The organism is Deltaproteobacteria bacterium, assembly GCA_016235345.1.
In the GTDB taxonomy this organism is placed as follows: Bacteria; Desulfobacterota; Desulfobacteria; order Desulfobacterales; family Desulfatibacillaceae; genus JACRLG01.
In genome coordinates this window covers 1-96,956 of sequence record JACRLG010000002.1, presented here as the reverse complement: position 1 = coordinate 96,956, position 96,956 = coordinate 1, and the positions used below count along the sequence as shown (strand labels likewise).

General features: G+C 58.4%; 84 protein-coding genes, 1 tRNA gene, 1 other RNA gene, 1 pseudogene and 1 riboswitch (1 of these 88 running past the window's edge). Of the genes and pseudogenes, 55 read left to right on the top strand and 32 right to left on the bottom strand.

What is annotated here, in order from left to right; translation table 11 throughout:
• A protein-coding gene (locus HZB23_01175) for an HD domain-containing protein (protein ID MBI5843261.1) crosses the window boundary here: on the bottom strand, positions 1 to 1,016 show its 5' portion. It extends 217 nt beyond the left edge of the window; 1,016 of the gene's 1,233 nt are visible here — the first part of the coding sequence; it begins with the start codon at positions 1,014 to 1,016; the stop codon falls past the left edge of the window.
• A 470-nt stretch (positions 1,017 to 1,486) separates the two neighbouring features.
• Between HZB23_01175 and HZB23_01170 the strand changes: the two genes are divergently transcribed.
• Together HZB23_01170 and HZB23_01165 are read left to right on the top strand one after the other, a co-directional pair.
• On the top strand, positions 1,487 to 3,475 hold the full coding sequence (locus HZB23_01170; protein MBI5843260.1) for a potassium transporter Kup: 1,989 nt from the start codon (positions 1,487 to 1,489) through the stop codon (positions 3,473 to 3,475).
• A gap of 207 nt (positions 3,476 to 3,682) precedes the next feature.
• Positions 3,683 to 4,117: a hypothetical protein gene (locus tag HZB23_01165; protein MBI5843259.1), complete on the top strand. Its 435-nt coding sequence runs from the start codon at positions 3,683 to 3,685 to the stop codon at positions 4,115 to 4,117.
• 128 nt (positions 4,118 to 4,245) lie between these two features.
• On the opposite strand, the gene HZB23_01160 is transcribed toward HZB23_01165, so the two are convergent.
• The 5 genes from HZB23_01160 to HZB23_01140 all read right to left on the bottom strand — a co-directional run bounded on the left by HZB23_01160 (position 4,246) and on the right by HZB23_01140 (position 9,382).
• Entirely contained in the window at positions 4,246 to 5,358 is a 1,113-nt protein-coding gene (locus HZB23_01160) for a hypothetical protein (GenBank protein MBI5843258.1), read from the bottom strand.
• Positions 5,359 to 5,527: 169 nt separating this feature from the next.
• The gene (locus tag HZB23_01155; protein MBI5843257.1) at positions 5,528 to 7,450 is read right to left on the bottom strand and encodes a GNAT family N-acetyltransferase; all 1,923 of its coding nucleotides are present in this window, start codon (positions 7,448 to 7,450) and stop codon (positions 5,528 to 5,530) included.
• A 43-nt stretch (positions 7,451 to 7,493) separates the two neighbouring features.
• Positions 7,494 to 8,036 carry a hypothetical protein gene (locus HZB23_01150; GenBank protein MBI5843256.1) on the bottom strand — a complete coding sequence of 181 codons (543 nt, stop codon included), beginning with the start codon at positions 8,034 to 8,036 and terminating at the stop codon, positions 7,494 to 7,496.
• A gap of 23 nt (positions 8,037 to 8,059) precedes the next feature.
• The gene (locus tag HZB23_01145; GenBank protein MBI5843255.1) at positions 8,060 to 8,917 is read right to left on the bottom strand and encodes a DUF169 domain-containing protein; all 858 of its coding nucleotides are present in this window, start codon (positions 8,915 to 8,917) and stop codon (positions 8,060 to 8,062) included.
• Between the two features lie 48 nt (positions 8,918 to 8,965).
• Positions 8,966 to 9,382 carry a DUF1178 family protein gene (locus HZB23_01140; protein ID MBI5843254.1) on the bottom strand — a complete coding sequence of 139 codons (417 nt, stop codon included), beginning with the start codon at positions 9,380 to 9,382 and terminating at the stop codon, positions 8,966 to 8,968.
• 263 nt (positions 9,383 to 9,645) lie between these two features.
• Here HZB23_01140 and HZB23_01135 point away from each other — a divergent pair, with 263 nt between their 5' ends.
• The 12 genes from HZB23_01135 (at position 9,646) to HZB23_01080 (ending at position 22,846) form a co-directional block, all read left to right on the top strand.
• Entirely contained in the window at positions 9,646 to 11,028 is a 1,383-nt protein-coding gene (locus HZB23_01135) for a hypothetical protein (GenBank protein MBI5843253.1), read from the top strand.
• 72 nt (positions 11,029 to 11,100) lie between these two features.
• Entirely contained in the window at positions 11,101 to 11,973 is an 873-nt protein-coding gene (locus tag HZB23_01130) for a nitroreductase family protein (GenBank protein ID MBI5843252.1), read from the top strand.
• Between the two features lie 90 nt (positions 11,974 to 12,063).
• A complete protein-coding gene (locus HZB23_01125) occupies positions 12,064 to 13,986 on the top strand; it encodes an aldehyde ferredoxin oxidoreductase family protein (GenBank protein ID MBI5843251.1) in 1,923 nt (640 codons plus the stop codon).
• 51 nt (positions 13,987 to 14,037) lie between these two features.
• A complete protein-coding gene (locus tag HZB23_01120; GenBank protein ID MBI5843250.1) occupies positions 14,038 to 14,385 on the top strand; it encodes a hypothetical protein in 348 nt (115 codons plus the stop codon).
• A 143-nt stretch (positions 14,386 to 14,528) separates the two neighbouring features.
• A complete protein-coding gene (locus tag HZB23_01115) occupies positions 14,529 to 14,801 on the top strand; it encodes a hypothetical protein (protein MBI5843249.1) in 273 nt (90 codons plus the stop codon).
• A gap of 334 nt (positions 14,802 to 15,135) precedes the next feature.
• Positions 15,136 to 15,708, top strand: a complete 573-nt coding sequence (locus HZB23_01110; GenBank protein ID MBI5843248.1) for a response regulator — start codon at positions 15,136 to 15,138, stop codon at positions 15,706 to 15,708.
• A 123-nt stretch (positions 15,709 to 15,831) separates the two neighbouring features.
• Positions 15,832 to 16,710, top strand: coding sequence for a methylenetetrahydrofolate reductase (locus HZB23_01105; protein ID MBI5843247.1), 879 nt, complete (start codon positions 15,832 to 15,834; stop codon positions 16,708 to 16,710).
• 291 nt (positions 16,711 to 17,001) lie between these two features.
• Positions 17,002 to 17,622, top strand: a complete 621-nt coding sequence (locus HZB23_01100) for a 4Fe-4S dicluster domain-containing protein (protein MBI5843246.1) — start codon at positions 17,002 to 17,004, stop codon at positions 17,620 to 17,622.
• Positions 17,619 to 18,503 (top strand): CoB--CoM heterodisulfide reductase iron-sulfur subunit B family protein, encoded by an 885-nt coding sequence (locus HZB23_01095; GenBank protein MBI5843245.1) that lies wholly within the window; start codon positions 17,619 to 17,621, stop codon positions 18,501 to 18,503. Before HZB23_01100 ends, HZB23_01095 begins: the two co-directional genes overlap by 4 nt.
• On the top strand, positions 18,500 to 21,541 hold the full coding sequence (locus tag HZB23_01090) for a CoB--CoM heterodisulfide reductase iron-sulfur subunit A family protein (GenBank protein MBI5843244.1): 3,042 nt from the start codon (positions 18,500 to 18,502) through the stop codon (positions 21,539 to 21,541). The genes HZB23_01095 and HZB23_01090 overlap by 4 nt, the downstream gene beginning before the upstream one ends.
• Positions 21,538 to 22,023 carry a hydrogenase iron-sulfur subunit gene (locus tag HZB23_01085; GenBank protein ID MBI5843243.1) on the top strand — a complete coding sequence of 162 codons (486 nt, stop codon included), beginning with the start codon at positions 21,538 to 21,540 and terminating at the stop codon, positions 22,021 to 22,023. The genes HZB23_01090 and HZB23_01085 overlap by 4 nt, the downstream gene beginning before the upstream one ends.
• Positions 22,024 to 22,180: 157 nt before the next feature.
• Entirely contained in the window at positions 22,181 to 22,846 is a 666-nt protein-coding gene (locus HZB23_01080; protein ID MBI5843242.1) for a methylenetetrahydrofolate reductase C-terminal domain-containing protein, read from the top strand.
• Positions 22,847 to 22,849: 3 nt separating this feature from the next.
• On the opposite strand, the gene HZB23_01075 is transcribed toward HZB23_01080, so the two are convergent.
• Complete coding sequence (locus HZB23_01075; GenBank protein MBI5843241.1) at positions 22,850 to 23,533, bottom strand: TetR/AcrR family transcriptional regulator; 684 nt, start codon at positions 23,531 to 23,533, stop codon at positions 22,850 to 22,852.
• Between the two features lie 59 nt (positions 23,534 to 23,592).
• Between HZB23_01075 and arfB the strand changes: the two genes are divergently transcribed.
• The 3 genes from arfB (at position 23,593) to HZB23_01060 (ending at position 25,506) form a co-directional block, all read left to right on the top strand.
• Complete coding sequence (gene arfB, locus HZB23_01070) at positions 23,593 to 24,015, top strand: aminoacyl-tRNA hydrolase (GenBank protein ID MBI5843240.1); 423 nt, start codon at positions 23,593 to 23,595, stop codon at positions 24,013 to 24,015.
• A 104-nt stretch (positions 24,016 to 24,119) separates the two neighbouring features.
• A tRNA-Pro gene (locus tag HZB23_01065) sits at positions 24,120 to 24,196 on the top strand.
• Between the two features lie 329 nt (positions 24,197 to 24,525).
• Positions 24,526 to 25,506 carry a GDP-mannose 4,6-dehydratase gene (locus tag HZB23_01060; protein ID MBI5843239.1) on the top strand — a complete coding sequence of 327 codons (981 nt, stop codon included), beginning with the start codon at positions 24,526 to 24,528 and terminating at the stop codon, positions 25,504 to 25,506.
• A 101-nt stretch (positions 25,507 to 25,607) separates the two neighbouring features.
• On the opposite strand, the gene HZB23_01055 is transcribed toward HZB23_01060, so the two are convergent.
• The 5 genes from HZB23_01055 to HZB23_01035 all read right to left on the bottom strand — a co-directional run bounded on the left by HZB23_01055 (position 25,608) and on the right by HZB23_01035 (position 32,739).
• Complete coding sequence (locus HZB23_01055; protein ID MBI5843238.1) at positions 25,608 to 27,668, bottom strand: hypothetical protein; 2,061 nt, start codon at positions 27,666 to 27,668, stop codon at positions 25,608 to 25,610.
• Positions 27,669 to 27,766: 98 nt separating this feature from the next.
• Positions 27,767 to 28,411 carry a histidinol phosphate phosphatase domain-containing protein gene (locus HZB23_01050; GenBank protein ID MBI5843237.1) on the bottom strand — a complete coding sequence of 215 codons (645 nt, stop codon included), beginning with the start codon at positions 28,409 to 28,411 and terminating at the stop codon, positions 27,767 to 27,769.
• A gap of 45 nt (positions 28,412 to 28,456) precedes the next feature.
• Positions 28,457 to 28,939: a bifunctional nuclease family protein gene (locus tag HZB23_01045; protein ID MBI5843236.1), complete on the bottom strand. Its 483-nt coding sequence runs from the start codon at positions 28,937 to 28,939 to the stop codon at positions 28,457 to 28,459.
• Positions 28,940 to 28,997: 58 nt separating this feature from the next.
• The gene (gene miaB / locus HZB23_01040; protein MBI5843235.1) at positions 28,998 to 30,617 is read right to left on the bottom strand and encodes a tRNA (N6-isopentenyl adenosine(37)-C2)-methylthiotransferase MiaB; all 1,620 of its coding nucleotides are present in this window, start codon (positions 30,615 to 30,617) and stop codon (positions 28,998 to 29,000) included.
• A gap of 88 nt (positions 30,618 to 30,705) precedes the next feature.
• The gene (locus HZB23_01035) at positions 30,706 to 32,739 is read right to left on the bottom strand and encodes a fused MFS/spermidine synthase (protein MBI5843234.1); all 2,034 of its coding nucleotides are present in this window, start codon (positions 32,737 to 32,739) and stop codon (positions 30,706 to 30,708) included.
• Between the two features lie 149 nt (positions 32,740 to 32,888).
• Here HZB23_01035 and HZB23_01030 point away from each other — a divergent pair, with 149 nt between their 5' ends.
• Positions 32,889 to 33,671 carry an enoyl-CoA hydratase/isomerase family protein gene (locus HZB23_01030; protein MBI5843233.1) on the top strand — a complete coding sequence of 261 codons (783 nt, stop codon included), beginning with the start codon at positions 32,889 to 32,891 and terminating at the stop codon, positions 33,669 to 33,671.
• An 89-nt stretch (positions 33,672 to 33,760) separates the two neighbouring features.
• Here the strand turns inward: HZB23_01030 and HZB23_01025 are convergent, their stop codons facing one another.
• The 4 genes from HZB23_01025 to HZB23_01010 form a co-directional block, all read right to left on the bottom strand.
• Positions 33,761 to 34,804: an N-acetyl-gamma-glutamyl-phosphate reductase gene (locus HZB23_01025; GenBank protein ID MBI5843232.1), complete on the bottom strand. Its 1,044-nt coding sequence runs from the start codon at positions 34,802 to 34,804 to the stop codon at positions 33,761 to 33,763.
• Between the two features lie 112 nt (positions 34,805 to 34,916).
• Positions 34,917 to 35,312, bottom strand: coding sequence for a 30S ribosomal protein S9 (gene rpsI / locus HZB23_01020; protein ID MBI5843231.1), 396 nt, complete (start codon positions 35,310 to 35,312; stop codon positions 34,917 to 34,919).
• Positions 35,313 to 35,373: 61 nt separating this feature from the next.
• Positions 35,374 to 35,829: a 50S ribosomal protein L13 gene (gene rplM, locus HZB23_01015; protein MBI5843230.1), complete on the bottom strand. Its 456-nt coding sequence runs from the start codon at positions 35,827 to 35,829 to the stop codon at positions 35,374 to 35,376.
• 112 nt (positions 35,830 to 35,941) lie between these two features.
• Complete coding sequence (locus HZB23_01010; protein ID MBI5843229.1) at positions 35,942 to 37,954, bottom strand: hypothetical protein; 2,013 nt, start codon at positions 37,952 to 37,954, stop codon at positions 35,942 to 35,944.
• Positions 37,955 to 38,357: 403 nt separating this feature from the next.
• Here HZB23_01010 and HZB23_01005 point away from each other — a divergent pair, with 403 nt between their 5' ends.
• Together HZB23_01005 and HZB23_01000 are read left to right on the top strand one after the other, a co-directional pair.
• The gene (locus HZB23_01005) at positions 38,358 to 39,494 is read left to right on the top strand and encodes a hybrid sensor histidine kinase/response regulator (GenBank protein MBI5843228.1); all 1,137 of its coding nucleotides are present in this window, start codon (positions 38,358 to 38,360) and stop codon (positions 39,492 to 39,494) included.
• A gap of 139 nt (positions 39,495 to 39,633) precedes the next feature.
• Positions 39,634 to 40,740 (top strand): Coenzyme F420 hydrogenase/dehydrogenase, beta subunit C-terminal domain, encoded by a 1,107-nt coding sequence (locus HZB23_01000; GenBank protein MBI5843227.1) that lies wholly within the window; start codon positions 39,634 to 39,636, stop codon positions 40,738 to 40,740.
• 86 nt (positions 40,741 to 40,826) lie between these two features.
• Here the strand turns inward: HZB23_01000 and HZB23_00995 are convergent, their stop codons facing one another.
• The 5 genes from HZB23_00995 to HZB23_00975 all read right to left on the bottom strand — a co-directional run bounded on the left by HZB23_00995 (position 40,827) and on the right by HZB23_00975 (position 48,363).
• Positions 40,827 to 41,858 (bottom strand): inorganic phosphate transporter, encoded by a 1,032-nt coding sequence (locus HZB23_00995; GenBank protein ID MBI5843226.1) that lies wholly within the window; start codon positions 41,856 to 41,858, stop codon positions 40,827 to 40,829.
• 62 nt (positions 41,859 to 41,920) lie between these two features.
• Positions 41,921 to 42,550, bottom strand: a complete 630-nt coding sequence (locus HZB23_00990) for a DUF47 domain-containing protein (GenBank protein MBI5843225.1) — start codon at positions 42,548 to 42,550, stop codon at positions 41,921 to 41,923.
• 309 nt (positions 42,551 to 42,859) lie between these two features.
• Positions 42,860 to 44,020 carry a DUF362 domain-containing protein gene (locus tag HZB23_00985; GenBank protein MBI5843224.1) on the bottom strand — a complete coding sequence of 387 codons (1,161 nt, stop codon included), beginning with the start codon at positions 44,018 to 44,020 and terminating at the stop codon, positions 42,860 to 42,862.
• Positions 44,017 to 47,136, bottom strand: coding sequence for an efflux RND transporter permease subunit (locus HZB23_00980; protein ID MBI5843223.1), 3,120 nt, complete (start codon positions 47,134 to 47,136; stop codon positions 44,017 to 44,019). Before HZB23_00980 ends, HZB23_00985 begins: the two co-directional genes overlap by 4 nt.
• Positions 47,137 to 47,211: 75 nt before the next feature.
• The gene (locus HZB23_00975; protein ID MBI5843222.1) at positions 47,212 to 48,363 is read right to left on the bottom strand and encodes an efflux RND transporter periplasmic adaptor subunit; all 1,152 of its coding nucleotides are present in this window, start codon (positions 48,361 to 48,363) and stop codon (positions 47,212 to 47,214) included.
• A 389-nt stretch (positions 48,364 to 48,752) separates the two neighbouring features.
• A riboswitch (TPP riboswitch) is annotated at positions 48,753 to 48,851 on the top strand.
• Between the two features lie 204 nt (positions 48,852 to 49,055).
• Between HZB23_00975 and HZB23_00970 the strand changes: the two genes are divergently transcribed.
• The 9 genes from HZB23_00970 to HZB23_00930 all read left to right on the top strand — a co-directional run bounded on the left by HZB23_00970 (position 49,056) and on the right by HZB23_00930 (position 59,855).
• Positions 49,056 to 49,826, top strand: coding sequence for a thiazole biosynthesis protein (locus HZB23_00970; protein ID MBI5843221.1), 771 nt, complete (start codon positions 49,056 to 49,058; stop codon positions 49,824 to 49,826).
• On the top strand, positions 49,819 to 50,448 hold the full coding sequence (gene thiE, locus HZB23_00965; GenBank protein ID MBI5843220.1) for a thiamine phosphate synthase: 630 nt from the start codon (positions 49,819 to 49,821) through the stop codon (positions 50,446 to 50,448). The genes HZB23_00970 and thiE overlap by 8 nt, the downstream gene beginning before the upstream one ends.
• 347 nt (positions 50,449 to 50,795) lie before the next feature.
• Positions 50,796 to 52,046 (top strand): hypothetical protein, encoded by a 1,251-nt coding sequence (locus HZB23_00960; protein ID MBI5843219.1) that lies wholly within the window; start codon positions 50,796 to 50,798, stop codon positions 52,044 to 52,046.
• 244 nt (positions 52,047 to 52,290) lie between these two features.
• Positions 52,291 to 52,845 (top strand): hypothetical protein, encoded by a 555-nt coding sequence (locus HZB23_00955; protein MBI5843218.1) that lies wholly within the window; start codon positions 52,291 to 52,293, stop codon positions 52,843 to 52,845.
• A gap of 252 nt (positions 52,846 to 53,097) precedes the next feature.
• Positions 53,098 to 55,671 (top strand): response regulator, encoded by a 2,574-nt coding sequence (locus HZB23_00950; GenBank protein ID MBI5843217.1) that lies wholly within the window; start codon positions 53,098 to 53,100, stop codon positions 55,669 to 55,671.
• A 50-nt stretch (positions 55,672 to 55,721) separates the two neighbouring features.
• Positions 55,722 to 56,933, top strand: a complete 1,212-nt coding sequence (locus tag HZB23_00945; protein MBI5843216.1) for a response regulator — start codon at positions 55,722 to 55,724, stop codon at positions 56,931 to 56,933.
• Positions 56,934 to 57,001: 68 nt separating this feature from the next.
• Positions 57,002 to 58,732 (top strand): two-component sensor histidine kinase, encoded by a 1,731-nt coding sequence (locus HZB23_00940; protein MBI5843215.1) that lies wholly within the window; start codon positions 57,002 to 57,004, stop codon positions 58,730 to 58,732.
• Positions 58,733 to 58,749: 17 nt separating this feature from the next.
• On the top strand, positions 58,750 to 59,121 hold the full coding sequence (locus HZB23_00935; GenBank protein ID MBI5843214.1) for a response regulator: 372 nt from the start codon (positions 58,750 to 58,752) through the stop codon (positions 59,119 to 59,121).
• Positions 59,122 to 59,192: 71 nt separating this feature from the next.
• Positions 59,193 to 59,855, top strand: coding sequence for a sensor histidine kinase (locus tag HZB23_00930; protein MBI5843213.1), 663 nt, complete (start codon positions 59,193 to 59,195; stop codon positions 59,853 to 59,855).
• Here the strand turns inward: HZB23_00930 and HZB23_00925 are convergent.
• Complete coding sequence (locus HZB23_00925; GenBank protein MBI5843212.1) at positions 59,832 to 60,521, bottom strand: TetR/AcrR family transcriptional regulator; 690 nt, start codon at positions 60,519 to 60,521, stop codon at positions 59,832 to 59,834. The two genes, HZB23_00930 and HZB23_00925, sit on opposite strands and share 24 nt — an antisense overlap.
• A gap of 210 nt (positions 60,522 to 60,731) precedes the next feature.
• Between HZB23_00925 and HZB23_00920 the strand changes: the two genes are divergently transcribed.
• The 6 genes from HZB23_00920 (at position 60,732) to HZB23_00895 (ending at position 67,573) form a co-directional block, all read left to right on the top strand.
• Entirely contained in the window at positions 60,732 to 61,310 is a 579-nt protein-coding gene (locus HZB23_00920; GenBank protein MBI5843211.1) for a chalcone isomerase family protein, read from the top strand.
• A gap of 73 nt (positions 61,311 to 61,383) precedes the next feature.
• Positions 61,384 to 61,944, top strand: a complete 561-nt coding sequence (locus HZB23_00915) for an SCP2 sterol-binding domain-containing protein (protein MBI5843210.1) — start codon at positions 61,384 to 61,386, stop codon at positions 61,942 to 61,944.
• Between the two features lie 691 nt (positions 61,945 to 62,635).
• Positions 62,636 to 64,477: an AMP-binding protein gene (locus HZB23_00910; protein ID MBI5843209.1), complete on the top strand. Its 1,842-nt coding sequence runs from the start codon at positions 62,636 to 62,638 to the stop codon at positions 64,475 to 64,477.
• 22 nt (positions 64,478 to 64,499) lie between these two features.
• Entirely contained in the window at positions 64,500 to 65,675 is a 1,176-nt protein-coding gene (locus HZB23_00905; protein MBI5843208.1) for a thiolase family protein, read from the top strand.
• Between the two features lie 199 nt (positions 65,676 to 65,874).
• Positions 65,875 to 66,224: a transfer-messenger RNA gene (gene ssrA / locus HZB23_00900) on the top strand.
• A 437-nt stretch (positions 66,225 to 66,661) separates the two neighbouring features.
• Complete coding sequence (locus tag HZB23_00895) at positions 66,662 to 67,573, top strand: nitroreductase family protein (GenBank protein ID MBI5843207.1); 912 nt, start codon at positions 66,662 to 66,664, stop codon at positions 67,571 to 67,573.
• Positions 67,574 to 67,671: 98 nt separating this feature from the next.
• Here HZB23_00895 and HZB23_00890 read toward each other — a convergent pair whose 3' ends face one another.
• Genes HZB23_00890 through HZB23_00875 form a run of 4 tightly spaced genes read right to left on the bottom strand, consistent with a single transcriptional unit; the run spans position 67,672 to position 70,469 of the window.
• On the bottom strand, positions 67,672 to 68,088 hold the full coding sequence (locus tag HZB23_00890; GenBank protein ID MBI5843206.1) for a hypothetical protein: 417 nt from the start codon (positions 68,086 to 68,088) through the stop codon (positions 67,672 to 67,674).
• A complete protein-coding gene (locus tag HZB23_00885) occupies positions 68,085 to 69,671 on the bottom strand; it encodes a recombinase family protein (GenBank protein ID MBI5843205.1) in 1,587 nt (528 codons plus the stop codon). Before HZB23_00885 ends, HZB23_00890 begins: the two co-directional genes overlap by 4 nt.
• On the bottom strand, positions 69,661 to 70,188 hold the full coding sequence (locus HZB23_00880) for a DUF2924 domain-containing protein (protein MBI5843204.1): 528 nt from the start codon (positions 70,186 to 70,188) through the stop codon (positions 69,661 to 69,663). Before HZB23_00880 ends, HZB23_00885 begins: the two co-directional genes overlap by 11 nt.
• A gap of 32 nt (positions 70,189 to 70,220) precedes the next feature.
• Positions 70,221 to 70,469 carry a hypothetical protein gene (locus HZB23_00875; protein ID MBI5843203.1) on the bottom strand — a complete coding sequence of 83 codons (249 nt, stop codon included), beginning with the start codon at positions 70,467 to 70,469 and terminating at the stop codon, positions 70,221 to 70,223.
• 201 nt (positions 70,470 to 70,670) lie between these two features.
• Here HZB23_00875 and lexA point away from each other — a divergent pair, with 201 nt between their 5' ends.
• The 11 genes from lexA to HZB23_00820 all read left to right on the top strand — a co-directional run bounded on the left by lexA (position 70,671) and on the right by HZB23_00820 (position 81,751).
• The gene (lexA, locus tag HZB23_00870; GenBank protein MBI5843202.1) at positions 70,671 to 71,297 is read left to right on the top strand and encodes a transcriptional repressor LexA; all 627 of its coding nucleotides are present in this window, start codon (positions 70,671 to 70,673) and stop codon (positions 71,295 to 71,297) included.
• Between the two features lie 42 nt (positions 71,298 to 71,339).
• Positions 71,340 to 72,506 carry a hypothetical protein gene (locus HZB23_00865; protein MBI5843201.1) on the top strand — a complete coding sequence of 389 codons (1,167 nt, stop codon included), beginning with the start codon at positions 71,340 to 71,342 and terminating at the stop codon, positions 72,504 to 72,506.
• Complete coding sequence (locus HZB23_00860) at positions 72,499 to 75,129, top strand: hypothetical protein (GenBank protein MBI5843200.1); 2,631 nt, start codon at positions 72,499 to 72,501, stop codon at positions 75,127 to 75,129. Before HZB23_00865 ends, HZB23_00860 begins: the two co-directional genes overlap by 8 nt.
• A 143-nt stretch (positions 75,130 to 75,272) precedes the next feature.
• Positions 75,273 to 75,596 (top strand): hypothetical protein, encoded by a 324-nt coding sequence (locus HZB23_00855; protein ID MBI5843199.1) that lies wholly within the window; start codon positions 75,273 to 75,275, stop codon positions 75,594 to 75,596.
• 178 nt (positions 75,597 to 75,774) lie between these two features.
• Positions 75,775 to 76,344, top strand: a complete 570-nt coding sequence (locus HZB23_00850; protein MBI5843198.1) for a sigma-70 family RNA polymerase sigma factor — start codon at positions 75,775 to 75,777, stop codon at positions 76,342 to 76,344.
• A 144-nt stretch (positions 76,345 to 76,488) separates the two neighbouring features.
• Complete coding sequence (locus HZB23_00845) at positions 76,489 to 76,791, top strand: hypothetical protein (protein MBI5843197.1); 303 nt, start codon at positions 76,489 to 76,491, stop codon at positions 76,789 to 76,791.
• Positions 76,791 to 77,807, top strand: coding sequence for a PD-(D/E)XK nuclease family protein (locus HZB23_00840; GenBank protein ID MBI5843196.1), 1,017 nt, complete (start codon positions 76,791 to 76,793; stop codon positions 77,805 to 77,807). Before HZB23_00845 ends, HZB23_00840 begins: the two co-directional genes overlap by 1 nt.
• Positions 77,808 to 77,833: 26 nt before the next feature.
• Entirely contained in the window at positions 77,834 to 78,613 is a 780-nt protein-coding gene (locus HZB23_00835) for an ATP-binding protein (protein MBI5843195.1), read from the top strand.
• Positions 78,614 to 78,637: 24 nt separating this feature from the next.
• The gene (locus tag HZB23_00830; GenBank protein ID MBI5843194.1) at positions 78,638 to 79,132 is read left to right on the top strand and encodes a DUF669 domain-containing protein; all 495 of its coding nucleotides are present in this window, start codon (positions 78,638 to 78,640) and stop codon (positions 79,130 to 79,132) included.
• 1 nt (position 79,133) lies between these two features.
• Positions 79,134 to 79,598, top strand: coding sequence for a hypothetical protein (locus HZB23_00825; GenBank protein ID MBI5843193.1), 465 nt, complete (start codon positions 79,134 to 79,136; stop codon positions 79,596 to 79,598).
• Positions 79,568 to 81,751 (top strand): AAA family ATPase, encoded by a 2,184-nt coding sequence (locus tag HZB23_00820; GenBank protein MBI5843192.1) that lies wholly within the window; start codon positions 79,568 to 79,570, stop codon positions 81,749 to 81,751. Before HZB23_00825 ends, HZB23_00820 begins: the two co-directional genes overlap by 31 nt.
• An 18-nt stretch (positions 81,752 to 81,769) precedes the next feature.
• On the opposite strand, the gene HZB23_00815 is transcribed toward HZB23_00820, so the two are convergent.
• The gene (locus HZB23_00815) at positions 81,770 to 82,795 is read right to left on the bottom strand and encodes a TIR domain-containing protein (GenBank protein MBI5843191.1); all 1,026 of its coding nucleotides are present in this window, start codon (positions 82,793 to 82,795) and stop codon (positions 81,770 to 81,772) included.
• 512 nt (positions 82,796 to 83,307) lie between these two features.
• Here HZB23_00815 and HZB23_00810 point away from each other — a divergent pair.
• From HZB23_00810 to HZB23_00795, 4 genes are all read left to right on the top strand, one after another.
• Positions 83,308 to 86,193, top strand: coding sequence for a toprim domain-containing protein (locus HZB23_00810; protein ID MBI5843190.1), 2,886 nt, complete (start codon positions 83,308 to 83,310; stop codon positions 86,191 to 86,193).
• A 65-nt stretch (positions 86,194 to 86,258) separates the two neighbouring features.
• A complete protein-coding gene (locus HZB23_00805; GenBank protein MBI5843189.1) occupies positions 86,259 to 87,029 on the top strand; it encodes a hypothetical protein in 771 nt (256 codons plus the stop codon).
• On the top strand, positions 87,026 to 87,304 hold the full coding sequence (locus HZB23_00800; GenBank protein ID MBI5843188.1) for a hypothetical protein: 279 nt from the start codon (positions 87,026 to 87,028) through the stop codon (positions 87,302 to 87,304). Before HZB23_00805 ends, HZB23_00800 begins: the two co-directional genes overlap by 4 nt.
• Before the next feature lie 100 nt (positions 87,305 to 87,404).
• Entirely contained in the window at positions 87,405 to 87,935 is a 531-nt protein-coding gene (locus HZB23_00795; protein ID MBI5843187.1) for a hypothetical protein, read from the top strand.
• 248 nt (positions 87,936 to 88,183) lie between these two features.
• On the opposite strand, the gene HZB23_00790 is transcribed toward HZB23_00795, so the two are convergent.
• The 5 genes from HZB23_00790 to HZB23_00770 form a co-directional block, all read right to left on the bottom strand.
• Positions 88,184 to 88,573 carry a type II toxin-antitoxin system death-on-curing family toxin gene (locus HZB23_00790; protein MBI5843186.1) on the bottom strand — a complete coding sequence of 130 codons (390 nt, stop codon included), beginning with the start codon at positions 88,571 to 88,573 and terminating at the stop codon, positions 88,184 to 88,186.
• Positions 88,574 to 88,576: 3 nt separating this feature from the next.
• Positions 88,577 to 88,804, bottom strand: coding sequence for an AbrB/MazE/SpoVT family DNA-binding domain-containing protein (locus tag HZB23_00785; protein ID MBI5843185.1), 228 nt, complete (start codon positions 88,802 to 88,804; stop codon positions 88,577 to 88,579).
• 114 nt (positions 88,805 to 88,918) lie between these two features.
• Positions 88,919 to 89,884 carry a tyrosine-type recombinase/integrase gene (locus HZB23_00780; protein MBI5843184.1) on the bottom strand — a complete coding sequence of 322 codons (966 nt, stop codon included), beginning with the start codon at positions 89,882 to 89,884 and terminating at the stop codon, positions 88,919 to 88,921.
• Entirely contained in the window at positions 89,838 to 90,242 is a 405-nt protein-coding gene (locus tag HZB23_00775) for a hypothetical protein (GenBank protein MBI5843183.1), read from the bottom strand. The genes HZB23_00780 and HZB23_00775 overlap by 47 nt, the downstream gene beginning before the upstream one ends.
• Before the next feature lie 30 nt (positions 90,243 to 90,272).
• The gene (locus HZB23_00770) at positions 90,273 to 90,464 is read right to left on the bottom strand and encodes a hypothetical protein (protein MBI5843182.1); all 192 of its coding nucleotides are present in this window, start codon (positions 90,462 to 90,464) and stop codon (positions 90,273 to 90,275) included.
• Between the two features lie 153 nt (positions 90,465 to 90,617).
• Here HZB23_00770 and HZB23_00765 point away from each other — a divergent pair, with 153 nt between their 5' ends.
• From HZB23_00765 to HZB23_00745, 5 genes and pseudogenes are all read left to right on the top strand, one after another.
• Entirely contained in the window at positions 90,618 to 90,896 is a 279-nt protein-coding gene (locus tag HZB23_00765; GenBank protein ID MBI5843181.1) for a hypothetical protein, read from the top strand.
• A complete protein-coding gene (locus tag HZB23_00760) occupies positions 90,893 to 91,171 on the top strand; it encodes a hypothetical protein (protein ID MBI5843180.1) in 279 nt (92 codons plus the stop codon). Before HZB23_00765 ends, HZB23_00760 begins: the two co-directional genes overlap by 4 nt.
• Positions 91,172 to 91,179: 8 nt before the next feature.
• Positions 91,180 to 92,697: a hypothetical protein gene (locus HZB23_00755; protein MBI5843179.1), complete on the top strand. Its 1,518-nt coding sequence runs from the start codon at positions 91,180 to 91,182 to the stop codon at positions 92,695 to 92,697.
• 219 nt (positions 92,698 to 92,916) lie between these two features.
• Positions 92,917 to 94,362 (top strand): annotated as a pseudogene (locus HZB23_00750) (hypothetical protein).
• Between the two features lie 77 nt (positions 94,363 to 94,439).
• Positions 94,440 to 96,956 (top strand): minor capsid protein (locus HZB23_00745; GenBank protein ID MBI5843178.1); only part of this gene is annotated, 2,517 nt, incomplete at its 3' end.

Sequence of the window (96,956 nt, the reverse complement as noted above, 5' to 3'; positions counted from 1 at the left end):
GCGATTTTTCCCCGCGCCGCCCCATTGGGCAGGGTGAAACCGGGGATGGGCAGGCCGGATTCAACGTCAACGTGGCCGGGATAGCCCTGGCCGTCCCATCTCTCGTGGTGATTGAGGGCCACAATGTGGGCGGTGTGGTCGAAGTCCGACTGCTGGTCCAGGAAGAGCCTTGCCCCCAGGACCGTGTGCTGCTTCATTATCTCGTACTCGTCCTTTTCGAAGCGGCCCGGCTTTTTGAGGATGAGGTCCGATATGGCCACTTTTCCCACGTCGTGCAGCATGGCGGCCATGCGGATGACGTCGCGGGTCTTTTCCACCTCTATCTTCGGGGTGCCGTTCTTTTCGGCCCAGTCCTCATAGATGGCAAGGGAATAGGCCCCCACCCGGTTGACGTGGGCCCCGGTCTCCTTGGGGTCGCGCATCTCGGCCATGCGTATCATGCGAAGGAGCAGGGCGCGGGTCATCTGGGCGCGTTCCAGGGCCACTGCGGCGATTCCGGCGAAATGGCCCATCATCATCTCGTCGTCGGGGGAAAAGGGCGTAACGCTGCCCTCCCCGTCGGTGGAGTTGATGATCTGCAAAACCCCCAGAAGGGTCCCCCGGCTGTTTGCAAGGGGAATGGTGAGCATGGAGCGGGTGCGGTAGCCCGATGTCTCGTCGAAGCCGCGCGAAAAGCCGTAGGGCTCGGTGGCGGCGATCATGTAGACGTCTGCGATGTTCAGGGCTTTCTGGGTGGCGGCCACGAAACCGGCTATGCTTTTTTCGTCTATGGGGATGGAGAAGGTGGAGTAGATGAGCTTCTCGCCGGGAGCCAGGCGCTTTTTCAAGGTGTCGTTCTGGGTGTAGCTGAAATTGAGGCGGCTTCCCTCGCGTATGTAGATGGAGCCTGCGTCGGCGTTCACGAACCGGCGCGCCTGGGTGAGGATCTCCTCCATGAGGATGTCCAGGTCGCGCACCTGGTTCAGTTCCACCCCCAGCGTGGCCAGGGCCTCAAGTTTTTGCCGTTCGGTGAGCATGGGGGATGGTCTTTCAAGAAGGATTGGTAATGCTACAAGATACTATCTTGGCGCTGAAAGTCAAGGTTGAACGGACCGGCACGCCGCCGCCTGAGCGCCCCTTTTACGAATTGGGGGCAAGCGTGAAATTTGCCTCTTGAATATCAACAAGCACAGGAATATTATTGCTCCCAGCCGAATCCCTTGTTTAGGGAGCGGGGGAACCGTTTTTTTGGGGCGTATGGCTCATTTGAGCCTAGGGCAACCTTCTCGGCCCGAGCCCGTCAGCTAACATCGCAGGCTTCGAGGGGAACCTTCCATTGGGGGAGGTCCTCTTAAGGATCGAACCCGTGTTGGCCCGCAAAATCGGGCTTGGTTGAAATCCTTTAAAAATCGGATTGTTACAGCAAAGGACCGGCAAGGCGCCCTCAAAGGGCCCTTTGCCCTGTTCCGTTGCGCCGGTTTTTTCGGGTTTCAAAGGGAGGTTTGCGATGGAAGGCCCCAAGGGTCCCGTTGCGCCCGGCCTCATCAACAGGCTGCGCCATGTTCCCCCCCAGTTTGTCCGCAGGCTTTTTCCCCAAAAAATCCACACGCCCGGCGAGCCGGCAGGCTCATCCCACGGCGGTTTCTGGGCCCTGTCTTTGGCTGCCCTTGGAGTCGTTTACGGCGACATCGGCACAAGCCCGCTTTACGCTGTAAGGGAGTGCTTCCACGGGCTTCACGCCATAGCCATCACACACGGCAACATCTTCGGGGTGCTCTCCCTCATCTTCTGGTCGCTCCTGGTGGTTGTCACCATAAAATACGTGGTTTTCGTTTTGCGGGTGGACAACAAGGGAGAGGGCGGCATCTTCGCGCTCATGGCCCTTTTGGCCCAGTCGAAGAATAAGCTTACCGGCAGAACCAAAAGCGTGGTGATTTTCGGGGGGATTTTCGGCGCGGCCCTCTTGTACGGCGACGGCATCATCACACCAAGCATATCGGTGCTTTCGGCTGTGGAGGGCCTCGAGGTGGCCACGCCTGCGGCGAAAAATTTCGTGGTCCCCATAACCTGCATCGTCCTTGCCGGGCTCTTTTTCATCCAGCGAAGGGGAACCGCCGGAATCGGACAGATTTTCGGGCCGGTGATGCTTGTCTGGTTTTCCGCAATCTCGCTTCTCGGCCTTGTTGAAGTGGCGAAGGAGCCGGGCATCCTGGCCGCAGTCAATCCTTACTGGGCGGTTCGCTTTTTTGCGGAAAACCACCTCCACGGCATGGTCGTCCTGGGCTCCGTGGTGTTGTGCATCACCGGAGGCGAGGCCCTTTACGCCGACCTTGGGCATTTCAACCGGGCTTCCATCAGGTTTTCATGGGTGTCCCTGGTGTGGCCCGCCCTTTTGTGCAACTATTTCGGCCAGGGCGCGCTTTTGATGACCCGCCCGGAAACGGCGGTGAACCCCTTCTACGCCCTCGCGCCCAAGGCCATCCTTTACCCGCTGGTCTTCCTCGCCACAGCCGCGACGGTGATCGCCTCCCAGGCCATGATTTCGGGGGTCTATTCCCTCACCCAGCAGGCAATCCAACTGGGCTTTCTTCCGCGCCTCCGGATAGTGCACACATCCAGCCACGTTAAGGGCCAGATTTACCTTCCCTTCGTCAACTGGGTGCTCTTTCTGGCCTGCATCCTGCTGGTTTTATCCTTCAAGAGCTCAAGCCGCCTTGCCGGGGCCTACGGCCTTGCCGTCACCGCCACGATGGGCATAACGTCAGTCCTGTATTTTTTCGTTCTCACCCGCACCCTCAAAAAGCCCGTAAGGTCAACGGCCCTTCTGGTGGGACTCTTTCTGGTGTTCGATCTCGGATACTTTGCGGCCAACCTTTTGAAAATCGTTGACGGCGGCTGGTTCACCCTGGCCGTGGGCCTTGCCGTTACTGCGGTGATGGTTTCGTGGCGGGACGGAAGAAGCGCCCTTGCCGACACCTTCGCCCGCGAGCACGTGACCGAGGAGGATTTTCTTGAAGGCGTGGCGGCCACCCGGCCCCTTCGGATTTCGGGAACCGCCGTGTTCCTCTCGGTTTCCCCAACCGGAGTGCCCTATTCCCTGCTTCACCATTACAGGTTCAACCACGTTCTGCCAGAAAAGGTGCTCTTCGTGTCCCTTACTACCGCAGACGAGCCCACCGTGCCCGACGACGAACGCCTCAAGGTGAAATCCCTGGGCCAGGGCTTCTACCGCCTGATAGCCAGGTTCGGATACATGGAAACGCCCCTGGTTCCCCTGGTGCTCCGGCTTGCCTCAAAGTTCAAACTTTCCGTTGACCCTGATACCGCCACCTATTATCTTGGCCGGGAAAGCCTCTTAACAACAGGACCTTCAAAAATGGCCAACTGGCGCAAGGGCCTTTTTGTGTTCATGGCCCGTAACGCCCAGAACCCCATGGCCTTTTTCGGCATCCCGCCCAACAGGGTGGTGGAGCTTGGGATACAACTTAAGGTATAAAGAGCAGCCTGTCTAAAAACGCGAATCGCGGTGTCAGAGCAAAGCGGGCGGGTCGTCATGTACGAAAAGTACTATTCCTCCCCGCCCGCTTCACTCTTCCTTGCGCTTCATCGTTTTTATCCAGGCTGCTTATCCTTATTTTTCAACGGGTGGGCGGTATTTGGCGGATCGGTTGAAAGGCGGGCTTAACCCGGAAAGGAGCGGGGTGTGAAAAATCGCAGCGTGCTGTTTCTGTACGGGCTTGGGGCGGTGCTTACAATGGGAATGGGGGTGCTCTATCTGGCCATGCCCACCATAATGCCCTATCACATGGACGCCATCCAAACCCCCTGGCAGGACATCCCGCCCCTGTACCAGAAGCTCTTTCTGGCGCTGTTAAAGGCGGCGGGGGCCGGATACCTCGCCGTGGGAGCCGCCTGGGCCATAATGACCGCCATCCCCATGCGCCGGGGGGAACGCTGGACCCTCTGGGCCGTGCCCCTCACGGGCTTTATCGCCCAGGCTCCCCTTTTCGCCATAACCCTTTACGTGCGCTTCTCCACCCCCGCCCACCCGCCCTGGATTTTCCCCCTTGCCGTGCTAGGGCTCATCGCAGCCGGGGTTGTGGTGACGGTGATTTCGGTGAAAAAGGGGGAAAAATAACAAGATATCCTGCCGAAGTAACTGCAAAATTTGACGTAGGTTGGGTGAACCTGAGCTACGCGCAGAACCACCTAACATAACTATTGTGACGCCGCCTCATTAGGAAAAAAATCAAGCTGTGTTGACCGTCACTCATCAGGGCCAATTTGTACAACGGTTCCAACGAATTTTGTTCTTATAAGCTCGCCATTTTTATTAGGAAGATCAAAATAAGAGGTAATGGAATATGTTTTATTGTCCAAATAGTCTGTATGATTAAAAGATTCATTAGAAAGTGCTGGAAATATTGCCGCATTAGGAAATGCTAAAGTCTTTTTTACATAAGATTGTATTGCATTTAAAGCACCAAATTTATCAATCAATTCATCTGGATTAGATTTACTTACTATTTGATCTTTTTGTGGTTCAATAGGAATTTTTGGATTCGGCTTCATATTTTTTATTCCACAATAAGATATGAATATAATTAAGATTGCTAAAAATATAAAAGTATTATAGCGTGCAAATGAATTATTTCCGAAATTTTTAATTGCTATTTTATTAAAAAATGATTTGCGATTATCTGAAAATTTAATATAAGTATTTAATAGCTCGTATGCCTTTTTATATGCTATTGTTTGTTTGCTTGCGCCTTCATATGTTCTGCCATCTGGTGCTGTATAAGTTCCAAACCATATAAGTTTTTTGCCGTCTTTATAATTTTTTATTGATTTAATAATTCTTTCATCATATGCAAGTTCAGAAGCAATTTCTCTAATAACGTTAGCATCAGGACCTGTTGCAAGAGGATGATCATCCGCGCCATTACAAATATGACGGCATATTCTATATGTAAACCAAGCAGCTAAATCTACCTCACGTCCAGGTGCGAGTAAGTCATAAAAAATTAAATTAAATAGTTGTTTTTTACCTATATAATTTGAATATTTTACGCCAAAGTAATCTGCAAAGCTTTTGTGCCTATCCGTAGCTTCTTTATCATTTGATTTTTTAAAATCTATTAAATCACTCATCTCACTTTTTGTAATATCATGTGGAAACATCAATCCTAAATCTCGTGCAAATTTTTTTTGACTCTCAGTAGCATATTCTATAGGTTCTGGAAGTTCGATAATGGATTCTACAATAGTACCATCGTTAATTGCCTTTTGGCGCACTTCATTCTCATCTTTGCCCCAATATGACTTTTTCCTATGCCTCTTTGTCTTTTCGCCATGTCCTTCAACTATAAATTCTGGCATAGATTGTCTCCCATATTCTTGATTCATTCATAAAAGCGGATGCGACCTAATACCGTCATTACCTACCACAATTTAAACGCATAATGCAATATTCCAGTCTCGCAGGTTGGGCTTCGTGCCTCAGCCCAACCTGCGGTTGCCGCCCACTGCCGACTGCCCACCGCCCCCCTCACTGCTTGCAAGCCCCGTCGCTTCCGCGCGTTCCAGCCGGTGTTTCCTCCACGGCCTTGGGCTCGGAGAACTTGCAGGACAGGTGCAGGATGTCCCGGTCAAAGGAGGTGTAGACCTTGTACGGAAGCGAGAAAAAGAGCCGTATCATCGAGCGGTTGGTGGGGGAGACGTAGGCGTAGAGTCCCGCGATTCCGCTTTCACGCGCCCGTTGGGAGATCATGCCCATCAAAATCTTCCCCATGCTCTTGCCCTGCCAGGCCTTGTCCACCGAGAACGACACTTCCGCGATGTTTTTGGCCGGGTCCGTGAAGTAGCCGCCCACCGCTATCACCTTCTCGAAGCCCAAGTCCCCGATCACCGCAACGACGGTGTAGTCCTTGTAGTAGTCCCCGCCGAAAAGCCCTTCCACCTCGTCCCTTGCGAAGGTGGCCTTGTTGTGCAGGAAACGCGCGATGATGTCCTTTCTGTCCAGGCTGTAGAGATGCTCCTGCACAAGGCGGGCGTCGGTGGATTTCACGGGCCGGAACAGAACCGGCTGTCCCGCGATGGTGATTTCCTTTTCCATGGCCGCCGGGTAGATTCTGTGCAGTATTTCCGAGGGCGTGCGCTTTTTGGGGATGAGGCCCGCTTCCTTGGCGTCTTCAAAGAGTTCGTCGCGGAAATCCGGGTGGGCTATGGAGATCATGGCCAGCGCCCGTTCGGAGAGGTTTTTCCCGAAAAGGTTCACCGCGCCGAATTCCGTAACAACGTAGTGAACGTCGCCACGGGGGACCACCACAGCGTGGTTGAGCTGGGGAAGTATGCGGCTTTTTGTGCCGTCCCGGTTGGTGGATGGAAGCATCAGGATGGCCTTGCCTTCGGGCGACATGGCCGCGCCCCGTATGAAGTCGCAGATGCCGGTGACCCCGGAATAATGGTTGAAGGGCAGGGCGTCGGCGGCCACCTGGCCCGTAAGGTCCATGGCCTCGGCAAGCTCCACGGCCACCATCTTCTTGTGCTGGGCGATCACCCCGGGGTTGTTGACGTAGTCCGAAGGGTGGAACTCCATGGAGGGGTTGTCGTGCAGAAATTCGTAGAGGTCCGTCGAACCTATTGCCGTGGCCGCAACCAGTTTTCCCTCGTTGATGCCCTTTTTGCGGTTGTTGACCACTCCCCGGGCCACGAGCTGCATTATGCCGTCCATCATGAACTGGGTGTGGATGCCGAGGTCATTTTTTCCCTCGCAGGCGAGAAATATGGCCTGGGTGGTGGAGCCAAGGCTGATGTGCACCGTGGAGCCGTCGTCCACAAGGGAGGCCACGTGACGGCCTATATCGAGCGCCTGGGTGAAATTGGGGGTTTCGCCCACGCTTATGAGGTCCTCCTCGTATTCAACGATGGCGTCCACGTCGTTAACGTGGATGAAGCTTCTTCCCAAGACGCGGGGCATTCTGGGGTTTACCTGGACGATGACCAGATCCGCCGCCTTGGCTGCGGCCATGGTGACATCCACAGAAACCCCGAGGCTCATCCATCCGAAGTCGTCGGGCGGGGTGGCCTGGATAAGGGCCACGTGAAGGGGTATGCGCTGGCTGGAAAAAAGCAGCGGCACCGCCGAAAGGTTGATGGGGGTAAAGAAGCGTTTTCCGGCGGCGAGCCTTTTGGGCATCCCTGAGCCTAAGTAGAAACTGCGGACGTTGAATTCATCGCCGGTGGGGTCCTGGCTTAAGAGGCTTAGGGGCGTGCTTTCCAGGCTCATGAGGCGCAGGATTTCGATGTCCGAAAGGCGCTTTTTCTGGGCCGCAAGCTCCTTGACCAAATGCTGGGGCTCGCCGCAGGAGCTTCCGATGAAGACCCTCTGGCCCGAACTTATGCGCTTGATCGCCGAGGCTGCGTCCATCTGCTTTGTTACGTAATCGTCCGGCCAATATCCCGTGTTCATTGTGTTTCCTTGAATGATGCGAGAAAGCGAAAGGGATTTTTGGTCATTTGTCCCTGCCCGGTTTCGCAAAAAGGCCGAAAAAGGCCCGTCCGGCCCGGCCAATGGGGCAGAACACGAAGGGGCAGCGGGAACAGGCCAGCCCCGTGAGAAGAACGAAAATCAGAAGCCAGGAGCATATCCACAGTAAAAGCCCGCCGATTCCCCGCCAGACAAAGGCGTCGGGAAGGGGGAACAGGAAAAGGAACGCGAAGGCGGCCACGTCCAGCCAAAGGCCCGCTTTCATTGACCGGCCTTCCTGCTTCCTGAAGATGAAGGGGACCGTTTTGCCCATGGGAGAGGAGCAGCTTTGCCCGTAATAAGGGCAGCGGGCGCAGATGAGATAACGCAGGGGAACCAGGAACAGGGCGAAGCCCAGAAGCCAGATGGCCAGTTTGGAGGGGCTTTGCCACAGCATGGCCACGGCAAGTACTGTCATGGGCACAAAGGCCGCGCCCGTGGCCGCGCTCACCCAGCCGGGCCAGGGGGCCTTTTTCGGGCATTCGATTCCGTCCTGGGTGCAGGATCGGCTCTTGTTTTCATCGGTCATGCTGGTTCCCCCTGTTCAGTCCATCAGGCTTCGGCAGGCCCGTCATCCTCTTTTTTCGACCAGGCCCGGCGGCTCCTGTCGATTTTCTTTTTCACGAGGCCCCAGGTGGGGCGGCCAAGAAAGGAGCCCTGGTAAGAGCCCAGCATTTTTCGGAACATGTCGAAGGGAACCGTGAAACTCAGCTCGTCGGTCTCGAAAAACTTGCGGGCCGAAGGGTCCCAGCCGCCAAGGACGGCCTTGGGGGTTCGTTGGGCCAGAAATTTCATGGGCCATGCCACAAGGCTTCCGCAGGCCGCCGACCAGGGGGAGGCCACGCAGAGCGGGTCGCCGGTGGCGAAGCCCGCAAGCTGGTGAAGGCCGCAGAGGACTTCGGGGCGCGTGAAAAAGGCGACCAGAAGGGGGTCTTCGCCGGGCTCGAAAAGGGAGAGCGGCTTTACCACGCAGTGCCGGGCCGGGGCCGGAGGCGGGTCGATATCGCTGAAAATCTTGCGCAGAACGTCCGGGGATTTCTGGTAGAACTCGCCTTCCATCGCGTCCGGAATGCCCGAAGACACGTAGTGGATTATGGTTTCGGTCTGGGGCTTTAAAAAGCCCATCCAGAAAGCGCAGCCGGGGCAACCGAAGTGCTCTGCGTCGAAGACCGCCGGGCGCTTTTTCATCCTGGCCCGCCGGATGAGGCCGATTGAGCAGGAAAAGTTGCCGAAAATTTCCCGCCAGTCCACTGCCTGCTCCCGCTCCCTCCGGGCGGTGGGAAGGGGAAGGGACGCGGGGGTGATGGCCTTATCGGGCATGGTGTCGGTGAAGAAAATGCCCACAGGCTCGTCGGTCAGGCCCAGGGTTTCCAGGAATTCGGGGAGTTTTTCCAGGATTTCGGGCTTCATGGGATTATCCTCCCTGTCAAAATTTGTCTGCCGGTGGAAAGTGGATTATCAGGCGTCCGTGTCTTTCGGCGACAAAACCGGCACCTTCAGAAATTCAACGCCCTCGTCCTTCAGCATTTTTTCCTCGGCCTGGGTGCTTGAGCCACGAATGTTGCGGGGTTCGGACACTCCGTAGTGGATTTTTAGGGCCTCGGTGGCGAAGTTTGAGCCCACGTTGTCGAAGTTCGCCTTCACCATGTCCGAGATGCGTTTCAGCATTTCCATGGGGTTGGGGAGAGTCGGCGGGCCTTCGGAGCGGGCCGCGCCCTTTATGCCGAAAGTGGAGGGAATGCGCGTCACGAGGGCGTTTCCGCAGACCGGGCACGAAACGAGGCCCTCCGAAAGCTCGCGGTCGCATCCGGCCACGTCCGCGAACCAGCCCTCGAAGCGATGTCCGTCTTCACAGGCAAGATCGAAAACGATCATCAGGCTCTCCCGTTATCCGCCCCGGCTGGCCAAAACTCTTGCCGGGTGCAACGTTTATATGTTTTGCGGTCTCTCTTTTATTGCACGGGCCGCCCGCGAAAGCAAGAAAAGACAAAATCCCGGACGGGCCGCTCCGATTTCAGCCGCACCGCGAAAAATTCTTTACAATCCCCACGGCTTGTCATAGGAATCGAGACTCCAAAGACTTGTTTTCATGTACCGGTTTTTCAGAATACCGCTTAAACAGGAAAGGCTTGGAATAAATGGGCAAGAAGAATCTTATCAAATCCACTGAAAAGAAGACCGCCGCCACTCCCGCTAAGGCCAAGAGTCCCAAGGCTGAGAAAAAACCTGCGAAAGAAGCCTCCGGCGCGGAAGCATCCGCCAAGGCGGCGGCTAAGACCAAGGCAGCAGAAGAAGCAGCCGCCAAGGCCAAGGCCGAAGAGGAAGCCCGCAAGGCCGCTGAAGTTGCGGCAGCCAAGGCGAAGGCTGAGGAAGAGGCCCGCGCTGCGGCGAAGGCCAAGGCCGAGGAAGAGGCCCGCAAGGCCGCAGAGGAAGCAGCCGCGAAAGCCAAGGCCGAAGAGGAAGCCAGGAAGGCCGCCGAAGAAGCTGCGGCGAAGGCCAAGGCCGAAGAGGAAGCCCGCAAGGCAGCAGAGGAAGCGGCAGCCAAGGCCAAGGCCGAAGAGGAAGCCCGCAAGGCAGCAGAGGAAGCGGCAGCCAAGGCCAAGGCCGAGGAAGAGGCCCGCAAGGCCGCCGAAGAAGCTGCGGCGAAGGCCAAGGCCGAGGAAGAGGCCCGCAAGGCCGCAGAGGAAGCGGCAGCCAAGGCCAAGGCCGAGGAAGAGGCCCGCAAGGCCGCAGAGGAGGAATCAGAGCGTCAGGCTGCACTTGCCGCACAGGCCCAGGCCGCAAGCGCCTCCGAGCCCGGTCTTCTTGCCCTTGTTTTCGGTTTCATCGACGGGGCCTTCGGCCTTATGGAAAAGACGTTTTCCGCAGTGCTTGGCGGTGCGGGCGGGAAAGTGGCCGAAAAAACGGCTGAGGTCGCAACAGTCGTCAAAGTCAAGGCCGCAGACGAAAAGCGCAACCCCTGGATGGTCATTTTTACGGGGGCGATGGGCTTATTGGTTCTGCTGCTTCTGCTCACTTCCTGGGGCAACATCGGCCATTTTTACATGACCGATACGCCTGACGGCCTCCTGATCGAAAGGGGCCGCTTCGCGCCTTCGGGCAGGAGCCTTGTGGAGGTTCTGCCGGGCCAGGCCAGGCCGTCGGACGACAGGGAATATGTTTCCCGGAACGAGGCATACGAAGTCATCCGCAACTATCACGTGAAAAGGGCCGAAAAGGCCCTTGGCAGAAAGGGCGGCCCGGATTACGCCTCGGCCAGGAAGAGCCTCAAAAGCGCCCTTTGCTACACGGCCGGTTTTTCGGGAACGGGCGATCTCCAGGAAAAGCTCGACGGCGTGATGTTCGATGAGCTAATGCATAAGGCCTCCACGGGCATGGGCAACAGCGCCCTGAAAAGCCTCAGGGAAGCCAGGAAGCTCTTAGAGGAGGCCCGGACGCTCGCATCCACCCCGGCCCGGAAGCAGGCCCTGGAAGCCAAAATCCAAAGCGTCGATCAGGCCATCGCGGCCCTGGAAAAATAAAACGGAGAGCGGTAACAGGGCACCCCGGCCCGGCGGAGGCTCGCATTGTCTGCAAAAGAACATTCAAGCCCTATGATTGAGTATCTTTACGATAAGTGCAATTCCTGCCTCCTGTGCGTGGAAGACTGCGTGGCCGGGTGCCTGAGGGAGCTTGACGGAAAGCCCGCAGTGGTGGAAGAGGCCATGTGCAACCGCTGCTCCCATTGCGTGGCTGTCTGCCCGCGAGGGGCCATTATTCACCGGGGGCTCGACGCCGAGCAGGTGCGCAGGGTGAACCGCAAAAAGCTAGCGCCCGACGTGTACGCCGAGATAGTGCGCTCCCGAAGGAGCGTGCGCAGGTACGACGAAGAGCCCGTGGACCGGGCGGTTATCGAGGAAATCCTGGACCTTGCCCGGTACTCGCCCACCTCGTCCAACGATCAGCACCTGGAATACATTGTGGTGACGGACCGGGCGCTTCTGAAAAAGGTCTCGGACAACCTTTTCGGCATGGGAAAGGCCGTTTACCGGGCTTCCCAAAACGGCCCGGGCAGGGCGGTCTACTCTGCGGTAAAAATGGCCGGGCCGCTCAAAGTCATCTCCCGCTACCTGGATGCCATGGGCTACTACGTGGCGGTGGCCGACGCAACGGGCCGGGATTACATCCTGCATAACGCTCCCGTGCTCATAATGGTGCTGGCCCCCAAAAGCGCGCCCTTCGGCTGCGACAACGCCAACATCGCCGCCGCCAACATAACCAACCACGCCCACGCCCTTGGGCTTGGAACCTGCTACATCGGCTTTCTGACCCTGGCCCTCAAATACAATCCCTTACTGAGAAAGATTCTGGGGATTCCAAGGGGGAAAAAGGTTTTCGCAAGCCTTGTGATGGGGCATCCCAAGTATCGCCACGGGGCGACAACCAGCAGGAAGCCCGCAGTGATCACCTGGAAAGACGCCACATGACCGGACTGGCGTCATAGCCATGTATTTATCTTCTTGAAAAAGCGGGAAAGGGAAGCCTTGACCGCTTTTTTTGTGCGAAAGGAAGAGCCTGTGTCCAGCCAATTTTCCGCCTATATGGGGCGTATCCTCGACGTTGATCTTTCAACCGGCCTTATCGGCGAATACCCGGTGAGCGACCGGGACCGCGAGCAGTTCCTTGGGGGGCGCTTCCTGGCCGCGCGAATCCTTTGGGACGCCTTGAAGCCCGGAATCGACGCCCTTTCCCCCGAAAACGTGCTGGTGGTGACCACATCTCCCCTGACCGGAAGCGGCGCCCCCTCGTCCTCCCGCTACAACATTTCGGCCAAGAGCCCCCAGACAGGCTCCATCGGCCATTCAAACTCAGGCGGCAGTTTCGGCATCCACTTGAAGCGCGCGGGTTACGACGGCGTGGTGGTGCGCGGAAGGGCCAAAAAACCGGTCTATCTGGACATCACCGAAAACGGCGTGGCCATAAAGGACGCCTCCAAAATCTGGGGCAAAGACACCCAGGCGGCCCAGGAAGCCATTATGGAGGAAAGTGGCAGGGGTGGGACCATGGCTATAGGCATCGCGGGCGAAAACCTCGTGCCCTTCGCCACGGTGGTCTCCCAGGAGCGCAGCCACGGGCGCACGGGCATGGGCGCGGTGATGGGCTCCAAGAACCTGAAGGGCATGGCGGCGCACGGCAAGCTGAAGGTGAGCATCGCCGAGCCGGAAAAGTTTTCCGCCGTGGTGAAGGACTGGATGAGCCTCATCAAGGGCCACCCCGCCACCGGCGACCTGGTTCCGAAGTACGGAACCGCCTATTTCGTGAACGTGCTTTCCAAAAAAAACGCACTGCCCACCTATAACTTCCGCCAGGGCAGTTTCGAGGGCGCGGAAAAAATTTCCGGCGAGCGCCTGGCCGACGAGTTCATGACAAAAAATTTCGGCTGCGTCACCTGCCCCATACGCTGCGGCAGGCAGGTGGAGATCGACGGAAAACCCGTGAAAGGCCCGGAGTTCGAGATTCTCTGCCTCATGGGATCGAATCTCGGCGTATCCGACCTTCCGGCCATAATAAAATGGAACCGGGACTTAGACCTTCTGGGCATGGATTCCATTTCAACCGGAAACGTCTTAGGCTTTGCCTGCGAGCTGAACGAAAAAGGCATGTGGGACAACGGGCTTAAATTCGGCGACGTGGAAGCCTTTGACAAAATGCTTCCCCTCATGGCGAAAAGGGAGGGGGTCGGCGCGGACTTGAGCTTAGGAACGCGGGAGCTTTCCAGAAAATACGGCGGGGCAGATTTCGCGGCCCAGGTGAAGGGCCTGGAAATACCCGCCTACGAGCCAAGGGCGGCGGCGGGCCACGCCCTTGGCTACGCCGTTTCCGGGCGCGGGGCCTGCCATCTGGACGGCGGATACATGATCTATTTCGAGATTTCGGGGCCGCTTACCCTGGACCCGCTCCATTTCAGGTCCAAGCCCGGCTGGGTGGTTCTGGACCAGAACCTGCTGGCGGCCATTGGCGCGGGCGGCAACTGCCTTTTCACCTCCTGGACCGCGCTTCCGGCCCCGGTCTTCAAGCTGCCGCCCCACAAGAGGCTTTCAAAGGCCGTGGCCCACGCAATGACGGCGGTCTGGCCGGCCATCGACTATACTCTCTCACTTCCGCCCTTCATGATGCCCATCGACCTTCCCATGTTGCCCCATACCAAGGCCTTAAGGCTCGCCACGGGAATGAAGATGAACCTTGGACGCTTCCTTGAGGTGGGCAACCGGGGCCACACACTGGAGCGCATGTTGAACCTCAGGGAAGGGGTGGGCATGGAGGCCGACACCCTCCCCAAGCGCTTCCTCACCGAAGAACTGGTCCCCGGCGACAAAAAGACCGTGGTGCAGCTTCCCAAGATGAGGGCCAAATATTACAAATTGAGGGGATGGGACGAAAACGGAATCCCCACCCAAAAGACCCTCAAAAAGCTGGGCCTGGAATTTGCCATGAAATAGAATGCCTGGCTTTTCTTGACAAGCGGGGCGGGCTATGGCTAAGGTTTTCCCATGACCACCATAAACGACATCGTTCTGGTTCACTTCGACAAGACCCCCCTCTTCTACGCCCGGATCGAGGACATAAACCCGGACGCGAAGCCCGGCTGGTACCAGGTGCGCATCCAGGCCCTCACCAACCCGCCCCAGGACATAACCTGGATACTGCGCGAGGAATACATAGAGGGCGCGGAATTCACCATGGGCGGGAAATCCATGCATCTGGAAAAGCTCCCGCCCCTGGCGGAAAAGGAAGCCCCGGATGGGGACAATTCCCCCAAGGCGATGAAAAAACCGGCCCGGTCCGGAAAAAAGCCCGCCAGCGGCAAGGTGGTTTCCCTTTTCGACAGGCCAAAGTAATTTCGGGCTTGCATCAGAAGCGTTTAAATGGTATCGGGCGGGTTTGAAAAGGACTTGGTTTTTTCGGTTCGTGTTACAAACGATAAATACATCCGTATCGATAGGGACACACCAACATCAATTTACAAGGAGGATCCGTTTCCATGAAAACCTTGATCGGCGGCGCGGCAGCGGCGGTATTGGGTCTTATCGGCCTTTCCCACTGGTGGGACCAGTTCATGACCATCATCGCGGGCGCACTTCCCGTCACCCTTCTTCTTGGCGGCGCCTTGGCCATCTATCTTGGCTTTGACGAACTCAAAGACAACTGGCAGAAGGAAGAATCCCTGGACATGGGCGGCCCTGCCGACGACGTGGACCGCTACAAGAAGGAACTCGATGACCTGAAAAAGGAAATCGACTCCCTCAAGAAGTAATTTTTCCAATTTTCCGATTTTGAAAGCCCCCGGCGAATCGTCGCCGGGGGCTTTTTTTGTCCGGTCGTTCCGGCTCCCGCCCGGCGTGATTTTCCGTTTTTATGGTTATTATCAAATTCTTTAGTCAATTGCCCAAGAGGGCGCGTTTCTCGGTCACCAGCCTCATAAGTATCTTAATATTCTGTAAGTATTGCTATAATGTGCAATTTGGTTTAGTCCGGCCCTCTGTCAGGTTGTGCCGGGAGGGGCTGTATCAGAAAACTATTTTTCTTGACAAAACGGAAAATTCTATAATAAACTAAAATCAACCTGGGACACCAACGGGAGGTCCGTCATGGAAGACATCTTTACGGTTTTCACGGCAAGCCAGCACTGCAACGTCTCCACTAAAACCATCATCAACTGGATAGAGTCCGGCCACATCGAGGCGTACAAGACCGTGGGCGGCCACAGGCGCATCAAAAAGGACGTCCTGGAAGCCTTCATGCGCAAACAGGGCATCCCCATACCGGAAAACGCGCCCGGAAACGGAAGAAAGCGGATACTGGTCGTGGACGACGATCCCATCATCGTGGAGACCATCGTCCAGTCCCTTGAGGAGGACGAGCACGACTACGAGGTCATCTCCGCCGCCGACGGCTTCGAGGCGGGCCTCCAGGTCAGCCACTTCAAGCCCCACATCCTGATTCTGGACATCATGATGCCCGACATAAAGGGCTTCGAGGTGTGCAAAAAGATCAAGTCCTCGCCTGACACGGCGGGCACGAAAATCATCGTGCTCTCGGCCTATCTGGACGAGGAGAAGTTCGCCAAAATGAAGGAGTACGGCGCTGACATCTGCTTTTCCAAGCCCCTGCCCCTTGGCCAGCTGAAGGCCGAGGTGGCAAGGCTTCTGGGCGTGGAATAGCCGCGTAGCCGCCATTTCATTCTGGGGTGAGGGTCTTGATTTTGGCACCCGGTTTGCGCCCGCCCGCAAGGGGTGCGCCTTCAAAAAAATTTAAGCAGCGAACCCGCGCTTTAAGGAGCCGACATGAAGCTCAAAGACGCCCTTCAAAGAAAAAAATTCGTGGTGACATCCGAGGTTCAGGCCCCCCTGGACCAGGAAAGCCCTGATGAACTCGTGAAAAATCTCGCGTCGGTCAAAGGCCGGGTGGACGGCGTTTCGGTTTCCGATGTCGACCTGGAAGGCATCGTGGGCGATTCCATCAAAACCTGCGAAGTCCTCATGGAAAACAGCTTCGACGCCATCTACCAGACCACCACCAGGGACAAGAACCGCATAGAGCTTCAGAAGGACCTTCTCACGGCCCACGACGCCGGGATCGAAAACCTCCTGGTCTTCACCGAAGATTACAGGATCACCGGCGACAGCCTCCAGGAAATGATGTTTTTCCACGTGGACGCCGGAAAGATCGAGTCGGTGCTTACGAACATCCGCGAAGGCCGCACCGTGGAGGGCAAGGACATTCCGGGCCCCGTGGAATTCGTGCTGGGAAGTGGCGTTGAATCCGCCTGGGGCAAGAACGTGCCCGACCTGGAAATGAAGGAAATGGAGCAGATGACAAAAATCGGCTCCGGGTATTTCCTCACCACCCCGGTTTTCGACCTGGAGGTTTTCCAGAAGTTCATGAGCCGGGTGGAAACCTTCGGGCTTCCGGTTATCGCCGAGGTCATGATACTGCGCACCGCCGGAATGGCGAAATTCCTGAACCGCCACCTCAAAAGCGGCATGGTGCCGGACTGGCTCATAAAGAAGCTCTCCGCAGCCCCGGACAAGGAGAGGGCGTCCATGGAGATTTTCGCGGATCTCGTAAAGGGCATCAAAGACCTTTGCCAGGGCGTTCACGTGATTTCCATCGGCGGCGAGGACAGGCTGGCCAAATATCTGGACGCCGCTAAATTGAAATAAGCGCCTGCCTGAAAACGCGAATCGCTGTGTCAGGCGTCAAAGCCAATTCCGCCACGTACCTTCAGTACGCTTGCTCATTGGCTTTTAGCCTTCCTTGCGCTTCATCGTTTTCAGACAGGCTTGATGCCCGGTATTTTCAAGGCGCCAAAAATCAGCGACTCTTCAGCAAGGTGGCGCAAGCCCCAGCGAGAGCGGCCCGCATATTTTCCTTGGGCAATCGGTTCCTGATACATTATAATGCATCAACTCCACGCATAAGCGTCCCTCCCCCAAGACGGAGGATAGCCCGCCATGACCTTCGAGGCCGTTGATTTTAACCCGGGTGAGGCCCGGACTTTCGCCGACGAGGTGGCCACGGCCTCCGGCCAGAACCTTTCGGCCTGTTACCAGTGCAGGAAATGCGCGGCGGGCTGCCCGGTGGCCGAGGCCACGGGCTTTTTCACTCCGGACAGGCTCATCCGCACGGTTGTAATGGGGGATGAAAAGGCCGCCCAGGAAAGCCCCTTAACCTGGAAATGCGTTTCCTGCTACACCTGCGGAACCCGCTGCCCCAACGGAATCCAGACCGGCAAGATCACCGAGGCCCTCAAAAGGATTTCAAAGAAAAACCGCGTTTATCCGCAGGTTCCCAAGATCGCCTCTTTCCACGCCGCATTTGTCTCCGCCTTCAAAAGGCGGGGCAGGATCAACGAGACCGAGTTCATGGCGGGCTACGAGATGCGCCACATGACAAGGCTTCTGATGGACTTCAATTTCCCGGCCATCATCGGCGAATCCTTCTCCCAGGCCAGGCTGGGGCTTTCCATGCTGAAACAGAAAAGGCTCCACATAGGCCTTACCCGGGTGAAGGATGTAAAAGAGGTCAGGGGGCTTTTTTCCGGAGCCGACGAATCCGAAAATTACAAGGAATGAGACCGGTCATGGAATGGGGCTATTATCCGGGATGCACACTGACCCAGTCGGCCTCGGCATACGACCGACAGGTGAGGGCTCTCATGGAGAGGATCGGGCGGCCAGTGGCCGAAATCGCGGACTGGAACTGCTGCGGGGCCACCAGCGCGTCCAAGCACGACGCCTTCCTGGCAACGGCCCTTCCGGCCCGGAACCTTGGCCTTGCCGAGAGCCAGGGCTTCTCCCGCATACTGGTTCCGTGCTCCGGCTGCTATTCACGCGAAAAGGCGGCCCAATACCGCATGTTTTCCGAGCCTGACGTGGCGGAAGCTGTCAACTCGAAGCTCTCGCACAAGGTTACGAAAAAAATCACCGTCGTTTCAATCCTGGAAGCCCTTGACGAGGCCCTTTCGGACGGCTCCCTGAATGCTGCGGCCACGAAAAAGCTCACCGGCATGAAGGCCGCCCCCTACTACGGCTGCCTCACCCGGCTCGCCGACAAGGCCCCCTTTTTCGACGACAACGAAAACCCCCAGGTCATGGAGCGCATCCTTTCCGCAATGGGGATCGAATCCGTGGATTTTTCCGCAAAAACGCGCTGTTGCGGAGCTTCGGCGGCGGTCAACGACCGGGACACCGCCATTTCGCTCATGTCCATCATCATGGCCCAGGCCGTGGAGCGCGGCGCGAACGCCATCGTGGTAAGCTGCCCCATGTGCCATCTCAACATGGACGCCTGCCAGGACGAGGTCGGCCTTTTGTCCGGCATACAAAGGAGGCTTCCGGTCTACTACATCACCGAGCTTCTGGGCCTTTCAGCCGGGCTCGACCCGGAAATTCTGGGACTGACGGAACACTTCGTAAGCGGCCTGCCCCTTTTATCCGAACTGGGACTGCCATGACAAAAAAAGCATCCATAAGTGGGGCCGTGGCTGTGGCGGGCGGCGGCATTGGGGCCATGCAGGCGGCCCTGGACCTTGCCGAGGCCGGGTTTCTGGTGCACATGATAGAGCCTGCGTCATCCATCGGCGGCACCATGGTGATGCTGGACAAGACCTTCCCCACCGGGGACTGCTCCATGTGCATGATCTCCCCCAAGATGGTGGAGGTTGGCCGCCACGAAAACATAAAGGTGCACACCCTCTCGTCCGTGGCCGCCCTTTCTGGGGAGCCCGGCGATTTCACCCTTTCCGTGATCGAAAAGCCCCGCTATGTCAACCCGGATCGCTGCACCGGCTGCGGGGTATGTGAGAGCAAGTGCCCGAAAATAGTGGCAAACTCCTTTGACCAGGGACTCGGCAAGCGCCGGGCCATCCACGTGCTCTTTCCCCAGGCGGTGCCCAACACCCGCGTGATCGATCCCGGCCAATGCCTCTATCTCACAAGGAAGCGCTGCCGGGCCTGCGAAAAGGTCTGCACCGCAGGGGCTATAGATTTCGACCAGACGGAGAAGCGCTTCGATCTCAGGGTGGGCGCGGTGATCCTGTCTCCGGGCCTTTCCCGCTACGACGCCAAGTTCCGCCAGGAACTTGGCTACGGGCGCTGGCCCAACGTGGTGACGAGCCTTCAGTTCGAGCGCATTCTGTCTGCCTCCGGCCCCTTTGCGGGCAAGGTCACAAGGCCAAGCGACCACAGGCACCCGCAGAAAATCGCCTGGATCCAGTGCGTGGGCTCCCGCGACCCCCACCGGGCCAACCCCTGGTGCAGCTCGGTCTGCTGCATGTACGCCACCAAGCAGGCGGTGATAGCCAAGGAGCACGACTCCTCCATCGAGCCCTCGGTTTTCTACATGGACATGCGCAGCTTCGGAAAGGACTTCGACCGCTACGTGGACCGCGCCAAAAACGAGTACGGCGTGCGCTACGTAAGGGCCATGGTCTCGGAAATCCGCGAGGACCCAGGAACGGGGAACCTCATCCTCCGCCACGCGCTCGAAAACGGCAAAATGACCGAGGAGGCCTTTCATCTTGCGGTGCTTTCGGTGGGGTTCCAGCCCCACGCCGAGGCGGCCAAATTCGCCGAAACCTTCGGGATAGAGTCCACGCCCTACGGCTTTCCGGCAACCGACCCGTTCTCGCCCACCGCCACAACGCGCCGGGGGGTGCTCGCAACGGGAATCTACCAGGGCCCCAAGGACATCCCGGAAACCGTGGTCCAGGCAAGCGCGGTTGCTGGCGAGGTGATGAGCCTTCTGTCGGAAGCGCGCGGAACCGAGGTAACCGAAAAGGCCGTTCCGCCGGAAATTCCGGTCGCGGGCGACCCGGCCAAAATCGGCGTTTTCGTATGCCACTGCGGAATAAACATCTCCCAGACCGTTGACGTCAAAAGCGTGGCCCAGGCTGCGGCGGGCCTTCCGGGCGTGGCCCTTGCCGAGGACGTCATCTACGCCTGCGCCCAGGACACCCAGGAGCACATAAAGGAAATGGTGCGGGAAAAGGGCCTTAACCGCGTGGTTGTGGCCTCCTGCACGCCCCGCACCCACGAGCCCCTTTTCATGGATACCATTCGTGACGCGGGCTTGAACAAGTACCTCTTCGAGCTGGCCGACATAAGGGAGCAATGCTCGTGGTGCCACATGGGGCAGAAGGAGGAGGCCACCAAAAAGGCCCTGGCGCTTGTAAAAGCCCACGTGGCCAAGGCCCGGAACCTCTTTCCCGTGCAAAGCGGAAGCGTTTCCGTGACTCCTGCGGCCCTGGTCATCGGCGGCGGCGTGGCGGGCATGACTGCGGCCCTGTCCCTTGGCGGCCAGGGTTTCGACGTTCATCTCGTGGAGCGCGAAAAGGAGCTTGGCGGGCTTGCGCGGAACCTTCGGCGCACCGGCGAGGGCAGGGAGGTCGGCGCGTGGCTTTCCGGGCTTGTATCAAAGGCGGAATCCCACCCCAAAATCACCGTCCACAAATCCGCCCAAATTGCAAAAACCGACGGCGCGGTGGGGGGCTTCACCACGATCCTCGACAACGGCGAAACCTTCACCCACGGGGCCATCATAATCGCGGTGGGCGGCCAGGAGTACAAGCCCGCCGAATACGGATACGGCGAGCGGGACAGCGTCATCACCCAGAGGACCCTGGAACAGCGCATCGAAGCGGGCGAAATCCCCAAGGGTGCGAGTTTCGTGATGATCCAGTGCGTGGGAAGCCGGGAGGAGCCCTCCAACTACTGTTCGAGGGTCTGCTGCCAGGACGCCGTCAAAAACGCCGTGGCCATCAAGGAGAAAGACCCCACAGCCTCGGTGGCCATTTTATACCGGGACGTGCGCACCTACGGGCTTCGTGAGGAAAACTACAAAAAGGCCCGCGACCTGGGGGTGCTCTTTTTCCGCTTCGATCCCGAAAAAAAACCGGAGGCGGCCTTTACCGACAAGGGCGTCACCGTAAGCCTTCACGATTTCATCTTGAACCGCCCCGTTCGCCTTTCTGCGGATTTCCTGGTGCTTTCCGCCGGGCTTCGCCCCAATCCCGAATCCGAAACCATAGGAAAGCTCTACAAGCTCACCCGCAATTCCGACGGGTTTTTCCTGGAAGCCCACGTGAAACTGCGGCCCGTGGATTTTCCCAGCGAGGGAATCTACCTTGCGGGCCTTGCCCACGCGCCCAAGAACCTGGACGAAACCATTTCCCAGGCCCAGGCGGCGGCGGGCAGGGCAGGGGCGCTCCTGGCCCACGAGAGGCTTGCGGTTTCCGGCATCATCTCAAAGCACAACCGCGACATCTGCATGTCCTGCCTGGCCTGCGTGCGGGCCTGCCCCTACGGCTCGCCCTTCATAGACTCCGACGGCAAGGTCTCCCACAACGAGGTGAAATGCATGGGCTGCGGCATCTGCGCGGGAGTCTGCCCGGCCAAGGCCTGGCAGGTCAACAAGTTCACCGACACCCAGGTGATGGCCATGATCGATTCGCTCACGGACGGCCTTCATCCGGCCCAAAAGGAGGCCCAATGACACAGGCAGCAGCGCTCGAAGCCGCGCCGACGGAAGCTCCGTCAAAGGCCCCGTCCGGCTGGGAGCCCAACATCATAGCCTTTGCCTGCCACTACTGCGCCTTTGCGGCGGCGGACCTCGCGGGCGTCATGCGGCTCCAGTACACCCCCAACGTCAAGGTCATCCGCCTTCCGTGCACCGGAAAACTCGACCACGCCCACGTCCTCAACGCCTTCGAGCGAGGCGTTGACGGCGTTTTCGTGGCCGGGTGACTGCCCGGCCAATGCCATTTCCTGGAAGGAAATGCAAACGCCAAAAAACGGGTGACGAACCTGAAAAGCCTCATCCAACAGGTGGGAATAGAACCGGAGCGCCTGGAGATGTTCAACCTCTCCGCCGCAATGGGTCCGCGCTGGGCCGAAATCTGCATGGAGTTTTCCGAGCGCGTGAAAAACCTCGGCCCCTCGCCCATCGCGGAGGCGCTCAGGCGTAAGGCCGGATGAGAGGGTTTCCTGGGAGCGCGGGCGTCCCGCCCGCATTGATGGCAAAAGCGGGCGGGACGCCCGCGCTCCCAGGAAAAGCACATCCCTCGGTTCAGCATCGGTTATATTATCGAAAATCGCTCCAAGCCGCCTTTCCCTGGCATCAAAGGAGTCAAAAATGATAGTCGGAAAGCAAAAGACTCTTGACGAGATGTGGGACATGATCAAGGGCCTAGGCCGGGTCCTGGTCTTCGGGTGCAACACCTGCGTCGCGGTCTGCCACGAGGGCGGCAACAAGGAGGCGGAAATCGCGGCGTCCCTTCTGCGCATGAAGGCGATCCAGGAGGGGAACCCCATAGAGATAAGAAACGGCGGAATCGAGCGCCAGTGCGAGCACGAGTTTTTCGAGCAGGCCAAGGGCGATCTCGATTGGGCCGACGCCGTGCTCTCCTTCGCCTGCGGCGTGGGGGTGCAGTTCATCGCCAAGAAATACGCAGAGCTTCCGGTTTATCCGGGGCTCAACACCCTTTTCATGGGGGACGCGGAAAAGGAAAACCTCTGGACCGAATCCTGCCAGGGCTGCGGCAACTGCATCCTGCACCTTACAGCCGGAATCTGCCCCATATCCCGCTGCGCCAAGCGCCTGATGAACGGCCCCTGCGGCGGCTCCAGTAAGGGCAACTGCGAGATAAGCAAGGACACCCCCTGCGCCTGGCACCTTATAGTGGAGCGCCTCGCGGCCTTGAAACGCATGGATGACTACGAGAAGATAATTCCCTTGAAGGACTGGTCCACAGAACGCGCAGGCGGGCCAAGGCGGCTCCTCCACGCTGAGGAAATATAGAGGTCACGCCCCTTCCAGAAGAAGCTCGCGGCCCTTGGGGGTGAGGTATTCCTCGAAGAGGGCGGCCAGCATCCGCAGAAGAAAGTCAATGGCCTCCCGGCGGGTGAACATGCTCTCGGCCAGATACGAGCGCACCACCTGGAGGGTCATTCCAAGGGCCGCGTGGGCGAAAAGCCAGGGGTTTAAGCCCTCGATAACACCAAGCTCCGCCCAGCGCGCCGCGTCTTCGGCAAGGTCGGCGGCCACCGATTGTGCGTAGTCAAAGGCGTCCCGCCCGGAAGAAGCCGCAGAACCCCTAAGGATCAATGTCATCTGGTCACGGTTCAAGTCCACGTAGTCGAAAAAAGCCGAAAAGCTCTGCCTGCTCTTGGCGATCCGGTCCTCACGGTCCCAGATGTTCAGAGACTGCCGCAGGGTCAGAAGGTGGTTCCGAAGGTTTTCTATGCTGCGCTCGGCAACCTTGTGGAAAAGCTCGCCCTTGTCCCTGAAATAGATGTAGAATGTCCCGGCGCTCATGCCCACGGCGCTCACGATGTCCATGACGCCGGTTGCGTCGAAACCCCTTGCGGAGAAAAGCTTTTGCGCCGCATCCATTATCTTTTCGCGGGTTTCCGGCTTGCCCCGCGACGGATTTTGTGGGAAAAGGGCGCGTGCGGCGTTTTTGGGCGGGGGGGTGGCTTTTTTCATTTCGGGCCTGATATTGTGGGGTCGAGCAGCATTTTAACCGGAATTTCTACGGCGGGAAGATGATACGGGTCAACGAAAATCTCAACATCGGCGAAGACGAGCTGACCTTTCACTTCACCCGCGCCTCCGGCCCCGGCGGCCAGAACGTGAACAAGGTGGAAACGGCGGTTGAGCTGCGCTTCGACGCCTTGAACTCCCCAAACCTTCCAGAAGGCGTGAGGGCAAGGCTTCTGAAACTCGCCGGACACCGGGCCACCCTGGAGGGAGTCATAATAATCGACGCCCGTCGTTTCCGCAGCCAGGAAAAAAATCGCGTTGACGCCGTGGAAAGACTTCTTGGCCTGATTCAAAAGGCGACCCTGGAGCCCAAACCCCGAAGGAAGACCCGGCCCACCCTGGCCTCCAGGGAGCGCCGCCTGACGGCCAAGCGTCGGGAAGGGGAGTTGAAGAGGTTCAGGAAACCCGTGAAGGACGGCGAATAACGGGGGAGAGTAGGCAGGGCTTTGGAAAATGCCGCAATATTGTACAAAAAGTGCGCGAAAAAGCATTGACATGACGGAGGGATGTAACTACATTGCGCCGTCAACGGGACGTAGTTCAGCCTGGTAGAACGCACGGTTCGGGACCGTGAAGTCGCTGGTTCAAATCCAGTCGTCCCGACCACCTCAGCACCTGCTTTTTAGCCCGCACCCATATAGGGCCGCCCGGTAAGATAGAAACCAGGCGGCCCTCCTACCCCCTCCCGCCCCGGCGGGAATTATCAGGCTGTCGAAAAACGCGATCCGCCGTGTTGTGCTTCAAAGCCAATTCCGTCACGTACGAACATCTAAATGTAGCCCAAGAACTCTGCGATTTCTTGGGCGGGTACGCTTGACTCATTGGCTTTTCGCACCGCCTTCACGGCTCATCGTTTTTCATCAGCCTGTATGATTGGAGTTTTCAACAGGCTGTTTTTTCAATTGGTCTTTTTTCGCTTTGCGAAAGGATGATCCATGCGTATTCTCATCACCGGCGGCGCCGGTTTCATCGGGTCCCACCTGTGCGAGGCCTGCCTTTCCGAGGGCCACGAGGTCTACGTAATCGACGACCTTTCAACCGGCCGCTTCGAAAACGTGGAGCACCTCACCGTCAGCGAGGACAGCCGGAACCGCTTTTTCTTCACCCATGACACCATTTTGAACCCGGAGCCCTTGAACCGGCTGGTGGGCACCTGCGACGCGGTCTATCACCTGGCCGCAGCGGTGGGGGTGCGCTACATCCTGGACAACCCCCTTGAATCCATCCGCACCAACATCCAGGGCACCGAAAGGGTGCTGGAAACCTGCGACCGGTTCAAGAAAAAGGTCCTGATCGCCTCGTCCTCCGAGGTTTACGGCAAGCACACCCACGCCCCCCTCACCGAGACCGACAACATAATCTACGGCCCCTCATCCAAGTTCCGCTGGAGCTACGCCGCAAGCAAGCTCATGGACGAATTCACAGCCCTGGCCTATTTCCGCACGACCCACCTTCCCGTGGTCATAGCCCGGCTTTTCAACACCGTGGGCCCGCGCCAGACAGGGGCCTACGGCATGGTGATCCCGCGATTCACCGACCAGGCCCTTGACGGCGAGCCCCTCACGGTTTACGGCGACGGACGCCAGACCCGCACCTTCACCTATGTTCTGGACGTGGTGGAGGCCCTGATGTCACTGATGAACGAGCCAAAGGCCGTGGGCGAGCTTTTCAACATAGGCGGAACCGAGGAAATCACCATGGAGGCCTTGGCCCGGCGGATAATAAGCGCCACAGGCTCCACCTCCACCTTCCGCCTGATCCCCTACAACGAGGCCTTTCCAGAAGGTTTCGAGGACATGCAGAGGCGGGTTCCGGATATTTCCAAGATTAAGGCCCTCACGGGCTTTCATCCCAAGACGGACCTTGACACCATATTGCTGAAGGTGGCGGAGGACAGGAAGGCCAATAGGACTTAACTGTTTCAATTTTCTGAACAAAACCGCCTTGAGAAGGTCGAAGGGCCGCCGGATGACAGCGCGGCCTTTCGGTTGTCTCAAGGCGGTTTTGTTTTTTGGCTTTATGGAGAGGTGACTTTTTTCCATCCTGTAATAAGGGAGGCCGCGTACAGGATAAGAGCCAGGATATAGAGGAAATTTAAGCCCGAAATATTTCCCACGTATTCCATCGCCCCGCCAAGCACCACCCCCAAAAGATTCGCCCCGAAAACCGCGTTCACCCGCTTTTCAGCCTTGAAGGAGTTGGAAAAGATGAAGGCGGCCCACACTATGGGAAGCCCCACCACCAGGGCGCTCACCGCAAGCCTGGAGTAAACCCCAAGCTCCAGAAGCCTTCCAAAGGGAAAGAAATAGCCAAGGGCAAGGGTTGTGAAAAGAAGAGGGTAGGCGGCCCGGCTGGAAATCCCCCTGCCTTTCAGAACAAGTTGGTTGACAAGGAAAATGGCCAAAAGGACTGCGGCCACCACCAGGGCGGTTACATGCCAGGTAAGCCCGAACAGGAGGGCCATCTGGGTTATGCTCCGGGTTTCCAAAAGCATGAAGCCCGCGCCAAGAAAGAAATAGTGAAGGTTCGGCCTTCGGGCGGCGGGCTCCACTGCCATCACCACTGTGAAGGTGAGGAGAAGGACCAGCACCAGCACCGCCAGGTTGAAGGGCGGAATCCGGTTTTTTTCCAGGTACATGAAGGGCCAGTTGTCCGTGCAGAGCCTAAGGTCCTCCGGGCGCTCGTAGCCGGGCAGCACGGAGATGCCCGCCCTGGCGAGTTTTTCCGGGTCGAGCTTCTGCGCCCCGCCTCCCGCCACGTATGCCATCGAGACCATGGGCCCGGCGTTTGAGTGAAGAATAAGGGGAGTTTGCCCAAAGGCCCTTTCGATGCCGAAATGAGTGCGCAGGGCCATCCAGGGCCTTCCGGTGGAGAGGTTCAGAATGAACATCCCCTCCGGCTTAAGAATCCTCCGCACCTGTTGGTAGGCCTCCACGGTGTAGATGTAGCTTTCGAGCCTCAAGCTGGAAAGCCCGCTCACCTGCTTGTGGGAATCCAGGGCCGACATCACCACCAAATCATAGGACGAATCAGGGCAGGATGAGAGAAAGGCCCTGGCGTCGTTGACCGAAAGCCTCACCTTTTTGTCGAGATAGGGCCGGTTGGGGTGCAGGCTGCGCCCGAAACCCGCTATCACCGGGTCGATTTCAACCGCGTGGATGTCGGGCACGCCGTTTATGAGGGCCATCGCCGCCTCGTTGCCGGACCCTGCCCCCAGGTAGAGGGCTTTTTGGGGCCTTATAAGGCTGTAGGGCATGTTGTAATAGGGAATCCAGGCGTGCAGTTCGGTTTTCTCCAGCCCGCCCGAAAAATCCAGGGCGTCCTGGATGCGCAGGCCGTCCACCCCGATAATGTAGCCGTAACCCCGGTTGGCGGCGTCGTGCAGGCCCTCCGCCGTTACCTTGTAATAGGGGCTCCACCGGTCCTGGTCAGTGTATGTGGACCGGATGAGGAGGCACCCGAAGATGGACAGTGCCACCGAAACGGCTATGATAAGGGATTTTTTCGGAAGGAGCAGGCACAAAAAGAGGCAGCCTGCTGCGAACCACACGTGGGGGGCTGTTCCGGCCCATGAAAGGGCCATTGCGGCCAGGGTCCCCGAAAGGCTCCCGGCTATGTCCACCGAGTAGGCTTTTAAAGGATTTCCCATCGATTCCAGGCGTCTGCCCAGTTCCTGCCCCAGGACCACGAAGAAAACCGTGTTGGCGAAAAAACCCGCCATGGCTGAAAAAGGAACGCTTATGACGTTGGGGTCCTCTTCGGGGTGGGGCGCGAAAATGTAGTCGCCCATGTAGCTTAGGGGGATGGAAAGGCTCTTGGATACGATCACCCCGGCCACGAAGACAATGAACACCAGGGAAAACCAGTAGATGAGGTTCGCCTTCCTCCGGGCCAGGAGGCAGCCAAGGCCGAGCCCGAAAAAGCAGGAGATCAGGATGAGGTTGTTGAAGTAGGAAAGAACTGGGGTGGTTGAATTGAGCCACCTTATGGCGGCCATTTCAAGAAAGAGCGCCGTGAAGCTTATAAGAAAAAGCCTTATTGCGTCGCGGCTTGTAAAGCCCCCGGAAATACCGGTCATGGATTCATCCCTGTCAGGCTGGCCGCCGTTTTTGGAAAGAGGAAGGGGAGTGTGCTATAGCTGTCTGAAATTTTACGATTTTTTTATCCTGAGGCGGGTCAGCCCATGCCGATAAGCCTTGCCGCGTTTTCCTGCATGGCGGAAAAATCCCTCTCGGAAAGCCCAGCGCCCAGGACCACCGTGAGCGCCCTGTCCTCGTTCATCAGGTCCCCCGGCGCGTGGCCGTCGGAATCCACCACCATTTTTGCTCCCGTAGCCTGCGCCATGCGGGCCACATGGCCGTTGGTGAGGCAGTGGCCACGTCGGCCCGATATCTCAAGCAAGACTCCCCGGTCGCGGGCCAGTTCGGCGTCTTCATGGCTTAGAAGGCCCGGATGGGCCAGCACGTCAACCCCGGCCAGGATGGCGGCCCGGTTGGTTCCGGGAGCCACGGGCTCGGCCACCGTCTCGCCGTGCATGACAACAATTTCAGCCCCAAGCCTTCTGGCCTCATCCACAGCCCTTTTTATCAGCGCGGGGGGAACGTGGGTGATCTCTATTCCGGGGATCACCTTGAAGTCCCCCGCTTTGTTCAAAATTTCCGCGACCGCGATCATTCGGGGTATGATGAAGTCCAGGTTCGAGAAATCCCCGTGATCGGTGATTCCGAGGGCCGTAATGCCTATTACTTCGGCCCGCCTGGCAAGCTCTGCGGGAATCAGCTCCCCGTCTGAAAAAACCGTGTGGGTGTGAAGGTCTATCATGGTTCCTTCTCCGATCCGCCCGAAATAGGATGGATTCAACAGCCCTTAGACTTTGCTGAAATCGTCGGGGTTCAGAGTGGAAAGATACTCCGCCCACTTTTTCCCCTCCTCGCTCTGGTCCGCCGCCTCGCCTGAGTTCTGCTCCGATGAGGACTTGTCCAGCACCTCCTCTGCAACGAAAATGGGGGCCTTGGTGCGAATGGCCAGGGCTATGGCGTCGGAGGGCCTGGAGTCCAGCACCAGCGGGTCGCCGTTCGCGGTGTTGAAGGTGATCTGGGCGAAGTAGGTGGCGTCCTTCAAGTCCAGTATCATCACCTTTTCCATGGTGGCTCCCAAAAGCGCGATGAAGTTCTTGAAAAGGTCGTGGGTCATGGGGCGCGGGAATTCAACATTCTGAAGGGCCATTGCGATGGAAGCGGCTTCCATTATGCCGATCCAGATGGGCAGGGTCCGCTCGCCCTCCTGGGATTTCAGAATCAGGATGGGGGAGTTGCCCGACGGATCGAGCGCCAGCCCGGCCACTTCCATTTGAAGAAAAGTCGACACTATAACCTCCGTGGCGGCCCTGCCCGCGCCGCCGCTGGAATTATTGATCCGTTGGGCGCGATTCGTCCGGAATCATCCTGCCAAGCAGGGAATGGGCCAGGCTGCGCTCTATGGTTACTGTTGCCATCTCGCCCTCCCAGTTGCGGGCGGCCCGCCCGGTTGAAGGCGGCAGGGGAAAATTGACTATCTTGTGGCAGCCGGTGCGGCCCGTAAGCTGCATCCGGTCGGACTTTGACCGCCCCTCCACCAGCACTTCCACGGTTTTTCCCACGAGGCTTTCGTAGGCGGCCCTTGAAAGCTCGTCATTTACCGCCAGAAGCCTTGAAAGCCTTTCGCTTTGTATTTCAGGGGCCACCTTGCCGGAAAATTTCACGGCGGCGGCCGGTGGCCGGTCCGAATAGTTGAAGGCGAAAAGCCCTGAGAAAGCCACTTCCCGGATAAGGGAAAGGCTTTCCTCAAATTCGTCTTCGGTTTCCGTGGGAAAGCCCACTATGAAATCGGACGTGAGGCATATGTCGGGCCTTGCCCGGCGCAGTTTTTCGACCTTTGAGAGATAGTCCTCGCGGGTGTAGCCCCGGTTCATTTTCTTCAGAATCCGGTTGGAGCCGCTCTGGACCGGAAGATGCAGGTGGCCGCAGAGCTTTTTGATTTCTCCGAAGGCACGGACGAGATCATCCGACAAGTCCTTGGGGTGTGACGTGGTGAAGCGTATGCGCTCTATCCCCTCGATTTCGGACACCCTGTACAGAAGCTCGGCGAAGCCCTCGGTGTTCTCCTTTTTGCCATAGGAGTTCACGTTCTGGCCCAGAAGGGTCACTTCCTTTACTCCCCTTCCGGCCAGGGCCGCCACCTCCGAAAGGACCTCTGCCGGCGGCCTGCTGGTCTCGCGGCCCCTCACATGGGGAACCACGCAGTAGGAGCAGAAATTGTCGCAGCCCTGTATTATGGTGACAAAGGCCGTGGGGCTTGATGCTTCCCTCTTGGAGGGGAGCCTTCCCGCGCCGGAAAAGTCGTACCGCCCCGAAAGGGTCACGTCCACCACCTTGCGGCCAAGGGTGCGGGCCTCCTCCACGTAACCGCCAAGGCGGCCCACTGCGTGGGTTCCGAACACTATGTCCACGAAGGGCATTTTTTCAATCAAAATTTCGCCCATGCTCTGGGCCACGCAGCCGCCCACGGCTATGATAAGGCCCGGATTTTCAGCCTTCTGCTTCCGAAGCCTGCCCAGAAAGCTCACCACCTTCTGCTGGGCCTTTTCCCGCACGGCGCAGGTGTTGACCACTATGAGATCGGCGTTTTTTACCGAGCCGGTTTCCACGTAGCCCAATGGTTCGAGGCTGCGCATCATCTGGAGCGACTCGTAGACGTTCATCTGGCAGCCCATTGTCTTGATGTGGGCCAGTTTGCGCCCGCAACCCTTTTCGGCGGGCGAGAGGCTTACGTCGCGGCCAAGGGCGTCCATCATTTCATCCGCCTCGCCCTCCCTTCCCGGCGGTACGGAAAGGCGTATGAGCCCGGCCCGTTCGTCCAGGGTGCTCATGAAGGCCACTCCGTCCCACGCCTCGGTGACGAAGCGCACAAAGTGTATCTCGGCGGGGTCAACGTAATAATCCCTGTGGGTGCTCTCCAAATGGTCCTCGTTTTCCGGGGCGGGCGTCATGGTTAATCAGGGCCTGCCAGGCCCGGTACATCAATAAAAAGTTAGCACCTGCCAATGCCCGGTTTCAACACGAAAAACGCAACAGCCTCTAAAAATGCACCAGTGAGAAAAGATGCGAAAAATCGTCCGTAAAGCACTGGGCACGCTTTCCGGCGGGCTGCCACCCTGGGTCTGTGGCCGTAAGGGCGGCCATGTCGGCCCGGTTTCTGGCAAGGGCCACCCAATGGGCGCTGTAACAGTTGAGATACTCGTTTTCCGGGCTTATGTGCTGGGCGATCTGAAGGTTCAGCTTTTCCGCGTTGCAGGCCAGGACCGGCAGAAGGTCCACGAAGCGGTTGCTGATGTGGCACAGGATGAGCCCGTTGTCCTTCACCTTGCCCAGAAATTCCGAAATTGCCTCAACGGTCAGAAGGTGGGTGGGAATGGCTCCGCTGGTGAAGGCATCCAGAACCAGGACGTCGTAGAATTTGTCGGGAGCCTCCCTAAGCCGCAGCCGCGCGTCGCCTATGAAATGGCGCACCGTTGCCCTGCTCTCCGACAGGTTCTGAAAGGAGGTCTGGGCCAGGTCCTTCACCAGGGGGTCTATCTCGTAGAAATCGTAGGTTTCGCCGGGCCGACCGTAAAGGGCCAGCACTCCCGTCCCAAGCCCCACCACGCCCACGTGTTCCGTAAAGGGCCGGGAGCGCAGGGCAAGCCCGGCGCCGGTTTTTACGTGGAAATAGGACATTGGGATGAGCTTTCCGGAAGGCGCGGCCACCTGCCCGCCGTGCTTGGTGGTGCCCATTACGAGAAGCCTGGCCGGGGCCATTTGTCCGGGAACGCCCTCCACGTCCAGCACCCGGTAGGTGCCGTAGAAGCTCCGGGCGCACCTGAGCGTCGGAGGGCGGAGAAAAATCTCCTCGCCTGCGTAGGAGGCCAGAAGAAACAGGGCCGCCGCCGCGCTTACCGAGTACATGAAGGTTTTAGTGCCGGCTTTGAGATGGGGAAAAAGCATTGCGTAGAGGGAGATGATGAAGACAAGCTGCAGCTCGAAGGTGGTCCTGAAAATGAAAGGCGCGGCGATGCCGCCGAAAAGCCCGCCCATCCATCCGCCCAGGGAGAGCCACAGGTAAAAGGATGTGAGGTCGGTCTTCCGGGGCTTTTCCCTTTCCAGGTTTCCGTGGAAAAAGAGGCACACGGAAAAAAGGGCCAGGTTGGCGGTGAATATCTTCAGCGCAAAGGGAAGATCGAGTTCCCGGCGGTCCGAGACGGCGAAGACCGCCAGGGCTAGAATCAGGATGATGGTGCGGGCTGCTGTGTGGCGGTTCAGGCGCGGAAAAAGGAAAACCGACACGAAGGAGAGCAGGTAGAGGCACAGGGGCAGTATCCACAGGAGCGGGAAACTGACCAGATCGACGGTTAAATGCTGGGTGAAGGCCAGAAGGGCGGCGGATGGAACAGCGGCCTGGAAAAGCCACATCAGCCGGGCGTTTAACGAAGGCGGCGGGGTTTCCGGCCCTTCAATTGGAGCCGCGATTGCCGGGGCCGTGGCGGGAGCGCGCCTTGCATGCAGGAAGACCGCCGAAATCATAAGAAGGGCGTAAATGCCGAAACCCAGGCTCCACCACAGCATCTGGCGGCTGTTGCCGATTTCGGGTTCTATGAAAAGCGGGTAGCTCAGAAGCCCGGCAAAGGAGCCGAAATTGGACACGGCGTACTGGACGTAGGGGTTCTTGAAGCCGCCTTTTTTATCCACCGCCGAAAAATATTGGATCATGGGGCTTGTTGTGGACAGGATGAAGTAGGAAAGCCCAACCGAGCCCAGAAGCAGAAGCAGCACGGCCAGGGCCGGAGGCCCGGAAAACTCTTTTTGCGAGACCGTGATGGGCAGAAAGAACACCGTGCAGATTGTGAAGGCGGCCCCGTAAACCGAAAGCCGCGCCTTGGGCGATAAAAGCCTTGCCATGCCGTGGCTGGCCGCGTAACCGAAAAAGAGCATGCCCTGGAAAAAGATGAGGGCCGTGATCCAGACTGTGGAGCCTCCCCCGAACCGGGGCAGGATGATCTTGGCGATCATGGGCTCCACCAGAAAAAGCAGAAAGGCCGAAAGGCCTATCACTCCCACGCTCAAAAGCCGGTTCATGCCGATTCCTTAAAGAGTTCTTCCACCCGCACGAATGCCTTCCGCCCCTTTTGAATCCCTTGACTAAGAAGGGAAGCCGAAGTAACCAGTTTCCGTCAGGGTTGGGGAAAGTTGTTCGGAAATCACCATAACACAGGAAGGGACATAAAATGAAGACGTATCAGGATATTAAGGTCGAAATTGCTGACGGAGTGGCGAAAATCACCATTGACCGACCTTCGGCCATGAACGCCTTAAACACCAACGTGCTTGCAGAGCTTGCCGATGCGGCGCTCTGCCTTGGCGCTGACCCCGCCGTGCGCGTGATCGTTGTCACAGGCGCTGGAAAAGCCTTCGTGGCCGGGGCCGACATAAAGGAGATGAAGGACATGGACCTCGTCTCCTTCCGCAGCTTCGTGGCGGGCGGCCAAAGGGCGCTTTACGTGATCGAGACCGTTGAAAAGCCGGTGATTGCGGCCATCAACGGTTTCGCCCTGGGCGGCGGCTGCGAGCTGGCCCTGGCCTGCGATTTTCGGGTGGCCTCGGAAAAGGCGAAGTTCGGCTTTCCCGAAGTGGGCCTGGGAATTTTTCCCGGCTTCGGCGGCACCCAGCGCGCGCCCCGCTTTTTCGGCAAGGGCATGGCGGCGGAGCTAATTTACACCGGGGCCATGATAGACGCCGCCGAAGCCCTTCGCATCGGGCTCGTCAACCACGTCTACCCGGCGGAAAGCCTCATGGACGAGGCCATGAAGATAGCGAAGACCATAGCCGCCCAAGGCCCCCTTGCGGTGCAGCGGGCCAAGACCGCCGTCAAGATGGCCGGGGACACCACCATGGAGGCCGGCCTTGCATTCGAGCGCGAGGCCATGGTTGTCACATTCGCCACCAAGGACCGCTTCGAGGGCATGAGCGCCTTTGTGGAAAAGCGCAAGCCGGTTTTCAAGGGCGAGTAATACCAAGTTGCAATCTAAACAGTAAAAAGCGCCTCCGGCGGCCGGGGGGCCGAAGGCCCCCCGAACCCCCCGTTGTTTTTGGCGGGTGCTCAAAGAGGATACGGCACGGCGTCCAGCCCGGCGGTTTCGGGAAGATCGAACATGAGGTTCATGTTCTGCACGGCCTGCCCGGACGCGCCCTTCACCAGGTTGTCTATGGCGCTTACGAGTATCAGGCGGCCAGCGTGGGAATCCACCCTTGCGGCCATGTCGCAGAAATTGGTTCCGCGCACGTTCCTGGTCTGGGGCAGATTCCCCGTTGCGCACACCCGCGCAAAGGGGCTTTTTTCGTAATAGCCGGACAGAAGCTCGTTGGCCTGATCGGTGGTAAGGCCCTTGGCCAGTTTCGCGTAAGAGGTGGTGAGCATCCCCCGGCTCATGGGAACCAGGTGGGGCACGAAGGTGATGGTCACCGGCCTTTTCGCCTTTATGGAGAGATTTTCCTCGATTTCCGGCTCATGCCGGTGGGCCGCCACCTTGTAGGCGGAAAAACCCTCGTGGACCTCGCAGAAATGCGCCGAAAGCGCAAGGCTCCTGCCCGCGCCCGACACCCCGCTCTTGGAGTCGATCACTATCGATGCTTCGTCCAGAAGGCCCTCTCCGATAAACGGGATAAGGGGCAGAAGGGCGCTTGTGGGGTAGCAGCCTGGGTTTCCCACAAGCGTTGCCTCTTTGATGTCCTTCCGGTTTATCTCGCAAAGCCCGTAGACCGAGTCCTTCGCAGCATCCTTCGCCGTATGGGGCTGGTAATGGGCCTCGTAGACGGAAAGATTCCTGAAGCGGAAATCGGCGGAAAGGTCCACCACCTTCTTCCCGGCGGCCAGAAGCTCCGGGGCCACGGACATGGGAATCTTGTGGGGAAGGGCTATGAAGACCACGTCGGACGAGTCTGATATGGCCTTTAGGTCCATTTCCCGGCATTTTAAGTCCACCACCCCGGCAAAGGCCGGAAACACCGAGGCTATGGGCTTACTGGCGTAGGAGCGGGAACTCAAATACGTAAGCAGAACATTCGGATGCCCGGAAAGAATCCTCACCAGCTCCGCCCCGGCATAACCCGTTGCGCCCAGAACCGCCGCCCTGATGGATTTCATGTCGCCATCCCCTGAATTGAAAAGCCGCTTAGAACGGAAAAAAGGGAAAAAGCCTTTTCGACCCTTTCCCTTCTCCCCTGGAAACCGATTTTTATGGAAAACTTCCGAAAACTTAGCGCTTGGAGAACTGGAACCTTGCGCGTGCACCCTTCTGGCCGTACTTCTTGCGTTCCTTGATGCGTGGATCGCGGGTGACGAAACCGGCCTTCTTGAGGGCGGTGCGGAGATCAGGCTGCCAAGCCATGAGAGCCCTGGTGATGCCGTGGCGGATGGCTCCGGCCTGGCCCGTGGAGCCTCCTCCGGCAACCATGACCTTCACGTCCACCGCCTCCTTGGTGTTGGTGAGGGCAAGGGCCTGGAGGGCGCGGACTCTGGCGCTTTCGACCGTGAAATAATCGTTCACGGCCCGGTTGTTGATAGTGAAGACGCCGTTTCCGGGCTTGAGCCAGGTCCGTGCAACGGAGGTCTTGCGTTTGCCCGTGGCGTAGAAAACGTTTTCCTGGGTCATTATGTGCCTCTTTTACTGGGGGCGGAAAGGCCCGTTCAAATACTTGGGTTTAACCGGGCTCTTAACGCTGGGCCTCGGTGATGGTCCACGGTTCGGGCTGCTGGGCCGCGTGGGGATGTTCCGGCCCCGCGTAAACCTTGAGTTTCTTGTTGAGAACCCGGCCAAGGCGGTTTTTGGGAAGCATTCCCTTTACCGCGAACTTGATTACGTCCTCAGGCCGCTTCACCAGCAATTTCTGGGCGGTGATGCTCTTTAAGCCGCCCGGATAGCCGCTGTGGGTGTAATAGGTTTGCTGGGCAAGCTTGCGGCCCGTGAGCACCACCTTTTCGGCGTTGACCACAACCACCCAGTCTCCGGCGTCGGCGTGGGGAGTGAAAAGGGGGCTCATTTTTCCACGGATGCGGGATGCAATCACGGATGCGAGCCTTCCCAAAACCATGCCCTGGGCGTCCACCACGTACCATTTTCCCGGATTGTCCGAGCTTTTTGCGCTCAATGTGTATTTCTTCACGACCATGCTCCTTCAATATGGCAATCGGCGGCTTATATGCCAATGCCGTGATCCTGTCAAGAAAAAATTCCGCCTCGTATCGAAAGGCGAAAAGGCCGGGCAGCGGCCTTGCCTCGGATCATTTTTTCCTTGCGGCGAAATGCTCCGCCCGCGACTTGTAGTAGTCGCTAAGGGGAATTAGGTACCATGCCTTCCTGGCCATTTCAAGGGCTTTTTCCCGGTTGCCCGTTACAAAGAGCGCCTCGGCCAGCGTATCGCAGGCCAGGGCCGAATCGGGAGCGATGGAATAGGCTTTCTGGGCCAGCTCCAGGGCCTTTTTGGGATCGATGAAGGCCTTGTCCCTCGCCGTGACGCATATCCACGCCATCCTGCTAAGGGCGTCGATGCTCTGGGGCATTATTTGAAGGGCCTTTTCCAGTTCATCGAGGGCGTCCTTGTACTTCAAGTCCTCCTCCGCCCTCTGGGCCTTGGCGAGCCTCTCCTTGACTTCCCTGTACTGGTTGAGGCGATCCGCGTAAACCTGGGAATAGGATTCCGAATCGGCAACCGCCGTGGACGCGGCCTGCTGAAACTCGATGGCCTTTTCAATGTCCCCGTTGAGGTACCAGGAAAGGGAGAGGGTGTCCAGGATATAGGGCTTCACCGGCCTGAAACGGGCCGCTTCGATGGCCAGTTCCAGGGCCTTTTTGGGGTCTTTGAAGGCGGGGTCCGTGGCCGTGGCGTAAAGCCAGGCCAGGTTGTTCAAGGCGTATGGGTATTCGGGCAACTCCTTCAGGGCCGCCTGGTACTCGGCCACCGCTTGCCCGTACCTGCCCTGGTTGTGGTACTCGTAGCCCTGTTTCACGTGGTTGTGATAGGAGTCCTGGTAGCAGAACATGGGGCTGTAGATTATCGTCACCTTGGCCCCGTCGGAAATCCCCTGTAGCCTCACCTGGGTGCCCAGGGTGGTGCGTTCGTAACGAAGGGCGAAATGCCTGTATTGCACGGGATGGGCGAAGGTCCCCTTAAAGAGCGGCAATTCCCTGCCCTCCTTGCCGAAGGGCTGGTCGGCGGGCATCCATCCGCCCTGGTCGTCCCATTCGCCGGGGCGAAGGACGATGTTGAAGTCTGCGTCCGATATGAAGCGGATGTGGCTTGGCTCGTTCACCATTATGCCGGTGTCGATGATCTGGTTTTTTTTGAGGGTGAATTCCTTCTGGTGAAGAATGTAGCGCACCGAGGATTCCTCGTTGTAGCGCTCGATGGAATCCCTAAGGCCCTCGAAATTTTCCATCGCCGCCGCCTGGGCCAGGTCGAGGACCACGCCTTCGTCCGCGACCTGGGACAGGAGGTCCTGGTAGTCCTTCACCTCGCCGAAACTGACCGATCTGCTGGTTATGATGTAGCGGCTGATGGCGAGCCCCGGGGCGGGCGCAAGCCGTGCAAAGAGTATGGCCGAATCCTGGTAAACTATGTCTTCGGGCTTTATGCGCTGCTGATCGAAGCGGTAGCCGTCCTCCAGGGTTTTTCCGAAAAGGCCCTTCAGGGCCTGGGGGGGGCCTATGGCCGAAAAGCCCAGGTAATGGCCTGCGGGCCTTTCCCAAATTTCGGATTCTATGGAACCCGGAAAGTCGCTCCGGGCGAAACGGGTGAGGGGGTAATAAAACCAGGACCTTTTGGCCGCGTTCTTGTAGTGGATGCACAATAGATCGTCTTCCCTGAAGGTTTGAAGGTCCTTCAGGTCTTCGGCTGAGACGTAATTGGCCGCGAGTTTTTTGGACGTGAGGCTTATGGGAAACCAGACCCCCGAATAATTCACGTTGACGGTGGGAAGAGGGATGAACTTGCCGTCCCGGTAGATATATATCCCGTATTTCTGGGGCTTCTTGTCGATTACCGCAGCCTCTTGCGGCGGGGTTGCTTCGCCGGGCTGGCCCGGCGCATCCTTTCCGGGAGGGCTGACCGGCCCGGACGCCGCCTTGGGAGGAGCCCCGGCGGCTTTTTTCTGCTCTTCCATTTCCTTGCGCGCGGCCTCCGCCAGGGGCGAGGTGGAGGCGCAGGACCAGAAAATCAGGGCCGACAGCATCGCTAAGAGCGCCAGGGCCAGGATTCCGCATGGCTTTCCGGCATTAAGGGCGGGGCCGAACCGCATGAATGGTTCCTCCATGAATGGGAATGGACATTTTTTGACAACTACCATTTTCGGGGCTTCTTGTCAAAAGAGCCTTCAAAAGGCGTTCGGGGACTATGGCAGTTTGTGCCGTGTGTCGAAATTGAAAACGGTTATGTTATTACCGAAAGCGCAATTTATATTCATTTTTCGTTTTCCTGAAATTGGCGGTGGAGGAAGATCGGTGCATTTCTTACATTTGCCGGACTCTCGGAAAAATGGAAAAGAACCATGCTCCGCTTAATAAGGCCCCAAAAAAAGTCAAACCAGTTGCCTAAGCAAAGCCTTTGTAGTATATTGGGCTTTGTTGCCTGCCTTGCGGGAGAGTGGAAACGATACGGTATTTTCACCCGGTTCCGGCGGACGAAGTCCAAAAGGAAGCTCCATGAACGACCAGATCGACATCGAGACTCCCCGAAATATTTTCGTGGTTGACGACGATCCCATAACCCTGCGGATCGAGGCCAAGATGTTGCGCGACTGGGGCTACAAGGCCACGCCCATCATTTCCGGCAGGGAGGCAATAGAGGCTGTAAAGTCGGATCCGCCGGATCTGATCATTCTGGACATCAACATGCCCGAAATGGACGGCTACGAGGTCTGCGAAGCCTTGAAGAGCGATCCCGGAACGGCTTCCATACCCGTCATCTTCATCAGCGCCTATAACGAAACCGCAGAAAAGGTGAAGGCCTTCAAATCGGGCGGGGTCGACTACATCACCAAACCCTTTCAGGCGGACGAGGTGAGGGCCAGGCTCGCCACCCACCTGGCCCTTGTGGAGAAGGCAAGGGCCCTGACCTTAAGCTACGAGGAACTCCGCAAGTCGGAGACCATGCGCGACGCCATGATCAACATGGTGATTCACGACCTGCGCTCGCCGCTCACCGCCATAGGCCTTTCCATGGAATACCTTTACGGCGAGGCCCGCGATGCCCTGTCCGACGACACCATCTCCCTTATAGATGAATCGGTGAAGTCGGTGAAGTGGATGGGCTTCATGGTGAATTCCATGCTGGACCTGCACAAGCTGGAAACCGGGCGGATTTCGCTCACCCTTTCTGATGTCGACCTTGCCGCTACAACCCGCGAGGCGGTAAAGGGCATGAGGGACATGACCACCAACTGCGCCCTGGTGAGCGAACCCTTTCCGGGAAGCGCGATGGTGCGCGCCGACAGGGAGGTGCTTTTCCGCATGGTGCAGGCCCTGGTGGGCAACACAGTGAAGATCGTCCCCGATGGGGCCACCGTGCGGGTGGGCCTGCGGGAGGAGCCCGGTTTTTTCATGTTGAGGGTGCGCGACGACGGGCCGCCCATCCCGCCGGAGTTCCATGAGATGCTTTTCGACAAGTACAGGGCCACCATGGTCCGGGCCATGAAAAAGTCCTATTCCACGGGCCTTGGGCTTCCCTTCTGCAAGGCCGCCGCAGAGGCCCACGGGGGACGGGTCGGGCTTGAAAGCCATCCCGGAAAGGGAAACACCTTCTGGATTCTTCTTCCCGTAAGCCCCGGTTCCGGGTTATAATGAATATTGTTGTATATTGATCGCCGTCAGGAAACCTCCCTTCCCAATAAGCTGAGCGGTTCGGGCATGGCCCCGGTTAGCCGGGGCGGGTTTCGCTCCAATTTTTCCCCCAATAATTTTTGCTTGCGAGGGCCTTATCATGAAGACCTTTGAAAGCCTGGTGGAAGAGGTCCAGAAGCCCGGACTTTGCCATCACTGCGGCGGATGCGTAACCTTCTGCACCGCCATCAATTTCGGCGCGCTGACAATAGGGCCGGATGGATGCCCCAAGTTCGGAGACCGGGACAAGTGCATAGAATGCGGCATCTGCTACATGATATGCCCGGAAATAGGCGAACTGGATAACGAGGCCCGGAAAAGCATATCCTGGCAGCCGCCTTCGGGCAGGGTGCTGGGCGTTTCGGCGGCCCGGGCCACTGACCGCAAGATACTCTCAAACGCCACAGACGGCGGGGTGGTTACGGCCATTCTGGCCCACCTGTACGACGAAGGCCGCATAGACGGGGCCATCGTTACCCGCCAGGCTGGGCTTTTTCTGCGCGAGCCCTTTCTCGCCCGCTCGCGGGCGGAAATCATCGAAGCCGCAGGCTTTCATTTCGACGCTTCCCACGGGATGAGGCTTTTTTCCGAAACCTACTCCACTTTCGTGCCATCGGTGGGGATGCTGGGGCCCATGGCCAAGGCGGGGGCGCGCAGGGTGGCCTTTGTGGGCTCTCCCTGCCAGATAAAGACCATAAGGAAGATGGAGGCGCTGTCCATAGTGCCAACGGATTCCATCGCCTACCTTCTGGGCCTTTTCTGCTCCGGCAACTTCCTGTTCGGCCCGGAACAAAGAAAGAAGCTGGAGAGCATGGGCGGCTTCAAGTGGGAGGACGTGAGGAGGATAAACGTCAAGGACGGGCTCATGATCCACCTGGAATCCGGGGAAATCAGAACCATAGCCCTTGAGGACATAGCCTTCATGCGGCGCTACGCCTGCAGGTTCTGTGACGACTACGCGGCCGAATACGCGGACATCTCCTTCGGCGGCATAGGCGCACCCGAAGGTTACACGGGGGTGATAGCAAGGACTCCCCTTGGGAGGGCGGTTTTCAACTGGACCAAGGACGACGGCGCCCTGGAGGAACTCTCCCCGTCTGAAGTATCGCAGGCCGCCGCAGCGGTTCTTGCAAGGGCTACCGAAAAAAGCGCCAGGAAAAAGGAGCTTGCCGTAAAAAACCGCGAAACCCTCGTAAATCCCGCCTGAAAAAACCAAAAAAAGCCGGATGCCTTCACTGGTTTCAATGAAGGCATCCGGCTTTTTTTGGTACGCAATGGAAAAGGTACAACAGGTTACAAGCCCGGAACAAAGAGCTTGAAAGCCCACAGGCAGGCCATTGAAACCAGGGCCGACATGGGGATGGTAAGGAGCCACGCCCAGACGATATTTCGGGCAACGCCCCAGCGTATGGTGGAAAAGCTCGTGGTGGAGCCAACGCCTATTATTGAGCCGGTGATGGTGTGGGTTGTGGAGACCGGGACGCCGAAGTGGGTGGCCAGAAAAAGGGTAGCGGCCCCGGCGGTTTCAGCACAGAACCCGCCAACGGGCTTCAGCTTGGTTATCTTCATGCCCATGGTCTTCACTATCCGCCATCCGCCGCAGGCCGTGCCCACCGCCATCGCCGCGTGACACGACAGAATTATCCACAGCGTTTTGCCGTCCATAAGCGACAGTTTAACGTCCGGGCTGAAAATTCCTCCGGCAACCAGAAGGGCAACTATGATGCCCATTGTTTTTTGGGCGTCGTTTCCGCCGTGGCCCAGGGAATAGAGGGCCGCCGAGAAAAGCTGGCCCACCCGGAAAAAGCGGTCCACTGTGGCCGGTTTCCACTTTTTGAAAAGCCAGAACACGAGGTTCATGATTATGAAACCCAGGCCAAAGCCCATTAGCGGGGCCAGGGGGATGTATTCGGCGGTAACCAGAACCTTGTGCCAGTGAATGGCGGAAAAACCGTTGTGGGCGATTCCGGCCCCCACGAAGCCGCCGATTATGGCGTGGGAGGAACTGGTGGGAAGCCCCCACCACCATGTTAGGAGGTCCCACACAATGGCTCCGAGAAGCCCTGCCAGAACCACGTAGACATAGACGGGGTCCTTTCCCGTTATGACCACTATCTTGCTGACGGTGTCGGCCACCTTGGGGGCGAACACGAACATGGCTATGAAATTGAAGAAGGCGGCCCACAGGACCGCCATCCTGGGGCTTAACACCCTGGTGGAGACCACTGTGGCTATTGAGTTGGCCGCGTCGTGAAATCCGTTTATTACATCGAAGATGAGTGCGACGATAACCGTGAAGATCACTACTATGAATATGGTTGTCATTGATCTGGCGTATCCCGTTCAGGGTTCATGCCGGCAGAACGTCTTCGGCAAGACGCCCGGCTTTACGAGTTTTCCAGCACTATGGCTTCCACAACGTTGGCCACGCCTTCGCAGCGGTCAGTGGCCCGTTCGATGTGCTCAAGGATGCTGCGCCACTTGATGAGCTCCCTGGTGTCATCCTCTTCCCGGAAAAGCCGCGCTATGGCCTTTCTGCGCACGTCGTCGGCCAGGGTTTCAAGCCTGTGAATCTCGCCCGAAAGTTCGTTGATCCGTTCCGTGTGCTTTTTGACGTCCTTCAAAAGGACCACCATTTCCGCAACGTTTTTCACGCATTCCACCAGGATGACGGAAAGCTCCCTGGCGTCCTGGTTCATTTCCCTTGGCAGGTAAAGCTCGATCCGGGTGGCGGCTGCCTCGGTCAAATCCAGGATGTCGTCCAGGCGCTTGCACAGCTTGTGGATGTGCTGGCGGTCGAAGGGGGTGACAAAGGTCTTGTGAAGGTGCTGGAAGGCGGCGTGGATGTGCTCGTCGCTCTGCCTTTCGAGGGCTTTTATGTGCTTTGCGTGCTCCTCGAAGGAGGCCCCCTCGTCCAGCATTGTTTTGAGCCTTGCGGTGGCTTCGGTTATAAGGAGCGCTATCTGGTTGAAGCGCTCGAAAAACAGGTCATCCTTGGGCATGAAAAAGCCTAACATGGCGATCCTCCGATTTTGGCCCGATATTTTCCTAACGGATTCCTAACCGTCTGCTGACATTTCGGGCCGGTTGTCGCACAAAAATTTCCGGCTGTAAAGGGTTTCCGCCTGGCAGACCAGGGCGAACACATATGTAAAAGAGCAGTCGTCACCGACAGTCGGCCAGGCCATTTTTGCCTGGGAGCGCAGGCGTCACGCCAGCTTTTGCAGTATAATGCCGACGGGACGCCCCGCGTTCCCGGAAGGAAAGCCCCTATCTCATTTTCTGGTGCGCTGAAAACTGTTAAGAACCATTTTCAAATAAAATCTTCACAGCCTTATGAGCCACTGGAGCGCCCCGTGCTTCTTGGATATGGCCGCCTCCGGGCAGACCTCCATGCAGCAGTAGCAGCGTATGCACTTGTCGTGATCGTAGGAGGGCGTCTTTTTGACGCCTGAAGCCTGGCTTATGGCCTGGGCCGGGCAGATTTTCATGCACTGGTAGCACAGGGTGCACTTGCCCTCCCCTGGCATGGGCCGGTCGAGAACCAGGTTTTTGAAGCGTTTGGACGTAAAGGGCCAGCGCACCATGTTGGACATGAAAGTGCCCCGCGACGGCGCAAGTGGCTTTATGCCGAGGGATGAAATGGGCGCGCCCACGAGAATCACCTCCGAGGGCGAGGCCACCCCGTAGCCGCGCTCGAAGCCCTTGACGACCGTGTACGCCTTTTTGGGGTCGAGCCCCGATGCCGTGGTGGCGGCCCAGTCTATGGCCACAGCGTCGAAGGAGGCGAATATGGCGTTCATGGGCTTGGGGGTTCCCGACGTTCCGGGGCCTTCGCCCTCCATGGCAAGCACGGCGTCCATGAGATGGATCACCGTCTTTGGCTTTTCAAAGCCCTGGGTTATGCCGCCGTAAAGGTCCATGAGAAATTCGCAGAACTCGTCGGCCCCCGGAAGTTTCACGTGCATGCGGCTTTTGGCCAGCCCCGGAATGGTCCCGAAAAGGTTCTTCACGGCGGCGGTCATGTAGGTCAGCCCGTGGGTCTTGAACTTCGGCAGGTTCACAATTATGTCCGCGTCGAAGTAGGCTGCTGAAATATCGATATTCTTGAATTTCACCCCGTCTTCAAAGACCAGGGTGCGGGTTTCCTTCACGTCCGCCACTTCCACGCCCTCGTCCTCGACGATTTTTCCGAAATCGGTTTTTTTGAGGGTTTTTTCCAAAGAGTGGATGGAGGGCGATTCCACCAGCACCGGCCTTCCGCCGTATTTCTTTATTATGCGAACCGCTGCCCGGAAAAATTCCGGGTGGGTGGTGATGGCCCTGTCCGCAGCCGCAGGAATAAGGAGGTTGGGCTTCACCACCACGTTTTTGCCCGAAAAACCCTCCGGGTCGAAGCCGATGTTGGCCAGACTCTCGTAAAGCCTCGCTTCAAGCACGTCCGGGGCGTAGGTGTCGCACTTCAAAACCGAAACCGTTGCGTTCATGGCTCTTCTCCCTGGGTATTGGCGGTAAGATTCACGGCTTTTCGCACGGACGCATCCGTAAGATCGGGGCTTGCGGATTTCCTGGGGAAAAGCCTGGTTTTCACGCTGTCGAAAAATACGTAGATCACGGGTGTTATCACAAGGGTCACCATCTGTGATACCACAAGACCCCCGCAGACAGCCAGCCCCAGGGGACGCCTTGCCTCCCCCCCGGCCCCGTAGCCCAGGGCGACTGGTAAAATACCCATGAAGGCGGCGATGGTGGTCATCATGATGGGCCGGAACCGTGTCAGCGCGCCCTGGTGGATGGCGTCTTGCGCGCTCATTCCCTGGCTGCGCTCGGCTGAAAGGGCGAAATCTATCATCATGATGGCGTTTTTCTTCACGATGCCGATGAGCATGATCACCCCCACGAAACCGTAGAGGTTCAATTCCGCCTTGAAGACCAGAAGCGCGGCCAGGGCTCCCATTGCCGCCGAAGGCAGGCCCGCAAGTATGGTGAGGGGATGTATGAAGCTCTCGTAGAGAATGCCCAGTATGAGATAAATGACCGCGATTGCGGCCAGGAGCAGGAAAAGGAGGCTCGTGATGGAGCTTTTGAAAGCCTCCACCGTGCCCTCGAACCTTGCCGGGACATCAGGGGGAACCACTTTTGCTGCAAGCCTTTCAACGGATTCCGTGGCCGAGGAAAGGGCCACTCCGGGCCTGGTGTTGAAGCTTACGGTTACCGATGGAAGCTGGCCCGAATGGTTCACCTGCAAGGGGCCGAAGGTTCGCCTTATGCCGCTTATTTCGGATAAGGGAACAAGCGCCCCGCTGCTCGATCTGACGTGAAGAAGGCTAAGGACGTCCGGGGATTTCTGATATTCGGGCAAAAGCTCCACGATGACCTTGTAGGCGTCGCTGGCCGCGTCTATGGTGGAAATCTGCCTGGACGAAAAGCCGGAGTAGAGGATGGCCTGAACGTCCTCCGGGCTCACCCCCAGGGCGCGCGCCCGGTCGCGGTCCACCACCACTTCCATTTCCGGGTTATCCAGAAGAAGGTCGTTGGTGACGTCCATGATTTCAGGGAGTTTCCGCATCTCTTCGGTGAGGTTTTCCGCCACCGCGTAGAGCTTTCGAGTATCGGTGCCCTGGAGAGTGTACTGGTAGGCGGCCTCGGTGCGCTTGGTGCCGACATCTATGGGCGGCGGATTCATCATGAAGACGGCAAGCCCCGGAATGCCCGAAACCTTGGGCCTGAGCTCGGCGATTATGTCGTCGGCGCTTCGCTTCCTTTGATCGAGGGGTTTCAGCCTCACCACCAGCATGGCGGAATTTGAGGCGTCCCGGCCTATGACCGGCATGGCGAAGGTGACGTCCGGGTCCTTGCCTATGATGTCCGCGAGGGCCGCCATCTTCTCCTTCATGGCGGAAAAGCTGATGCCCTGGTCGGCGCGGGTTCGGCACATGAAGATTCCCCGGTCCTCCGGGGGTATGAATCCCTTGGGGACCATGCCGAAAAGCTGGAACGTGCCCCACAGGGTGCCTAAGAAAATGATTATGGTGAGAAATTTGTGCCCAAGGGCGAAAACGAGAATTCGGTTGTATATGCTTACGAGAATTTTTTTCCTTTTAGGGCCTTTCCCTTCCTCGTGATGCCCGTAATGGCCCAGAAACCTGCTTGCCAGCATGGGGGTGAGGGAAAGGGAGACGAAGCCTGAAACCAGGATGGCCACCGTGATGGTGACGGCGAATTCCTGGAGTATGCGGCCCACCATGCCGGTCATGAGCACCACCGGCAGGAAGACCACGCACAGGGAGAGCGTCATGGAGATGATGGTGAAGCCGATTTCCCTGGCTCCGTCTATGGCGGCCTCCATGGGCTTTTTTCCCATCTCTACGTGGCGGACTATGTTTTCCAGCATGACGATGGCGTCGTCCACAACAAAGCCCACTGCGAGGGTGAGAGCCATGAGGGAGAGGGCGTCCAGGCTGTAGTCCAGCAGGTACATCACGGCGAAGCTGGTGATGAGCGACATGGGGACCGCAAGGCTCGTTATGATGGTGGCCCTGATGTTGCGCAGAAAAATGAAGACCACCCCCACCACCAGGATGACGGCCAGAAGCAGGGTGAACTGCACGTCGTTAAGGCTCTCCCTTATGGTGAGGCTCCTGTCGTAGACCGCTTCGAGGGTTATGGCGTTAGGCACCTCGCCGCGTATGTGGGGAAGGGCCTTTTTTATGGCGTCCACCACCTCTATGGTGTTGGCTCCGGGCTGGGTCTGTATGGCCAGCATCAGGACCTGGCGGTCCTTCCACCAGGTGCCGCTTTTGTTCGATTCCACCCCGTCCACGGCGTCGCCCACGTCCCTTATCCGCACAGGAGAGCCGTTTCTGTAGCTGACTATGATGTCCCGGTACTGGAGGGCCCTTGTGAGCTGTCCCGGTGCCTGGATGGTGAGCCCGCCCTTTTCGCCGTCCAGGGTGCCGGAAGGAAGATTGGTGTTGGCCTCCTGCACCGCCGACACCACCTCGCCTATGCCCACGCCCACCGAGGTCATGGCCGTTGGATCGAGCTGCACCCGAACGGCGTATTTCTGCTCGCCGTAAACGTTGACCTGGGCCACGTCCTTGATGGTTGAAATCCGGCGGGCCACCAGGGTCTGGGCGTAGTCGTTCACCCGGTAAAGGGGCATGGTGTCCGAATACATGGAGATGAAAAAGACCGGGCTCTGGGTGGGGTTGCTCTTCCGGTAGTTGGGCGGGTTGGGCATGGCCGCAGGCAGCTTTGCCGCCGAAATGGCGCTCTGGACGTCCTGGGCCGCCGAGTCGATGTCTCTTGTGAGGTTGAACTGAAGGGTGATGGATGTCTGGCCCGTGATGTTGGTGGAACTCATGGATGCCAGGCCGTCTATGGCCGAGAACTGCTTCTCAAGAGGCGTGGCCACCGAGGTTGACATGGTTTCCGGGCTCGCGCCCGGAAGGGAAGCCGACACCTGGATGGTGGGGTAATCTATGGCCGGAAGATTGCTGTTCGGGAGGAACAGATAGCCCATCACTCCGAAAAGCAACATGCCCACGCTGACCAGAGTGGTCATTACGGGCCGCTTTATGAAAAGCTCTGTGGGGCTCATGGCGACTCGTTTCGCATTCCTGAAAGAAAAATCTGAAACAGGCTGATCCTGTTCAACGGGGGCCGTCCCTCTTTGTCAGTGCGAGGCCTTCCCAGCCGCGCCCGGTTCGGACTCCGCGCCCCGCAGGCCTTCGGCCAGCTTGATCTTGGCTCCGGGCTTCAAGGTAAGGTGCCCTTCCGTGACGACGAGGTCGCCGGGCAGAACGCCTTCGGTTATCACCATGTCCTCGCCCAGGGTTTCGCCAGGGACCACCGGAAAGACTTCCACCGTCATGTCCTTTGCCACCTTGAACACGATGGGGCCCTTGGGGCCGTTCTGGAGCGCCCTGGCCGGGATCACCACGGCGTCTTTGATGGTGGCGATATCGAGGGTCACGTCCGCGAACTGGCCCGGCCACATGGAGCGGTCCCTGTTGGGGAAGACGGCTTTCAGCATCACTGTTCCGGTGGATGCGTCCACCTGGTTGTCCAGAAAGGCCAGGCTGCCGCCCTGTCCTTCCTCTGGGCCGCCCGAAACCCTGGCCGTGACCTTCAAGGTGTTGGAGGCTGCGGCCTTTCTGATGGCGGAAAGCTCCTTCTGGGGTACGCTGAACCGTATGTTTATCGGCTCCATCTGCCTTATCACCACCAGCACGCTCGCCGGGTCGGCCTTCACCACGTTTCCGGCGTTTACGGCAAGGCTTCCGGTGCGGCCCGAAACTGCGCTTCTTATGGCGCAGTAATCGAGCTTCAGCTTCGCCTGGTCAACAGCAGCCTGATAGGAGGCTATCACCGATTCCTGGGCAGCCGCCTTGGTCACAGCTGCGTCGTAGTCCTGCCTGCTTATGAAATCCTGCTTATAGATTGATTCGGCCCGGTCCCGGTCCCTTCGGTACTGCTCAAGAAGGGACTTTTCCCGCGCGAGGTTGGCCAGGGCCCCGTCAAGGGCCGCCTGGAATGGTTTTGGGTCCATGGTGAAGAGAAGGTCGCCCTTTTTCACGTCCTGCCCTTCGGTGAAGTGGACGGCCTCTATGGCCCCCTCCACCCGGCTGCTAATTGAAACCGTGGACACGGCCTCGGCGGTTCCGATGGCCGTAAGGCGCACCGGAATTTCACGCGCTTCGGCTGGGCTGGCCGAAATCAGCGCGGGCGGGCGTTCCTTGGGCTTTTGGTTTTCGGGAGCCTGTTTTTTGCAGGAAAAAGCCGTAAGCGCCAGAACCGTACACAACAGCATTGAAAGAAATCTCATGGGCCATTCCGGGACTTATGTTTTAAGAATCCTTGCGGACCATCGGCAAGCCTTTTGATACAGGACATCTTTGGCCGGATGCTCCGCCATTGCAAACAGGGCGAGGATAGCCCTTAAGGCCCCGGAAAGCAAGCTGCTTTGAGTCGAGGCGCTGTCTGCGAAAGATCATTCGGCCCACGCGGACAATATCTGCCCGAAGTTTGTTTGAAACAGTTCCTGAGGAAAACATTGACTCAATCTTGACTATCAGAAGTGATAGCTCTTTCCTCCTGCCTGAAAACACTTGGTTTTCATGTTCTGAGTTTTACTTTTCTCTTTTTATATAGGCCATTCCGGGAAAAAATTCTTTACAGGCCATGTTTTTCGTGTCAGAAAGGAAAAGAAAATTTCTCCGGCCTTTGGGGTGCCCGAAAACTTCGGGCTGAGATCATACCCATTGAACCTGATCCGGCTAATACCGGCGTAGGGAACCTGGCTCCGGAAAAAGGCGTAGGCCTTACGGGTTCCCATACGGGAACCTTTTTTTTTCGGCCTGTCCAAAAACGCGAACTGCGGTGTCGTGCTTCAAAGCCAATTCCGCCACGTACGAAAAAGTACGCTTGCTCATTGGCTTTTCACACTCCTTGCATTTCATCGTTTTTAGCCAGGCCTTACAGCCAGTTTTATGACAGGCCGTTAGGAAAGGAAAACCGATGGAAGAAAAAATCACCCTGGCAATCGTCAACTCCTACTTCAAAAAATTGAAGGCCAACCTTGAAATCGACGTGGCCATAGTGGGGGCAGGGCCAAGCGGCCTCGTGGCCGCCCGCGACCTTGCAAAGGCCGGAAAAAAAGTGGCAATTTTCGAGCGCAGGCTCGCGCCGGGCGGCGGAGTCTGGGGCGGCGGAATGCTCTTCAATGAAATAGTGGTGCAGGACGAGGCGCTTCCCATACTGGACGATTTCGGCATCTCCTACGCCCCAGCCGGAGACGGCTACCATACGGCGGATTCCGTGGAGGTGGCCTCAGGGCTCATCTTCGGCGCGAAAAAGGCGGGGGTCACCTTTTTCAACTCGGTTTCCGTGGAAGACATCGCGGTGCGGGAGAACAGGGTCTGCGGGCTTGTTGTGAACTGGACATCGGTTCTGCGCGAGGGCCTGCACGTCGACCCCCTGGTCATCATGACCCGCGCCGTTGTGGACGGAACCGGGCATCCTGCTGAAATCTGCAACGTCGCGTCAAAAAAGGCCGGAATCCGCCTTGACACCGAAACCGGCGGAATAATGGGCGAAAAGCCCATGTGGATGGAGCTTGGCGAGGCTTCCACCGTGGAGAACACCAAGCGCCTCTACCCTGGCCTGTACGCAAGCGGCATGGCCGCCAACAACGTCTCCGGCGGATTCCGTATGGGCCCCATTTTCGGCGGGATGTTCCTTTCGGGCCGCAAGGTGGCAAAGATGATCCTGGAGGATTTGAATGCCTGACGCATTCGGTCTCTACCTCATTCTCACCGACCCTGTGGCGGGTTACGGGGCCTGCGCCCGCGCGGCGGTGTTGCAAGGTGTGCGGTATCTTCAGCTTCGCATCAAAAAGCGCCCGGAAGCAGAGGTGCTGAAGACCGCCCTTGCTCTCCGGAAAATAACCGCAGGCACGGGAACCGTTTTCATCGTGAACGACCACTTGAGGGTGGCGATGGAGTCCGACGCCGACGGGGTGCACCTGGGCCAGGAGGATATGGATATTGCAGAGGCCCGGTCCATCTGGAAAACCCCCGGAAAAATCTTCGGGCTTTCCACCCACAACGAGGACCAGGAGAAGGCTGCGCGACTCCTTGCGCCCGACTATATAGGCGTCGGCCCGGTCTTTTCAACCCCCACCAAGGAAAACCCGGACCCGGTGGTTGGGCTTGAAAGGATGGGCGAAATCATCCGCTCATCCCCCCTCACGGCGGTGGCCATAGGCGGAATCGACGAAAAAAACCTGCCGGATGTCATTTCGCATGGCGCGCGAAACTTCGCCGTGGTTCGTGCGGTGAACAAGTCCCCAAACCCGGAAGCCGCCATTGCGCTTCTTATGGGCATCTGGAGAAGGCATCAGGCCTCTTAGGAGAGCCCTAGGAAATATCCCGCTTTTTGCAGAAGGCCCCGTAAGGCTTAAAAACTTGCGGGGCCTTTCTGTTTTATTGCAATTACAAATAGTTATTCTTTAATAAAAATAATTTTCACTTTGTTCAGCAGTTATCCGCTAATACCAAATTAATTCTTGTGAGCCTACAATTAATATTATAAAAATAAGAAAATTATTGGGCTAAAGGCCCTGTTTGCATATCGGTGCCTTCCTCATCACAGTCTCGGGCACTGATCAGTCACGGACGCTTTTGGTTAAACAGACGGAAATCAACCCATTAGCCGCATTGGTATTGGCTCAACATTTCAATTCAAAAGGAGATATTGATGAAACAGAGAATCGTTTTGACCCTGGCCGTTTTTTGCGCTCTGTGCGTAACGGCGGCCGGCCTGCTGGCCATTCCGGGACCGGTCCCCGACCCCAAGTACACCATCCTTCATAACTTGCAGGACCAGCCTCTGGAAGGATCCGGTTCAACATGCCAGCAAATGGCCACGGATGGCTCGAAGCTATATGGCATGACGACAACCGGCGGAGCGAACAACCGGGGAAGCATCTTTTCCACGAATATCGACGGAACCGGCTACGCCCAGCTTTTCAGCTTCAGCGGGCCTGACGGCGCGGACCCGCAGGGAGCGCCGGTACTTTCCGGCACCAAGCTTTACGGCGTAACCACCTTCGGAGGGACAACAAACGGTGGTGTAATTTGGTCAATGAACACCGATGGGACCGGATTTTCCCTGGTTTACGACTTCGGCCTTGATCCGGCAGACCCGGCATTTCCGGTGGGAACCCCCATTCTTGACAACGGCAGGATTTACTGCATGGCACAACAAAATCCGCAGTGGCCGGTGAGTTATAAAGGTGCGATCTTTTCCGTCAAGACCGACGGAACCGGTTTTCAGCTTCTGCACGGCTTCACGGGCGGTGTTGACGACGGCCAATACCCCATGGGTTCCCTGACCCTTTCCGGAACCAAGTTTTACGGCATGGCCTCCGAGGGGGGCGACTCCAACAGGGGCGTCGTTTTCTCGATGAACAAGGACGGCTCCGCTTACACCGTTATTCACGAGTTTGCAGGGGGCGTGAACGACGGAAACAATCCGTACTCCTCGGTTCTGGTTTCTGGCAGCAAGCTCTACGGCATGACCCCCACCGGCGGAGACTCCGACCTCGGCGTCGTTTTTTCCATGAACACGGATGGAACCGGCTTCACCCTTATGCACGAATTCGCCGGAGGAGTTAACGACGGATCAAGCCCATACGGCGGACTCGCGCTTAGGAACGGGAAGCTCTACGGCACGACTCAATTCGGCGGGGATGCCGACAGCGGCGTTCTTTTCTCCATCGCCACCGACGGGACCGGATTTGCGCTTGTTCACGAATTCGTTTCAGTGGCAGGCTCCGACGGTTTCTGGCCGAATGCCGAAACGCCCATCCTGTCCGGCTCCTACCTTTACGGCATTACCCAAGCGGGCGGCAACGCGGGAGCCGGAGTGATATGGCGCTACGAAGTGGGCGCGGTCATTCCGCCCGCCCCGGTGGTTCCCAAGTGCTTCATCAATACCCTGATGTAGTTTGACGCAGCCCGGACCATAAATCCAGGCCCCGTTCATGAGGAAGCGCCCGAAGATTAAATACCAGGGGCGCTTCCTCTTTTTTTTGCGGCCATCCTGGCTGCGACAGCGGTTTCGTGGTTTGAAACCGATAATTACCTAATCCGCCGCAAGCACTGGCCGACATCCGGAATTCCTTGCCATAGGCCAGGCCGCAGGATTAAAATAAGGCATTCCCAATACTTGATACCCAAGGGAGGCGGACATGAACAACCTGTTCGATTCACCCGGAAAAGAAAACACCGACGCGGCCATCCGGCTCGCCCATGAACGCGCAGTTGAACTGGGCCTGAAAGAAGTGGTGGTGGCCACCACCACGGGGGCCACGGCCAACAGGGTGCTGGACGTTTTCGACGGTTTTTCGGTGATCGCCGTAACCTACCACTGCGGATTCAGGAAACCCTTCGAGACCCTGATGCCGCCCGACGCCCGCGCCGTTCTGGAAACCCGTGGGGCGAAGGTGGTGCAGGCCACCCATGCCCTGTCGGGCGTGGAGCGCTCATTCGCCAAGAAGTTTTCAGGGGTGTATCCCGTGCTGGTGATGGCCGAGGTTCTGCGGCTTTTCGGCCAGGGCGTCAAGGTGGCGGTGGAGGTGGCCATAATGGCCGCAGACGCCGGGGTGCTTACAGGAAATGATGTCGTATCCATAGGCGGCTCCGCAAGGGGCGCGGACGCGGCCCTGATTCTGAAACCCGCCAACCAGTCTGACGTCTTTGACATCAAGATAAGAGAGGTCATCTGCAAGCCAAGAAATTTTTGACATACAAGGTTGCAATGATTTACGCACTGTCATGGCCGGGCAAGCAAAGCAATTTTTTTCGCCCCTGAGACGTGACTCATTTTGTTCCAAATTTTTTCCCAATTACCCTTTTTTCCTTGACAGGGTTTTTCCCCGCCTTCTATTATCTCCAGGAATTTTCCCAATAGTTTCAATTTGTTTCATCGCCGGTTAAGCGGGGAAATTCATCCATGTAACTGCCCATAACCCCTACATCTTCCGGACCCGATATCAATGCTCACTCGTATCTTTCCATTTCTCGCCTGGTTCGCATCCTACTCCAAGGCCAAGTTCCAGGCCGACGCCATAGCCGGAATCACCGTGGCCCTGGTTTTGATCCCGCAGTCGATGGCCTACGCACAGCTTGCCGGGCTTCCGCCCTATTACGGGCTTTACGCCGCGCTCCTGCCGCCCATGCTGGCCTCGCTCTTCGGCTCATCCATGCAGCTTGCCACCGGCCCGGTGGCGGTGGTGAGCCTGATGACCTCGGCCAGCCTCGCCCCTCTGGCCACCGCCGGAAGCCCGGATTTCATCGCCTACGCAATCGTTCTCGCAGTGGTGGTGGGCCTGTTCCAGTTCCTTTTGGGGGTGCTGAGGCTGGGGCTGGTGGTGAATTTCCTCTCCCACCCGGTGGTGAACGGCTTCACCAACGCTGCGGCCATCATCATAGCAACAAGCCAGCTTGCGTCCTTTTTCGGGGTTTACGTGGATAACGCCCCGCATCACTACGAGACCATAATAAGGGTGGTGGAGGCCGCAGCAGTCTATATACACTGGCCGAGCCTCATAATGGGGATAATTGCCTTCGGCCTTATGTGGAGCCTTCGGAAGATCAACCCGCGCATACCCAACGTGCTGGTGGCTGTTGTCCTGGCGGTTACGGCGGCCTCATTCATGGGCTTCAAACATGACAAAAAGGCCGCCTTCGCCGAGCTTCCCGCCGAAACCCAGGCCCTTGTAGCCGCCTTCAACGCCCAGGTGAACTCCATAGAGGAAATCGGAAAACTCAACACGGCGCTCTCCCTGAAGGTGGACGAGGCTGCAAAAAAGCACGGCAAACATTCCATGGCGCACATTGAACTGGTCAACAACGTCGAGGTGCTGGCCCTGCGCTCGGCCCAGGCCAAGGAGTTTGCCGCCAAGTACCGGGAGGAGATGCGCTCCATGCTCTTCCTTCTTGTGAAGCGCCCGGACGGAACCACGGCCTTCGAGTTCAAGGACAAGGCGACGGGCGAGCCGGTGGAGTCCAACGTTTACCGCTTAAAGGTGGGCAATAAGCTGTTGAAGGACAAGGCCCTCGACTCGTCCGGCAAGCCCGACGGCGGAGTCACCATGATCGGCGGAGGAGCGGTTGTGGGAGAGATTCCGGCTGAACTGCCCTCCTTCAGGCTGCCCCATGCCTCTGTTTCCACCATGATGAAGCTTTTGCCCTTTGCCGCGATAATCGCCATACTGGGTTTCATGGAAGCGATCTCCATAGCCAAGGCAATGGCCACCAAGACCGGGCAGCGCCTGGACCCCAACCAGGAGCTTATCGGCCAGGGCATCGCCAACATGGTGGGGGCCGTTTCCCAGAGCTACCCGGTTTCGGGCTCCTTTTCCCGAAGCGCCGTAAACCTGTCGGCAGGGGCCGTCACCGGCATGTCGTCGGTGGTCACAAGCCTGATAGTTTTAATCACCCTGCTGTTTTTCACCAGGTTCCTGTATAATCTGCCCCAGTCGGTGCTGGCCGCCGTCATCATGATGGCGGTTATCGGCCTCGTCAACGTTTCGGGTTTCGTTCACGCCTGGAAGGCCCAGTGGTACGACGGCGCGATTTCAATCATCACCTTCCTGGCCACCCTGGCCTTCGCCCCGCACCTGGACAAGGGCATCTTCGTGGGCGTGGCGCTTTCCCTGGGCGTCTTCCTTTACAAAAGCATGAGGCCCACCGTGGCCACGCTCGCCATGCACCCGGACCGCTCTTTGCGGGACTCCAAGTGCTTCGGACTCAAGGACTGCGAGCACATAGCGGTGATCCGTTTCGACGGGCCGCTCTTTTTCGCCAACGCAAGTTTCCTGGAAGACCAGGTAACCGCCCGGATGCGCTCCATGCCAAGGCTGAAACACATCTTAATAGTCGCCAACGGCATAAACGACATGGACGCATCGGGCGAGGAGGCCCTGTCCCTCCTGGTTCTCAGGGTGAGAAGCGCCGGGGTGAAAATCTGCTTTTCCGGGGTGAAGGAAAACGTCCTTGCCGTCATGCGCCGCACCCACCTTTACGAGACCATAGGCGAGGACAGCATTTATCCCCTCCAGGCAATGGCCATAGAGGCCATCTGGGGCGACGCGCACAAGGATTCCGACGAAACCGACTGCCCCTTAACCACGGTGTGCCTCCTGGCCTCTGCGGCGGGCGGGGGCCTCAAGGCCGAGGACTGGAAAAAGCTCTCCAGAATCCTTCTTGTGGATGACGAGGCCGATTTTGTGGAGAACCTGTCCCAAAGGCTCGCCATGCGCGACTATGGGACACATGTAGCCACAAGCGGCAGATCGGCCCTTTCCAGGGTCGCCATGGAAACCCCGGAGGTGATGATTCTGGATCTTCGGATGCCGGAAGTTGACGGATTCGCAGTCTTGCAGGAAGTAAAGACAAGGCATCCCGAAGTTGAGGTCATAGTTCTGACCGGCCAGGGCTCGGCCCAGGATGAAAAACGGGTCATGGAAATGGGAGCCTTCGCCTATCTCGAAAAGCCCGTTGACATCGAGAAACTGACCTCCGTGATGGAAGCGGCCACGGCCAAGACCAAGAGCGGGAAGAAATAGACTGATAACGAGCCGGGAAACCCTACGCCCGCGAGACAAGGACTTTCCAAATGGCAATAATTTCCGTTTTCGCACCCTCCCACTGCAAGGTATCGGAATTGGCCGGAATCATCGCCAATGGCCTTGGCTGCGACCTTGCGGGCGATACCGAAGTGGCGGCGCTGGCGGCCAGGCGCTTCAACGTACCGCCTGAAAAAATTCTCAAAACCCTGTCCGGCAAGGTTTCGGCCTTCAACCGGTTCACCAGGGAAAGGGAGATCAATATAAGCCGCGCCGCCGTCGCCGTGTCCGAACTCGTTCAAAAGGACCGGCTGGTGGTTACGGGAAACGCGGCCCTGCTTTTTCCACGGGCCGTTCCCCACGTGCTTTCGGTATGCATTTCCGCTTCCCACGACTTCAGGCTGGCCCAGGCCAAAAACGAGGGCCTTGACGAAGCCACGGCCCAGAAGGAAATCAAGCGCGACGACGAAAGGCTCTTAAGCCTCGCCGGTCACCTGGGCCTCAGCGACCCTTTCGCCGCCAGCCTCTACGACATCACCCTTTCAATGGACAGGCATTCGCCCAAAGAAGCGGCGGACATGATCATAGCCAACGCCCGCAAGGACGTGGTGCTGGCAACCAGCCAGTCGATGGCCAAGGCCGCCGATTTCGCGCTTTCGGCGCACGTTGCGGCGGCTCTTGCAGCCGAAGGCCACGACGTTGCGGTCACGGCGGAGAACGGGGCCGTCACCGTAACCATAAACCAGCATGTGCTGATGCTTTCCAGGCTGGAAGAGGAAATAAAAACCACTGTTACCGGGCTTTCGGGCGTCAAATCGGTTACGGTGAAGGTGGGGCCGGAATTCCACAAGCCAGACATCTATCGCAAGGCTGATTTTTCCCTGCCAAGCCGGGTGCTTCTGGTGGACGACGAGCGCCAGTTCGTGGAAACCCTTTCGGACAGGCTTTCCATGCGGGACGTGGGAAGCGCCGTGGTGTATAATGGAGAAGACGCCATCAGCTTCGTCTGCGACGACGAGCCGGAGGTGATGCTACTGGACTTAAACCTTCCGGGCATGAACGGCATAGAGGTTCTGCGGCGGGTGAAGCAGGACCATCCCAGGGTGGAGGTGATAATCCTGACCGGTCATGGTTCGGCCAGGGACGAGGCAGTGTGCCGGGAGCTGGGGGCCTTCGCCTACCTGGAAAAACCGGTCAATATCGATGTGCTTGCCGAAACCATGCGCCTTGCCAACGAGAAGGCGCGTGAAAAGAGGGGCTGAACAGGCCCCGGGAAAAACGAACGCCGCATTTGCCGGTGTCTTTCCCACCTGGCTTGCGAAAGACCGTCATGGGCATAATGAACCGTCTTGTTCCCGATTTCTGGAAAAGGCCCGAAAAGGAGTCCGACGGCCCTCGCCCGATACGCAACTACCGCCGCATGTGGCTGATCACGGTGGTGATGACGGTGGGAGTCTCCATCGTGCCCCTGGCCATCATGGCCATAATCAATCTCTACGAGTACCACCGCGCCCTGGCCTCCGAAATGGTGGCTCCCCTGGAAAGGCTGACCGGAAATTCCGCCCGCAGCGTCTCCTTTTTCATCTCCGAAAGAAAAAGCGCCCTAAGGTTCGTGGTTTCCGAGCATAGCGCCGAAGAAATGGCCTCCCGCCCGATGCTTGGGAACATACTGGTCAATCTTAAAAGGGCCTTCGGAGGCTTCATCGATATCGGGCTCATCGATTCCGACGGCAGCCAGCACGTTTACGTAGGGCCGTACAACCTTACCGGAAAAAATTACAAGAACCAGGAATGGTTCAAGGAAACCGTCATTCGCGGCGAATATGTAAGCGAGGTCTTCAAGGGATACCGCAATTATCCGCATTTCATCATAGCGGTGCGCCATGAGAAGCCAAACGGCGACTTTTTCATTTTGCGGGCCACCATCGATACCGACGTGTTCAACGAGCTGGCCCGCTCGGCCACGGAAAAGGACAGTTCCGACGCATTCATAGTGAGCCTTGCGGGCAGGCTCCAGACGCCGTCAAGGCTTTACGGCCCAATATTGGGAACGTACCCGCTGGCTCTCCCGCCGCCCTCGGAAAAGCCCGAAACGGTAAGGACAAAGGATGGAACGGGCAGGCGTCTCACCATCGGCTATCACGCGGTGGTGGATTCGCCCTTTGTCTTCGTGCTGGCAAAAACCACGCCCGACTTTTTTTCGGGATGGGTGTCTCTTCGCAAGAAACTGGTGATTTTCTTCATCCTGTCCGTTCTGGGAATACTTTGCGTGGTACTCGCGGTTTTCACCAAGATGGTGGCCCGCATTTACGAGGCGGACAAGCGCCGGGAGGTGCTTCTCCACAAGGCCGAATACACCAACAAGCTGGCAAGCCTTGGCCGCCTCGCAGCCGGGGTCGCCCACGAGATCAACAACCCCCTGGCCATAATCGGCGAAAAAACCGGACTTTTAAAGGACATGATGATGGTGTCCCCGGACTTTCCCCACCGGGCCAAGGTGACCGAAATTGCCGATTCGGTGATGGCATCGGTGGAGCGCTGTTCGGTGATAACCCACAGGCTTCTGGGTTTTGCCCGGCACATCGACGTAAAAACCGAAACCCTCTACCTGGAGCCTCTGGTGAAAGAGGTTTTGGGCTTTCTGGACAAGGAGTCCCAGTACCGGAACATCAAGACAAATCTCGTGGCCGAGGAGGACCTTCCGGCCATCGAGAGCGACCGGGGCCAGCTCCAGCAGGTCTTTCTCAACATAATCAACAACGCCTTCGCCGCCGTGGAGGAAGGTGGGAACATCGGCATATCCATTTCGCGCACCGGCGAAAACCTCGTGGCCATAAAAATCAGCGACGACGGTTGCGGCATAAGCCGAGAAAACATAAAGCGCATCTTCGAGCCCTTCTTTTCAACCAAGGGCCGCAAGGGAACCGGGCTTGGGCTTTCCATAACCTACGGCATAGTAAAAAAGCTGGGGGGCAACATAGAGGTGGAAAGCCAGGTCGGCCTTGGCACCACGTTCACGATAACTCTTCCGATAAAAACGAATCCAGTGAGCAAAACATGATGACCGAAGGCCAAGCCATGAGGGTTTTACTTGTTGACGACGAAGGCGAGCTGGTCTCGGCCCTGGCGGAACGCCTTTTTTTCCGGGGCATCCAGGCGGACTGGACCACCGACGGAAAAAAGGCCGTCGAGATGGCCGCCGCAGTCGCCTACGACGTAATCGTCCTGGACATGAAAATGCCCGGCGTCTCCGGCCTTTCGGTGATGCAGAAAATAAAGGAGACATCCCCCGGCCCCGGTTTCGTCTTTCTCACCGGGCACGGTTCGGAGGAGGACCGGGACGCGGGCCGGGCCGCCGGAGCCTCGTTTTACCTCATGAAGCCCGTAAAAATAGACGTGCTTGTGGAAAAAATGAAGATGGCGGCCATCGAGGCGGGGAAGAACGTTTGAAAACCCCATGACTGGTCGATGTTTCAGGCCTTCGCTCCATTCACCCAATCCAAAAAAAATCGGCGGCCCAAATGAACCGAAACCCGGAAGGCAGCGACCCGGCCCGCGAAGGGCTGGTATATTTCAGCCGCATGGCGGCCTCCATCTCCCACGAGATGAAAAACGTTCTGGCCGTGATTTCAGAGATCGCGGGCCTTTTCGGGGACCTGGGGCTGGCGGCCCAGAAAGGCAGGGTTCTCGACCCGGCCCAACTTACGAGGCTCTCCTCCAAAATGGCAGAGCAGATTCAGCGGGCCGACGTCATCGCCAAGAGGCTCAACAGGTTCGCCCACAGCGCGGATGAGCCCCTGAAGGAAGTGAACCTCTGGGAGGAGCTCGACTTCTTCTGCGCGCTTTCCTTCAGGTTCGTGGAAAGGCGGGGCTTCCGGCTCGGCCTATCGCCGGTTCAGGAGCCCATCGCCTGCGCCACCGACCCCTTCGGGCTTCTGCTGGTGCTTTTTCTAAGCCTTGAAAGCGTGATGGAAACCGCGAGGAAGGATGTGGCCCTGAATCTTTCGGTCCGCAGGGAGGGGGGCGGCGTGATAATCGGCCTGGACGGCGATTTCCAGGCCCCGGCGCTTTTTTCGGATCAGAAAAAGGAGAGCCTTTCGTTCTGGCTGCCTGTTATAAAGGCCCAAATGAGCTCGCCCGGAACCCGGTGCCCGCTGGAATTAAGCTTTACCCTTTTCGCCTGATGCGGCCGGTTCGCCCGGCGCGACCTGGGCGGGTCCGAAGGGGGAGGCCGGAAGAAACTCATCGGGCACGAAAATTCCCGGCGCGATTATTTCCGCTATCTGACGGGTGGCATTTTCAACATCGACTATGGCGGCGTTTTTCCTGGTGCGCCCGAAGTAATAATATGCAGCCCGTAAAAGCGCCCCTGAAAACAGGTTGGCGGCAAGCTCCAGATCAAGCCCCGGCTTCACGTGGCCGTTTCGCTGGCCAAGCTCGAAATCCTTTATGGTGACGTTCAAAATCCTCGTCTCGAACCGGCGCACCACCCCCTCCAGGTGCCCCGGAAGGCCCAGGCCCATGCGAAGCAGTATGTTGCAAAGGTCCCGGTCGTCCGCAAAAAATTTCAGATTCTTCCTGATCCGATACTCCAGGTACTGCCGGGCGGTTATATTCACAAGGTCCAGATCGCCGTCGATCTCCTCCATCACCTTTTCCCACTTGGCGTAGTAGTCCTCCAAAAGGGTGATGAAAATGTCGTCCTTGTTCTTGAAATACTGGTAAACCGTACCCCTGGCTATACCGGCTTCTTCGATGATGTCCGAAATCTGGGTGGCGAAATAGCCGTTTTTGGAAAACAGGCGCTTGGCGCACTCCAGGATGACGGCCTTTCTGTCTTCGGGTTTCATTGTGTTTTGATCTTTCCCTCGGTTTCGTGTATCAGAAGAACCGCCGTAAGCATTAATCCCTAACCGGATTTCGTGCAAGGGCGGAATTTTTTTGTTGACAAGGGCCGGCGCCGAAAATATATAAACTGACATGTCAGTCTAGATAATGTCATATCAATTTTCGGCTGTCAAGCATCAAGCAACCATAATTAGATAGAAGGGTGATTCACAATGACGCGTCAAAAATTTATGGCCTTGCTCGCAGTTTTTCTCGTTTTTTCCTTTCTGGCCAAAAGCGCGCCCGCAAGGGTGTTCGGCCCGGTGACACTTCCCGACTCTCTGTCGGCGGGCTCTAAACAGCTTGTTTTGAACGGCGCGGGCTTTCGGAAGAAGTTCGGCTTCAAGATTTACGTGTGCGCCCTTTACCTCCAGAAACGGGATTCCGACTGGAACCGCATCGTTTCGAGCGACGAGGTGATGGGCGTAAGAATGCACTTTGTCTACAAGAAGGTTGACGGCAAGGACATGGCGGAAATGCTCGGCAAGGGCTTCGAGAGTTCCACCAAGGGCAACACCGCCCCTATAAAGGACAACATAGCGCACCTGTTGAGCCTTCTGCCAAAGACCCTGAACAGAAACGACATAGTGGACTTGATCTATCATCCCGGTCGCGGAATCGTCTGCACCATAAACGGCAGGTACGCGGGCGAATCTCCGGGCCTTACATTCAAGCGCGCGGTTTTCGGCATCTGGCTTGGCGACAGGCCGGTGAACGAAGACCTTAAAAAGGGGATGCTGGGAACCGACTGACAGGTTCCACGGGGGCGGCGTCCAAAAAACCACCTTTCAATCATGCACCAAAACTCAACAAGGAGGCTTTTCGATGAACGTTCCCACCGACATATCCATCCATGCGCTTCTCACCGATTTCGCCCCCAAGATGGCCAAGGAAGTCATCGCAGCGTCGGGCCGCGCAGCCGAACTGGTCGGCACCCGCTTCACCCTGGTTCTGGACATTTCCGGCAAGATCGTTTCTTACGACGTGAAAGACGGCGCGGACTTCAACGTGTCCGAGGCCGCCATAGACAACCCCATGGTCCTCATCAAGGTGAGCGAGGACGACCTTAACCGCATGATCGCAACCCAGAACCTGGACATGCTCCTTGGCATCCAGAACGACCTTTCCAAGCAGAAGTACGAGGTGCTGAACCGCCTGAAAGGCAGCATGATCGCCGTTCTTACCAATGACGACGGCTCCATCTTCACCATCAACGCCACCTTCAACGGCGGCGAAGCCCCGAAATGCACCTTCAGGATGAAGACCACCGACTCGGCGGCCCTTATCCGCAAGGAACAGAACCCGGTAAACCTGTTCATGTCCGGGCTCATGAAGATCGAAGGCGACATGGCCTTTGCCATGAGCACCCAGCCTTTGTTTACCTAACAGGCGAACTGAAAGCGCGATCTGCTGTGTCAGGCATCGTCGGGCGGCGCGTCGCGTACTTTTAGTACGCGTCCTTCCCGCCCTCCTCGCCAACCTTAGCAGCTCATCGCTTTCAGCTCGCCTGTCCGAGACTCGATCAGGGCGGGAGTGGGAAAAGCAAAAGATGAGACTGGGTGGACGTCGTCCCGCACGCCTTGCAGTTCATCGCTTTCAGCTCGCTTGTACGGGGCTCGATTTGAGGGGGTGAATAAGACGCTGCAATGCGCCTGATATGACGGCGCAGTCCGGCGGGCGGCCCACGGTGGATAAAGGGCCGTCCGCCGGGCCGGTGTTTCGGAAGAGTCGGCGGGCATTGACCTGCCGGTCCCGATAAGATACGAAAAAGGCAAATGTTTTTAAACTTGTGCGGCGAGCCTTTAAAACTGCTGGCCGCGACTGCTGCATGGGGGGCGGAGGGCGCGGCGGAAATCCTTTCACCGTAAGCCGCCGGGGCTTTCTTATTTTTTTCACTTATAAGCCTGTTGAGAAACTCGACACGAACAGGCTGATGAAAAACTATGAGCTGCAAGGCGTGCGAGCGAGTGGCGAGGGAGCGTACGCTTTTGTACGTGACCGAGCCGCGAGGCGATGCACAACACAGCAGATCGCGTTTTTCGACAGCCTGTTATGGCCTGAAAGGATTTCATCCGTGATTAAAGCGCTTCCGTGGCACAAGGAATACGAGGTATTCGGAATTCCCAAAACCCTTGAACCTTATCCCGAAATACCGGTTCACGAACTTCTTTACGAGGCTGCGGTCAAATATCCCAAGACTGGTTTCATCCAGGGCGAACGCTTCATATCCTACGCCGGGATCAAGGACCACGTTGACCGCTTCGCAACAGCGCTTGCACGGCTGGGCCTGGTCAAGGGCGACCGGGTGGCGACGCTCCTTCCCACCAGCGTCTCCTTCGTCATATCCGACTACTCCATCAGCCGCGCAGGGCTTGTCCACATTCCGGCAAGCCCCCTGGAGCCGGTGGCGGCCCTTGTGCACAAGTTCAAGACCGGCGGCCCCAAGGCCGTCATCTGCCTTGATGAAAACCTCCAGACCGCCCGCGAGTCCGCAAGGGCGGCGGGAGTTGAGCATATAATAGTGGCGAGGCTCGACGATTATTCGTTGAACTCCCCTCCGCCGACCTCCAAAATTTCCGACGCCCTGTGGATGTCGGAGCTTATCGCAAAGACCCCACCAGAGCCGCCAGACATCAAATTCGACGCGGCCAATGATCTGGAAACCCTTCTTTTCACCGGCGGCACCACTGGCCTTCCCAAGGGCTGTATGCTGACCCACAGGGGAACCGTGGCCAACTCGCTCCAGAACTTCCGCTTCATGGGCGGCGGCGGCAAGCTCCTGGCCGGTGCCGCCTCGGTTATCCTGGGCGTCCCCTTCTTCCACTCCTACGGCCACGTGGTCATGCACACCATGACACTCATGGGCATGAACCAGATTCTGGTTCCCGATTCCCGCGACACCGACCGGATGGTGGAAATAATACGCACCTTAAAGCCCGTGATCCAGATCGGCGTACCCACCCAGTTCATGAAAATCGCCGGCGACAAGATGAAGAACACCGGAATCATCGGCATGTCGGGCTCCGCGCCGCTGCCCCCCACGGCCCAGAAGGATTTCGAGAAGTCCTCGGGCGGAGGCATCATGGAGGGCTACGGGCTTTCTGAAATGGGGCCGGTCACCCATCTCAACACGTCCTTTCTGCTGCGCGTGATGGGCGGGCGTCCGGTGGCCAAGGTTCTCACCTTCCTCCTCACCATACCCGGAAACGCCTGGCTCCTGAACCGGCTTCTGCGCCTTGCCGGCCCCCGCGTGGTGGGCACGGTTCTTTCAAAAGCCATGTCGTTCCTGGTGGCCTTCACCGGAAAAAAGGAGGGCGGCTCCAAGACCGAAAAGCGCGGCACCATAGGCATCCCCTACCCGGACACCGAAATTCGGATACTGGACGTCAACACCATGATGCCTCTTTCCTGGGACGAGGTTCTTTCGGGAAAGCGCGGGGAGCTTCTCCTTAGGGGCCCCCAGGCCATGACGGGCTACTGGCCCACCCCAGGAACCGGCAAGGACGGCGAAGGTTTCGTCCACACCAGCGACGTGGTTACCGTGGACAAGGACGGCTACTTCACCGTCGTTGACCGCACCAAGGACATGATCATCGTGTCCGGCTACAAGGTCTATTCCCGCGAAATAGACGACATCCTCTACGAGAACCCTGCGGTGGAACTTGCGGCCACCATCGGCATTCCCGACCCCGCACGGGAAGGCTCCGAGCGCGTGGCGGTTTTCGTGAAGCTGAAGGACGGGTTTCCGAGCCCGGTCACCGAAGACGACATCAAAAAGTACCTCTCGGAAAGGGTCGCCAAGTACGCGGTCCCCAAGGTGGTGAAAATCGTCGATTCCATCCCCCAGACCGACGTTCACAAGATCAACAAGAAGGCCCTGCGGGAAGAGGCTGCGAGGCAGTTTGCAGAACAAACATAACAATCAAAAGGAGTTTCAAGTCATGGAAGAATGCGTATTCATCGATGCAGTCCGCACCCCCAATGGCCGCGCCCACGCGGAAAAAGGCTGGTTTAGGGGCCTTCGGCCGGATGATCTTCTCACTGCCTGCTACGACGCCATTTTTGCCAGAAACGCCAAGGTGAAGCCCGAAGACGTGGACGCAGTACTTGTGGGCTGCGCAAATATATCAGGCGCTCAGACGGACATCGGACGCTTAAGCTGGCTTGCGGGCGGTTACCCGGACTCGGTTCCCTCCAACACCATGACCAACCAGTGCCCAAGCGGCATGAGCGCCATAATGCACGCGGCCAGGGCCATTAAAACGGGCGAGGCCGAAATCATGCTGGCCGCAGGCGTGGAAGATATGGAAAAGGTGCCCATGGGCGCTAACTACGACTTTCCCCACCGCCTGGGCAAGCGCTACAACGGCCTTGACCTCATGATGGGCTCCACCGCCGAAAAAGTGGCGGAAGAATACAAGATCGCCCGCGCCGACATGGACAACATGTCCGTGTGGAGCCACCAGAAGGCCTGGACCGCCACCCAGGCCGGTAAGTTCAAAAACGAGATCGTGCCCATAATGGGCCTGGACGACAACGGCCAGCCCTTCCTGGTGGACCGCGACCAGTGGGTGCGCGAGAAGATGGACCCGGCCAAGCTGGCCACCATGCAAAGCCCCTTCAAGCCGGGCGGAAACGTCACCGCCGCCACGTCCTCGCCCCTCACCCAGGGAGCCACCGCCCTTCTTCTCATGAGCCGCAAGAAGGCCGACGCAATGGGCCTTTCCTACTCCTACAAGTACCACTACGGAGTGCTGGCTGGCTGCGACCCCACCCTCATGGGCATGGGCCCGGTCCCTGCCGTGAAGAAGCTCTTCGCAAAAACCGGCCTCACGGCCAAGGACATCGCGGCAGTGGAGCTTAACGAGGCCTTCGCCAGCCAGTCCCTTGCCTGCATAAGGGAGCTTGGCCTCGACAACGACAACGCGCCCTTCGAGAAGGTGAACATGTGGGGCGGCGCGCTGGCCCTTGGGCATCCCCTGGGAGAGAGCGGCGCGCGCATCATCACCACCCTTTTAAACGTCATGAAGACCGAGAAGCCGGAAGGCAAATACGGCCTGGCCTCCCTGTGCGGAGCCTTCGGCAACGCGGCGGCTCTCACCATAGAAAAGGTGTAGGCCCAAAACACTTGCGTCATGAATACAAAAGGGCCTGGGACGAACCGCTTTTAAGGTTTGAGTCCAGGCCCTTTTTTCGCCCACTGCCCCGAACAGCCCGCCAACAGGTTTCCGGTTGTTTCCCTTTAGTTTTTAAACCCGGCTTGACAGATGCCCGTAAATGACTTAGCTTAATGGTACGGCGTTTGGCTTCATCCCTGGGGGCGAACTGGTTTCGACGGGGATCATGAAGCGTTGGCTGCATACCGAGCTTTCCGTCAACTCGTTAAAAGGGTGGAAATAAATATAATCGCAGACGATTATAACTACGCCTTGGCCGCTTAAGGCCAACGTTCTTTCGGGCTTCGCCCACGGGCCTGGAATGAACGCGGACAGTGGGATAGCTTTTCCGGGGGCCTGTTGACGGAAAAGTGAAATCAAGACAGGATAGCCTTCAAGGAGTTTAGCCTGGATGACTCCGCGAAGGCGAACAACGACAACCGGGATATGTATGTAGACGCCACCGTGGATTATTTTCGGACGCGGGTTCGATTCCCGCCGCCTCCACCAAATCGAAAACAAAAACCCGTCTTTCGGACGAGAATCCTCCGGAAGACGGGTTTCGTTTTTCTTGTGTAATCAAAGGGTATTGGCCGCTTCCACATCCCCGCCGGCCATTCTCCCCCCGGACTTTTCTCCCCCTTTCCGGGGCCTTTTATTCTCCGTTCCGCCCTTATTCTCCACATCTTTCGGACCTCGTCCGATTCGCGTCCGATAGCCGATATCGTTTGAAAACAATGAGTTGAGTAAAATCTCCGTTTCGGGCGGTTGAGGTATGTCCGCGTCCGGTACCAGGGAGAGAGAAAGGAGATTTCAAATTTTCGAACTTCGGGTCCGAATGGGGGGGAAGAAAACGAAATCAACTTTGATTTCCTGCAATGGTTATTGTAAATTTTATTCTTGGAATTTGGACCATCTTTGGCCAACCGGCTTAAAGGAAAAGACAAATGGGCATTAAGACCGCTCGGACCGAGGAATCGGCCGTTGTGTTGATCGACCGCAAGGAATGCTCCGATTGCGGGCTTTGCGCTGGTGTCTGCAAGGGAGGGGTACTCACGATAAATGAGAAGCGGGTTCTGGTAGCTGCCGACACGGCCCTGGGCGGATGTTTCGGTTGTGGCCAGTGCATGGCAGTATGCCCGAACAGATGTATTGAAGTTACGGGCAGGGACCTGTCCCCCGGAGACATGATTCATCTCCCAGAAAAAGAAGATCGGGCAAGCTGGGAGGAACTCCAAAACCTAATGCTTTCCCGTAGGAGTGTGCGCGATTTTGCAGACAAGGAGATTCCAGATGAAATATTGAATAAGGTGTTGGATGCGGCCGCGGCGGCGCCTATGGGAATTCCCCCCACGGATTTGGAGGTGCTTTGTATATCCGGGCGGCAAAACGTTCGGACATTTGCTTTCGATCTCATTGAAATGATGGATAAGTCCAAGTGGATGCTCTACCCTCTGACCATAGCTCCAATGAGATTTCTTATGGGCAAGGAAACAAGCGAGGTAATGTCCAAGTTCATACTTCCCGTGATAAAGGTGCTCAAGGAGAAAATGAGGGCGGGAGAAGACTGGCTTTTCTATGGCGCGCCTACGGTATTGTTTTTCCACACATCACCCTACGCAGACCCACAGGACCCTGCCATAGCCGCAACTTTCTCCATGCTGGCGGCCCAATCTTTAGGTCTTGGTACATGTATGATAGGAACCGTTGGGCCGTTTCTGAAATACTCCAATGAGTTGAAGAAAAAATATGGCATATCAAAGAGGAATCAAATGGGTGTTGCCCTAATTATGGGATACCCAAGGATAAAATATCACAGAGCCATCAAGAGAAGGTTGGCAGGCATTCATCGACATTAAAAATTGTCCGAATAGGGGAGGCAAAAAAACTTATCGCACCAAGATTTCGAATCCACACTCAATTTTCTTCGTTTTCGGCGTTCCGACGATTGTTAGCGTCAGCGGATGATAAGCGCTTTCCTCTGTTCCTCCCAATCCTCCGAGAACCCCTGTGTCAGCTTGGCGAGTGACAGCCCATCGGGTTCCTCGCCGTTGATGAGCTTCTCGACGATGTCCGGGGCCAATGTCGCCAGCTTCAGGATGCGGGTAACGTAGGAGCCGTCGACTTCCAGGCGGGCCGCCAGGTCGCTTATGGATTTGATCTGCCCGGTCTCCAGGCACTCGGCCCAGGAAAAGGCCCGGGCAAGAGCCTGGACAACCGCCGACTGGACGGGCACCGGCGCTCCGGGGATTTCCCCGTCCAGGGCCTCGGGCGCGATGATGTTCTTCCTCCCCCGCATGCGTCTTATCAGCATGGGGATGTGGATATTGAGATTGCCGTTTTCAGCCACGATGATGGTGGGTTTCCGATTCATTTTACGGCCCTTCTTTCGTTCACCTCGCATGCCAGCCCGGCCAGTTCCGTTATCAGCGCAGTCAGGCCGCCGGTCGCAAGTTCCATGTCTATCCCCGTTTCCCGGATTTCCACTTTCTTGACCAGGAGCCGGATCAGGCGGTTGCGCTCCACCGGGAACAGGTCCTCCCAAAAAGCCTCCACGTTCTGGAACGCCTCGGACACGTCCTGCTCCGTGATGGGCCGCCCGTCGTATGCCGAGCACCGGGATGCCACGAGGGTAAGCTGGCGCGAAAGATCAACGGCCCGGCTGTTGATAGCCGTGAGGTGATCTCCCTTTCCGGCGATGTCGTTGCCAGGCTTCATCAGGTCCATAGCCTGCCTGCGGACCTTGGCCAATTCTTCTTCGAGCTGGGCCTTTTTCCTCGATAGCCGTTCCTTTTCGGCACCCTCGATTTCCCGGGCCGCGAAATAGGTCTTGGCCACCAAAGTCGGCGTCCGGAACACGGCCCCCATTTGTTCGAGGACCGCCTTTTCGATGTCGCCCGCCGGAACCCGTTTCAGCGGACAAAGGCTGACGGCCCGCTTGGCGTCCTTCTCGCAGATATAATAGGTGTAGTTTCGGTCCTTCTTGCGTGTGTAGGTCGGGCCCATGGAGCATCCGCAGTGCCCGCAGTGGATCACTCCCTTGAGCGGCGCAACCATCTTTGTCCTGGCCATGGAGATTTTGACCGGCTTGTTGTCGGCGAGAATAGCCTGTACTTTGTCCCACACCGGCCGATCTACGATCCCCTCGTGCTCACCGGGGTAGCTCGCCTCCTTGTGGATTATTTCGCCGATGTAAACACGGTTGTTCAGCAACCGGTAGACGTGCCCCGTGTTCCATTCGGCCCCCTCGCGCACCTTGCCTTTCTTCGTGGTCCACGCCTTTGTCCGGTATCCCTGGTCGTTCAGCTCCTGGGCGAGTTTCTTGGCCGACCCCACCTGGATGAAACGCCGGAAGACGTATTGGACGAGGCGGGCCTCCTCCGGATTGACCAGGAGCTTCTTGCTTTCCCGGTCAACGTCGTAGCCGAGGATCGGTACCCCGCCGCAGTATTTGCCCCGGCGCTTGGCGGCCGCAACCTTGTCGCGGATACGCTCGGCGATGACCTCGCGCTCGTACTGGGCGAAGGTGATGAGGATTCCCAGGAACATCCGGCCGGTGGGGTCGGTGGTGCTGAAGTGCTGGGTGACCGAGACGAAGCTCACTCCCTTTTCGTTGAAAAGCTCGATCATCTTCATGAAATCGAGGAGCGAGCGGGAGAGCCGGTCGATCTTGTAAACCACGATCAAATCAACCTTGCCGGCGTCTATGTCGGTCAGCAGCCTTTGGAGGGCCGGACGATCCATGGTCCCGCCGGAGAAACCGCCGTCGTCGTAACGGTCGGGCAAAAGCCTCCACCCTTGCAGTTTCTGGCTTTCGATGTAGGCTTCCGCAGACTCGCGCTGGGCGTCGAGCGAGTTGAATTCCTGCTCCAAGCCCTCTTCATGGCTCTTGCGGGTGTAGACGGCGCAACGCAGGATTTTACCTTTGCCAGCGGTAACCTTGGCGTTATCCAGCATCCGAACCTCCCAGGGCTTTTCTGCCGTATGGCTTTTTCACACCGAAAAACACCTTCCCGTTCCACTTCGTACCCGTGATCTCCTTGGCCAGGGCGCTCAGGGACTTGTAAATCCTGCCTTCGTACTCGAAGCCTTCCGCTTGGACAATTACCTCGTATCGACGGTCGTTCCAGATTCTCACGAGCCGTGTTCCCGGCAGAATTCGATCTTCGGTTTTGCGTTCCTCCGGAATTTTGCGGTTCACCATGGCCACGGGGTCGTTTTGCGCGACCTTCTTCAGATGCTCCTTGGCCTGTTCCGACAGCCCGCCATAGAAAAGTTCCTGGATGCGGTAAGCCAGGCGCTTGATCAAAAACAGCCTCTTGTACTTGGGCGGTTCGCCTCCGTATAGGTCCAGCCATTTCTCCCGAAGCTCTTCAAGGGTCATGGATTGCAGCATGGACATCTGGCGCAGGACCGAATTGCGGGTCCGGTCCTGCACCTTGCCCGCCGCGTCCATCTCTCGTAACTCATTCATTTTCTACTCCTTTTTTGTTCTCGGACGAGTTGTCATGAATGAATGCTCTGTTTCGGAGACGAATCAAGTCCTTCTTTGCCTCCAGGTGAAGATTCTTCCGAAATGGGCTTCGAACTTTTCTTCAAAGCCTTTCCGGCTTTCCGGCGTAGGACCGCCAGGGCGAGAATGGATACCGCAGCCTCGAGCATTGCCTCACCGGAAAGCCGGTCCCGGGGCCCAAAGCCGCAGTCCGGAATTCCGCAAAGCCCTTCTTTATCCAAAGAAATCTGGTAATCCGACATGAAACACCCCCGATAGATCGTCAGGTTGGGACACGGGCTCGCTCACAATGGCGGGCCTGCTTTGTACTTACCGGGGGGAGTCCCATCGTGTCGGAACCGTCTCGAAATTTTTCTCTTGACCTGATGTACATCAGGTTTATAGAATTAGGTTATCACGGTCCGTAAGGGCCTTTTCGTCTTTTATGGAGAACGGGAGAGACCATGGGCAAAACGAAGGTCGAGAGTATATCGCCCCTGCAGAGGGAGACCTTGGAAGCAATATGTAGGTGTGTGGATTCAAGGGGCTTTCCGCCCACCATCAAGGAGTTGAGCGAAACGTTTGGCATAAGCCACGCCAGCGCCCACGACCGGGTGAACCAGCTTGTCCGCAAGGGATATCTCAAGCGCGAAGGAAACAAGGCCCGGGGACTCAGCATTGCCCGGCGGCCCAGGGAAATGGTCGCGGCATTGGTGTCGGTGCCTGTGGTGGGAGTCGTGGCCGCCGGGCTACCCATTCTGGCCGAGGAGAACATCATCGGCGAGGTGCTCGTTGAAGCGTCCACGATAAGGTCAGGCAAGTATTTCGCGTTGCAGACCTCGGGCGAAAGCATGATCGGCGCCGGGATCGGCGACGGTGATCTCATCATCGTGCGCAGGCAGCCCATCGCCGAGAACGGGGACATCATCGTGGCGCTCGTGAACGGCGAAGCCACGGTGAAGCGGTTAAAAATTAAGGATGAGCTGATCGAGCTTGCGCCCGAAAATCCAGGCATGAAGCCGATCCAAATAAAGCCGGAGGACGATCTGCTGGTTCTGGGCAAGGTCGTAGGGTGGAAAAGGAAAGGATGAAGACGGGCGGCAACTGAACACAGGAAACGACAGGAGTGACCGATGGCGACTTTGAACGTGCGACGCTTTTCGAAGCCTGAGGTGCTGAGAAGGATCGGCAGGAGACACCTCCTCGCCTTTCTCGCCCCTCACGAAGCCTATTTCAAGACCAGGGGCGTGGAACTCCCTCCCGCGCTCGCGGAGGACGGTCTGAACTACGGCGAACTGGGTCACATCCTGTTGACTCCGGATTCTTCGACTCCCCCGGACCTGGCCGAGGCACTGTTCTACGTGAACGAGATTTCGACCCCGGAAGGCTTCGACGCCATCCAGGAAGCGATCACCGGTTCCGAACTGGACGTGGAAATCGGAGAGGACGCGGCGTTCGCAGACCTCGCCGTGCAGGTCTGGAACAAGGCGCCCGAGGTCATAGAAAAGGTCCATGCGGAGCAGCGGCTTTGGTCACGAAAGACCTTCGAGTACTTCAAGACGGGAGCGGACCCGGTTCCTCCCTTCGTGCAGCCGACGGAAGAGACCCTCGCCGCACTGGGAGCGGATCTCGACGAGTGGTTCGCCAAAAAGCGCCGCGGGAAATACACGAAGGTCCATGTGGTCCCGAGGGCGGATTATGTCATGTTCATCGTCAGGCACGGCAAGCCCTACACCCGCGAATCGGTGATCGACAAGGGCGAGTCCGCCAGTCAGTATTTCCGGCCCGAAAGGTACGACGTCGTGGTCTACAACCCCTCCATCGGCGAAATCAGGATCAACGCCGAGACCAAGGGCGAAAGGGAACTGTACCGCGCCAAGTTCGGCCTCCACGTTTTCGGGGATTCCGAGTTTTTCGACCGGCGCAGCAGGTTCGATCTCGAACCGCTCCGGCGGACCGGTGAGGACTCGTTGCTATGCGAGGACATCGAAGGAATCGAGTCCGTCAAATTGAAGGAGGTTCAGATTTTTTACGGCGGTACACAGAAGGATTACGACATCAGAAGATCGGAAGATTTTTTCGCGTCTCTCCGGGAACGCGAGCGTACCTTTCCGGCGGGCGGCAAACTCACGAGAGCGAAATTCCTCATCAAGTTCGCGGACTCCAAGACGCCTCGGACCATCACCCTCAGTTCCGGGAACCGCGCGCAATTCAAGCGGGACGACGACGGAGAGATCATTGAAAAATGGCTGGGACTCAGGGGCTTCATCGCAGGCAATGGGAACGGGCGGCATGGATGATCCGATATGGGATGTGCTGGAAGACCTCCCGGGCGAAGCGGCGGCACTATTCGATTGGAACCTGCGTCTCGGTGCCTGGCCCAGGTACGAGGCTTTCAAGAGCCGCTTTTTCCGGTTGACCCGCGATCACGCCTCGGCGGTGGACTGCCCGACGGCTTGCGGACTCGGTTGCCCCAGGAAGGTCGTCGAGCATTCACCCGATGAACTCGTGGCGGTCTGCCAGGAGCGGGAGGCGGAGCCTGTTCGACTTTCCGCGCAGGACCTGCTCATATACAAAATCGATCACGGCAGGTTCAATACGGAGGTTTGCTCGGCCTTGGGAATCGAACACCGCGGAAGCAAGGTTGACGGTTGCAGCCACACTTGGCGCCTTGGGGATTTCGTTTGTCGTGATGGCAAACGATTTCCCGCTTATCTGTCATTTCAGGAGGATAGCGCAAACTTTTCAGAGGTGGCCAATCTTTTATTTCTACAGCATAATCAACCAGTTATTCTTCTGGCACCGACACGCCGCCACTTATCTCTGCATACAGAAAATTCTCTTCGTCAACACAAAGCTTATTTTTTTCCAATGAAGGAAATTTTTTCATTCAACGCCCATGGTAGGATCAAAGCGAAAAAGGCAGCTATTGATGCATTACTTGAATCGCCCGATGAACAGGATTCCAACCCACAAGCTTGCGAAATCTCGATAACGCACTTCGATGTAGAGACGAGGACCGGCCAAAATCGCAAACAAGCAGCAAGGTGGGCCTGGAAATGTCTTGAGGAGATTTGTATGTCCTTTTGCAATCTCCATTGCTGCAAGATTTCTGGTTGCTTGCAGGATGATGCAGGATTCCAGGGTCAACCAAAGGATTGGAACACCGCCCAGAAGCAACTTCACGAGGCGTTTTCATATCTTCCAGAGTTGTCAGCGGCTGATAGGAAATGTCCGGCCTGCTTGATTACCGAGGCATTATCGAAATTCCCGGTGCTTGCCTCATACTCTGCCGTGAAGCCGGTTGCTACACTTAAACTCAACGGTATCGATTGCTATCCAGAAGTTGTCTTCTGTGGGGCAGGCCCACAGACCGCGTCGGTGCCGTGCGCAATAATCGAGACCTCGATGGAAGTGTGCGAATACAGCATCGAAACCCGATGCAGGGAAATGGCGCTTTTAAGTTTTTCTGAGGATGATATGCCAGTGATCCCACCATGGGAAAGCGGAAGAATTCTGAATGCTTTGAAGCAAGGCAAAGAAATAGCTCAATCATTATGGCAAATGAAAAATTCCTCTGAGGAGGATAGACCGGAATGTAGCCCGTTGTTCAGATCAAATCTTTCCACTGCTGTAACTGCGTGCATGAGCCTCCGGGATCTTTTTAGAATTCGATATTACTTTACAAAAGCTATAGATAATAATGAGGCAATGCTTCTTCATAATGCATTGGTCCAGCATATTGAATCCATTTTAAAAATTGAGCCGCTGTTAAAAAAGATTGCAGATGAGTTGTATGTTAAGCCGGAAATAGACGATTTTCCCTCCGTTGAACAACTTTCAATATTTTATTCAGTTATGTTATTGAATCACCCAGACGCGACAAACCAAGGTGAAGATAGAAATAAAATCAATATGATGATGTGTACATTAATCAAAAACTGTATGTCTGAAGCAAACCAACCGGTTCAAAATATTGCAAATCAAATAATCCAGTTAAAAATCAACGATTGTCGTTTCCCGGCACCAATTGGAGATCAAACTTTTATTGAACCGCGACGCTACTTTCAGATGCTCAAAACATATTGGAATCTATGTAGAACAGCATTAATAAACAGAACTGAGCATGTGGCATTTTTGAATCCTTATCCTATCGCAGGATTATTCATAAATATACAAGCAAGGCTCCGGATTTGCTTTGATGGCTTTTCGATGTCTGAAGTTGTTGATAAAGAAAGCAATTTTATAATCATTAGTGACCTTATTGATGCTTTGATGCAATGGGACCAGGATGAATTTGATATCGGTGGAGAGGATATCTGTCAGCGTATTCAGAATGTAGACCTTTGGCTTGAGAGAACACAACTATCTATCGGCACAAAGATTTATGAAGTCACTCAAGAAGAGAGCACATTCATTGATTTTGCCACAGCAAAGATCAGCGAATATGATGCAATCATTAAAAGCACTTGGAATAAGAAATTGGCCGAAGTAGATGCCATGGCCAAAAGAGCCAATTCTGCAGATAGCCACAAGCAGGTAGTCCAGAAACCCGCTCCCGAACCTTCCCCTGAAACCGCAACGACAGAAGAAGGCAGGTTCGTGATAGAACGTAAGGAAGTCGGCGACGAGGTCCATTGGTTCGTGAACGGTGAGGACAAAGGCCGCTTCTATTCCAGGACGGAAACCCACAGCTCCAAGATCATCGAAATACTCTTCGACCAGATCGGTTATGGTTGGGTTCGCCATAAAACCTTCATGGATGCGTGCGCTTGGAAGGAAGATGAGTATTTTCCAGCTTCGGGAGACCCAGGCCGCATGCAACGGCAACTGACCAACATTCGAAAATTCCTCGGTGTTAATGTTGAGTTCCGTAGGAAAAAAGGCGTTCGTTTCGCCGAAAACGTAGTCAAGTCCAAATAGCAGTCCAAAGAAACATTTCTTAAAAAATATTTCCTTCCCCATGAGGCCGCAGGCGAAAAACCTGGCGGCCTTTTTTGCGTTTTTAGGACCGCTGTTTGGAATTCTGCCTTCCACGACATCACCCCAAGTCAGGAGGCAGAACAATGACCACATCCAAAAGCAACCTCACCCAACAGAAACAGCAGTTCATCGGCCTGATGCAGCGCCTCAACTTCGGCTGCATCGAGGGGCTTATCGTCCGTGACGGCGAGCCGGTTCTGGAACCAAGGCCCCGCGTCGTAAGGGAAGTGAAATTCTGCTCCGAGAACGGCCCGCGTCCCGAGGCCGCCAAGCAGGATTTCACACTCAAGAAAGAGGTGCGCGACCTGTTCGCCCAAATCGAGGCCCTGGGTAGCGGGACCATCCTCTCCCTGGAGGTCAAACACGGACTCCCCTTCAAAATGAGCTTCGAGGAGGACGCCGCCTGAGAACGGGGCCCGGCCCCCCGATTTTGAATTGAACTTTTCGCTTTTCAGTACCTGACAACCAACCGGCCACGAAGTGGAGGCGTTGTGGGTGCCGCTCGCGCGGTGCACCTGCAACGCTTTCCCGGCCGGTCACAGCCCTTGTCGGCACCCACGCCCCCTCGGCCACGAGGAGGTTCAAATGGGTTCCGACAATCGTTTCGATGCTCTCGACGGGTATGCACTCAACCTCATCAAGTACAAGGCGCGGCAACTGGTCGGCAGGGCGGGTTTCACCCCGTCGGATCGCGACGACCTGGAGCAGGAAATGCTCCTGGACCTGATCCAGCGCATGCCCAAGTACGACCCGGACCGTGCCGGCGCGCGCACCTTCATCGCCCGCGTGGTGGCGCACAAAATCGCGGACATCATCCTGGCGCGCAAGGCAGGCATGCGGGACTTCCGCATCTGTTTTTGCTCGCTCGACGATCACCTGGAGGACGAGGAAGGCGGCCTCATAGCCCTCGAAGAGTACCTGGTGCGGACCGGCAAACTCGCCCGTCCCGTTACCGAACGCCACGACCTGTTCATCGACATTCACAAGGTCATGGCCCGGCTCCCGCCCAAACTCCGCGAACTGTGCAGGCGGCTCAAGACCGAGACTGTCGCCGAAATCGCCCGCGATACGGGCGTTTCCCGCGCGGTGATCTACGAGAGCATCACAAAGCTGCGCGCAATATTCGAGGAGGCCGGTTTACGGGACTACCTGTGACGTTCCGACAGTCCGGGCCGGCCTCCGGTAGGTATAGAGCGGGCGGCGGATCGAATCGGCGGAGAAGCCGAAAAGACATTCGCCCCCGGCGCGCCTTCGACGGACAGCATACAACGAAATGGAGGTTCAACCGTGAACCGGGAAATTTACCGATACGACTTCGACTCCGAGGTCCCGATCCGGGACGTGGAGGACTCCCTGCTCCTGGCGGTGCTCGCCGCCGAGAGCCTGCATGGGCGAGCGCTGGTGAGGCTCGACGCCTCCTTCCAACTGGACCCGAAGAAACGCTCCTGCGTGGTGGACGCGGCGACCGAGGTCGGGCGCGCCATCGCCCGCATCTTCACCGGCTTTCTCACCCGCGAGTTCGGCGAGGACGCCTTCAAGGTCTCACGCGAGGGCTTCGCTCCCGCCGCCGGGCCGGAACTCCAAGCAACGGGGGCCGCGTGATGGAATCGAAAACGACCACCACCTATTCCATGTGGAGCCTGTTCCGCAACTGCCGCAAGGCCTGCGAGTGGCGCTACATCCGGGAGCTGGTGCCCCTGGAACGCGAACACAGCCTGGCCTTCGGCGCGGTGATCCACAAATGCCTGGAACTCTGGCACGACGGCAGGGACCTCGGGCCGGTCCTCGACTTCATCGACCGAACCTACGTGAACCGCACCCAGGAGGAGGACCAGAGGCGGGACTGGCACCTGGCTTCGGCGATGATGAAGGGCTACGCCGCCTGCTGGCCGGTCGAAGAATTCGAGGTCGTGGCCCTCGAGAAAACCTTCGAGGGGAGCATCGTCAACCCGGCCACCGGCGCTATGTCAAGGAGCTTCGTGCTCGCCGGCAGGGTGGACGGCGTCGTCCGGATCGGCAATGAGCACTTCCTCCTCGAACACAAGACCGCCTCCCAGGTGGACGCGGATTACCTTGAGCGGCTCTGGACCGACTTCCAGATCACCCTCTATTCCCGCTACGTTGAACAGGCGCTCGGCATCAAAATCGCGGGCGTCCTCTACAACATTTTGGTCAAGGCCCGTCTTCAACAGAGCCGCGGCGAGACCGAAACCGAGTTCGAGGCCCGCCGGGCCGAACTGATCGCCAAGTCCAAGACCGGCAAGAGCAGCGCCAAGCGCAGGCTCCCGGAAAGCGACGATGAGTTCCAGGACCGGCTTGCCGCCAAGTACGCAGAGCCGGGCATGTTCCAAAGGGAGATGCTCTACCTCTCACGCGACCGGTTCGAGACCCTGCAGTCCGAGCTCTGGGAACTGACCCAGGCCTTCCTGGACGCCCGCAGGCGCGGCGTCTTCTACCAGAACACCGCCTTTTGTTTCCACTACCACCGTCCGTGCTCCTACTTCCCGCTCTGCCGGGCCGACGGCAGCACGAACATCAGCGAAAACTTTTACCGCAAAGTCCCCCCGCACGAAGAGCTGCGGGACGAGGCCTCGTTCGAAGATGCTCCGGCTTTTTGAAGACCCCACAGAAAAGGAGAACCGAGATGTTGCCCGCGAAAAAAAGTCCCCCCAAGCAGGATCACGCAGATCTCACGGTGCTGGTGTACGGCCCAAGCAAGATCGGCAAATCGACCTGGTGCTCGAAGTCCGAAGGCGCGCTGTTTCTCGCCACCGAACCTGGCCTGAATTCCCTGGACGTGTTCCAGGCCCCCATCCGGTCCTGGGAAGAGTTGCTTGCAGCCTGCGCGGAAATCGCCGAGGGCAAGCATTCGTTTCAAACGATCGTGCTTGACACGGTGGACAACGCCTACCGGATGTGCAGCGACTACATCTGCGCCAAGTTCAAGATCGAGCACGAGTCCGACCTCGGCTACGGCAAGGGCTGGGCGCTGATCAACAACGAGTTCCAGCGTGTCCTCACCAAGCTGGCCTTCCTGCCCTACGGCCTTTTCCTGGTCTCCCACTCCCAGGAAAAGGAAATCGAGACCCGGACCGGCAAACACATCCGCATCGTTCCTACGCTCCCCGACAAGGCCCGCAAGATCGTGCTGGGCATGGTGGACTTGATCCTCTTCTGCGACCTGGAGGTGACGAGCGACGAGAGCGGCAAGCCTGTCTACCGCCGAGTCATGCGCACCAAGCCCAGCCCCCATTACGAGGCGGGCGACCGCACTGGAAGGCTCCCCGACACCATCGCCCTCGATTTCCAGGCTTTTCTCGATGCGTTCAACAAGCCGCTGGCCGGGGCCAAGGCCGGCGCCCCGAAACCGGTGCCGGCTCCGGGGGACGCGCAGGACAAGAAGCCCGCGCCCGCCGGTAAATAGACCCCATAATTGGAGGAACAGACCATGCAGAACGAAGACTATGGACATTTAGACCAGCCCCGCGGCTCCGAGGACATCGACCTCGCCCAGTTCGACGACGATTTCGCGCATGCCGAGGTCGAGGAACGGGAGTTCGAGACCATCCCGGACGGCAAGTACCAGGTGAACGTGGAGCGGGTAGAGCTGACCCGGGCCCAGACTTCGGGCAACCCCATGCTCAAGTGGACCCTGCGCATCCTGGCTCCGAAGTTCCGGGGAAGGCTCCTGTGGCGTAACAACGTCATGGCCACCCGCGAGAACATCAAGTGGCTCAAGACCGACCTGCACACCTGCGGCCTCGACCTGGAAAAGCTCTCCGAGCTCCCGGCGAGTCTGGAAAAGCTCATCGACGTGAAGCTCGAGGTCACCAAGCGCACGCGCGGGGACAACGAGAACGTCTACATCAACCGGCGCATCGTGCTCGAGGACGGCGGAGACGAGTACGACGCGGCGGCCCGAGACGCCCTTGCCCCGTTCTGATGTGGGCCGGATCACCGTCGTAGTCGACTCGAGGGAGCAACTTCCCTACGCCTTCGATCCCGGCCGCACGGAGGTCGTCCGCCGCGCCCTCCCGGCCGGGGATTACTCCATCGAAGGCCACGTGGAGTCCGTGGCGGTGGAGCGAAAGACCCTGGAGGATTTCGTCTCCACCGTCATCCGGTCCCGCAAACGCTTCACCAGGGAACTGCGCCTCCTCTCCGGGTACGCCGCCGCGTGCGTGGTGGTGGAGGCGGACCTCCGGGATGTGCTCGACTGCCGTTACCGCTCCGGCGTGCACCCCAATGCCGTCCTGGGGGCCGTGCTTTCCATCGTCATCGACTTCGGCGTCCCGGTGTTCTTCTGCTCGGACAGGCAGGCCGCCTGTCGGTTCGTTGAAGATTTTTTACACAGGTATCACCGGAAGGTATCGAGACGATGGAACCAGGAACGAACAGCCGACCCGTGACCCTCCGGGGCCGGGTCGAGACGGTGTTTTACGCCGGGTCTCGGTTTTCCGCGGGGCGCCTTGTCACGACATCCGGCGACGAGGTCCCGTTCGCAGGGCGGCTCTTTGCCCGTGAGAACGAGCCGGTCGTGCTGAAGGGCCGCTGGGTGACCCACCCGAAGTACGGCCGCCAGTTCGATGTTGAGGCCATGGAATACGACCTCGACCTGGACGCGGACGGCCTCGCCCATTACCTGGCCAACCACCCGGAGATGAAGGGAATCGGCCCGGTCAAGGCCCGCCTGATCGCCGAGCGGTTCGGCAGGGACTTCGACCGGGTCGTCACCGACGAGCCGGAGCGGATCGCCGAGGCCGCCAGGCTGCCCCTGGAAGCCATGCGCAAGGTCCGCGCGGAATGGCTCAAGACGCGCGAGACCAACAAGGTGATCACGTGGCTTTCCGCCTTCGAACTCACCCACCACCAGGTGACGAGCCTGGTGAAGAAGTTCGGCAACGACGCTCTTGGCCTGCTCAAGGCCGATCCCTACATCATCGTGCGCGAGGTCCGCGGCTTCGGCTTCAAGCGCGTAGACAAGATCGCCCAAAAAATGGGCACGGCCAAGGACGACCCGGCACGCATCCGCGCCGGCATCCTCCACTGCGTGAACGAGGCCCTGGACCAGGGCGACTGCTGGATCGAGTTCGAGGACCTGGTGGACCAGGCCAACCTGCTGTTGGTCATGGACGTGCTCGACAGCCGGGACCGCATTGAGCGCGCGCTTGACCGGATCATCGAAGAGAAGGTGCTGGTCTGCGTTTCCCACGGCGGAAGGTTCCTCGTCGCCAAGCCGGAGATCCGCGAAATGGAGGAGGACCTGGCCAGGGTCTTCCATGACGCGGGAAAACCCAACCCGCACTTCCCCGACCGGGAGAGACTGCCCGGCATAGTCGCGGAAACCGCTCCGCAGCTAAACGACGGCCAGCGGCAGGCGGTTCTCACCGCGCTCAGCCATTCCATATCGCTCGTCTCAGGTGGGGCGGGAAGTGGCAAGACCTTCTCAGTCTCGGCCATCACCCGCCTGTACGAAGAACGGGGCCTGAGCGTCGTGCTGGCCGCGCCCACGGGCAAGGCCGCCAAGCGCCTGGAACAGGTCGTGGGCCGAACCGCTGCCACCATCCACCGGCTCCTGGGCTTCAACGGCAGGGACTACGCCAAGGGACCGGACGATCCCATAGACGCGGACGTGATCGTGGTGGACGAGGTTTCGATGGTGGACGTGCTCCTGGCCTGGCGCCTGTTCAGGGCCATAGACCTCGAACGGACCGCCGTGGTGCTGGTGGGGGACCACAACCAACTGCCCCCGGTCGGGCCGGGAAACATCCTGCGCGACCTGATCCAATCGCGGGCCGTTCCCAAGGTGATCCTGGACCGGGTGGTGCGGCAGGCGGGGGTGCTCAAGGAGAACTGCATCGCGGTGTTGAACGGCGAGGTACGCAAGACCAGCGACCCGGAGCCTTCGGGCCGCCGGGCCTGGTATGTGGTGGACCAGTTCACGGACCAGTGGGACGCCCAGCGGTTCGTGCTGGACCTCTTCGAAAACGTGCTCGTGGAGCGCCTCGGGTTCGACCTCGTGAACGACGTCCAGCTTCTCACGCCGACTCACAAGGGCCCGCTAGGCACGCGCGAACTCAACTGCGCGCTGCAGAGGCTTATCCAGCGCAAGCACTGGAACGTCGAGGCACCGCCCACCCCGCCAGGCCGCAGGCCAAGGTTTCTACCCCGCGACAAGGTCATCCAGACCCGGAACAACTACGACCTCGGCGTTATGAACGGCGCCGTGGGCGTGATCCTCGACGTAGGACGCGACGGTTCCCTGACCATGGACTTCGACGGCGCTCCCGTGGAGATCGAGGCGGGTTCACCGAACCTGCAGGACATCCAGCTCGCGTATGCCTTGACGATCCACAAAGCCCAGGGCTCGGAGTTCCCTTGCGCCGTGGTGGTTGTCCACAAGTCGCATTCCTTCATGCACCACCGGAACCTGCTCTACACGGGCGTCACGCGCGCCAAGCAGACCACTATCCTGGTCGGCGACCGCTGGGGGATAAGAAATTGCGCCTCCCGCCGCCAGGTGGACGCCCGAAAAGCGTTTCTATCTTTGCTTCTCTCGTAAATATCGAAGAGGAACCTTTTAACTAAAGTAATTACGGAGAACTCTACTCGCCCCCTCCAGGAGATACGGAGCAGCCATGGAAACATAATTCTTCTCCATCTTTGTAAAATTCATCGCATTAGCCGCCCTAATGACAGTATCACTAAACGGCTCAAAATTTTTTCGAGGGGCATATCCTATACTTAATGAAACTTGTCTTAGCTTTGATGATAGTTTAGCCCATTTGAATCCGTACACACGACGATGGAAATCGTAGCATGCGGCTTCCGATGCCCTATGTGATAGATGCTGAAAAACAAAAAAGAATGTATCATGCCCGCATCTCCCTTTAGGTATAGTTGGAGAAAGACGCGATTTGAGGTAGTGAGCAACTTTCCAAATGACGCGATCTCCTACAAGCGCTCCACAGAGCTTATTAATCTGAGTCAAATTATCGATATCAGCAATACAAACGGTCCACATCTCAATCTTTGACCTTCTGAATAAATCAGGTACAGTCTTTAGGAGCTGTTCCAGACCTATCGAGATGTCTAAGTATTGTCTCAGTTCTTCTGATGGCGCGTGTGTCGGCGCAGAAGAATAGGTTACTGTGGAGGGACTGACTCCACCAAGTGGAAACTTCTCTTGCAGCAAAAAATAGTGCTCTGGTGCTACAACTTCTAAAATTTTTCGAAGACCAACGTCATAATCTGGAAATAGGTCACAGTATTGAATGGATTCGAGCCGCTGGTCACGAGGGCCAGCCCCATCTATTCTCACCGGAATTAAATAGATTCCACCATACGGCATTTTTTCCATCTCTTCCATAGCAAGACGAAGTTCCTTTTGCACATAACCTCTCTTGTCAACTGAATTTGAAGAGATCAGGGCAATGAAATATTTCGAATTTCGAATCGCCTTTTGGATTTCCGCGTTCCAATTTTGACCTGGCAAAAGGTCCATCTTATCTAACCAACATGAGATACCGTGTGCAAACAAGTCTGTGTAGATTCTATGCGCCCAATCGAAATCTTCATGGGCATAACTAATGAATATTCGGCTCATGTAATGCTCTCAATCTTGGTGACCAGCCAATGATACACCAACCAGCCTACCCCTCGGCACTGCGTTGCGGTGTTCGTATAAAAAGGCTCCGGGAATCTGAAGAGAAATCGGCTTAACTACTTGAGTAGCCTCCCGCCACAGTCCATGAACCTCTCTATTGCTGTTTCTTATGCGGATAGGCATAAGACCCTCTTTGTGCCAGGATATCGATGGGACTTCGGCCTCCCTTAGCCCACTGTAAGCGGCATTAGTGTATCCGATAGATAAAAAAATCCCTTCTCACAAACCTTCCATTTTCCAGCAAATGTCCAACGGACCGAAATTGATGATTTTATACCACACTATTTCTTGAAAGTTCAAGGCGTCTCTGCTTTCGTCAAAATTTCCCTCCCTCCGGTATGTAAGAGAGCAGGGCGGCTTGGACGCCCCGGGATGGGTGTGCCCGCCTATCCGGGCGGACGACCGCAGGACGTCTCTGTCCCAACTGTTCCACTGAGAGGTTTTCAAAACCCATGGCCCGAATCCAAGACGAACAGATCGAAGCCGCGCGGAACGTCTCCATCGCTGATGTGTGGGTGCGCCTTGGCCTGCCCCAGGTCAGGGCGGGCACGGCGTTCCACTCGCCGTTCCGGGAGGACAGGAACCCTTCGTGCCAGTTGGGCGGCGAGAAGAACATCTTTTACGACCACGCGACGGGCGAGTCCCTGGACACCATCGCCCTGACCCGCAAGGTGCGCGGCTGTGACTTCGTTGAGGCCGTGGCCTTCGTGTTGTGCCGCACGCCGGAGGACCTGGCAGGGAAGAACGATTCCCGCGGGTCCCGCGGGTCACGTTCAGGTCTGCCCCCAAGCCCGGCCCCGGACGCCATAGAAGAGCTTGCCAGGGTGCGCGGATGGAAGCCGGAAGCCCTGCGTGCTCTCGGTGCCGAGGCTCGCAACGCTCAAGCGCCCCGCGAGGTGCATTTCCCCATGCGGGACGCTTCCGGCAATCGGATCGGCACACGCCGGCGGCAGGCGGACGGACGTCCCTTTTCGGACGGCGGCAAGGTCAAGTGCATCCAGGGTTCCAAGCAGGGGCTGCTCTGCCCGTGGCCTTTTCCTGGCGGGCAGGAAGGCCCCGTGCTCGTTGTGGAGGGCGAGGCCGACGCGGCCGCGGCGCTTTCTGCGGGCTGGAAGGCCGTGGTGGCCACCCCCGGGGCCCAGCCGTCCAAGGAGTTCCTGCGCGAGCTGCAACTGCTCCTCGCCAGGCGCGACGCGGTGATGTTCCCGGACCCGGACGAGGCTGGCCGCAAGTGGCTGGCCAGGGTGGGCAAGGCCCTGCTGAACGCACAATGCCGGGTCCGCTTCGTCCCTTCGGCCGATGAAGACCTGGACAAGCGCCTTCGGCGGGAGGGAGCGCCCGAAAAGACCCTCGCCGGCATGGTCGAGACCGCCTTGCCCTTCGAGTCGAAAAAGAAGGAGACACCGAATCCCAAGCCGCGAAAGAGTGACCTGCCCGAGGTTCAGGTCAACAACCGGCAATTGCGGGACATCATCGCGGACTCCTGGGCCGCGGTCCATGCGAAAAACGATCCTTCGGTCTCGTCCGGGGGCCGCCATCCCTTTCTGTTCCTGCGCTCGGGCGCGCTTGTGCGCCTCTCCTCGGGCGAGCACGGCCAGGAGATCGAGCCGATGGAGGAGTCCTCGGTCTTCGGCATGCTGGCGCGCGTGGCGGACTGGGTCCGCGTGACGGACGAAGCCTGCATCGACACCTCGCCGGTGAAGGACGTGGCCAGGGACATGCTGGTCTACCCGGACGAAAAGTTACCGCCGCTGGATTCCGTGGCCACGACTCCCCTGTTCGGAGCATCCGGAGATCTCGTCACCAAGCCGGGCTATCACCGCGCAGAGCGCCTGTGGTTCCAGCCGGAAGATGACCTTGGAGACCTCAATGTTCCCGAGTCGCCCACACCGCAAGACATCGAAGAGGCGCGGTCGCTCCTTATGGATGAACTCCTGGTGGATTTTCCTTTTGTGGGCGAGTCGGACCGCACGCACGTCGTGGCTGCCATGATCCTGCCCTTTGTCCGGCGCATGATCGAAGGCTGCACGCCCATACACCTCGTCGAGGCCCCCATGGTCGGCTCCGGAAAGGGGCTTCTGTGCAACCTCATCTACCTGGTGGCCACCGGCAGCGTGTCCGACGGACGGACCCTGGCCTCCCAGGACGACGAGGCCCGCAAGATGCTCACGGCCGAGCTTTCCAGGGGAAGGCCCATCATCCTGCTCGACAACACGGACCAGCGCAAGAAACTCGACTGCCCCTCGCTCGCGTCGGTCATCACCTCCGAATCCTGGACGGACCGGCTCCTGGGAAAGACCGCCATGCTCACGCTCCCGAATCGTGCGCTATGGCTCGTCACGGGGAACAACCCGGCGCTCTCCATGGAAATCGCCCGGCGCTGCATCCGCATCCGAATTGATCCGCGGGTGGACCGCCCTTGGCAGCGGAGCGGCTTCAAGCATCCCGAGGTCGTGGAATGGGCGAAGGAGAACCGGTCGCGGCTGGTCCGGGCCGTACTCGTTTTCGTGCGTGCGTGGATCGCGGCCGGATGCCCTATGTTCGCTCAAAGGCTCGGCTCGTTCGAGCGCTGGTCCGGGGTCATCGGTGGAATCCTCGACGTCGCCGGCATCCGCGGCTTCATGGGGAGCCTGGAGGACCTCTATGAGAATGCCGACGCCGAAGGCCAGGTGTGGCGGGAGTTCACGTCCGAGTGGTGGGACGAGTTCGGCGCGGCGCCCATGAAGGTGGCGGATTTGAATGACTTCTGTGAGTCGCGCAACCTGATGGTTTCGGCGCGCGGGGAAGGCTCCTACAGGTCCCAGGAGACCCGCCTGGGCTTCGCCCTCAGCCGCGATAGGGACCGCATGTTCGGCGGCTTGCGGGTCACGCGGGTCATGACGCACGGCAAGCACAAGGGCGGAGCCTGCTACGCCCTCGTCCAGGAAGGCCCTGGTCATGGATTTGAAAATGGGGACGTTGGGGACCTTTGGGGACGTTATGGGGACGTTCAGTCCAAACGTCCCCACGAAGTAAATGAAGTAATAACGAATTGTTATGCTGAAAATGGGGACGTTGGGGACGTTGAAGGCGATTACAACGCGGGTGAGCGCGCACACGCGCCCGCGCGAATATATACGCGCGCGCCCGCGCATGCGCAGGTGTGCGTAACCACCTCAAACGTCCCCAACGTCCCCATGAATTGTCTAACAGCTTGTAATAATTCACAAGAAGCCATGGGGACGTTTATCGGCAACGTCCCCACAACGTCCCCAAAGGTCCCCATTTCCCGGAACGGGCCGATCGACCTTGCCCTGATCCCGGACGGCATCGAGCCGGAGGAACCCGAGCCGCCGTGAAGCCTCCGGTCTGGAAGCAGGCGATGCAGCAGATCCCGGAACTCTGAACCACGAAGGAAAACGCCATGAATACCTCCGAAGCCGCGGTAATGGATGCGCCCCGCACCGGGAACGCAGACCCTGCCCCGGCGCTCTTCATCGCAACGACACTGGACTCCTGGGAAACCGACAAACCCCGCTACTTCGCCCGGGACGTGGGAGTCTGCGGAGTCCGCTTCCGGCGGCTCGACCCGGAATACTACGCATGGCTCAGGCATAAGATGGAGTGCGCCAGGAAAGCGGCCCAATCCGGCAGGCTGCCCGCCTTGGCCTTCGACGAGCTGCGGACCCGCTTTAACGAAATCCATGCCTGGGCCATGAAGCATCTGGGCGAGGCAAGCCTTCTCGCCGCAGTCAAGTCGCTGGACCCCAAGGACTATGCCCCGCCCGAGAACGGATCGTTCTACCCCGTATCCGAAGATTCCACCTTCACCCGCCGCAGTGCACATATCCAACGCGAACCCGCAGCCCCGCCCTACATGTTCCCCAAGGACGGGGACTGGCCGAACCATCATCTGGTCCCGCCCTCCGCCGTGGCCAAGGTGGACGCCGTCCGGGATCGGGCGCTCTCCCTGGGCTGGTCCGAGGCCCGTCTCTACCGAAACCGAGGCAGGTTCCGGTTCCCATTGGGCGAGGACTACGGCCTGGTCTGCTTCCTGGAAGAAAACCAGCGCATCGGAGAGGTTACCCGACGATACATCGAGATCATCGGACCGCCCCCGCGGAAAAACGTCCTGCGCTTTCACAACCCGGACGTGGACCAGCCCTGGCTGAAAAAATCGGAGGCCAAGCAATGAAGAAAAGAAAGAACTACGCCAACGCGAAGGACGTCCTTCCCCCGGAGCTGCTCAAGGAGGTCCAGAAACACTATTCCGGCCTGCTCTGGATACCCGCGCCCGGCCGCTTCTATCAGGAGCGCCGGGACCTGGTGGTCGCCCTGCACCTACAGGGCGTAAGCACCGCCGAGGTATCCACCCTGGCCGGAGTGACGACCCGACGGGTCAACCAGGTCCTTGCGGAATACCGGAAGGGAAATCAGGCCCGACAGATCGGCCCGGCTTCCGGTAGGTAACAAGGGGGTGTTCAGAAAGATGTGTGAGTGGGCGTGAAATGGTTGCGAAATCCGCCTCCCGCCCCCAACCCCTCGATATGAAATCAAATTTGGTGTGACCATGCCCGACGACAAGGCCGAAAAAAAGATCACCAAGAGCGGCAAGGCCCGTCTCGACCGCTGGCACAGCAATGCCGCCCCCGAGGAGGAGGTCCGCAAGGCCGCCAAGGAGAAGGAAGGCCGGGGCGCGCCTCCAGGGAACCTGAACAGCCTGCGCCACGGCATCTATGCCGACCGGTTCCTCTCTCCGGAGGAGCGACCGTTGTTCGAGGCCATCATCGGCCAACTCTATCAGGACTTCGTGTTCAACAAGAGCTCGGACTTCATGCAGGTGGAGCTGGTGGCGGTCTACTTCCTCAAGCTGGGCAGGGCCCAGGAGACTGGCGACTGGGACGCGGCCGAAAAGCTGGACCGGATGATCCGCTGTCACCTGAAGGACCTCAAGGCTACCAAGATCGCCAGGGAGGGTGAGGCGGCCAAGGGACCGGAGACGAGCCCGGCGGAGTGGGCAACTACCTTGCTGGAAAAGCTGGCGGATTCCCGCAAGGAGCCGGAGCAGAAGACCACTGGACGAAAGAAAACGGAAGAATGATTGCGGATAACACCAGGCCGGAGAAAAAACCAGCCCCGGAAACACAAGGGTCTCCGGCGGTCACCGGTTGTGGAATGCAGTATAACCAACCTTCTTTGTTATCCGTAATCTTCGAGGCCTTCAAACAATGCCGGTGGAAACCCTACGATCGATTCCTGCGGAGACTCCAAATGCGTTTGCGGAGGAAGGGGAAATTTTTCTTGATTGAAATTTCCATTGGAAGAGGCGGGGGTAAGTTTCAGAAAGGCTCAGAAAGGCTTCGACCATTCGCGGATGAACACCGCGACCCGGGCCTTGTCCATCTCGCCTCGGGCGACGGCCAGAACCATTTCGGCAAGATCGTCTTCCGGGGCGGTGAAGTCATAACCGTTAAGATCGAGAAAGACCAGCGCGGCCACAACCCCCGCCCGTTTGTTGCCGTCCACGAAGGGATGGTTCTTCACCAGGTGGAAGAGATAGCTTGCCGCCATTTCGAAAATGTCCGTGTGCAGGAACTCGCCGCCGTAAGTGGCGGACGGCATGGCGGCCGCGGATTTCACGAGGTCCATGTCCCGTATGCCGGGGCTTCCGCCGTGACGGGCGATCTGGTCCCGGTAGATGGCGAGCACCTCGCCAAGGCTCAGGAATTTCGGGTCCATGGATTATTCCGAGAGCTTTTTCAATGCCTTGGGGTACCGGGTGTTCACCTTGTCGAGGGCGGCCTGGAAGGCTTCTTGCCGATCAGCGTCCCTGACCGGGGAGAGGATAAGCACCTGCCCGTCGGTGGTCACGTCGAACGGCGTGCCGGCGTCAGCGCCAAGAAGCTCCAGGACGGGCTTCTCGATCACCAGGGCCAGGCTGTTTCCGTGCTTGGTAAGTGTCTTGATCATAGGGCGAGCCCTCCATTTCGGTTAATACTATGTTGCTACAAAGATAGAACAAAAACGCGGCCCGGTCAAGAGCCGCCTTCGAGCCTCAAACGCTCGCATTCAAGGTCCGAGAGACTAAAGCCGTTCGAGGGCTTCCTCCAGGGCGCCGTCAACGAGGTGGGTATAGATTTCCGTGGTGGAAATGTCCCGGTGGCCCAGGGCCCGCTTGACCAGGAGCAGGTCGGATGTGGCCGCATAGAGGTGGGTGGCGAACGTGTGCCGCAGGCTGTGAGGGCTCAAGTCCTTTTCGATCCCGGCCTTGCGGAGCCAGCACCTGACCCGGTTGGCTACCTGGCCCGGGGACACGCGGGTCCCGCGGTTCGAGAGGAACAAGGCCCGGCATTCACCGTCGCCCTGGCGTCGGCGTTCAATTAAGTAGGTCCGGAGAAGGGAGCGCAGGGTGGACTTTAGGAACTTCACTTGGGGGACCCCGCCCTTGGCGACCACGCGCAGGTGCTTGGCGTCGAGGTCAACGTCCTCCATGTCCAGGTTGACGAGTTCCTGGAGACGGATACCCGTCCCCAGGAACAACTCGATGATGACCCGGTCCCGGACGGCAGGCGAGGTGGACCTTCCCCGAAGCTCCTTCAAGAGCCTTCGCTTCTCGGCCTCGGTCAGGAACCTGGGCGGCGTGCGGGGGAGTCTGTGCAGGGTCAGCGACCCGGCCGGATTGTCCCGGACAAGGCCGCTTCGCGTGGCCCAGGCGAAGAACGACCGGACCGCGGCCTTGAATCGGTGCATGGACGCCGGCGACCGGACCTCACCCTTAGCAGAGGTCGCCACCCCCGGCGAGGTCAGGACCTCGTCGAGCATGGCACTGGTCACGGCGTCCGGGGCGATTCCCGGATGCAACCGAGAGAGCACGCCCGCCATGCACGAGAGGTCGCGCAGGTATGCGCTGATGGTGTTCCCCGAGCGGCCCTCGGCGGCGAGCCTTGTTGCGAAGGCTTCCAGGGCGTCTGCGAACCCGGGCCGCTCCTGCGCTCCCAACGGTTCAGGGCTGCTCAACAACCGGAGCCTCGGTGCCGACGTGTTCGTCATCGCTCTGGTTTCCTTTCTTGGCGCTCCGGCCCATGGGGGTGACCTTGGGCAGGGGCAGCTTCTCGATGCGCCCGGTCTCCTTGGCCCAGACCAGGAACATGCGGAGCACGCGCCGGGTCTTGTCCACCGTGGGCTTGGCCCGCTCGTTCCCGTTGGGGAGCTTCAGGAGCGCGTCAGACTTGAAGAACTTCCCCACGTGTGGAGTCAGGATCGTTGCGAGCTTGCGGTCCTTGCCGAAGAAGGCTTCTATCTGCTCGAAATCCTTCGAGTACGTATAAAGCGTCCGGTCCTTCTTTCCCTGCGCGCGCAGGTGTTCGATGTACTCCTGCGCAGCCTCGTGAAGCGTGCATTCAGCCATGATCTTTCCTCCTATGTTGGTGGTGGTTGTTCAACCGAGGAATGTGCTGATCTCCGCGAGCAGTTCCTCGACGTGCCCGAGGTCGCCGACATGGCCCCAGTTGACCGTTCCGGTTGCATGCCGGTCCAGCTTCTTTCGGATGGTGTCCATCAACCCGGCGACCTTTTCCTGCTGTTCCCGGTAAGCCGCCTGGGGGTCGTTCTCCTTCGTTCTTTTGGCCATGTGGGGTTCTCCTTGTTTCAACAGCCTGGATTTAAAGCCCTTTTTGAGTTCACATACAGGCTTCGACCACGCCCGAAGTCAAGGCGTTTCATGCACATTCAACGCGAAAGATGAGGCCCTACGCGGGCCGGGAGGTGAACCATGAGAAAGCAGATGGAAACGGTCTTGAAAGCTCTGTTGGTCTTGTCCCTGGCGGCGTCCGTTTTCGGGTGCGTCACCGTGGGACCGCCGCAACGCATCCAGGACGCCGTGCACACGGCGAACCGCTACATGCCCGAGTACGTGGCCGAGTCCAACAAGGCCCTTGCGGCTTCGGAGCACCCGGACCGGGAGCGGCTCACGGGCATCGGCACGCGGCTGGTTTCGGTGATGAAAGCCCTAGACCGCTGGGCGTCCGGGCAGGAAACAAACCAAAAGGAGGTGAATCCATGAAGGAAATCCTGGAACAGAACAGCGAGGCCGTCCGCGAGGCGGGCCGGCAGCTCGTGGAACTCGGAGCGGACCTGGCAAACGGGAAGATTGACGAGGCCCTGACCAGGTTCGACGAGGCCCGGCAGGCTTACCCGGAGTGGGACGATCTGGACCGGGCCAAGGCCGGCGTCGAGGGGGTGATCCGCGACCGAGAGGGAATGACCGGGGTGCAAAACGTGCTGGTGGAGATCGTCGGCGCGATCCTGGGTTCCGCGTTGAGGCCGAGGATGTCCTGATGGCGCGGATGTCGGCAAAGGAGCGGAAGCTCGCGGAAACCCTGGCGGACCCGGTCCTCTGGGGCCAGGCGTACCTGCGCAACCGCGACGGCGGGCAGCGGGTCTATTGGCCCCACCAGGCCGAGGACCTGCTCTGCCCGGACAGGAACATCATACACCTGGACGGCCGTGAGGCCGGGAAGAGCATATGCGTGACCACGGACGCCCTGCAATTCGCCTTCACCCGTCGCGGTGGACAGGGCCTCGTGGCCGCGCCGCACCAGGGGCACCTCGACACGCTGATCGAGGAGATCGAGTTCCAGCTCGACGCCAACTCTGACCTCATGGCCAGCATCGCCGTGACCAAGTACGGCAAGCTCAAGATTCACCGCAAGCCTTACTTCCGGCTCGAATTCACCAACGGCGCGATCCTCTACTTCCGTCCGGCCGGGGCCTACGGCGATGCGTTCCGGTCCCTGCACGTGGACCGGGTCTGGGTGGACGAAGGCGCGTGGCTCACCGAGCGGTCCTGGAAGGCCCTGCGCCAGTGCCTGAAATCCGGCGGCAGGCTGCGCATCTATTCCACCCCCAACGGCCTGCGGAACACGACCTATTACCGGCTCACCGGGTCGAGCCAGTTCCGGGTGTTCCGCTGGCCGTCCTGGCTGAACCCCGCCTGGAACGAGGAGCGCGAGGCCGAGCTGCTGGAGTTTTACGGCGGCCGGGACAGCTCCGGCTGGCAGCACGAAGTGGCCGGCGAGCACGGCAAGCCTTCCTATGGGGCGTTCAACGTCGAGCACCTGAACCTCTGCCGCCAGGACGTGGTGGAGTACCAGAAGGTGGTCGTCACCGGCGACGAGCTGCGCGGCTGCGCCACCGAGGAGGAATCCCACGACCGGCTGGAGATGCTGCTGAACCTCACGCCCCGAACCGGAATTTTCTGGATCGGCGGGGACCTGGGCTACACCAACGACCCCACTGAGATCGTGGTGTTCCAGGAGGTCGAGCTCCCCGAGCGCAGGATCACCAAGCTGGTCCTGCGGGTCCACATGGAGCACGTGGCCTATCCCCACATCGCCCAGACCATCGCCCTTTTGGACCGGTATTTTCTCGCGGCGGGCATCGGCATGGACAACGGCGGCAACGGCCTGGCGGTCGTGCAGGAACTTCTGACCCTGGACAAGTACAAGGACTTGGCTCTCCAGGGGCGCCTGCGCGGTTACGACTTCGGAGGCATGACCACGCTGGCCGTGCGCGACGGACACGAGATCAGGAAGCGGACAAAGGAGTTCATGACCAGCCTCATCGCCGGGGGACTGCAGCGCCGCCAGCTCGTTTTCCCCATCGAAGACCTGGAGATCGAGGATCAGTTCACGACCCACACCTACACCCTGCACGACGGCCGCGTGGTTTATTCCAAGGGCAACGACCACATCATAGACGCGGTGCGCTGCGCCATGCTCGCCCGGGAGCAGGCCGATCTCGACCAGGTAAACGAGGAGACGGTCTCCCTGGTGCCGCTGGCGACCGAGCCGGTTTTTATCTGATCTTGGAAGTGCCCAGACCCTGCCTTTTCCCTACCACCGACGTTTCTTCCACCCCTCCGGTAGATAACCCCAGGGGCGGGCTTTCCCCGCCCCACGGCGCGAATGTCGCGCCCACGAGGGCATCAAACCGAGAGGACTCCGGTGGAAGCACGATCCAACCCGACACCCGAAAGCCAGGTCTCCACGGCTGGCGTTGAACCATCCCTCCAGGCGGACGGCATGGTGCTCGTCCCCCTGGCCGCGGCCGCTGCTCTGGACCCTTCCGTGTTCAGCAAGGTCAATGCCTCTGAGGCCATTCCGGCGGCCTGGGAGGACCGGGCGCGCAAGGCATGGGAATATTACCTCGAAGAGCCGCTGGTGAAGAACTGCGTCAACTCCTGGCGGACCTTCGCCGTGGGCGACGAGATCAAGATCGCGGGCGACGACGAGAATGTGAAGCTGGAGGCCGTTGACCTGGTCGGGCGCCTGAACATTTCCGGGTTCGTCAAGGACATGGTCCTCCAACTCCTGGTCAAGGGCGACGCCGTTGGCTTCAAACGCTACACCAAGGACGGCAAGGACCTTGAAGAACTGGTCTGCGTCAACCCGGTCTCGGTCAAGGTCAAGTACGTCCAGGGGCGGCTCTCCGAGGTCAAGCAGGTCCCCGAGGAAAACCCGGGCGCGTCGGACGGCCTGACCCTTCCCGTCGAGCAGGTGCTCCACCTCAAGTGGGACGCTCCGGCCTTTTCCCCGCGGGGCAACTCGCTCGTGTTTCCCGCCTTCCAGTCCATCGAACTTTTACGCGACTACCGCAGGGCCGAGCAGGCCATAGCCAAGCGCTGGGCCACGCCTTTCCGGCTGCTCAAGGTGGGCGGTGCGTTCGGCCAGAAGATGGTCATGCCCGACCAGAAGATGCTCGAACAGGTCCGGGACATGGTCAACAAAATGGACCTGAAAAGCGGCCTGGTCGTACCCTTCTACGTCACGGTCGAGACGCACGGCACCGAGGGCCAGGTCTTAAACGTCGAGGACAAGGTCAAGGAGGTGAAGGAGGACATCGTCGTGGCGCTCGGCCTCTCGCGGTCACTGGTGGCCGGCGACGGCCCGAACTTCGCCACGGCCTCGGTGAGCCTCCAGAAGATGCTGGTGATGATCCGGGAGATCAAGCAGGCGGCCCGGATCATCCTGAACTGGATATTCAACGACTGGCTGGAGCTCAAGGGCTGGGAGGACAAGACCCTCCAGTATTTGTTCAACGACCTCGACCCCTCTGACGCGGTGGATTTCAAGCGCCTTTTGATCGAGCTTTACGACCGCAAGCTCATCAGCCGTTCGAGCCTGCAACTGAAGATGGACCTCGACCCGGACATCGAGGCCGCCAACCGCGAGAGCGAAAAGCGCTCGGTGGACCTGCTCGACGAAAAGCAGATCAAACCTATCGTCGATATGGTGACCGCCGGGATCATGGGCGTCGAGACGGCCCAGGAGATGCTCGGCCTGGACCCGGCCAAGAATCCAACGGGAAGCCGGGCCGAGGCGTCTTGGGCCGGGCCCTTCGCCCACGCGGACAAGGCGGACAAGATCTGCGACGACTGCTCGCACTTCGAGGAGGAGCGCAACCGTTGCCGGGTCCAGCGCAACGAGACCCTCTTCGACACCCCGGCCTGCCGATTCTTCGATCCCAAGACGGCCGCGAGGGAGAACGGCCCCGGCCGCGAGGATGAAGCGGATTCCCGTAAGACCGCGTGCCGGGAGTGCGGGGAATGATCGGTGCGCTCGCGGCCAAGCCTTCTTCCACCCAGGCCGAGGCCATACGCCTGGCCACGGAAAAGAGCGTCCACGCCCGGAATCTCTACGCGGAACAAACGGTCGCCGAACTGACCTCGATGCTCGCCGCTTCCGAGGAGGAGGTGCGCCGCGCAATCCTCCGATACAAGAGCCTCGGATCGCTTCCCGACAACAAGCTCGCGGCCCTCAAGGGGTTGGAGAAGCTCCAGGCCGACATCCGGGAGATCACGGGGAGCCTCCGCCGGGACCAGACCCTGCGCTTCCGCAAGGCCGCCAAGGCATCGTTCCGCCGGGGGATTTACGGCGGCATCGGAGAGTTCGCCTCGGCCCAGCTTCCCTTCTACCGGGACCTGACCCCGGAAGGCATGGACAAACTCGCCACCCGCGTCTTCACCCTGGTGGACACCGACGCTCTCGACTTCATGACGAATTACAACCTGGTCCTGGCCGGAGATGTGCACCGCGAGCTGGCGGACGGCATCAAGCGCGTCGTCATGGGCGGCGTGGCCACCGGGAAGGGCGTGGAGGACATCGTCCGGGACCTCGGGCGCGTGGTCAAGGACCCGGAATCCTTCCGCCAGGCGGGCTCCAAGGTGTTCACCAAGGCCCAGTACCGCATGGAGGTGATTGCCCGCACCGAGGTCCTGCGCTCCCACAACATGGGCCGGATCAAGTTCCACGACCAGGTCGGGGTCCAAAAGCTCGAATGGATGACCATGGAGGACGAGCGGGTCTGCCCGGTCTGCGGGCCCCTGGACGGCAAGGTGTTCGACACGGCCCGCTTCCCCCGCCAGCCTGCCCACCCCAACTGCCGGTGCACAAGCGTGGTCGCCTGGCCCCTGGTGATCTGCGGCGGCGAATTGGGGGCGAAGGCTGCGGACGAACCCGGGGCGTGCATCCTCCCGCCCCAGGCATTGGAGGAGCAGGCAAAGGCCAAGGCCGCAGAAGAGGCGAAGCTAAAGGCGGCCTTCGAGGGCGGACAGATCTCGGACCTGAACACCCTGACCGCCAAGCAGCTCCAAACCCTTGCCAAGCAGAACGGCGTCTCCATCGCCCGCACCAAGGCCGATTTCGTCAAGCTGCTGGACGCCGCGGAGCCGGGCGTGGATCACTCCACGCTGGCCGGAGCCGCGCTCGACACCAAGCTCAAGGAGCACAAAATCGGCCTGCTCCGCACCAAGGACGATCTGGTCCAACTCCTGGCCCAGAAACAGGCGTCCCTCAAGCAGGCCCAGCAGATTGCCGAGCAGATCAAGAAAGTTCCTCAGGCCGGCGGCCTCCACGACCTCACCGTGGCCGAGCTCCAGGAGGCGGCCAAGGCCAAGGGCGTCTCGCTCAACATGACCAAAAAGGACGTGGTCGACCTCCTGGACGAGCTTGAACCCGGCGTGGATCACACGGGGCTGCAGGGCGCGTCTTTGATCGAGGCCAAGAAGAAGCACCACATCGGCCCGCTCAAGAACAAGCAGCAACTCGTCAAGGCTCTGGAAAAGGCCGCCGGCGAGGAACTTGCGGAAAAGGCCAAGAAGGAAGCGGTCGAAGCCGCGGAGAAGGCCGCTGTCACCAAGGCCAAGCATGCCGTGGAGCAGGCTGCTGCCAAGGTGGTTCTGCCCCAGTCGCCGGCGGGATACAGCGACTTTCTCGCGGCGGTCAAAGAAGCGGAATCGGCGCTCGCGGCATCGCCCGGTCTTCCCCAGGAGATGCTCCATGGCCACGCCAAGGAACTCGCCCTCAAGAAAAAGCTCTTCCAGGACCAGGTGGGGTCCATGAAGGCCGGGGAATTGAAGAACCTGGCCAAGGACACCCAGCTCAAGCACTGGCAGTGGGCGAACAAGGACGAGCTGGTCACCCTGTTCACGGAGACCGACCCGGCCAAGATCGAGGCCGCCAAGGCCGGCATCGAAACCAAGCATGCGGCCTGGGCGGAAAAGCACGGCGGCAAGAAAAAGGCCGCCGCGCCCGAACCGCCGAAGCCGGCACCCGCACCGCCGAAGCCAGCACCCGCACCGAAACCCACGCCACCTGCGCCCCCGGTTTTCTCCAAGAAAGGCTCCGAGTTCGACGAGGCTGACTCGGCCTGGCTCGCAAAGGGAAAGTCGGGGAACTTCAATCTCGCTGGCAAGGCCAAGGTGGGCGGCGCCCACGAAAAGGAGTTCTGGACCGACGAGGCGGGCGACCGCTGGCTCTTCAAGCCGGTCGGGAAGGCCGAGGACGAGTTCATAGCCCACGGCGAGGAGGCCGCGTACAGGATCGGCAGGCTTATCGATCCCAACGCCGTGGAGGTCCGTACCATTCCACTTAACGGTCGCCTCGGCTCCATCCAGAAATGGCGGACAGACCTCAAGGAAAAGTTCGATTTCTCGGGCATGGACCCTTCCGACCTCACTACCCTGGAGATCGAGCAAATCCAGCGGGAGCACGTCATAGACTGGCTCATCTCCAACCACGACGGCCACGCCAAGCAGTTCCTGCGGGGCCGCGACGGCAAGGTC

Excerpts from the sequence above, each read along its gene's own strand:
- HZB23_01140 (MBI5843254.1), bottom strand. The coding sequence starts at position 9,382 with ATGATCGTTTTCGATCTTGCCTGTGAAGACGGACATCGCTTCGAGGGC.
- HZB23_01130 (MBI5843252.1), top strand. The coding sequence starts at position 11,101 with ATGATTGAGTATCTTTACGATAAGTGCAATTCCTGCCTCCTGTGCGTG.
- HZB23_00980 (MBI5843223.1), bottom strand. The coding sequence starts at position 47,136 with ATGAGCCCCACAGAGCTTTTCATAAAGCGGCCCGTAATGACCACTCTG.
- HZB23_01025 (MBI5843232.1), bottom strand. The coding sequence starts at position 34,804 with ATGAAATCCATCAGGGCGGCGGTTCTGGGCGCAACGGGTTATGCCGGG.
- HZB23_00885 (MBI5843205.1), bottom strand. The coding sequence starts at position 69,671 with ATGCTGGATAACGCCAAGGTTACCGCTGGCAAAGGTAAAATCCTGCGT.
- HZB23_00935 (MBI5843214.1), top strand. The coding sequence starts at position 58,750 with ATGAGGGTTTTACTTGTTGACGACGAAGGCGAGCTGGTCTCGGCCCTG.
- arfB (MBI5843240.1), top strand. The coding sequence starts at position 23,593 with ATGATACGGGTCAACGAAAATCTCAACATCGGCGAAGACGAGCTGACC.
- HZB23_00995 (MBI5843226.1), bottom strand. The coding sequence starts at position 41,858 with ATGACAACCATATTCATAGTAGTGATCTTCACGGTTATCGTCGCACTC.
- HZB23_01045 (MBI5843236.1), bottom strand. The coding sequence starts at position 28,939 with ATGGAAGTGGCCGGGCTGGCGCTCGATCCGTCGGGCAACTCCCCCATC.
- HZB23_00915 (MBI5843210.1), top strand. The coding sequence starts at position 61,384 with ATGAACGTTCCCACCGACATATCCATCCATGCGCTTCTCACCGATTTC.
- HZB23_01110 (MBI5843248.1), top strand. The coding sequence starts at position 15,136 with ATGGAAGACATCTTTACGGTTTTCACGGCAAGCCAGCACTGCAACGTC.
- HZB23_00855 (MBI5843199.1), top strand. The coding sequence starts at position 75,273 with ATGACCACATCCAAAAGCAACCTCACCCAACAGAAACAGCAGTTCATC.
- HZB23_01095 (MBI5843245.1), top strand. The coding sequence starts at position 17,619 with ATGAGACCGGTCATGGAATGGGGCTATTATCCGGGATGCACACTGACC.
- HZB23_01005 (MBI5843228.1), top strand. The coding sequence starts at position 38,358 with ATGAACGACCAGATCGACATCGAGACTCCCCGAAATATTTTCGTGGTT.
- HZB23_00780 (MBI5843184.1), bottom strand. The coding sequence starts at position 89,884 with ATGACGAACACGTCGGCACCGAGGCTCCGGTTGTTGAGCAGCCCTGAA.
- rplM (MBI5843230.1), bottom strand. The coding sequence starts at position 35,829 with ATGGTCGTGAAGAAATACACATTGAGCGCAAAAAGCTCGGACAATCCG.
- HZB23_00820 (MBI5843192.1), top strand. The coding sequence starts at position 79,568 with ATGGAACCAGGAACGAACAGCCGACCCGTGACCCTCCGGGGCCGGGTC.
- HZB23_00865 (MBI5843201.1), top strand. The coding sequence starts at position 71,340 with ATGGCGACTTTGAACGTGCGACGCTTTTCGAAGCCTGAGGTGCTGAGA.
- HZB23_01060 (MBI5843239.1), top strand. The coding sequence starts at position 24,526 with ATGCGTATTCTCATCACCGGCGGCGCCGGTTTCATCGGGTCCCACCTG.
- HZB23_01010 (MBI5843229.1), bottom strand. The coding sequence starts at position 37,954 with ATGCGGTTCGGCCCCGCCCTTAATGCCGGAAAGCCATGCGGAATCCTG.
- HZB23_00895 (MBI5843207.1), top strand. The coding sequence starts at position 66,662 with ATGGGCATTAAGACCGCTCGGACCGAGGAATCGGCCGTTGTGTTGATC.
- HZB23_01145 (MBI5843255.1), bottom strand. The coding sequence starts at position 8,917 with ATGAAGCCCGAAATCCTGGAAAAACTCCCCGAATTCCTGGAAACCCTG.
- HZB23_00785 (MBI5843185.1), bottom strand. The coding sequence starts at position 88,804 with ATGATCAAGACACTTACCAAGCACGGAAACAGCCTGGCCCTGGTGATC.
- HZB23_00960 (MBI5843219.1), top strand. The coding sequence starts at position 50,796 with ATGAAACAGAGAATCGTTTTGACCCTGGCCGTTTTTTGCGCTCTGTGC.
- HZB23_01035 (MBI5843234.1), bottom strand. The coding sequence starts at position 32,739 with ATGAACCGGCTTTTGAGCGTGGGAGTGATAGGCCTTTCGGCCTTTCTG.
- HZB23_00810 (MBI5843190.1), top strand. The coding sequence starts at position 83,308 with ATGGCCCGAATCCAAGACGAACAGATCGAAGCCGCGCGGAACGTCTCC.
- HZB23_00755 (MBI5843179.1), top strand. The coding sequence starts at position 91,180 with ATGTCGGCAAAGGAGCGGAAGCTCGCGGAAACCCTGGCGGACCCGGTC.
- HZB23_00955 (MBI5843218.1), top strand. The coding sequence starts at position 52,291 with ATGAACAACCTGTTCGATTCACCCGGAAAAGAAAACACCGACGCGGCC.
- HZB23_00775 (MBI5843183.1), bottom strand. The coding sequence starts at position 90,242 with ATGGCTGAATGCACGCTTCACGAGGCTGCGCAGGAGTACATCGAACAC.
- HZB23_00805 (MBI5843189.1), top strand. The coding sequence starts at position 86,259 with ATGAATACCTCCGAAGCCGCGGTAATGGATGCGCCCCGCACCGGGAAC.
- HZB23_00875 (MBI5843203.1), bottom strand. The coding sequence starts at position 70,469 with ATGTCGGATTACCAGATTTCTTTGGATAAAGAAGGGCTTTGCGGAATT.
- HZB23_01030 (MBI5843233.1), top strand. The coding sequence starts at position 32,889 with ATGAAGACGTATCAGGATATTAAGGTCGAAATTGCTGACGGAGTGGCG.
- HZB23_00790 (MBI5843186.1), bottom strand. The coding sequence starts at position 88,573 with ATGGACCCGAAATTCCTGAGCCTTGGCGAGGTGCTCGCCATCTACCGG.
- HZB23_01170 (MBI5843260.1), top strand. The coding sequence starts at position 1,487 with ATGGAAGGCCCCAAGGGTCCCGTTGCGCCCGGCCTCATCAACAGGCTG.
- HZB23_01055 (MBI5843238.1), bottom strand. The coding sequence starts at position 27,668 with ATGACCGGTATTTCCGGGGGCTTTACAAGCCGCGACGCAATAAGGCTT.
- HZB23_00925 (MBI5843212.1), bottom strand. The coding sequence starts at position 60,521 with ATGAAACCCGAAGACAGAAAGGCCGTCATCCTGGAGTGCGCCAAGCGC.
- HZB23_01160 (MBI5843258.1), bottom strand. The coding sequence starts at position 5,358 with ATGCCAGAATTTATAGTTGAAGGACATGGCGAAAAGACAAAGAGGCAT.
- HZB23_00985 (MBI5843224.1), bottom strand. The coding sequence starts at position 44,020 with ATGAACGCAACGGTTTCGGTTTTGAAGTGCGACACCTACGCCCCGGAC.
- HZB23_00880 (MBI5843204.1), bottom strand. The coding sequence starts at position 70,188 with ATGAATGAGTTACGAGAGATGGACGCGGCGGGCAAGGTGCAGGACCGG.
- HZB23_01155 (MBI5843257.1), bottom strand. The coding sequence starts at position 7,450 with ATGAACACGGGATATTGGCCGGACGATTACGTAACAAAGCAGATGGAC.
- HZB23_00930 (MBI5843213.1), top strand. The coding sequence starts at position 59,193 with ATGAACCGAAACCCGGAAGGCAGCGACCCGGCCCGCGAAGGGCTGGTA.
- HZB23_01080 (MBI5843242.1), top strand. The coding sequence starts at position 22,181 with ATGATAGTCGGAAAGCAAAAGACTCTTGACGAGATGTGGGACATGATC.
- HZB23_01050 (MBI5843237.1), bottom strand. The coding sequence starts at position 28,411 with ATGATAGACCTTCACACCCACACGGTTTTTTCAGACGGGGAGCTGATT.
- HZB23_01115 (MBI5843249.1), top strand. The coding sequence starts at position 14,529 with ATGAAAACCTTGATCGGCGGCGCGGCAGCGGCGGTATTGGGTCTTATC.
- HZB23_00800 (MBI5843188.1), top strand. The coding sequence starts at position 87,026 with ATGAAGAAAAGAAAGAACTACGCCAACGCGAAGGACGTCCTTCCCCCG.
- HZB23_01090 (MBI5843244.1), top strand. The coding sequence starts at position 18,500 with ATGACAAAAAAAGCATCCATAAGTGGGGCCGTGGCTGTGGCGGGCGGC.
- thiE (MBI5843220.1), top strand. The coding sequence starts at position 49,819 with ATGCCTGACGCATTCGGTCTCTACCTCATTCTCACCGACCCTGTGGCG.
- HZB23_00920 (MBI5843211.1), top strand. The coding sequence starts at position 60,732 with ATGACGCGTCAAAAATTTATGGCCTTGCTCGCAGTTTTTCTCGTTTTT.
- HZB23_01075 (MBI5843241.1), bottom strand. The coding sequence starts at position 23,533 with ATGAAAAAAGCCACCCCCCCGCCCAAAAACGCCGCACGCGCCCTTTTC.
- HZB23_00945 (MBI5843216.1), top strand. The coding sequence starts at position 55,722 with ATGGCAATAATTTCCGTTTTCGCACCCTCCCACTGCAAGGTATCGGAA.
- HZB23_01000 (MBI5843227.1), top strand. The coding sequence starts at position 39,634 with ATGAAGACCTTTGAAAGCCTGGTGGAAGAGGTCCAGAAGCCCGGACTT.
- HZB23_01150 (MBI5843256.1), bottom strand. The coding sequence starts at position 8,036 with ATGACCGATGAAAACAAGAGCCGATCCTGCACCCAGGACGGAATCGAA.
- HZB23_00940 (MBI5843215.1), top strand. The coding sequence starts at position 57,002 with ATGGGCATAATGAACCGTCTTGTTCCCGATTTCTGGAAAAGGCCCGAA.
- HZB23_00835 (MBI5843195.1), top strand. The coding sequence starts at position 77,834 with ATGTTGCCCGCGAAAAAAAGTCCCCCCAAGCAGGATCACGCAGATCTC.
- HZB23_00950 (MBI5843217.1), top strand. The coding sequence starts at position 53,098 with ATGCTCACTCGTATCTTTCCATTTCTCGCCTGGTTCGCATCCTACTCC.
- HZB23_00770 (MBI5843182.1), bottom strand. The coding sequence starts at position 90,464 with ATGGCCAAAAGAACGAAGGAGAACGACCCCCAGGCGGCTTACCGGGAA.
- HZB23_00760 (MBI5843180.1), top strand. The coding sequence starts at position 90,893 with ATGAAGGAAATCCTGGAACAGAACAGCGAGGCCGTCCGCGAGGCGGGC.
- HZB23_00815 (MBI5843191.1), bottom strand. The coding sequence starts at position 82,795 with ATGAGCCGAATATTCATTAGTTATGCCCATGAAGATTTCGATTGGGCG.
- HZB23_00860 (MBI5843200.1), top strand. The coding sequence starts at position 72,499 with ATGGATGATCCGATATGGGATGTGCTGGAAGACCTCCCGGGCGAAGCG.
- HZB23_00905 (MBI5843208.1), top strand. The coding sequence starts at position 64,500 with ATGGAAGAATGCGTATTCATCGATGCAGTCCGCACCCCCAATGGCCGC.
- HZB23_01105 (MBI5843247.1), top strand. The coding sequence starts at position 15,832 with ATGAAGCTCAAAGACGCCCTTCAAAGAAAAAAATTCGTGGTGACATCC.
- HZB23_01120 (MBI5843250.1), top strand. The coding sequence starts at position 14,038 with ATGACCACCATAAACGACATCGTTCTGGTTCACTTCGACAAGACCCCC.
- HZB23_00970 (MBI5843221.1), top strand. The coding sequence starts at position 49,056 with ATGGAAGAAAAAATCACCCTGGCAATCGTCAACTCCTACTTCAAAAAA.
- HZB23_00890 (MBI5843206.1), bottom strand. The coding sequence starts at position 68,088 with ATGAATCGGAAACCCACCATCATCGTGGCTGAAAACGGCAATCTCAAT.
- miaB (MBI5843235.1), bottom strand. The coding sequence starts at position 30,617 with ATGACGCCCGCCCCGGAAAACGAGGACCATTTGGAGAGCACCCACAGG.
- HZB23_00990 (MBI5843225.1), bottom strand. The coding sequence starts at position 42,550 with ATGTTAGGCTTTTTCATGCCCAAGGATGACCTGTTTTTCGAGCGCTTC.
- rpsI (MBI5843231.1), bottom strand. The coding sequence starts at position 35,312 with ATGACCCAGGAAAACGTTTTCTACGCCACGGGCAAACGCAAGACCTCC.
- HZB23_01100 (MBI5843246.1), top strand. The coding sequence starts at position 17,002 with ATGACCTTCGAGGCCGTTGATTTTAACCCGGGTGAGGCCCGGACTTTC.
- HZB23_00850 (MBI5843198.1), top strand. The coding sequence starts at position 75,775 with ATGGGTTCCGACAATCGTTTCGATGCTCTCGACGGGTATGCACTCAAC.
- HZB23_00840 (MBI5843196.1), top strand. The coding sequence starts at position 76,791 with ATGGAATCGAAAACGACCACCACCTATTCCATGTGGAGCCTGTTCCGC.
- HZB23_00765 (MBI5843181.1), top strand. The coding sequence starts at position 90,618 with ATGGAAACGGTCTTGAAAGCTCTGTTGGTCTTGTCCCTGGCGGCGTCC.
- HZB23_00975 (MBI5843222.1), bottom strand. The coding sequence starts at position 48,363 with ATGAGATTTCTTTCAATGCTGTTGTGTACGGTTCTGGCGCTTACGGCT.
- HZB23_00830 (MBI5843194.1), top strand. The coding sequence starts at position 78,638 with ATGCAGAACGAAGACTATGGACATTTAGACCAGCCCCGCGGCTCCGAG.
- HZB23_00795 (MBI5843187.1), top strand. The coding sequence starts at position 87,405 with ATGCCCGACGACAAGGCCGAAAAAAAGATCACCAAGAGCGGCAAGGCC.
- lexA (MBI5843202.1), top strand. The coding sequence starts at position 70,671 with ATGGGCAAAACGAAGGTCGAGAGTATATCGCCCCTGCAGAGGGAGACC.
- HZB23_01135 (MBI5843253.1), top strand. The coding sequence starts at position 9,646 with ATGGGCAAGAAGAATCTTATCAAATCCACTGAAAAGAAGACCGCCGCC.